Genomic DNA, 112,818 nt, shown 5'->3' with positions numbered 1-112,818 from the left:
TCCGGCGGCAAAGCTATTGATTAACCAGTCAAACTTTGGCGGATAACGAAGCAATAACAGTAATATGATGACCGCCATCACAGTTCTGCTGGCCTGGTCGATATCACTAGAGTGACCGCCATCAAAATAGACCGAGATCGGGAACAGGATAAAGTAGCCGAAAAAGGCCGCAATCAGCCACTTATGCTCTTTAGTGAGCGGGGTTTTTTTGGCTCTAAATAGTAATGGCAGTGCCAGAACCAATAACAGCATCGGGATCAGGTTATACCCCTTATCGACCGTCAGGCAGAGGGGCGCAAATAAAAAGACTAGGCTATTTGTGATCAGTAATAATGGATTAGTAATTTTCAATGTCATAGTGGCTAGGCTTTGTCTGTATGATAAGGGTTTTCCCCATCGTTCGGGCGGGTCTTCAGTAAACGTAAAATCCACATGTATTGCTCAGGATTAACGCTAACGTAATCTTCGATACAGGTGTTCATGATACGGGCGTCTTGCTCTTCGCTCTCGCTCGGGAAGGGGGCGAGTGCTGGCTTGATGTCTATTTCGTATTTGCCGGTGCCGTTATTGTACACGGCAAAGAGCGGGACAACCTTTGCCCGGCTTAATTTTGACAACCGTCCCAGACCAGAAATGGTTGCCTTGGTAGTAGCAAAAAAATCGACAAACACACTGTGTTCCGGGCCGAGATCTTCGTCTGGCAGGTAATAGCCTAAATACCCCTCCCTGATCGAGCGGATAAAGGGCTTAATCCCCGTGCTTCGTTCATAAACGCGCCCGCCGTATTGCACTCGCTGTTTGTGCATCAGCCAGTCAGAAACCTGGTTTTTTTGTTTTTTCACCATCGCCACCACGGGCAGGCCGCGCGAGGCAAGCAGTACTGCGGGCACATCAATGGCCCAGGTATGGGGCACGAGCAAGATGGCATTTTGACCTTGGTCTTTTAATGCTGTCAGGTGCTCCTCACCACGAATAATGGTGTTGTGCTCCAGCCACTGGCGATTACGTACCGATAGCGAGGCAAACCCCATCAGGAAGGTACCTGCGGTAATAATGCTCTGCAGCAGTATCGCCTCACGTTCGTGTTCTGATTTTTCAGGGAAGCACATTTGCAAGTTTACCCGGGCGCGGCGGTTGGCTTTGCTGTTTAGTTTCACTGCTTGTTTCGCAAATCCGGTGGCAAGCGCCCGGCGCAGTGAATGAGGAAACAGGCAAACAAGGGTCGCGACAGCTACCGCCAGCCAGGTTCCCCAGTATTTAGGGTGCAAGAAAGACCAGGAAAACGCCGGGTTATAAGCTTGCTTGTCATAATGATCTGTCATCGGGTTATTTCAACGTTACTTATTAAAAATCGCCATGTACTCAGCCACGCCTTCGGCAACTGACTTGAACGGCTGGTTATAACCGGCCGCACGAAGCTTGGTCAAATCTGCCTGGGTAAATGCCTGATAGCGACCTTTCAGGTGCTCCGGGAATGGGACCGTTTCAACTTCGCCTTCACCGTGGTATTTGATCACTGCATCGGCGACGGCCTGGAACGATTCGGCATTGCCAGTGCCGCAGTTGAAGATACCGGATACGCCCTTTTCAAGGAACCACAGGTTTACTTTACACACATCACCCACATAGACAAAATCACGTTTGAAGATCTCGGAACCTTCGAACAGCTTTGGGTTGTCACCGGCTTTAATCTGACCATTGAGATGATAAGCCACAGACGCCATGCTGCCTTTGTGCTGTTCGCGCGGGCCATAAACATTGAAGTAACGAAAACCCGTCACCTGAGACAGTGTCTCGCCATGGGCTTTTGCGTCTTGCCAGATGCGACGAACATAATTATCAAACTGCTGTTTTGAATAACCGTAGACGTTCAGGGCACCTTCATACTGTTTTTCTTCAATGAAGTCGTGATCGCGCCCGCCGTAGGTGGCAGCAGAAGAGGCGTACAGGAATGGAATCTGGTGCTCCAGGCAAAAATGGAGTAACTCTTTAGAGTACTCATAGTTGTTCAGCATCATGTATTTGCCGTCCCACTCTGTGGTTGCCGAGCAAGCCCCCTGGTGGAAAATGGCTTCGATTGGGCCGAATTCATCGCCAGCCATGATCTGGGTGATGAAGTCTTCCTTGTCCATGTAATCAGCGATATCAAGGTCAACTAAATTAACAAATTTAGTGCCGTCTTTTAGGTTATCAACGACTAGAATATCGTTATGACCTTGTTCATTCAGTGCCTTAACGATATTGCTGCCGATCATGCCGGCACCGCCAGTTACAATAATCATCGGTTATCCTAATGCTAATTCATTGATCGAACGGCTTTAGTTAGCCACCGTTACAAATATTGGTTATGAGTTATGATAATATCAAGCGATAGCCATTGGGTGAAGGAAGTGAGAAGCGCATGAAAACCCGCGACAAAATAATTCAGGCCGCACTGGAACTCTTTAATGAGAGTGGTGAGCCTAACGTTACCACCAACCATATAGCTGCTCATTTGGGGATCAGCCCCGGCAATCTCTATTATCACTTTCGCAATAAGGAAGAGATTATACACTGTATCTTTGATGAATACGCCCGCGATCTGAGTATTCGTTTTCAGCCGCAAGCAGAATTTGATGCGACTGCCGAAAGTTTGCTGGGCTACCTGGATGCCGTATTTATGCTGATGTGGCGCTATCGGTTTTTCTACGCCAACCTGCCAGACATTCTGAGTCGTGATGAGGAGCTGCAGAGGAAATATTTACAAGCTCAGGAGGAATTACACAGCAATATCATGGTATTGATGAATAGCTTCAAAGATAGTGGGCTGCTGGATCTGGACGAAAATGAGCTGTTAAGCCTGGCCAACACGCTAAAATTAGTTGCATCGAGTTGGATCTGTTATCAGACCACTCAAGCCCCGGGCGCTAAAATCACCAAAGGGGTGATTTATCAAGGGGTATTACAGATGCTAAGTATTGTCCGTCCTCTGACCACTAATGAAGGGAAGGTTCGGGTTCTCCAACTTGAGTCACATTATTGTGATCAGGTACAACGAGACATTTCATAATTGTCGATTTCACTTGCTGTCGGCCTTTAATATCCCCACGCTGAAGTTATTGTCGTGAGTCAGATTGGTGTTATATCTGTGGATACAACTCTGATAGTCGCACCAGTTTGACCTGCTGTTTTTCTACTTCAGGCAGCCATTGTTGCAGCGCTTCCAGGGTTACGGGATAGGGGTGGCCAATTGCCACGACATAACCATATTTACGGGCCCGTTTCAGGGCTAATTCTAACTGTTGCCGGATAAACTGCCGGGTGCGAAAGTGATCGAGAAAAATATGGCGGCGCAGTGCGGGCACGCCGTTGGCTTGCGCCCGTTCAAATGCCACTGTCTGGGTGGTGGTGCGGCTATCCAGAAAGGAGAGGCCTTTTTCAGCGAGCACTGTCATCACCCAGTCCATCGCTTGGGTATTTTGGGTTAGTCCGCTTCCCATGTGGTTATTGATGGCTATGGCATTGGGGACGCGGCTGAGAGCATGACGCAACGTTCGCTGTAATTCTTCCCGGGGCATATCAGCGGTGAGTGTTGTCAGCTCTAACGGTGCCAGCCGTTGTGGCTGCATGGGCATATGCAGTAACGTATCCCTATTTTCTCGTTCAGCCTGATGCGCAGTGGCTAAATCAAAAGGGGTATCGGGCAGAATTGAGATGCTGATTTCAGATGGTAACGCAGAGAGTTGGACTGGCATGGCCTGATAGCCTAAGTCGTCGATAACGATCGCTAACCTGGCCGCCGCTACCGGCCTTACCGTAAATAGAATGATCAAAAAAGAGAAACAAAGTGCGTTCCGTCGCATGCCGTAGTTCCTGATAATCTTTGTGGTTGAGTTCAAGGCTCCCTGATAGTGCAATCGGGGGAGGCTGTTAGGTTTACTTTGCCAGCCAGTTCCTTGGATTGGTTGGGGTACCTTTACGGCGGATCTCAAAGTACAGGCCTGACCGCTCCTGACCGCCGCTGTCACCCACCAGAGCGATGGCTTCGCTTGCTTGCACCGTGTCACCGACTTTTTTCAGCAGGGTTTGGTTATAGCCATAAAAACTCATATCACCTTTGCCGTGATCGATAGCCAGCATTAAGCCATAGCCTCGTAACCAGTCGGCAAAAACTACTTTACCGGAATACACGGCCTTGACCTGACTGCCGGAAGGTTTACTGAATACCATCCCTTTCCAGTGTAATTCGCCTTTCTGAACCGATCCGTAGGCATGGAGTACCGAGCCTTTGACGGGCCATGGCAGCTTACCCTGTTGCCTAGCCAGACCATCCATCGGGACTCGCCGCGCGGCTTCCGCTTCCGCTTTTGCCTTGGCAATTTCTGCCAGCAAGCGTTTTTCGTTGGCGTGCAGCTCAGTGAGGTAGTTATTATCAGAATTAATCTGACTTTTAATGCTGATAAGAGTCTTCTTTCGGTGCTTTTGTTTTGATTCTAATGTGCTTTTTTCGGTTTTTAGCTGGGTCAGCAAGACCTGCTGCTGCTGGCGTTGCAGGGCTAATTCATGGTGCTTGAGCTGTAACTCGGTGTTGGTCGCCGCTAATTCATTGAGTGCCCGGCTACGCGCCTGGCTCAAGCGTTCTGCGTAAACCGACATCCGATCGAGTTCAGTACTTTGTTTGCCACTTAACAGGCTCGCCAGCTGATCGTTTTGTCCTTGGCGGTATTGGGTGTCGAGCAATTCTTTCAGCATTTCCTGCTGGCCGAATTTCAACTGTTGGAGCGTTGTCTGATCGCGCTCTAGCTTGCTGATGGAGTCGTTGAGAGTGTTGAGCTGACTGTCAGCCTGGTGAATTTTCTTCGCCGTTTGTGCAATGCCCAGCTCTTGCTGTCTGAGTTCTTTTTGCAGGGTGTTGAACTGGGTCTTCTTACTGCCAAGTTGGTTCTGTTGGCGTGAGATCTCCTGTTTGACGCCATCCAGCTGATTTTTACTGGTTGCGACGCTGGGTTGAGAAAACATCAGGCATAACAAAGCGCCAGTGCATAATGCACTGGCGCGGATAGTATGGTTTAGGTGTATGATCATATCCCGCATGGGAGTGATTATTTCAGATCAAACAGAACCTGACCAGTCATCTCTGCTGGGATTTCGATATCTGACAGGCTAAGCATGGTTGGTGCCAAGTCAGACAGTTTTCCGCCATCTTTCAGAGTCAGATCTTTGCTGCCCACATAAATCAGTGGTACGGGCAGATTAGTGTGCGCAGTATGAATACCACCGGTCTCAGGGTTGATCATCATTTCGGCGTTACCGTGATCGGCGGTGATTAACAGCTGGCCATCGACAGATTTAATCGCCTCGACAACCTGACCAATACAGCTATCAAGTGCTTCACATGCCTTAACTGCTGCATCGTAAACACCCGTGTGGCCAACCATATCGCCATTCGGGTAGTTACAGATAATGGTATCGAACTCGCCGCTTTTGATCGCGGCAACCAGTTTTTCGGTCAGCTCAGGAGAGCTCATTTCTGGCTGAAGATCGTAGGTCGCGACTTTTGGTGAGGCAACCAGTGAACGTGTCTCACCGTCAAATTCGTCTTCCACACCACCGTTGAAGAAGAAAGTCACGTGAGCGTATTTTTCTGTTTCTGAAATACGTAACTGCTTTTTGCCTTGCTTCGACAGCCACTCACCTAGGGTGTTTTCCAGGTTTGCAGGTGGAAATGCTGCTGGTAGGTTTATGTTTGACGCATATTGCGTCAGCATCACGAAATCAGCTAGAGCTGGAGTTTGTGCGCGTTCAAAGCTGGTAAAATCGGCTTCAAAAGCACGGGTGATTTCACGAGCACGGTCAGCACGGTAGTTCATGAAGATAACGGCATCGCCATCCGCCATGATCGCCACTTCCTGGCCTTCCGCTCGAATTTCCGTCGCTTTAACGAACTCATCATTCTCATCACGAGTGTAAGCAGCTGTTAGGCCTGCAACCGCAGAATCAACCGTGAACTCAGCTTTAGCTGCCGTCAGCAGGTTATAAGCAACTTCGACACGATCCCAGTTGTTGTCGCGGTCCATGGCGTAGTAACGGCCAATCAGTGACGCCGTACGGCCTTTGCCCAGTTTTGCAAATAGTGCGTCGAAACGCTCCAGTGATGCCTGTGCGCTACGTGGCGGAGTATCACGGCCATCCAAGAAGCAATGCAGATAGATTTTTTCTGCCCCGCGCTTTGCTGCCATTTCGATTGCTGCAGCAATGTGGTCTTCGTGGCTGTGAACACCACCCGGCGACATCAGACCCATGATGTGAACCGCTTTACCGGCCTGAATCGCTTTATCCATGGCATTAGCCAGCGCTTCGTTTTCGAAGAAGTCACCGTCAGCAATAGACTTAGTAATACGAGTCAGATCTTGATAAACCACGCGACCGGCACCGATGTTAGTATGACCAACTTCAGAGTTACCCATCTGACCATCAGGAAGACCGACATCCAAGCCTGAAGCAGAGATCAGTGTGTTTGCTTCGTTTGCAATCAGAGCGTCCATTACTGGTGTATGAGCGTTTGCAATTGCATTATTTTGATTGTCTTCGCGATAACCCCAGCCATCCAGGATCACTAAAGCCAGTGGCTTTTTAGCAGACATATGTTGTCCTCTCATAAGTTAGAAATCTGATACCAATTACATTAAGCATCTGATGTTACGGCAAATGTTTCAGGCAATGGGTATGGGAGATTGTAATTTTACTACAACTATGGCCATAAACTGTAGGTTAAGATCAAACAATGTTGTCAATAGATTGTTATCTTCCTACATAAAATATATTCACTTATTGCTCTGAGTGTAAGCCCTGCGTCACAGTTTTTTTTATTTCATTGATAGATGGAAGCTTAAAACAACTGCTCAAGGCGTATACTAGTAATGCCGGAATCGAGTGAGCCAGTGCGCGGAATTGTGGACTGCTGCTGTACAAGGCGGTCGACGCGGGTATACTCAGACTCCTTTTTGAGCCGAGTTTAGCCCTACTCTTGGATGTTTAGTTTTAGGTATATAGAGCGAAAGTCATGCAGCAATATATAGATTTTGTTACAAGTAATCCTATTTTGTCCCTTGCCTGGGTTGGCCTGGTTGTGGCAATCATTGCGTCGTTTGTGAAGCAAAAGACCGCGGGCTATACCGTTGTGGTACCCAACGAGGCGACGGTATTAGTCAATCGCGAAAATGGTGTGTTTATCGATATTCGCTCTCGGGATGAGTACCGTCAGGGCCATATTGCTGGCGCACTTCACATTTTGCCAAGCCAAATTAAAGAACAGAATATTACTGATCTTGAAAAATACAAATCGGCCCCAATCATTGTGGTATGTAAAACAGGTCAGACGGGGCAAGAGAGCGCAAATCTGCTGAGTAAAGCCGGTTTTGAAAACGTTAACCTGCTAAAAGACGGTCTGATTTCCTGGAATGAAGCAAACCTGCCACTTGTCCGTAGTAAAGGCAAGAAGTAACCGGCAGGAAGTAACGTCAGGTTATCGCTAAGAATTTGCGCAGCTTGTGATGCTTTAGGCCACAGTTGCGAATGTATGAATCATCTCATGTGATGAGATTGTAAAGATAAAAAGGACTCAAAGATGGCTGAAGCAGCAAACAACGAAGCACAACAAAACTTCCAGATCCAACGTGTATTCCTGAAAGATGTTTCTTTCGAGGCTCCTAACTCACCGGACATGTTCCAGAAAGAGTGGAACCCGGATGTGAAACTGGATCTTGATACTCAAAGCCGTGAATTAGGCGAAGGTACTTTCGAAGTTGTGTTACGTCTTACTGTAACCGTGAAGAATGCTGAAGATACGGCTTTCCTATGTGAAGTTCAGCAGGGCGGTATTTTCACCGTATCTGGCATGGAAGCTCCTCAGCTTGCACATTGCCTGGGTGCATTCTGCCCGAACATCCTGTTCCCGTATGCACGTGAAACAATTTCCAGTCTTGTTGTAAAAGGTACGTTCCCGCAACTGAACCTGGCGCCAGTTAACTTTGACGCATTGTTTATGAACTACCTGCAAAATCAGGCTGAAGCCAATAAAGCTGAGTCTAATACCACAAGCGCTGAAGCTTAATCGATACAATAAGCCGATATGAATCAGAACGCGACGAACAATGCGATCACAATGACAGTGCTCGGTGCCGGCTCCTACGGTACCTCACTGGCCATTTCTCTTGCCCGTAATGGCGCCAATGTCATCTTATGGGGGCATGAGGCGGAACACATGGCACAGCTGGAAATGGATCGTGCCAATGAAGCGTTTTTGCCAGGTGTACCGTTTCCGGAATCACTGATTATCTCAGCGGATTTGGAAGCTGCCGTACAGGCAAGCCGTGATTTACTGGTTGTCGTACCCAGCCATGTCTTTGGCGAGGTACTGACTAACGTAAAACCTTTCCTGCGTGATGATTCACGTATCTGTTGGGCCACCAAGGGGCTGGAGCCGGAAACCGGACGCCTGTTGAAAGACGTTGCCGTTGAAGCGCTGGGCGATAATGTGCCATTAGCCGTTTTATCCGGTCCGACATTTGCGAAAGAGCTGGCGGCGGGAATGCCGACCGCTATTGCGGTTTCATCTCCGGATGATGCGTTTGTGCGTGATCTTCAGGAGAAGATCCACTGCAGCAAAACGTTTCGTGTCTACAGCAATTCCGATTTTATTGGCATGCAGTTAGGCGGCGCCGTCAAAAACGTCATTGCAATTGGTGCCGGTATGTCTGATGGCATCGGCTTTGGTGCCAATGCCCGTACCGCGTTGATCACCCGCGGCCTAGCGGAGATGTGTCGTCTTGGTGCTGCATTGGGTGCCCAGCCGGAAACCTTTATGGGCATGGCGGGACTAGGCGATTTGGTACTGACTTGTACCGATAACCAATCTCGTAACCGCCGCTTTGGTCTGGCGCTGGGGCAGGGTAAGTCGGTCGAGCAGGCTCAAATCGATATTGGTCAGGTTGTCGAAGGGTATCGCAACACCAAAGAAGTCTGGGCGCTTGCGCAGCGTTATGGTGTTGAGATGCCGATTTCCGAGCAGATATACCAGGTGTTATACCAAGGTAAAGATGCCAGGGAAGCCGCGAAAGACTTGCTGGCACGCGAGAAGAAATACGAATAGCGGCTGTTTTGCATCGCTACATCGAGAGTAAAAGCAACGTGGGCTGAAAAGCACGCGTTGTTTTTTTTTCTAAGCCAGTTAAAGTTAAAAGGCCACGGTGATACCAATCAGCACAATTTTCTGGTTTCAGCAGATGATTATGCTGATTGGTATGAGTTATTACGAGATCATTAAAGAGATAAACAGAGGGTGATGTGAGGGAGTGTCAACAACATGAGGTCTGGCTGGCCATCAAGCAAGAAGCGAGAGATCAGTCAGAACAAGAACCGATGTTAGCCAGTTTTTATCATGCGACGATTATTAAACATGATAACTTAGCCTCAGCGCTAAGTTATATTCTGGCCAATAAATTGGCGACACCATCAATGCCTGCGATGGCCGTTCGTGAGGTGATTGAAGAAGCCTTCGCGGCCGATTGCATGATCACAGAATCTGCCGCCTGTGATATTCGGGCGGTGGTAGAACGTGATCCTGCGGTAGAAATGTATTCTATCCCTTTGCTGTACCTTAAAGGTTATCACGCCTTGCAGGGCTACCGTGTTGCGAACTGGCTGTGGAAGCATGGTCGTGTTGCCTTGGCCGTGTATTTGCAGAACCAGATCTCGGTTACCTGTCAGGTCGATGTGCACCCGGCGGCGACCATTGGTCACGGCATTATGTTTGACCATGCAACCGGTATTGTCGTGGGTGAAACCGCAGTGATTGAAAATGATGTCTCGATTCTGCAGGGCGTCACCCTAGGCGGTACCGGGAAAGAAGGCGGTGACCGTCATCCGAAGATCCGGGAAGGGGTGATGATTGGTGCCGGCGCTAAAGTACTGGGTAATATCGAAGTCGGAGAAGGGGCAAAAATCGGCTCATGCTCTGTGGTACTGAATCCGGTGCCGCCACACACGACTGTGGCGGGGGTACCGGCGAAAATTGTTGGCCGCCCAAGCAGTGATAAGCCCGCGATGGATATGGACCAACAATTTAATGGCAGCGACAAGACCTTTATTGCGGGTGACGGGATCTAAACCAGAGACGAGTTACGCTTCGCGTAACTCGTATACTTCCCTTCTTAGACCGAACCCTTAAAGCCTAATTGGCGCCATGCTTCATAGCCAATGATAGCCGCTGCATTGGATAGGTTCAGGCTCCGGCTGTCAGGATGCATGGGAATACGCAGACGCTGTTCAAGCGGCAAGCTTTCAATAAATTCTGCCGGCAAACCTCGGGTTTCAGGGCCGAAGATTAAGACATCACCTTCTGCAAACTGTGCATTGGTATGGTAGTTGGTGGTTTTCGTGGTACACGCAAACAATCGACGTCCAGCCATCGCTGTCATGAACGCGGCGAAATCCTTATGGCGGCGGACATGGGCCAAATCATGATAGTCCAGACCGGCACGACGCAATTTCTTCTCTTCCAAATCAAAACCCAAAGGTTCAATCAGGTGTAGGTTTGCACCGCAGTTTGCGCATAACCGGATAATATTCCCGGTGTTAGGGGCGATCTCAGGTTCGTAAAGGGCAATATCAAACATATTTTTAGAAGACGTGCTGCTGGAAAATTTGGGTTATTGTGACAAGGGTGAGAGTAACAAGCAAATTGTTTACTTGTTACTCTTATTCACCAATACAGGGCCTTAGTAAAACGCTAGCGGCTCAGTGGCAGCCTGATGGTTACTTGTAATCCGCCGAACGGGCTGCGGCAGGCTGTGATGGTGCCACTATGCTGGCGAATGGCACTTTCAGTGATTGCCAGCCCTAACCCCGTCCCTCCGCTGCTGCGGTCACGGGCGGTTGAAACCCGATAGAACGGGCGGAAGATGTCATCCAGCTCATCGTCTGGCACGCCTTCCCCATTATCGTCAATCACTATGCTTAGCATGTCGCTTTGTTCGCTGAAATTGACGGCGATCTCATCATTGCCGTATTTTATCGCATTACGAATGACATTTTCCAAGGCACTGATCAGCAAGTTCGGATTGCCACTGATCGGCCATTCCTCAAGCGTGTTGCAGGTCAATGTTTTGTGGTTCTGCTCGGCTTCAAAGCGGGCATCTTCCAGCATCTCATACCACAGGCTACAGGTATCAGAAGTTTGCTGATGTTCATGGCTGTTGACCTGCATGCGTGACAGCTCAAGCAATTCACTGATCATTTTTTCCAGCCGCTCCGCCTCTGTATCAATACGGCTCAGTTCTTTGCTTTCGCCTTGCTTGCGCTGGGCCAGTGCGGTGGCCATGCGCAGGCGGGTCAGAGGCGATCGAAGCTCATGTGAGATGTCCGAGAGCAGGCGTTGCTGGCCGCTGATCATCTGGTTAATTGCCTGCACCATCTGGTTAAAGCTCGCCCCGGCCTGTTTAAATTCTTTCGGGCCGGTTTCCAGCGTCGGATCGGCTTTAAACTGCCCAGTAGCCACCCGCTCAGCAGCTTGCTGCAAGCGCCGGGCCGGACTACTGACCGCCCATGCCAGCCATAGCAGTAATGGGGTGCTGACCAGCATCGTCACGAGCAGGAGCTGGAAAGGTTTATCCAGGATCTGGACGAAAAAGGGGGGCGGCTGATGCCAGCGACGAGCGACATACATCAGGATGGTTTGTTGTTGATCCGCGACCGCAAAGGGGCCTGCTATCATCCAGCGGCCATACAACCTTTGTTTAGGGCTGGCGGGATCATCGGCAACGGTAATAAAATTGCGCAGGGACTTATTACGGCCGTGAGGGGTAATAATTTCGCCGTCGGTGGTGGTGAAATAGAGCTGAAGGCTTTGGTGGCGATCCCGCTCGGTAAAGCGCTGCAGTTTACTTTGCAACGGGCCGCTTTCATGACTGATCTGTTGTGAGATCTCCTGAGCCGAATTTTGCATCCGCTCAAGATGCTGCTCCTGAATGGTATGCTGCGAACGGGGATCCAAGTTGGGTAGCAGCACTATTGTCACCACGACAACCAACAGTGTCAGCCAGAAAACAGCAAAGATACGGCCGTATAAACTCGAAAACCCCGGGAATCTCATTAAAGCTCCTCAACCAGCAGGTAACCTTTTCCCCGCAAGGTTTTGATCCGCGGCTTGCCGTCCGCCCGCTCGGGGAGCTTCTTTCTCAGATTAGAGACATGCATATCCAGCGCGCGGTCAAATTGTGCAAGGCGTTTACCCAGCACCTCAATGCTGAGTTCCGTTTTGGCGATGATTTTTCCTGGATGCTGGATAAAATAACTGAGTAGGGCAAGCTCAGTGCCTGTCATCTCAATTGAACGGTCACGACAGAAGGCTTCCTGCCGGCCCGGATAGATTTTAATATCCTGATAGATTAAACATGCCGGTGCGCTAGAGCAGGTGTCATTGCTGGTGGTTTGAGTACGGCGCAAAATAGCGCGCATTCGTGCCAGCAGCTCCCGATCACTGAACGGTTTCGGCAAATAGTCATCAGCCCCCAACTCCAGCCCGATGACCCGATCGATCTCTTCCCCCTTTGCTGTCAGCATTAATACTGGTGTGGTGAAGCTTCCTCTTAATTTTCGCAGCATTTCAGTGCCGTTCATTTTGGGCATCATGACATCGAGCAAGATAATATCGACGCTGCTATCTGCTTTTAATAAGCCATCTTCACCATTATTGGCCTCAATGACCTCAAAACCTTCCATTTCCAGGATATCGGTTAACAGAGAAGTGAGTTCGGTATCGTCATCGACCAATAGAACCTTTGCCATACTTACGCCTTTCGTTTAGCTATAAATACATGCCATTAATGACGTGGCACGCTTAATGACAGTATCTCTGAACTCTGACTAACAGCCAAGTTAATGTGATTAAGCTTTACGCAGTTTTACGTTCATTCGACAGCACTTTACCTTGCAGGGCGTACGCTAACTACATACCGATGACGGACACTTGGAGAACAATATTATGAAGACGTTTAAAAAAGCACTAGCCATGGCGATTGCACTGCCGCTGACACTTGGCTCTGCGTCGGCACTGGCGTACGGCGGTGGTGGTCATAACGGCGGTAAACATAACGGTTGTGATATGCAAGATGGGCGAAAAGTTTTCCGTGCGCTGGATCTGACCGATGCCCAGCAAGACGAAATGAAATCACTGCGTGAAGCGAATAGAGCAGCCATGACGGCTCAACGTCAGGGCCTGCGGGCGGCAATGCAGGAGAACCACGATCAAATGCAAACTCTGATGCTGGCTGACAATTTTGATGATGCCGCGGTTCGTGAGTTGGCGAGGAAAATGTCTGCCGATCAAGCAGAACACCGTATGGCGATGTTAGAAAATCGCCATAAAATACTGAGTATTTTGACCCCAGAGCAGAAAGAAAAATATAAACAGCTGCAGTCAGATCGCAGGGCCAAATGTGAAGCGCGCTGGGCAGAAAAAAAACAGTAAAATCGATGGTGGATACATACGGATAAAGATGCTGCAACCTGTGTTGCGGCTTTTTGTTTTTATAAAATGTCTTTTTTGTTTATCTTAATTACTAGAACAAACTTTTTTTGTTATTAATTTTCATCACAAAACAGCTATACTGCGGGATATTAAGCATTAGATACGCATAGGCTTGTCCCGTAAGCGCCTGTTGATATTGCGTGGTGAGCATGGATGTGTCCACGGTTACCGCCTGTTGTTAACACTTAACTGGTGGCTTTGGCGACAGAATATATACTTAAGAAACCAGGCACCCGAGTGGGTGGCGTTTTTTTAGGTCAGCCGTCAATCCTAATGCTAACGGTTTCGTTTCATATTGCAATTGACCTCAGTCCGAGGCGATCGTGATATGAATCAACAAAATTTATTATCAAAATTGTAATACTCCTACATTAGTAGGAAAGTTACAGTTTACGCGAGCATGAGTCGGTCTAACCGCTTATGGTGCCGAGAGGGGGAACCTCGGTAACTCGTGCCGGATTTGATTTTTCAATTCCCAAAGTCAGAGGGTAACCATGATTAAGAAGATTGGTGTTTTGACCAGTGGTGGTGACGCACCTGGTATGAATGCAGCGGTTCGCGGTGTGGTACGTGTTGCGTTATCAGAAGGCCTGGAAGTTTACGGTGTTTATGACGGCTATCAGGGCCTTCACCAGAACCGTATCCAAAAGCTAACTCGCACAAGTGTATCAGACGTGATCAACAAGGGGGGGACTTTCCTTGGTTCAGCGCGTTTTCCTGAGTTTAAAGATGAAAAAGTACGTGCTCAGGCGATCGAAAACCTGAAGATTCACGGTATCGATGCCTTGGTTGTTATCGGTGGTGATGGCTCTTATATGGGGGCGAAGAAGCTGACAGAAATGGGTTACCCATGCATCGGCATCCCGGGTACCATCGATAACGACGTAGCCGGTACTGATTACACAATCGGTTATCTGACGGCTCTTAACACGGTTATCGACGCGATTGACCGTCTGCGTGATACATCTTCTTCTCACCAGCGTATCTCTATTGTTGAGGTAATGGGTCGTCACTGTGGTGATCTGACTCTGATGTCTGCGATTGCGGGTGGCTGTGAATACATCATCACGCCGGAAACTGGCCTGCATAAAGAGCAGTTGCTGGCGAAGATCAAAGAAGGTATCTACAAAGGTAAGAAGCACGCAATCATCGCGATCACAGAGCTGATGACTGACGCGAATGAACTGGCTAAGTACATTGAAGATGAAACTGGCCGTGAAACCCGCGCTACCGTACTGGGTCACATTCAGCGTGGTGGTCAGCCAACTGCATTTGACCGTATTCTAGCTTCTCGTATGGGTGCTTATGCTGTTGAGCTGTTAATCCAAGGCGAAGGTGGTCGTTGTGTGGGTATCCAGAACGAAAAAATGGTTCACCACGACATCATCGATGCGATTGAAAACATGAAGCGTCCAGTTCGTAAAGATCTTTATGATCTGGCTGATAAGCTGTTCTAAGCAGGCATCTAATTGCTTAAGCTGATAGATAATAGCTGATACATAAAAAGCCGACTCACTGAGTCGGCTTTTTGTTTTAGGCTCAGAGCCGAGTAACGAGAGACGCGAACCTCGACACTCGAAACGGATACAAAAAGACCACCCGAAGGTGGCCTTGAAAAATAACTATCGGTTAAAAGCGATATTATTTTTTAGCTTCAGCTGCTGCTTTAGCGATAGCTGCGAAGCCTTTCGCGTCAAGAGCTGCGCCGCCAACTAGCGCACCGTCGATGTCTGGTTGTGCAAAGTATGCTGCTGCGTTTTCTGGCTTAACAGAACCGCCGTATTGGATAACAACGTTCTTAGCAACTTCTTCACTTTGCTCTGCGATGTGAGCACGGATTTGAGCGTGGATGCGTTGTGCATCTTCAGCTGTCGCGGCTTTACCTGTGCCGATTGCCCAGATTGGTTCGTAAGCGATGATCGCGCCTTCAAGAGCTTCAACGCCTTGAGTTTTGATCACAGCGTCAAGTTGACGTGCACATACGGCAACGGTTTCGCCCGCTTCGTTCTGTGCTTCAGACTCACCGATACATAGTACAGGCGTCAGGCCGTTTTCTTTTAGGAAAGCGAATTTCTTAGCAACAAACTCGTCAGACTCAGCGTGGTATTCACGACGCTCTGAGTGACCGATGATGATGTGGCTTGCACCGAAATCTTTAAGCATTGCAGGAGACATATCACCTGTGAATGCACCGCTGTTGTTCAGGTCGGTGTTTTGGGCACCAAGAATGATCTTGTTACCGCCTTCAGCGATCACTCGCTCAGCAAGATCAATGTAAAGTGCTGGTGGAGCAACGGCAACGTCAACACCCGTAACGCCTTCAAGTTCAGCGTTAAGGCCCTTAAGTAGGTTAGAGACCATTTCCTTGCTACCGTTTAGCTTCCAGTTACCCATAACTACAGGATGGCGCATAGCTTTTCTCCAAATCAATTTGATGTAAATAATTAAGACCAATCTTATTAAGTAACGATACATCCTGATAACGATCGGAATGTTTGGTTACTTAATAGGATTGGGGGTAAGACTATTACGTAATAATATAACAGTTTTTGGCTGAATTTTTTACTGTTCAAAATCATTAATGTGCTTGGTTGTACCTTTTTCCCGCTAAAAAGTGAACTCCTTAACCAAAAATTTTTCTCAATAAACTATTTTATCTGGTTATTCCTGACAAAAAAGAGAGTGATCACGGGCTGAGTTTGCATCTAATAGCTTAGCTTATCGATTTGGTATCGGGTAAGTTGGCAGGTGAAAAGTTGAACATTTTGCGGTATTCGCCGAGTAAGCTTGTGCAGTCGGCGGTGGGCAGAAGAGAGCATGGAGGAGAGGTTGTGCCTAATTTGGTGATGGAGTATTCCGACCCGGTTGCAGAGCGTGTCAATGTGCAAGGGTTACTGGAAGATTTGCATCGGGCGTTGTTAATCAGCGGGCTGTTTGAGCCGGATTCGGTAAAGTCCCGCTCTTATCCTTGCCATAGCTGGCAAGTCGGTGAGGAAGGCGATCGAAAGACCTTTATTCATCTCGGACTGAGCATGCTGGCGGGTCGCCACCCCGAGCAGAAGCGACAATTGTCCCGGGACTTAATGTCGGTCCTGGAGCAGCATGCCACTATGATTAATAGTTTAACCATCGATATTCGAGATATGGATCCTGAGTGCTTTTTGAAAGTCAGTTTCTAACGGATCTTGAGGTAGCTTGGGTGCATATAACATAACGCGTTGATTTTAATGGGCGTTGACGCGTTTAGTCCTCTGGCTGAGAAGGGCGAGTGAAGGGTTTTACTTCAGCCTGATGCTCTGTCAGGGTCTCTGGTGCATTGAGCGCCTGGGCAAAGCGTTTGAGTTGCTGCTGTAACTCAGAAAGCAATAACACGTTGGTGTGATTGGGGTTTTTCCCTCGGCTTATTACCTGGTTGATATGGCTCAGTTGCGCCCGTAACCGCGGCTGCATGGATGGGCTGGCTCCGGCAATAATCTCTTCGCTCATGCGCAACCGTAAAGCCTCGAGCTCTTCTGGTTTGCTTTCTGCCAATATTTTGAGTTCATCAAAAGACGGTAATGTCTGCATTGCGATTTCCCTGCTTGTTATCCTCTCAGGTACAATTAATCTTAGTGTTGATCTTTGCGGTTGTTCTCTTTTATTTAAGGTAGAGCAGCCTGCGGAGGCAAGGCTGACTCATTTATGAGAATTTCAGGTGGGACCAGTATGAGACAGGCAGGATAGCTTGAGCTCGTTACCAGTAATGCTCCATGGTGATCTGGCCGGGTTTACTTCGCAGGTTCTTTACCAGCCCTTTCGCCTCCAGGGCCGCTTTGGTGTCTCTGACCATTTCCGGATTTCCGCACAGCATCACCTGGCTGCGTGTTGCCTCAAGGGGAAGGCCAACATGACGCTCTAACATGCCATCAGCAATCGCCTGAGGAATTCGTCCCGGTAAGCTCAGCGAGGCCGGTTCTCGGCTGACAAAAGGCTGGACGATGAACTGGTCGGGATGTTGCTCTTTAAGCGTATTAATCTCGGCCTGGTAGCTGAGGTCAGAGGCAAAGCGAACGGCATGGATTAACACAATTTTACGGAAGCGTTTCCAGACTTCCTGTTCACGTAAAATGGACAGGTAAGGGCCAATTGCGGTTCCCGTTGCAAGCATCCACAGGTGCTCGCTGTCAGGTATTTCATTGAGGGTAAAATAGCCGCTGGCACGAGCGGAAACAAAAACGGTATCGCCGGCTTTTAGCGCATGAAGCCGAGGGGAGAGCAAACCGTCGGCTACCCGGGTGGCATAGACTTCGATTTGATTGTCACTTGGCGGGTTTACAAAGGAGTACGCGCGCTGGATCATTTTGCCATTGATTTCTAAGCCAAGCTTAGTGAATTGGCCGGCTTTAAAGGGTTCGATGTTAGCGCGTAAGACCAGGCTAAACAGGTCATTGTTCCAATGACGGTTGTTTATTACTTCTGCAGGGATCCAGTCAGCCATAATATTCTCCTAATTATTTAGAACTATGTATTCGATAAGCGCAGCGCCTCTCTCCGGCAATAATGTGTTCATTTCTTACGACCTGATATTCATCGCCTAACAGGCGCTGGAATACTGAGAGTTCTGTTTTACATAACGAAGGGCAGCGGAGCGCGGCATGGCAAATCGGGCAGTGATTTTCCACTAAAATAAAGTCATTACCGTCTTGCTGAAGTTCAGCCATGTAACCTTCCTGTTCCCTCAGTGTAGTCAGTATTTCTAGTTTTTCTTTTAAAGTTGAACAGCTTGATAATGCTTTTTGATATTGTTCAACAGTTTGATTTGCTCGACGCTCAATGATTTGGTTTAAGCCTTTGGTACCAAATATACCCTCAACAGAATCGATCATTTGAATAGCGAGTTCGCCATGGCGATCGGCAAAGCGGCGGTGCCCCTTCGCAGTCAAGTTCCAGTGTCGCGTTGGCCGGCCGACTTTGACTTTCACATCCTGAAAATCAACCAATCCGTCATCCTCCAGTCCCTGAAGATGCTGCCGTACCCCCATGGTGGTGAGACTGAATTCCTGCGCCAGTACCTTGGCTGTCACAGATCCTTCTCGTTTCATATGATAGAGAATTTTATCTATAGTTTTCATGTCAACCTGTCTATTCCTTGCTTGCCGCTATACCCAAACCATCGTGGGGAGGTTTGTTATATTATGTAATTAGCATGATAAATAAAGCAACGGCTTTACATAGTAAGGATAGAGTAATTACCGGAATTTTGCTGGATCAAAAAAGGCGCGCCTGAGCACGCCTTTGTTAATCTGGAGGAGATATTACAAAATATGCCCTTTGATCGCGTCGTCTTTACGATCCAGGTAGTGGGTCGATTTAATACGACGAATCGTGCGGCACTTACCACGAATTAACAGCGTTTCCGTGGTCGCGATGTTACCCTGACGGCTGATACCCTCAAGCAGATCGCCTTTCGTGATACCGGTACCGGCAAAAATAACATTGTCACTCTGTGCCATGTCTTCCATACGCAGCACGATATTAGGCTCAATCCCCATTTCATGGCAGCGATCGATTTCGATCTGGCCTAAGCGGCGGTTTTCCTCGTTGTCACCCTTTACCTGATGACGAGGAAGCAGGCGACCATGCATGTCACCGCCCAGCGCACGAATGGCAGCGGCAGATACCACGCCTTCTGGTGCACCGCCAATGCAGTACATCACGTCAACTTCGCTGTCCGGCATACAAGTCAGGATAGAAGCCGCTACATCACCATCAGGGAAGGCAAAAACGCGTACCCCTATCTCCTGCATATGGGCAATCACTTCGTCGTGGCGTGGTTTAGCCAGTGTGGTGACAACCAGAGTATCCAGTGTCTTACCTAATGCGTCGGCAATATTTTTCAGGTTGTCGATCAGTGGCAAGCCCAGATCGATACATCCTTTAGCGCCCGGACCAACAACGATTTTTTCCATGTACATATCAGGCGCTTTAAGGAATGAACCTTTTTCACCTGCAGCCAGTACTGCCAGCGCGTTGTTTTGTCCCATCGCCGTCATGCGAGTCCCTTCAATCGGGTCAACAGCGATATCGACAGCATCACCACCGGTACCGACTTTTTCACCGATGTAAAGCATAGGGGCTTCATCGATCTCACCTTCACCAATAACAATTTCACCTTCAATCTCGGTTTGGTTCAGAAGGGTGCGCATTACTTCTACCGCAGCGCCGTCAGCTGCGTTTTTATCGCCGCGGCCAAGCCATTTGTAGCCAGCCAGGGCTGCGCCTTCAGTTACACGAGAAAATGCCATCGCTAAATCGCGCTTCATGGTTACTCCAGAAATAGAATCAGTGGGTTTGGATATTTGGGTATCTGTGATTGGTATTTTAACTGGCGGCGATTTTATCATAGCTCGCAGTGAAACGTTTGCGTTTATTCAAATGGAATAAAACAAGGCATTTTAGCGACTGTTTTGAGCGCGGAGAATGGCGTGCAAATGGCGAAAAATAAGCGTAAAGAAAAAGGCCTGCAGTTGCAGGCCTTGCTTTAAATGGAGCCGTTAATGGATCTGGTTGGGCTTTATCGCAAAAGTTTTGTTAAGCAAAGCTCTGGAGATGGGATCACTCTTCGTCTTCCAGTGCCCAACCTTTCGCGCATTCTACCGCACGTTTCCAGCCGCGATAACGACGGTTACGCTTCTGATCATCTGCAGATGGCATGAATTTGCGATCCAACTGAGCTTTGTCTTGCAGTTCGTCAATGCTGTCCCAGAAACCAACAGCCAGACCAGCCAGATAAGCCGCACCCAGTGCAGTTACTTCCGTCACGACAGGGCGATCAACCTCAGTGTTCAGCACGTCTGACTGGAACTGCATCAGGAAGTTATTGGCAACCGCGCCCCCATCAACACGCAGCGCCGCAAGCTTAATACCGGAGTCTGCCTGCATGGCATCCAGGACATCGCGAGTCTGATAGGCAACACTTTCCAGGGTTGCACGAATGATATGGTTAGCATTCACACCACGCGTCAGGCCAACGATAGCCCCACGAGCATACGGGTCCCAGTATGGTGCGCCCAGGCCCGTAAAGGCTGGCACAACATAGACACCGTTAGAACTGCCCACTTTTTCGGCAAAATACTCAGAGTCTTTGGCATCAGCCAGCAGCTTGACTTCATCGCGCAGCCACTGAACGGAGGCACCCCCCATAAATACAGCACCTTCAAGGGCATAAGCAACGTCGCCTTTAGGGCCACAGGCGAGGGTCGTCAGCAGTCCGTTGTGTGAGGTGACTTTCTCTTTACCGGTATTCATTAGCAGAAAACAGCCCGTACCATAGGTATTTTTTGCCTGACCGGCTTCAACACACATCTGGCCGAACAGAGCCGCCTGCTGATCGCCGGCAATACCAGATATTGGAATACGGGTACCGCCTTTACCACCAATGTTGGTCTGGCCGTAGATTTCAGAAGATGATTTAACTTCCGGCATCATAGATAGCGGAATATCCAGTGCTTTCAGGAGCTTTTCATCCCACTGCAGGGTGTTGATGTTAAACAGCATGGTACGTGAGGCGTTGGTGAAGTCAGATACATGTACGCGTCCCTGAGTCATTTTCCAGATCAGCCAGGTATCAACAGTACCAAACAACAGGTTGCCGGCTTCCGCTTCTTCGCGAGCGCCCTCAACATTGTCGAGGATCCATTTGACTTTGGTGCCTGAGAAATACGGGTCGACAACCAGCCCGGTGTTCTCACGAATATACACTTCCAGCCCTTGCTCTTTCAGGGTTTCGCAAATACTTGCGGTACGGCGGCACTGCCAGACAATGGCATTGTAAACGGGTTTACCGGTGTTCTTATCCCAGACAATGGTGGTTTCACGCTGGTTGGTAATACCGATACCAGCTACCTGATCAGAACGAATACCCGCTTTAGCCAGAACTTCAACCAGAGTTGAGCTTTGGGTGGCATAGATTTCTAGAGGATCATGCTCCACCCAACCGGCTTTAGGATAGATCTGGGTGAATTCGCGTTGTGACGTACAAACAATATTGGCGTCGTGATCCAGCACAACGGCGCGGGAGCTGGTGGTACCCTGATCAAGCGCAACAATATACTTTTGTTCAGTCATGATGAATATCCTTTAACTTTTTATTATAGGGTATAGGGGTAATTAAGCGTTGGCTGTTTCTTGAACATCAGCGTCTTCACACTGATTCGGCATGGTGCATCTGTTGCCGGGAAGGTAAAGCCCGATGGCTTTCGGGTAGAGCCAGCCACCGAAGGCTGCACCGCAGATTGGGGCAAGGATCGGCACAATCAGGTAGGGAATGTCTTTGCCTCCGGTCAGTGCCATCTCATCCCAGCCGGCCAGGAAGGCAAAGAATTTCGGGCCGAAGTCACGGGCGGGGTTCATTGCAAAACCCGTCAGCGGACCTAAAGAGCCACCAATGACGGCGATTAAGATACCGATAAGAAGCGGACCCATTGCGCCACGTGGTGCACCGTTTTTCTCATCGCCAATGGCTAAAATCGCAAACATCAGTACTGCGGTAATAACGAACTCAACCGCAAAAGCACCGCTGAATGAAAGAGCGGGGTGCGGGTAAGTTGAGAAAATACCGGCAGTCGCCAGGCTGGCCTGGGTGCCGCGTACAATCTGGTGGGTGGCTTCATATTCCGTAAAAAGGTTGCTGTAAAGGGCGTAAATTAAAGCGGCGGTGCAGAACGCACCAAATAGTTGCGCCACGATATAAGGGGCAACTTTACGCTTATCAAAGCCATGGAACAGGGCTAAAGCGATAGTGACTGCGGGGTTGATGTGCGCGCCTGATACGCCCGCCGTACAGTAGATAGCAATAGCGACGCCTAAGCCCCACATGATGCTTATTTCCCACTGTCCAAATTCCGCTCCAGTCAGCACCAGTGCCGCAACGCAGCCGACACCAAAGAAGATCAATAAACCGGTTCCTATAAACTCGGCGAGACACTCACCAAGTAGCGTGTGTTGTTTCGAGTTAGTCATCTCTCAGTCCTTTTGTCGATATATTGTAGGGGGATTGCTTTATAGTTGTTATTCGAGCGTTAATGTAGCGTACCTGTCTATTATTGAAATAAAATTGAACCAAAAATGTGCGTTCGAGCATAAAAAGAGAGTCATTCCGAGCGAGGGCCAATCGTTTGCGCTTTTTGTGAGTTAACGCTGATATGTGTAAATGGAATGTGACGTTTAGGACTGGGGTAGGGTGATTTTTTGGTATAAATGACTAGGTTAAATAAAAAATCCGACCTTAATTAGGTCGGATATGCCAAGATGGCAAATTCTTGGACTTCTCCAAGAGAGATACGATCACAATAAAAATTAGCACGCAAGCGCTGCATGAAAATTGAGTTAGATCGCAATTTCAAGCATTCTGTAACAGAGGAGGGAGTATTTTTAGCGCTTTGGTCGGTTTCCAGTCACGGAGGTATCAACGAACTGGCGTAGGGAGAAAAATTAAAAGTTTATAACAGGGAGTTAACCTGTTTTTATAGCGATACGGTTAAAATCGAAAAGACAGCAAAGCCCAATGCCTCGGTTTATGCAATTGGATTACAATAGCAAGGCAAAATTGCTGTCAAGATTGTGCGAAATTCATCCATTTGCAAAAAAGCGATGGATTAGAGGATGCCAGATGGCGACGGCCTCGTTAGAATAGGCGCAGCAACGAATTTAAACCATGCTCGTGTGGTATTACCTTAACGGTTTAAGGTAATGATATGGGCTTAGATCAGGTGAACAATATGTCTTTAGAAATGTTGGAAAAGCTGGAAGCCAAAGTGCAAATGGCTGTTGATACAATTTCTCTGCTACAAATGGAAATTGAAGAACTAAAAGAAACCAATGAAAGCCTGACTGCAGAAGCGCAAGAACTACGTTCAAACCGTGAAGTATTAGAGCAGGACAACCAGAAACTACAGAATGATCATCAAGCATGGCAAGAGCGCGTTCGCACATTGCTGGGTAAGATGGATCACGTAGAATAAAAAACAGAGCCGATTGGCTCTGTTTTTTTATCTCAGGTACATGATTTTATCTTGTACCTCGATGGCACTGCGGGTCACTCGATATCGAGCGGTTCTGGCGATAAGATCACCCCAGTGTTATCAGCATAGAGATGGTCTTCCGGCAAGAAAGTGACACCGCCAAAATTCACGGCCACATCGGCTTCTCCTACCCCTTGTTGATCTGCCCCTACCGGTATTGAAGCCAGAGCCTGAATACCAATGTCGAGTTCATCCAGATCATCGACATGGCGCACGCAGCCATAGACAATTAACCCCTCCCATCCATTGTCAGCAGCAAGCTGGGCGATGTCAGCATCAATCAATGCACGCCGTAATGAGCCACCACCGTCAATTAATAATATGCGTCCTATACCGGATTGCTCCAGTACCGAGCGGATCAATGCATTATCTTCAAAGCATTTTACCGTAGAAACCTGGCCGCCGAAGGAACTGCGCCCACCGTAAGAACTGAACATTGGCTCAACGACATCCACCTGTTCCAGGTAAATATCGCATAGCTCGGAGGTATTATATTCCATAAGCTAGCTTCTTGTTGTGGCAAAAGAAAAGGGGGCTGTCAGACCAAAGTTACCGATGCCGTGTGTATGTAAAGTGATGCTGACAAGCTTAGTCCTGTCTTATTTCTAATTCATCACTGTGTGTGTAACGGTTTGGAATGAACAACAATGCCAAGAATTATTACGGAGATTCATGGCATTGCGATTGGTTAATTTAATACTATCAACCTGATGAAATTATAACCAGTTGGGCTTTCATTGCAACAAGGATGTTGGTTGGTAACCGTCCATGCATCTTAATCACTGATGCTTTCTTAAATCGATGTGCGGTTTAACCGATTTTGTTTAACGAATACTGAGGTCAAGCCAGAACGACTCCCGCAGCAAACAGGATATTGGTCAGTAAGGCGCATTTGACCATGGTCGCCATCATCGGGCGCAATGCTGCGCCATCAGCAGATTGAAATACCTGTTTGCCGTGTTGAAACAGCAGCGGCAAGCTGAGAATAAATAACCAGCCAAACGGCGAATGAAGTTCCAAGAGTGCAAACAGGGTTAAACAGACTACGCTACCGGTTAACAGGAACAGGTGGTACTTGCGTCCCCAGTCTGGCCCCATGCGTACCGCTAACGTTAATTTTCCACAGGCTCGGTCGTTCTCGATATCTCTTAAGTTATTGATGTTAAGTACACCGACAGCCAATAGACCACATGCGGTTGCGGGTAGCATAATGATTGAATCAATTGAACCTGCCTGCAGATAATACGTGCCCGCAACACCTAGCCAGCCAAAGAACATCAGAACCGACAGATCGCCCAGCCCTCGGTAACCATAAGGTTTATTACCGACGGTATAGGCAATAGAGCCTGCAATCGCCATCAAACCTAATAACATAAAGCCAAACATGTCCTGCAAATTATTACAGGCAAGGAAGATTAGGCTCAGTCCGCTGGCTATCGTCAGTATAATATTCAGTACCATGGCATTACGCATTGCGCCTGGGGTAACTAAACCGGACTGGATCGCCCGTTGCGGGCCAAGGCGGGCATCATTATCTGTGCCCTTAACGGCATCACCATAGTCATTGGCCAGGTTTGATAATATTTGGAGTAAAAGTGCGGTGAGCAGGGCGAGGCCTGTGATTGATGCAGAAAAACGTCCTTGCCATCCTGCCACTGCACTGCCGCATACAATCGATGCGATGGCTAATGGCAAGGTTTTGGGCCTTGCTGCATCAAGCCAGATTGCGAGTGAAGATGATTTCATAATGTCGTTACTTAGGAAACTGTAGAGAGGGTATTATGGCGCAAACACAGATATGGGCAACTTTATCGGCATAATGTTTGTTTAAGAACAAAAAAACGGCGTCGAATGACACCGTTTTCTTCATTTTCAATCACTGCGCTGATGGTTCAGGCCTAGAGGATGAAGCGGCTTAAATCTTCGTCATCAACCAGCTCACCTAAACGGTCTGTAACATACGCTTCGTCGATAATGAACTTATCACCCGACCTTTCTGTCGCGTCGAAAGACAACTCTTCCATCAGGCGTTCCATGACGGTGTGCAGCCTGCGGGCACCAATGTTTTCTGTGCGCTCGTTAACTTGCCACGCGGCATCAGCAATTTTGTTGATGCCGTCTTCAGTAAAGTCGATATTGACAGATTCCGTTGCCATCAGCGCGATGTACTGCTCTGTCAGCGATGCATTGGGCTCTGTCAGGATACGTTTGAAGTCACCGCTGGTCAGGGCTTCAAGTTCAACCCGAATAGGCAGGCGACCTTGCAGTTCCGGGATCAGATCTGAAGGCTTTGCCATCTGGAACGCGCCGGAAGCGACAAACAGGATATGGTCAGTTTTCACCATCCCGTGCTTGGTCGATACCGTGCTGCCTTCAACTAAAGGTAGCAGATCACGCTGGACACCTTCGCGGGAAACGTCCGGGCCGGATGCCTCACCGCGCTTACAGATCTTGTCGATCTCATCGAGGAAGACAATACCGTTGTTCTCTACCGCGTAGATGGCATGTTCTTTCAGCTCTTCCTGATTAACCAGTTTTGCGGCTTCTTCTTCGGTTGCCGCCTTGATTGCGTCTTTGATTTTCATCGTACGCTTTTTGGTGGTATTACCGGCAAGATTCTGGAACATACCCTGCAGCTGGTTGGTCATGTCTTCCATGCCAGGAGGAGCCATGATCTCAACGCCCATCTGCGGTGCTGCGACATCGATTTCGATCTCTTTGTCGTCTAGCTTGCCTTCGCGCAACTTCTTGCGAAATGATTGGCGAGTCGCAGAACTATTGTCTGTTTCTTCATTTTTGCCCCAGGCATCACGTGCGGGAGGTAGCAGGATGTCAAGAATACGATCTTCAGCCAGCTCTTCAGCGCGGAAACGTACTTTTTCCATCGCCTGCTGATGAGTCATTTTAACCGCGACATCGGTCAGATCGCGAATAATGGTTTCGACTTCTTTACCGACATAACCGACTTCGGTGAACTTAGTCGCTTCCACTTTAATGAAAGGCGCATTGGCTAATTTCGCCAGACGGCGGGCAATTTCAGTTTTACCGACGCCTGTCGGGCCAATCATCAGAATATTTTTAGGGGTGACTTCAACACGCAGCTCTTCAGGAAGCTGCATGCGACGCCAGCGGTTGCGCAGTGCGATAGCAACGGCACGTTTGGCTTTGTCCTGACCGATAATGTGGCGATCAAGCTCATGAACAATTTCGCGTGGAGTCATTTCAGACATAGCGGCTTCCTTACTTAGTATCGAGCTCTTCAATGGTATGATTGTGGTTGGTGAAAACACAGATATCGCCAGCGATATTCAGTGCTTTCTCGGCAATTTCGCGGGCACCCAAATCGGTATTTTCCAGCAGGGCCGTTGCGGCCGCCTGGGCAAAATTACCCCCTGAGCCAATAGCAATCAGGTCGTTTTCTGGCTGAACCACATCACCATTACCGGTAATGATTAATGAGCTGGTTTCATCAGCGACTGCTAGCAGGGCCTCGAGTTTACGAAGCATGCGGTCGGTGCGCCAGTCTTTGGCCAGTTCCACCGCCGCCTTAAGAAGATGGCCCTGGTGCATTTCAAGCTTACGCTCAAAACGTTCGAATAGAGTGAAGGCATCAGCTGTGCCGCCAGCAAAGCCAGCCAGAACTTTGTTGTTGTATAAACGGCGTACTTTGCGCGCGTTACCTTTCATCACAGTGTTGCCCAGGGAAACCTGGCCATCACCGGCAATAACGACTTTACCGTTTCGACGTACAGATACGATTGTTGTCACGGTCTAACCTCTTTGGTTCTCTCCGGCGCAGCGCCGGTATCGATGTTATTACTATAGTTGGGATGAAAGAATAATTTTTCAAGCCAAAAGTGATAAACGATTTTGTCAATTGGAGGTCGCAAATAACAAAAAAGGATGCTCAGGCATCCTTTTGGTAAAGACATTAAGTCGCGCTTGGGGTGGTCAGGCTTATGCCTGATTGGCGATCACTCCCAAAACCAAATAGCGCATGGCTCAATCCCCGCACGGCGTAACATATTGCGATCGCTTTCGGCTTTGCGCTTTTGTGGATACGGGCCAAGAATGACGCGATACCAGTTGCCTTTTTCGCCCTGGGAAGTTTTTACCTGGCTCTCAAGTCCCTGAAAAGCAATCATCGCCTTGCGTTGTTCCGCCTGCTCTTTGCTGCGGTACGCCCCGCATTGCATCAGGTACGGGCGGCCCGGTTTCTCGGCTTGCTTTGATTCAACCTGGATTTCTTTATTTTCCAGCTCTTCAATATAATGCCATTTTTCCTCTGGTTTGGGGGGCAAAGCGGTCTCTTTGGCTTTAGTGATTGGTTTGGGCTTTGGTTTAACTGCCACAGGTTTTGTTGGCTCGGGGGCTGGTTTGGGAGCCGGTGAGCTAGATAGGAAATACAAGCCATAACCGAGAGCGCTGACAAGGAGCAGGGCAATGATGGCCCATTTAATTGGGAAGCCATTGGATGCTGGCGCTTTACGATTGGGGCGGGCTGGCTTTTTGGGCGAGCGTCCGCGTTTTACATAATCTTTAGTGGCCACAATGATGACAATATAACGGCAAAAATAATAAACCCTATGTTACAAACTTGGACGGTGGCTGACTAGTGTTTCTGTGACGTTCAAAGGGGGTAAACGTCGGTCCGTTGCTGATATTTGTGAGCTTATGCCAAAACTCATAAGCTCACGGTATATCTGGCTGGCACGTCATTAATGTGCTGGTGGGGCGGCACTTTCCCTTATTACAAGTTTGGCGTCCAGCAAACGAGAACCTGCCTGTACCTCTTTACCTTTTAATAGTTCCAGCAGCATTAACATCGACTGACGGCCGATTTCATAACGTGGCTGGGAAACGGTGGTAAGCGGTGGATCGCAGTATTCTGCAAATTGAATGTCATCGAATCCGACAATTGACAGGTCATGCGGTACACGTAATCCCAGGCGTTTTGCTTGCTGCATTGCCCCGATAGCCATGACATCACTGTGGCAAAACAGTGCTGTCGGAGGCTCTGGTAATGAAAGCAGGGCCGTGACTGCACGGGCACCAGCGGCAAATGAGAAGTCACCTTTGACGGTGTAGGCCGGGTTGAGTTCAATGCCTCCACGGCGGAGTGCTTGCTGATATCCCTGGGCTCGGAACTGGCATAGTGCCGCTTGATCCGGTCCGGATATTTGGGCAATACGCCTGTGGCCCATCTGAGTCAGATAGTTAACGGCCTCATACGCGGCGGTTAAATTATCGATATGAACGGTGGGTAACTCCAGCTCTGGTGCGTATTCGCACGCCATCACCAAAGGCGGTAGATTTTTCTGCTCGGGTTTACTGACATCGAAGGGCAAATCGGAACCGAGCAATAGCATGCCGTCCGCTTGTTTGGTAAACACGAGGTTGACAAAGGAATTTTCGCGGACCTTTTGCTGACCACTGTCGCCAAGCAAAACCAGGTAGCCATGTTCCATCGCGGCTTCTTCAATACCGCGAATGATTTCTGTGAAGTAGGGATCACAGATATCAGGGACAATAGTAACAATGGTTTTTGATTCGTTGCGGCGAAGATTCCGAGCTAGTGAATTGGGTGAATAGCCAGCTTCCATAACGGCTTGTTCGACTTTTTTCCGGGTCGAGGCCGAGACTTTTTCCGGGTTCATCAGGGCACGGGAAACCGTGGCTGTTGAGACACCGGCAAGCTGGGCAACATCCTTCATTGTCGCCATAATTGCAGTTCCTCTCTATTATTTCTCTCATAATATTGCCGGAGGACCCTAGCCAAATAGAGCTGATACCTATGCCGACAAGGCTGTTATTGTAGGCTCTAAGAGTGCGATTAAACATGCTCTCAATAGCATAAATTACATTAATAATGTGATCTGTATCGCATTGTTTGTTTTAAGTTAAATCCTGTGGCTCGACATCAATTGACCAGCGAACCTTCTTGGCAAGAGGCAGTAATTGAATCGCGGGTTTGGCAATGGCTAACATGCGTTGCAGGGTTTTCCGATCAGGGGCTTGCAGTAATAACTGCCAGCGATAACGGCCAGCGCGGCGTGCCAGAGGTGCGGGATTTGGCCCCATGACATAGCTTTTATGGTGTTCATCGGCTTGATTAAATAGCGGGTTTGATTCGAAAATACTGCGAACTTGCTGTAAAAATTGGACATTATGGTCACTATTGTTGGCCTCTGAGCGAAACAGCGCCAAATGAGTATAAGGTGGCAGCAAAGCTTGCTTGCGTTCAAGCAGCGCGTTATCGGCAAAATGATCATACCCTTTGTGCAATAAAGCTTGTAATAAGCCATGCTCCGGGTGGTGCGTTTGCAGCAGAACTTCACCAGGTTTACTGGCGCGTCCGGCACGGCCTGCAACCTGAATAAACAGCTGGGCAAGTCGTTCCGATGCCCGGAAGTCATTACTGAACAGCGCGCTGTCGACATCAATCAAAGCCACTAAGGTAACATTGGGAAAATGGTGACCCTTGGCCAGCATTTGAGTGCCGATCAGGATCTGGTACTCATTATTTTTGATGGCCTCGAGGTAATTTTCCAGCGCCCCTTTACGGCGGGTACTGTCGCGATCGATACGCACGGTTTTGTATTCAGGGAACAATGTCGCTAGCTGTTGTTCCAGCTGCTCGGTTCCGACACCGACCGCATGAAGCTGGGTCGAGCCACAGCTCTCGCATTGATGCATGATCGGACGTTGGGTGGCACAGTGATGGCACCGTAACTGCCCCGACTGCTGATGCAGGGTGTAGTAGGCATCACAACGGTCACATTCAGCCAGCCAGCCACATTCATGGCAGATCATCGCCGGCGAATAACCGCGCCGATTGAGAAACAGGATGACCTGATTACCCGCGGTCAAATGCTTGCGCATTTGCGCCACTAAAGGGGCGGAGAGTCCGGCTTCCAAATACAATCCCTTGACATCTAAGACGCCGTGCCGGGCCACTTGTGCATTGCCTGCCCGCCGAGTTAACTGCAGGTGGTGGTATTTACCGGTTTTGGCGTTATGCAAGCTTTCCAGCGCTGGCGTGGCCGATCCCAATACGATGGGTATGTTTTCTTTATTGGCCCGCATGACGGCCAGATCACGGGCATGATAACGCAAGCTGTCTTGCTGCTTATACGAGGCATCATGCTCTTCATCAACAATGATGATGCCGAGGTTCTTAAATGGTGTGAATAAGGCTGAGCGGGTACCGATAATGATCCCCGCCTGGTTATCGCGCCCCGCCAGCCAGGAAGAGAGGCGCTCGGTATCATTCAGGCCTGAATGCACGGTTTCCAGCGGAACATTAAATCGGCGGCGAAAACGGTTTATGGTTTGCGGGGTCAGGCCGATTTCAGGCACCAGGATCAGTGCCTGCTTTCCAGCGGCTAATACCGGCTCTAACAGATTGAGGTAGACCTCAGTTTTGCCTGAGCCGGTGACGCCTTCCAGTAAATAACAGGCAAAATCGGGATTCGCATTGATGGTTGCGATGGCCAGGGCCTGCTCTTCATGCAAGCGGGGTTTTTCTTCGGTCAGGGCAAAATCTTTGTGCCAGTCGTTCAGGCGCGGTTTTTCCTGTTGCTCAGCAATCCAGCCCTTTTCCGCCAAGGTTTTCAGGGTTGCAGAGCTGATTTCTTCGGCCAGTAAGGCTTCATGGCTGGCGTTGCCGTGGCGCAAAATATTCAGCACTTGTACCTGTCGTGGCGCGCGCTTGAGGGCCGTTAGCGGTTGATCCCGGCCTGCTTCAGTTAGCGTCCAGTATTTCAGGGTGGCAGGAGAGGCACTCCGTCCTTTGCGCAGTAACGCTGGCATGGCGTTTGCTAGGGTATCTCCCAATGGATACTGGTAATAACTGCTGGCCCAGGATAGCAGGCTGAACAGCGGTGGTTGCCACAGTGGTGCGGTATCGATCACCGCGTTAAGAGGCTTTAACTGGTTAAGCGGGAAATCAGAGTGATCTGTCAGGGCGATGACCAGTCCAACCAGCTGCTGCCGCCCGAATGGAACGCGTACCCGACCACCCACGACAGGGGATGTGCCGGGTTTGACCAGGTAATCAAAGGCTTTATCCAATGGAACAGGAAGGGCCACTTTGGCAATCTTGGGTGTCATAACTAACCGCTGAAAAAGCTGTAACTATCCCGCTCGAGAGAGCTGAACGGCTGCAGGATCTATAATGAAGGAAGACTTTTATTTTATGAGGGAAGTGTACCTTGCCCGGCGCTTTATCCCAAACGGATAAATATGACGGGGTTATTGTCAGTGACTGGTCGATCCCCCACCACTTCAAAATGCAGAGTTCATCCATCTTGAAGTCATTTGGGTATAAATCTAGCCATAGCAAGCAGGCGACGAATAATGTGATGAAAAAAGTAGCGAGTTGGTTGATCTGGGCTGCGTGATTGATTACTATACGCCGCCTAATTTGTCGCATTTGCGGCATACTGTATTTAACGACGTGTGGTGCCCGGCTTTGGATCGGGAGAGCGACACGGCCTTAGCTTGAGGTTATCCCATGAAACAAGGTATCCACCCAGATTACTCAGCAGTGAACGCTCGTTGTTCTTGCGGCAACAATTTCGTATTCCAGTCAACTATGCGTAAAGACGTTAACCTTGATGTGTGTGACAAATGTCACCCATTCTACACCGGTAAGCAGCGTGAAGTTAGCTCTGGTGGTCGTGTTGACAAGTTCAACAAGCGTTTCGGTGCTCTTTCTGCTAAATAATTTTAGCCAGATGAATTCCGAGAAAAGGGATGCTTATGCATCCCTTTTTGTCATTTTGCCTTCGCGTTTTCTACCGTTTTATTAAGCCGTTCTGGCTGTTTTATCTATCTCCCTCTTCCTGTGTAGCACATTTTCTACCCGTTTTTCTGCCGAAGTATCATATATGAGCATGCAATTGGCTTGACCTGTTGTACTGAACTAGGATTTTCTATCACGATAGAATATGATCTGCCTCTCAAGATCGAACTGAACATCATTTTCATTTAGGATCAAGCTCTCCTTTTTACCTAGGACCCAGAACACTATGTCTGAAGATTTTCGCCAACAAGCACTTGATTATCATGCTTACCCAGTACCAGGAAAAATCGCAGTAGCACTTACTAAGCCGGCTGATACGGTTGAAGATCTGGCGCTGGCGTATAGCCCGGGTGTCGCGGAGCCTGTTCGAGAGATCGCCCAAAATGCAGAGAATGTGTATAAATACACGGGTAAAGGCAACATGGTTGCGGTGATTACGAACGGTACGGCAATTCTGGGGTTAGGTAACCTTGGTCCTCTGGCATCCAAGCCGGTAATGGAAGGTAAATCGCTACTGTTTAAGCGTTTTGCGGGGCTGGATTCTATTGATATTGAAGTGAAGCACCGCACTATCGATGAGTTTGTTGATACGGTGGCCAACATCGCAGATACCTTCGGTGGTATCAACCTGGAAGACATCAAAGCACCCGACTGTTTTGAAATCGAAAAACGTCTGATTGAACGCTGTAGTGTCCCTGTTTTCCACGATGATCAGCATGGTACCGCGATTGTAACAGCCGCTGGGATGCTGAATGCCCTTGAGCTGCAAGGCAAAGAGATTAGTGAATCTGTTATCGTCTGTTTAGGTGCCGGGGCGGCGGCGGTGGCATGTATGGAACTGCTGATTAAGTCAGGTGCCCTGCGCGAGAAGATCTACATGCTTGACCGCAAAGGGGTCATTCATACACGCCGTGACGACATTAACGAATATAAGCAGCTGTTTGCGAATAATACCGATAAACGTACGCTGGAAGATGTTATCGAAGGCGCTGATATCTTTGTCGGGGTATCGGGTCCGAATCTATTTGAACCTGAAGCACTTAAATTGATGGCTGATAAGCCCATTGTTTTTGCTTGTTCCAATCCGGATCCGGAAATCAAGCCAGAGCTGGCACATGCGGTACGTGATGATCTGATCATGGGGACTGGCCGCTCTGATTATCCTAACCAGGTCAATAATGTTATCTGCTTTCCATTCATTTTCCGCGGTGCGCTGGATGTACGCGCGAGCAAGATCAATGACGAAATGAAACTGGCCGCGGTTAAAGCTATTCGTGAACTGACCAAAGAGCCGGTTCCTGCGGAAGTACTAAAAGCCGCGGGCGTCGACAAACTGGAATTTGGCATGGAGTACATTATTCCTAAACCAATGGATCCACGTCTACTTCCTCGTGTGGCCAAAGCTGTCGCCCAGGCGGCGATTGATTCGGGTGTCGCCCAGATTGAGATGCCTGTTGGCTACATGGAAGACAAATAAAAGTGCTCTTGAAATAGAGCGGCAAACTGAATACCGACAGATAGCTTTATGCCGATAACAAAAAACCAGCCGATTGGCTGGTTTTTTTATATCCGTCTATCATCTGTAAAGAGAGATAGCAGGTGGCTTACGAGCGCGTACCGGTTCAATTATTCATTGATGTCTTCGTATTTGATCCCCATTTCGTCCATCAGGGCTTTGGCTTCTGCTGGCAGATCATCTGGGCAATCTTTACGGATGTCGTCATCGGTTGGTAACGGCTGACCAGTATAAGCGTGCAGGAATGCTTCGCACAGCAGTTCGCTGTTCGTTGCGTGACGCAGGTTATTTACCTGACGGCGAGTACGCTCATCCGTCAGTATTTTTAAAACCTTTAATGGAATCGAAACAGTAATTTTCTTAACTTGCTCATTTTTTTTACCGTGTTCCGCGTATGGGCTGATGTATTCGCCATTCCACTCTGCCATGTTCTACCTTCTCAGCGATGTTGGGATCAAATAAATATATCTCCGAATTTTAGCGGGATTTACTGCCATAAGGAAAGACATATAGACGTCTAGAGGTGTTGACGGCTCAATTGAATGTGGTTAATGTGATTGCTGCAATTTTATTCGGGAACAGGGCTTAGCCCGAGACAAGGAAGGTTATTATGAGTGACAAGCAGTTTGCCACCATCGCGGTACGTGCCGGTATTGAATCGGACAGCCAGCACAATGCCGTCGTTCCACCGATTTATCTGACCTCCACCTATAGCTTTCCAGGGCTCGGTGAGCTTCCCCAGTACGATTACTCCCGCTCGGGTAACCCGACCCGTAATATGTTAGCCGATGCCTTGTCAGAACTGGAAGGCGGTGCCGGAGGCGTGGTCACCAGTTGCGGTACCGCAGCCATTAACTTATTGGTTTCTGCGCTATTAGGCCCGGAAGATTTAATTGTTGCCCCGCATGACTGCTACGGCGGAACCTACCGTTTGTTTAATACCCGTGCCAATAAAGGTGATTTCAACGTTGCGTTTGTCGACCAGTCCGATCCGTCCGCACTTGCCGCGGCACTGGCGAAAAAACCCAAAATTGTCTGGGTTGAAACCCCGTCAAACCCGCTGTTACGCGTGCTTGATGTTGAAGCCTTGTGCCAGCAAGCAGCACAGGTTGGTGCGCAGGTTGCGGTTGATAACACCTTTCTATCACCGGTCTTGCAGCAACCGATAAAATTGGGGGCTGATTTTGTGGTGCACTCCACCACGAAGTATATCAATGGTCATTCTGATGTCGTGGGGGGGATCCTGATTGCCAAAGATCCGGAGCAAGCCGAGAATATTGCCTGGTGGGCGAACTGCATTGGGGCAACAGGCGCGCCGTTTGATGCGTATTTAACCCTGCGGGGTTTAAGAACCTTAGTGCCCCGGATGAGGATGCATGAAGAAAATGCAGCCCAGGTGCTGGCATATCTGCAAACTCAGGCGTTGGTCGGGCAGATTTATCACCCGGCGCTACCGGATCACCCGGGTCATGATATTGCCGTTAACCAGCAGCAGGGTTTTGGCTCCATGCTCAGTTTTGAACTGGCAGGCAGCCAGCGTCAGCTGGAAGTATTTGTTGCGGCTCTTAACTGTTTTTCGCTGGCAGAATCTCTTGGGGGCACGGAAAGCCTGATTGCTCACCCTGCCAGTATGACTCACCGTGCGATGACCGATGAAGCACAGGCCGAAGCCGGTATTAAGCCGTCACTGTTACGCCTGTCGGTTGGCCTGGAAGATCCTCGCGACCTTATCGTGGATCTTGAGCAGGCATTTAAGCAGGCTGCGGAGGTTGGAGCATGATGACACAGCCAGCCCATCGCCAGCTCCATAAATTTGGCGGCAGTAGCCTAGCCGACCCTGATTGCTATCGGCGGGTCGCCGCGATCCTGCGGGAGTATTCTGATGTTGAAGATCTGATTGTGGTCTCAGCGGCCGGAAAAACAACGAATAAGCTGATTGAGTGGATTGAACGACTTGGCAAAGACGGGCGTCAGGCCCATGAGACGCTGCAAAGCTTGCGCCAGTATCAGCAAGGGCTAATCGAAGCGCTGGTGACCGGCTCTGTTGCCGATGAACTATTAACCCAGCTGCATCTAGATCTGAGTAAACTGGCTAAGCTGAATGAGCAGGATATTACTGAACCGGTATACGCGGCGATTTTAGGCCATGGTGAACTGTGGTCTGCCCGATTGCTGGCTGCTTTACTTAATCGCCAAGAGATGCGCGCGACTTACCTTGATTCGCGAAGCTTTCTTCGCGCAGAGCGGATGGCTCAACCGGAAGTGGATCGCGCTCAATCCTGGCCGTTGCTAAAAGAACAGCTGGCCCAGCACAGTTTGCATCGCATTGTGATCACCGGCTTCATGGCGCGTAATCAGCAGGAAGAAACGGTGTTGCTAGGGCGTAATGGTTCTGACTATTCTGCCACTGTGATTGGTGCCTTGGCGGAGGTGTCGCGAGTGACTATCTGGAGTGATGTGGCTGGCGTATACAGCGCGGATCCGCGCAAAGTCGGTGACGCCTGCTTGTTGCCTCTGCTGCGCCTGGATGAAGCCAATGAACTGGCCCGTCTGGCGGCTCCCGTGCTGCATAGCCGAACCTTACAGCCCGTTGCACAGAGTGCGATTGGTTTAACCTTGCGCAGCAGCCATCAGCCGGAATCCGGCTCGACCCGGGTCGAGCGTATATTGGCTTCCGGGCGTGGTGCTAAAATTGTCACCTCATTAGATGAGATATGCCTGATTGAAGTAGAGATACCGCGTTCACACGATCTTGAACCCGTAAAGGCCGAGCTGGATCGTATTTTGCAGCGTGCGCAGCTGTTACCGCTGGCACAGAGTACTGAAGCCGATCAGGGACGTATTTTGCTGGCATACACCAGCGAGGTGGTGAATGGCGTACTGGCACTGCTGCAAGACAGTGGGATTGCTGCCGAGCTGAGGTTACGCGAAGGCTTCTCAATGGTTGCCGCGGTAGGGGCGGGTGTGGTGAATAACCCCGTGCATTGCCACGGCTTCTATCAGCAGCTGAAAAGGCTGCCGGTGGAGTTTATGGAAGAAGCGGAATCAGGCTTGAGCCTGGTCGCGGTGCTGCGTAAGGTCGATACTGAAAACTTGATTGTCGGTCTTCATCAGAGCCTGTTTCAGGCTCAGAAACGTATTGGCCTGGTGTTGTGCGGTAAAGGCAATATAGGTAGCCGCTGGCTTGAGCTGTTTGATGCTGAGAAAGAACAGCTTGAGAAGCGCCACGGTATGAGTTTTACCTTAATCGGTGTTGCCGACAGTTGCCGTCACTGGGTTGATTTTCAGGGCATTGAACCGACTCGTGCCCTCGGCGCGTTTGAGGATGAAGCCGTGGAGTACGCCGACGGGGAGCTGCTCGCGGCCTTAGCCTCTAATCCTTATGATGATGTGGTGGTACTGGATGTGACGGCCAGTGCGGAGCTGGCGGCGAAATACCCCAGCATGGCTGAAAATGGCTTGCATCTGATTTCAGCGAATAAAGTCGCGGGTTCAGCCTCGAGCGATGATTATCATGCGGTGCAGGATGCCTTTGCCAAAACCAGCCGCCACTGGTTATATAATGCCACCGTCGGTGCGGGCCTGCCCGTGAATCACACGGTACGGGACTTACGTGAAAGTGGTGATGAAATTATTGCGGTATCGGGGATCTTTTCCGGAACGTTATCCTGGTTGTTCCAGCAGTTCGATGGCTCGCAGCCTTTTTCTCAGCTGCTAGAGCAGGCGTGGCAGCAAGGGCTGACCGAACCGGATCCACGGCATGATCTCGATGGCAGCGACGTGATGCGCAAACTGGTGATCCTGGCCCGTGAATCAGGGCTGGCGTTAGAGCCAGAGCAAGTGAAGGTGGGCTCGTTAGTGCCTGTAGAACTGGCAGATCTGACGCTTGACGGATTCTTTGAGCAGATCAGCCTGCTTGACGAGCTGTTGTTCGAGCGTCTGAACAAAGCCCTGAAAGAAGATAAAGTGCTGCGTTATGTTGCGCGTCTGGATAAGCATGGCAAAGCGCATGTGGGGGTTGAAGCGTTGCCGGCAGAGCATGCCCTGGCCAACTTACTGCCTTGCGACAATATTTTTGCCATTGAAAGCCGCTGGTATCGTGATAATCCGTTGGTGATCCGCGGGCCCGGAGCCGGCCGTGATGTCACCGCCGGCGCATTGCTGTCTGATATCAACCGTCTGGCCGCGATGCTATAGAGTATGCCAAATGGCAACCAATCTAGTTTGATATATCACGGTATGAAGTAAAGCTGGAATTAATCACCTAACAGCCATGAATAGCCCGCCTGTAGCGGGCTTTTGTGTTTAAGTTATGTTGAAGTTTATGAATGTGAAGTTGAAAAAAATTCATGATCACCTTGTTGACATTAATTTGGTTACAAGACATTCTGTAGACATATAGACGTCTAAATGGTTGTTTCTCAGACGTCACATTTGTTGCTGAATAGGCCGAGGGCTGGCCAGAATAGGAAGGGATTGACTATGGGGTATTCTCACGCAAGCCACTTAGATTCTTTAAATCAAAACATTGCAGATCTTAATGGTGACATTAATGTTTCTTTTGAATTTTTTCCGCCAAGCAGTGAGAAAATGGAAGAAACCCTATGGAATTCTATTCACCGTCTGAAAACGCTGAAGCCAAAATTTGTCTCAGTGACTTATGGTGCCAACTCGGGCGAACGGGATCGTACTCACAGCATTATTAAAGAGATTAAAGATCAAACCGGACTGGTAGCGGCCCCTCACCTGACGTGTATTGATGCCTCCCGCGATGAGCTGCGTACCATTGCCCGTGATTACTGGAACAATGGGATCCGCGACATCGTGGCATTACGCGGTGACTTACCACAACAAGGCGTAAGGCCTGATATGTATGCCGCAGAACTGGTTGAGTTGCTACGTAAGGAGGCCGATTTTGATATCTCGGTGGCCGCCTATCCGGAAGTGCATCCAGAAGCGAAAAGTGCTCAGGCCGACTTGATCAACCTTAAGCGCAAAGTCGATGCGGGGGCGAGCCGTGCTATCACCCAGTTCTTTTTTGACGTAGAAAGTTATCTGCGCTTTCGCGACCGTTGTGCTGCCGCTGGCATTGATGTCGAAATTGTGCCGGGTATCCTGCCGGTATCCAACATGACGCAAGCCAAGCGATTTGCACTGGCGAACAACGTTAAAATTCCAGGCTGGTTAGAGAAGCAATATCAGGGGCTGGATGACGATCTGCTTAGCCGCCAGATGGTCGGTGCCAGCAATGCGATCGATATGGTGCGCATTCTGAGCCGCGAAGGGGTAAAAGACTTTCATTTCTATACCCTTAACCGGGCTGAACTGACTTACGCTATTTGTCATACCTTGGGCGTAAAGCCGGGTGTCGAGGCTTAATACCAATGGGATGAAACGGATACCGTGTTATTGATGCCAATAAAAAAGCCGCTCAGAGCGGCTTTTTTAGTCGGTATAGCGAAATAACGACATTCCGTTATTTGGTGATCGCAATCTTGCTTGCTTCGCTATCCAGATCTTTCAGCTCAGCCAGAACTTCTTCTGCCCAGTAAATCCACGCCTGGCGATTATGCATGCCGCGGCGTAGGGTCAGGCGGTCAAGACGAGACTGGCGATCCATTTCTTTGTAATTAGCAAAGTGGACTTTTTCCAGCTCCTCATAGTTGTTCATTAGCGAGTGAGACTCTTCAATGAGTGCCTCGAGCTGTTGTTGCATTGGCTCTGAATTATGAACACCGCAAACCAGTAGCTTGGCCGAGAACTCATCGCGGATCGTCGGATTGCGAGCGGGCTCCTGGAACCATTCAAACAGTGCCTGACGGCCTAGATCGGTAATCGAGTAGACCTTACGGTCCGGTTTACCTTCTTGTGGTTGAAGCTGACAGGTTACCTGGTTATTGCCGGCCATTTTATTCAGTTCGCGATACACCTGTTGGTGGCTCGCTTTCCAGAAATAACCGATGCTGTGTGAAAATTCTTTGGTGATATCGTAACCGGTTGCGTCGCGATTGCTTAGCACGGTTAAAATTACGTGTGGTAGTGACATCTCTTCTATCCGATAAAATACTGCAAAGAAAAAAATACAATCAAACGGACGTTACCCTTCGCTCTTTGGCGTTTGTTATAATCGTCATGTTGCACTGCCTGATCGAGATCACATAGGATATCATCAATATGCTCAATACTGATACCTGACAGGATAAATAATTTATTCACTTAGGCTGTCAATTGCTTGTCTTGTGACATTTATCCAGACAATAACTCCAGATTGGCAGTGCAAGAGGTTTTGCATCACCTGTTTTCACAAGGTTCACCATTTACTCTAGTGCAAGACATTGATGGACGTTTGTCTCAATTTTGAGTCAGAATAAAATAAGTGCTGGGCGATTTGATCATGGTGATAAACAGGGATGCGGCGGATCGGTAGGATAAAATAAAGGCCACACGAAGTGGCCTTATTCGGTTTTCTCAGGTGCGGCGGATTAACCCGTGTTTCGCATCCCCGTTGCGATACCCGCGATACTGACCATCAGTGCCTCTTCCAGTATTGGTGAAATTTCTTCTTGCTGGCGAGTCCGGTATAGCAATTCAGCCTGCAGCATATTGAGAGGCTCAACATAGATGTTACGTAAGCGGATGGCCTCGGCACCCCACGGGTCCTGCTCCATCAGGTGCGCGTTGTTTTCAACATTCAGCACCGCTTTAATATCTTGTTGTAACTGATCGCGCAGTTGCTGCCCCAGAGGCCACAATGACTTATCTGTCAGGCGCTGATCATAGTATTGTGCAATGCCGACATTGGTTTTGGTGTACACCATCTCCAGCATGCCCAGGCGGGTCGAGAAGAATGGCCATTCCCGGCACATATCTTCGAGTAGCTGGGCATGGCCCTTGTCGATTGAATACTGGATTGCCTCACCGGCACCTAGCCAGGCAGGTAGCAGTAAGCGATTCTGGCTCCAGGCAAAAATCCAAGGGATCGCACGTAAACTTTCGACCCCGCCGTTCGGGTTACGCTTCGCCGGACGAGAGCCTAAGGGCAGTTTGCCCAGTTCTAACTCTGGCGTAGCGGCGCGGAAATAAGGCACGAACTGCTCATTGCCACGCACTACGTTGCGGTACGCTTCGCAGGAAACTTCAGACAGCACGTCCATCAGATCGCGCCAGTCTTGTTTTGGTGCGGGTGGCGGTAGCAGGTTTGCTTCAAGAATGGCACTGGCGTAGAGGCTTAGGCTGTTTACAGCAACCTCGGGCAGGCCCAGCTTAAAGCGGATCATTTCCCCTTGCTCGGTAACACGCAAGCCGCCTTTCAGGCTACGAGGAGGCTGAGAGAGCAGTGCAGCATGTGCCGGAGCACCGCCACGACCGATAGAGCCGCCGCGGCCATGGAACAGAGTCAGTTCAACCCCCGCGTCTTCGCAGACATCAACCAGCTCTTCCATTGCGCGGTACTGTGCCCAGCCAGCGGCCATCACCCCGGCATCTTTCGCCGAGTCGGAATAGCCGATCATCACCATTTGATGGTTCTGAATGAAGCCACGGTACCAGTCGATGCTCATCAATTGCTTGATGACTGCCGCGCCATTGTTTAAATCTTCCAGTGTTTCGAACAGCGGGCAGACATCCATGCGGAACGGGCAGCCCGCTTCCTTAAGCAGCAGATGCACCGCTAATACATCAGAGGCAGTACGTGCCATTGATATCACATAGGCACCCAGCGCTTCGCGGGGTTGTTCGGCAACGGCGTTGCAGGTATCGATGACTTCCTGTACATCAGCTGAGGGCTGCCAGTCTCGCGGTAACAGCGGACGTTTTGACGCCAGCTCACGGATCAGGAAAGCCACTTTATCTTGCTCGCTCCACTGATCGTAATCGCCGATCCCCAGATAGCGGGTCAGCTCTGAAATAACATCAGAATGACGGGTGCTTTCCTGGCGGATATCAAGGCGGACCAGATGAATGCCGAAGCACTTAATACGGCGCAGAACGTCAAGTAGCAGGCCGTCTGCAATAATACCCATGCCGCATGCGTGCAGGGACTGGTAACAAGCGTGCAGAGGCTCCCACAGCTGATCGACGTGAGTGATCGTTTCAAGATTAGGCGCGTTATGGCCCTGAATTTTGGCATCCAGTACGTCGCGGGTATTGGTCAGCTTGGTGCGTAACTCTTTTAGGATGGCACGGTAGGGTTCATGCTCATCGCCAGCTAGCTCGCGGACCTGATCATTGCATTTGACCATCGACAGTTCGCTAACCAGCTCCTGGATATCACCCAGGTACAGATCGGCAGCTTTCCAGCGGGACAGCAACAGCACTTCTCGGGTGACTTCTGAGGTCACGAACGGGTTGCCGTCACGGTCTCCTCCCATCCATGAGGTAAATTTAACGGGCGAGGCATCAAGAGGCAGGCCTTCACCCAGATGGTGAACCAATTTCTCGTCGAACTGACGCAGGAACTCAGGCACCGCTTGCCATAGCGAGTTTTCTACCACCGCATAACCCCATTTGGCCTCATCGAGCGGCGTCGGGCGCTGTTTGCGGATGACGTCAGAGTGCCATGCCTGGGCAATCAGCTGCTCTAGACGTTGCTCAACGCGCTGGCGTTCACTGTGAGAAAGTTCGCTCAGTTCAAGGTTCGACAGGCACTTATTGATCTGCACCAGCTTGTGGATCATGGTGCGACGGGCAATCTCTGTCGGGTGAGCGGTCAGTACCAGCTCAATGTTCAGATCACGTACCGCCTGAATAGAGTCAAACTGACTGACGCTATTGGCGTTGAGCTTACCAAACAGTGAATCGATAGAATCCGGACTGCAAATGTGTTCTTCACAGTGGCGGGAGATCGTATGGTACTGTTCGGCGATATTGGTCAGGTTAAGAAACTGACTGAAGGCACGAGCAACAGGAAGAAGCTGATCATCAGGGAGGTTTTGTAATTCATCGATCAGTTTGGCGCGATCGTCGTCATTACCCGCCCGAGCCGATTTAGACAGCTTACGTATGGTTTCCACTTTCTCAAACAGTGGCTCACCATGCGCATCCTTAATGGTATTACCCAGCATGTGGCCGAGCATACTTACGTTACTTCTTAACGCGCTGTATTTTTCCTTCATATCGTATCCATCTCGTAATTTTGTTACATCCAATCTGCAACGGTCTTGTGACAATCTATCCGCGATCCCACTTTCAGGTCAACTGTGATTACATTTGCGGGCGATAAATCGAGTCTACCTTGATTTTGGTCATAATCTGCCTTTAGTCCTGAAAGTTTATTTCGTCAACATATGTCATGTGGCACATATTTTGTGTGATTACACTGCCAATAGACGGAAAAACAGCCGGATCATGTACGCCATTTGGCAGTATTGCCACAGGAAAGACTGTTGATGACTTATGACCGCATTTGTTCCCGTCGCATGGCTTTGTTTCGAACCGTATTGGCAGAACAGGGGGCAGATTTGTAAATGCGATCTTTATAAGCATAGCTAAAGCCTGAAATGACCATTTTTTCTGTTTCTGCTGTTGACAGGTTAAGGATTAGTCGGTAAAAATATAAATGCAAGCAAGGTGAATAAGTATTTAATTGTATTTTCTTGCGCAGATTAATAATATTGCAACCGGGCTCTTAAGCCAGAAGTGGGAAAAATTTAACATGAACCAAGCGAAGATCAACAATCAGAACTCCCTCCGACGACGCTAAGTCTGATTCGCTTGGTGCCTCTCGTGCACCCCATCACTCGCTGTGTCAACAGCACTGTTTCAAAACCTAATGCTTTACAAAAAACCAAAGCACATAAAACGGAATCTCTTATGTTGAACACCTTCATTATCGGTGCCAGCGGCTATACCGGCGCGGAGCTGGCAAAAATGGTGCACGTACATCCCCACCTTCAACTGGCTGGCCTGTTTGTCTCAGCCAATAGCCTGGATGCCAATAAGCCCATCAGCGAGCTGCATGGCCAGCTCAAGGGTATCGTGGATTTGCCGCTGCAGCCTTTATCCGAACCCGCTGCGGTTGCCGAGCAGGCGGACATTGTTTTACTGGCAACGGCCCATGAAGTGAGCCATGACCTGGCCCCGGTTTTTCTGGCCGCAGGTTGTCAGGTGTTTGATTTGTCAGGTGCATTCAGGGTGAAGAATGATGAGTTCTATACTCAGTATTACGGTTTTGTCCACCAGCACTCTCAATGGCTGGAGCAGGCCGTTTACGGCTTAGCCGAATGGAACAGCAAGGCGATTAAACATGCCCAGTTAATTGCGGTGCCCGGCTGTTATCCAACCGCTTCTCAGTTGGCGCTTAAACCCCTTATTGAAGCTGGCCTACTCGATAAAAATCAATGGCCTGTTATCAACGCGGTGAGCGGGGTGTCGGGCGCAGGGCGCAAAGCATCAATGATCAATAGTTTTTGTGAGGTGAGTTTGCAGGCTTATGGCCTGTTCAGTCACCGGCATCAGCCGGAAATTGCCTGCCATCTCGGCAGTGAGGTGATTTTTACCCCTCATTTAGGCAGCTTCAAGCGCGGTATTCTGGCGACGATTACGGCAAAGCTAGCTGCGGGTGTCGAGGCTGAGCAGGTCGCGCAGGCAATGGCGATGGCCTATCCGGGGATTGCCGGTGGCCATGCTGTCAGATTGCTGGGTGAGCAAACGGCCAGTATTCAGAATGTTGTGAATACCTGTTTCTGCGACATTGGCTGGAAAGTACAGGATCAGCACATTATTTTAACATCTGCGATTGATAACTTATTGAAAGGCGCCTCCAGTCAGGCCGTTCAATGCATAAATATTCGCAATGACTTTCCGCAATTAACTGCGTTGGTATAGGAGCCGTCACCATGAGTCAGATCCCTTTGGTTATTAAATTAGGCGGTGCAGCACTGTCGTGTGATGAAACGCTGGAAAAGCTGTTCAATGCCATTCATCACTATCAGGAAAGTGCCCAGCGCCCATTACTGATCGTACATGGCGGCGGTTATCTGGTTGATGATTTAATGAAAAAATTACAACTGGAAACCGTCAAGAAAGAAGGACTCCGGGTGACGCCCAAAGAGCTGATCCCATTTATTGCCGGCGCATTGGCGGGAACCGCGAACAAAATACTGCAAGGGCAAGCGATTAAATCCGGTGTTTCGGCAGTGGGTTTGAGCCTGGCTGATGGCGGGCTGTGTCAGGTCACCGAGCTGGACCCGGATCTGGGTTCGGTGGGTAAAGCCGCGCCGGGCAACTGCGCGCTGGTAAGACAAATCATGGCGTCGGGCTATCTGCCTATCGTCAGTTCAATTGGCCTTGATGCCAACGGTGATCTGATGAATGTGAACGCCGATCAGGCGGCAGTTGCAGTCGCCGCTGCTCTTGATGCGGAATTGGTACTGCTGTCGGATGTCAGCGGCGTATTGGATGGCAAGGGACACCTGATCCCGAGCCTGACTGAACAGCAAGCCGAAGCCTTGATCACCCAAGCCGTGATCACTGACGGCATGATCGTAAAAGTACGTGCTGCTTTTGAAGCAGCAAAAGCCTTAGGTCGTCCGATTGAAGTGGCAACCTGGCGTTATCCCGACAGGCTGGCAGCGTTATTTGATGGCCAGAGTATCGGTACTAAATTTTCAGTTTAACGCCAGCGTTAACTGTCAATGACAACAGCACAGTCGAAACGTGGTTTTAACGCAAACAGTTTTAGAACAATTTATTTCAGAACATTTTAAAGCAGCCTGAACGGGATGACCGTCGAACGGGCATGAGGAGAGCATCATGAGTAAGGTAACTAAAGTCGTATTAGCCTATTCCGGCGGTCTGGATACATCAGCAATCATTCCATGGCTGAAAGAGAACTATGACTGTGAAGTTGTCGCGTTTGTTGCCGATGTCGGCCAGGGATCCGCTGAGCTTGAAGGCATCGAAGAGAAAGCTATCGCATCAGGTGCATCATCTTGTTATATCGCCGATCTGAAAGAAGAGATGGTGGCAGACTATATCTACCCAAGCCTGAAAACCGGTGCGATTTATGAGGGGAAATACCTGCTGGGTACATCCATGGCGCGTCCAATTATCGCCAAAGCGCAGGTCGAGTGTGCCTTGAAAGTGGGGGCTGATGCGCTGTGCCATGGCTGTACCGGTAAAGGCAACGACCAGGTTCGTTTTGAAGGAGCCTTCGCTGCTCTGGCTCCGCATCTTACAGTTATTGCACCTTGGCGTGAATGGGATCTGCGTAGCCGTGAAGCCCTGCTGGATTATCTGGCAGAGCGTGATATCCCTTGCACTTCAACATTGGAAAAGATCTATTCGCGTGATGCCAATGCATGGCACATCTCTACCGAAGGCGGCGTGCTGGAAGATACGTGGAACCAGCCTAATGAACTATGCTGGGTATGGACGAAAGATCCAGAAGACGCGCCAAATACCCCAGAAACAGTGTCAATTCTGGTCGAGAAAGGCGAAGTCGTTGCGGTTGACGGTAAGGCAATGTCACCATTTAATGCCCTGACATACCTGAATGAAAAAGGTGCCGAGCACGGTGTTGGTCGTATCGATATCGTTGAAAACCGTCTGGTTGGCATGAAGTCCCGTGGTTGCTATGAAACTCCGGGTGGCACCATCATGAATGAAGCACTGCGTGCCGTTGAGCAACTCGTGCTGGATAAAGAATCGTATGAGTTCCGTGAAACGGTCGGTTTAAAAGCATCGCACCTTATCTACGATGGCCGCTGGTTTACCCCTCTGTGTAAATCGATTTTAGCCGCCGCCGAGGAACTAGCTAAAGATGTGAGCGGCGAAGTTGTGGTAAAACTGTATAAAGGTCAGGCAACAGTGGTTCAGAAGCGCTCGTTAAATAGCTTGTACTCAGAAGAGTTTGCTACTTTCGGGGAGGATGAAGTGTATGACCACAGCCATGCAGGTGGCTTCATTCGTCTTTACTCGCTGGCAAGCCGTATCCGTGCGTTGAACGAACTGAAAAAACAAAAATAATTTCATTGAAGCAATGAGCAAGTCGAGTCGCGAAGCATAGGAGAAGTACCATGGCATTATGGGGCGGACGTTTTAGTCAGGCAGCTGACACACGGTTTAAGCAGTTCAACGATTCACTACGTTTTGATTACCGTTTGGCGGAGCAAGACATCGTTGGTTCTATAGCATGGTCAAAGTCACTACATCAGGTTGGTGTATTGACGGAAGAAGAGCAGCAGCGGTTAGAGCTGGCGCTGAATGAGCTGAAACTGGCAGTGATGGAAGATCCGGAGCAGATTTTACATTCTGATGCGGAAGACATTCACAGCTGGGTTGAGCAGCAGCTAATCGGCAAAGTCGGTGATTTAGGTAAGAAGTTGCACACGGGGCGTTCTCGTAACGACCAGGTCGCGACTGATCTGAAGCTCTGGTGCCGTCAGCAGGGTCAGGAGCTTCTTCTTATGCTGGACAAGCTACAAAACCAGTTAGTCTCTGTGGCGCGTGAGCATCAGGGCACCGTCCTGCCGGGTTATACCCACTTGCAGCGTGCTCAGCCGGTTACGTTTGCCCATTGGTGTCTGGCTTACGTTGAAATGTTTGAGCGTGATTACTCGCGTTTGCATGATGCGTTAAATCGCCTTGATACCTGTCCTCTGGGGTCAGGTGCCTTGGCCGGAACGGCATATCCGATTGATCGTGAAATGCTGGCCCATAGCCTTGGTTTCCAGCGGGCGACTCGTAACAGCTTAGATTCCGTATCTGACCGCGATCATGTGATGGAATTGCTATCGACGGCGTCTATTTCGATGCTGCACCTGTCACGGATGGCCGAAGATCTCATCTTCTATAACTCGGGTGAATCTAATTTCATTGAGTTAGCGGATACCGTGACATCAGGGTCTTCACTGATGCCGCAAAAGAAAAACCCGGATGCCCTTGAGCTTATCCGCGGTAAATGTGGCCGGGTCTACGGCGCGATGACGGGCATGATGATGACCGTTAAAGCGTTGCCGCTGGCTTACAACAAAGACATGCAGGAAGACAAAGAAGGTCTTTTTGATGCTTTAGACAGCTGGAATGACTGCATGGAAATGGCTGCACTCTGTTTTGACGGCATTCAGGTTAATAAAGAACGTACCCTTGAAGCGGCTATGCAAGGCTATTCGAATGCGACAGAGCTGGCAGATTATCTGGTGGCGAAAGGCATTCCATTCCGTGAGGCGCACCACATTGTGGGGGTCGCGGTCGTGGCGGCTATTGCCAAGGGATGTGCATTAGAAGAACTGTCACTCGATGAGATGAAAGAATTCTCGGCGGTAATTGATGAGGATGTCTACCCGATCCTGACCATAGAGTCGTGCTTAGATAAGCGTTGCGCGCTAGGAGGTGTGGCGCCTAATCAGGTCGACTATGCGATTGGTCAGGTTGAAAAGCGGTTAGAGAAGCGCTATTCGCCCGAGGTGAAAGTACGTGGCGCTCGTCTGACCGATCTCGATGCGATTGAAGGTATGGTGGTTTACTGGGCCGGCCTGGGGGAAAACCTGCCGCGTAAACGTAATGAACTGGTGCGCGATATTGGCTCTTTTGCGGTCGCCGAACACCACGGTACCGTAACGGGTTGTGCTTCGCTTTATGTTTATGATTCAGGTCTGGCGGAAATCCGCTCGCTGGGTATTGAAGCAGGCTGGCAGCATCAGGGGCAAGGCAAGGCCGTTGTCGAATATCTGATTGAGAAGGCCAGGCAGATGGCAATTAAGAATGTCTTTGTCCTAACCAGGGTGCCAGAATTCTTTATGAAACAGGGCTTTATACCGACATCTAAATCATTGCTGCCGGAGAAGGTGATGAAAGATTGCGATCGTTGTCCGCGTCAGCATGCTTGTGATGAAGTAGCACTGGAAGTGCGTCTGGATCAGGAACTGGCCATTCCTACCGTGAATGTGGCTTAAATCTGAATTCATCAGCTTCTCTGTATAAACGACTTAAAAGATGAAAATCGGTTTATTAGCCGGTTTTTCTTTATTAAGAAAAAGGTCAGACTTTTTTATCTTGAGGTTACTTGGGTATAGCTAGGCGTCGAATGAAGGCGACCAGCAGGTGGGCCGCCAGTAACAGTGAAAATGCACTGGCGGCAAAGATGAGAGCGATAGATTCAACCTTGGTAGGTTGGGTATGGTAGAAATACCACCACGCGCCCCAGCTTAATCCACTTAACACGGTTAACTGCCACATGCATTGACGACAACGGCCTAACTTTTGTTTGAACGCCTGTTGGCTGAAAGCATGGCTGCTGCAGTGGTTACATCCCATCGTTTAGTTCTCAAATTACCCCATAACACCTGCATTGTACTGCTGGTGGCCATTCTCAGTAAAACTTTCTTATTTCGGTTGGTCTTAACCCGGGGCTGACGAAAAAGCCCTCATAGGGAGAGGGCATATGTTTTTGCTGGTATTAACGCTACAAGTACATTTTACTGATTAGCAACCCGGGCCGCAGTCCAGGCAGTGTTTTATCATCTCCGGACCCAGATGTAGCTTGGCGTTGAGGTCACGCAGGGCGGTACGGACACCTTCTTCAATCACCGGGTGGTAGAATGGCATATCCAGCATATCAGCCACCGTCATTTGGTTCTGGTGCGCCCAGGCCAGCAGGTGTGCCAGGTGCTCGGCATTCGGGCCAATCATTTCGGCACCCAGGAAGCGTCCGGTTCCGTGCTCGCCGTAGACATGCAGCACCCCTTTGTTACGCAGCATGACACGTGAGCGGCCTTGGTTTTCAAATGATACCTCACCAGTTTCGAAACAACCGCAGTTGCCAAGGCGAGTGGTGAGCTCTTTGTATGCTTCGCCAACCATTGCGATTTGCGGATCAGAAAACACGGCTGAGATTTTTGAGCGGCGCAGCCCGGCGCGGATATCCGGGAAGCGGCCTGCATTACCGCCTGCAATTCGTGCCTGGTCGGCAGCTTCATGCAGCAGCGGTAGCTGGTTGCTGGCATCGCCGGCGATGAAAATGCTGTCGACGGACGTTTGCAGAGTGAAGTGATCGGCAACAGGTACACCTCGTTCATCCAGCTCAATCGCCGTGTTTTCAATTGCCAGCTTGTCGACGTTAGGGCGGCGGCCTGTTGCAGCCAGTACGTAATCAACGGTGATCTCCTTGATCTCGCCATCTTTGCCAAGGTATTTGATTTCAACGACATCACCTTGTCGCTTCATGCTTTCCAGTCTGACATCGGCATCAAGGTAAAACTCTTCGTTGAAGGTTTTATCGGCATAGGCCATCACAGCAGGATCGGTCAGCGGGCCAACCTGGCCGCCAAGGCCAAACATCACCACTTCTACACCAAGTCGTTTTAGAGCCTGACCAAGTTCAAGGCCAATCACGCCTGGCCCAAATACGGCCACTGCGCGAGGGAGATCATCCCAGTCAAATACATCGTCATTGATGATCAGGCGGTCACCAAGCTCATTCCAAACTGCAGGATAGGCAGGGCGGGAGCCGGTAGCGATAACAATACGCTTGGCAGTGATCTGGGTGTGGTCATCGACAATCAGGGTATTGTTGTCGATAAACTTGGCATAGCCAGAAATTTTGTCTTCCGCCGGAATCTCATCAACCCCTTCCAGAACAAAGCCAACAAAGCGGTCACGTTCGCGTTTTACCCGATCCATGACATCACGGCCGTTAATCACAATTTCGCCTTGTGGATAAACACCAAAGCCCGGTGCTTTTTCGATCTGGTGAACGCTTTCAGCCGCAGCGATCAGTAGTTTTGATGGCATGCAACCCACGCGCGCACAAGTGGTGCCGTAAGGGCCGCCTTCAATCATTACTACGTTATCAGTATGGGCTTTGGCTGCACGGTATGCGCCCAGGCCTGCAGTACCACCACCAATAACTGCAACATCAACATTCAGGGTTTTCATTTCGGTTTTCTCCAATCAAGTCTTGCCAGTATTCGGCCTAAATATCCGTATGGTGGGGTATGTTCACCCCACCTTATTATTGCTTTGGCCGGATTAGCCTAGGTACGCTTCCAGTTCTTCGCTACCACCGATGTGTTTACCTCCGATGAATACCTGAGGTACTGTGCTCTTACCTGATACGGCACGCAGGCTCACTGTCGTTGCATCTTTACCTAGGATAACCTCTTCATACTGAAGACCTTTATCGATGAGGTTCTGTTTTGCCTTTGCACAGAACGGACAGCCAGGCTTCGTGAACACAGTGATTGACTCTTGCATCTTGTGGTTTGGTGCAACGTAGTTCAGCATGGTGTCGGCATCTGAGACTTTGAACGGGTCGCCCGGCTCATCGTTTTCGATGAACATTTTTGTTACTACCCCGTTCTTAACCAGCATACTGTAGCGCCATGAGCGCGGGCCGAAACCAATCTCTTTCTTGTCGACTAACATACCCATGCCCTGTGAAAACTCGCCGTTGCCATCAGGGATGAATGTAATGTTTTCTGCTTCCTGGTCAGCTTTCCATGCGTTCATAACGAAGGTATCGTTTACAGAGATACATAGAATGTCATCAACGCCGTGCTCAGAAAATACCGATGCCAGCTCATTGTAACGTGGCAGGTGGCTTGAAGAGCAAGTCGGGGTAAATGCGCCTGGCAGGCTGAAAACCACGACTGTTTTGTTTGCGAATAACTTTTCTGTTGTGACGTTTACCCACTGGTCGCCCTGGCGAGTTGGGAAAGTAACTTGTGGTACAGCCTGACCTTCTTTCGATGCGAACATAATGGTATTCCTTAAATTTTAAATGTTTGTTTGATTCAACCGGAGCGTATCAAGCTATACCTTGTTAGTTCACTTGGGCTCCGTTTTGATGTGATGATTATGCGACTTCTGGCTTGATAGCTCCAATCGTTTACTGTTATTGTTTTGATAGTTAATTCCTATCGTAGGAACGGAAAACCACATGAATATCCGTGATCTTGAATATCTGGTTGCTTTATCTGAGCACAAACATTTCAGAAAGGCGGCAGAAGCCTGTTTTGTCAGTCAGCCGACGCTGAGCGGGCAGATCCGCAAGCTGGAAGATGAATTAGGGGTATCGCTGTTAGAACGAACCAGCCGCAGGGTGTTATTTACCGATGCCGGACTGAGTCTGGTAACGCAGGCGCAGAAGGTATTAGTGGAAGTGAAAGTACTGACCGAGCTGGCGAGCCAGCAAGGGGAGAGTATGGCTGGCCCGCTGCATATTGGCTTTATTCCAACGGTTGGGCCGTACCTGTTGCCGTTGATAATTCCTGCCCTCAAAGAGTCATTTCCCGATTTGGAATTGTTCTTACATGAGGCGCAAACCCATCAGCTGGTGCATCAGCTTGAAGCCGGCAAGCTGGACTGCCTTATTCTGGCTGCGGTGAAAGAAACCGAACATTTTATTGAGTTGCCTCTCTACGACGAACCTATGGTTGTTGCTGTTCCCGATGCTCACCCCTGGGCAGAGAAAACGTCGCTGGATATGGCAAGCCTCAATGGTGAAACACTGCTGATGTTAGGTGATGGCCACTGCTTGCGAGATCAGGCGCTGGGATTTTGCTTTGCCGCCGGTGCCAAAGAAGACGGCCAGTTTAAAGCGACCAGTTTAGAGACGCTGCGTAACATGGTGGCGGCAGGCAGTGGCATTACGCTACTGCCTAAGCTGGCAACGCCGAAAGCGCACAGTCGTGACGGTGTTAGTTATATTAAGGCTTATGATCCGGTACCGACCCGATTGATCACCTTAGCTTACCGACCAGGTTCACCGCTGCGTGAACGTTATGAAAAAATAGCGTGGTTGATCAAAGAGCAGATACCTGCGGTGCTGGCAGAGTAATACCAATCGGGATAAGTATAAATACAAAAAGAGCGCCATTCCGGCGCTCTTTTTGTTTGGGGTCTTGATTAGCAGGTGTTATCAGAACAGCTCATCAGAGCTATCTGATTCAAACACGCTGCCTGATCCGCCCTCTGTCACCATCTCGGTTGGCTCAGAGCCTTTGGTGAAGTATTCAAACATTGAGCTAAAATCATCACGGTTCGATAACTTGCCGGTTCGACGGTCAATACGCACCGTCACGATATCATTTGGCAGTTGCTTGCGCTGAACCGGAACATCTTCCAGCGCGGCCTGCATGAACTCGACCCATGCCGGTTGAGCGGTTTTTGCCCCCGCCTCACCGCCGGAAATCTGATCTTTGTTCAGATTATTGTTCCATGACGTTTTGCCAAGCTCACGGCTATGGTTGTCAAAGCCGACCCAGGCCGTCGCGACAATGTTCGGCCCGAAGCCCGAGTACCATGCATCTTTCGAGCTGTTTGTAGTACCGGTTTTGCCGCCGATGTCACGGCGTTTTAGTACCTGACCCCGCCAGCCGGTACCATTCCAGCCGGTACCATGACGCCAGTCGCCACCGCCCCAGATATTACTTTCCATCATCTCACGCACCAGGAATGCATTTTGCTCTGAAATTACCTGAGACGCGTAGTTAACCTGCTGCTGATCGAGTTCCTGATCACCGCCTGCGGTACCCAGCTCCTGCTCACTAATGGCAATATCGTTCAGCACCGCACGGCTGGCCGCGACAGGATCCCCCGCCTGCTGTTGTTCCTGCTGACATTCACTATTGCAGACAATGTTCGGGTTGGCCTGATAGATCAGGTTGCCATAGGCATCTTCAACTCGCTCAATAAAGTAAGGTTCAACATAATAACCACCGTTAGCGAAAACAGAGAAACCTTGTGCCATTTCTATCGGTGTTAAGCTACCGGCGCCCAGAGCGATGGCCTCGGCGCGAGGCAAGTCTTCACGTTTAAAACCAAAGCGAGTCAGGTAACTGATGGTCTGATCTAGGCCGACATTCCGTAATACCCGAACGGCCATCACGTTTTTCGATTGGGCTAAACCCAGGCGCAGACGTGTCGGGCCATTGTAGGTTGGCGGTGAGTTTTTCGGACGCCATGCGGTTCCCTGGCTCTGATCCCAGCGGTTAACGGGGGCATCATTGACTAAGGTCGCCAGCGTCATACCGTTATCTAAAGCGGCTGAATAAATGAAGGGCTTGATACTTGAGCCTACCTGACGCACTGACTGGGTGGCACGGTTAAACTTACTGTGGACAAAATTAAAGCCGCCCACCATTGCCGTGACGGCACCGTTTTGCGGTGAAACGGCCACAAAAGCGGTATTGGCATCCGGAACCTGGCTCAGTACCCAGGTTTGACTTTCGGTATTGTTTTCACCGGTGCGAACTTGTTGCTGAACCCAGATTTGCTCGCCGGGTGACAGGATCTCGGTGGCAGCTTTTGGCGCGGCTCCCTGACGGGTATCGGAGATAAACTTCCGTGCCCACTTCATGCCATCCCATTCGATGTTAGCGTGCTCACCGCCTTTTACCACCACCTCTGCAGACTGGCTGTTCACTTTGGTGACAACTGCTGAAACCAGGTCACCGTAGCTAGGTTGTTTATTCAGATGCTCGGTGATTGAAGTGATATCCCATGCAGGCTGGCCGGGTTGCCACAATGTTGCCACTGCACCACGGTAGCCGTGGCGCTGGTCATAATTTAGCAAGTTGCTGATGGCGGCACGCTCTGCCGCTTTTTGTAATGTTGCATTCACGGTGGTGTAGATACGCATCCCGGAGACATAAGCAGCCTCACCGTAGCGTTCAACCATCCAGGAACGAGCGCGTTCAGCAAAGTACGGGGCATTCAACTCAATTTCTGCACCATGGTAACGAGCGGTAATAGTTTCAGAACGCGCCTGATTCAGTTCGTTTTGGGTAATGTAGCCTTCATCAAACATCCGGGCCAAGACGACATTGCGGCGTGTTGTTGCACGATCCAGCGAGTAAATTGGGTTCATGGTTGACGGGGCTTTGGGTAAGCCGGAAATCACCGCAATTTCACTGAGCGTCAGTTGACCGACCTCTTTGCCGAAATACACTTGTGCCGCCGCGCCGACACCATAAGAACGATAACCGAGATATATCTTATTGAGATAGAGTTCCAGAATTTCATCTTTACTCAGCAACTGCTCGATATGAATAGCGATAAAGATCTCTTTGACCTTACGCATGATCTTTTTCTCGTTAGAGAGGAAGAAGTTACGCGCTAGCTGCTGGGTGATCGTACTCGCCCCTTGCTTGGCTGAGCCAGAAGTGGCTACGACGAATGCTGCACGGGCAATACCTATCGGGTCAATCCCCGGGTGCTCGTAATAACGGCTGTCTTCGGTAGCAATAAACGCGTTCAGCATTTGAGGTGGAATGTCTTTCAGTTTTAATGGGATACGCCGTTTCTCACCGAATTGTGAGATCAGCTGTCCATCAGCACTAAACACCTGCATTGGTGTTTGCAGTTCGACATCTTTTAGTGTTGCAACATCCGGGAGCTCTGGCTTCACATAGAGGTAAAAGCCAAAGATTGTACCGACTCCAAGAATTATGCAAATCATTGCAAGTATAAGTAATCGCTTTATGAACTTCACTTGAGATTTCCCGTTACGCCATCGTCCAACCGGTCATTATCCATTATCTTTCAATCAATAGTATAAAGATAACAGAAATAAAATTAATGCCATTGGATGGTGTTTATTAGAAATAGTTTGCTTTTCCGTTATCAGGAGCATAACACGGTATGTTGCGTAACCCATTAAGTGTCGGGATAGATATTGGCAACCACAGCGTTAAAGCGGTTGTGCTTAATCAAAAAAAAGACCAACTGGAATTATCTGCCTTTGCTGAGATTATTCTGACCTCTGCAATTATTAATGAACAGCATAGCGTGAATACTGCAGCCTTATTGTCAGTGATGCGTAAATTAAAAAAGCGTTTACCTTTTGGCGCAAAAAAAGTAACCCTGGCATTACCCGATAGTGCGGTGATCAGTAAAGTCATTCAGCTCGATACTGATCTCAGTGACGAAGAGGCAGAGTTTGCCGTTTCTCAGGCGCTCGGAGCCTCGTCACCCTTTCCGGTCGAAGAGCTCTGGATGGATTTCTTTCCATTGATCTCCGATTCTTTTTCCTCACCGACAATGACGGCACCGTATCAGGTTTTTGCCTCACGCAAAGACACCATCGATACCCGCATTACCGCGATTAAAAAAGCCGGCTTAACCCCGAAAGTCATGGAGTTACAAACCCATGCATTACTGTGGCTGGCCGACCACTATAGGGCAGTGTCGGGAATGAATGAGCATTGGTGCATCATCGATGTAGGTAAGCGCCAGACCGGGTTCTGTATTAAACCCACTGGAGCGGCGGCCTATCATCGAGAAATAGCCTTTGGTACCAGCCAGATCCCGGACACAAGCGTCGAGGGCGGTGACAATATACGGATGCTCTCATTGCCAGAACAACCTTCACCGCCGTCAGATGTGAGGGAGAGCTTTACCAAGCAACTGGCCAATCACCTGAAACGTCAGTTTCAGCTGTATAACTCCACCCATCCGCGAGCGGCGCTGAAAGGCCTCTGGCTGTGTGGCGGAAGTCAGGATGTGGTCTCTGATGAATTACTCAGCCGCTGGCTGGGTATTGAGGCGGTATGGATGAACCCGTTGAGTTGCTTCCCGAGCAGTCAAAAGCTTGATGTTATTTCTACGGGGAGGTACAGCCAGTATGCCGTTGCGGCCGGATTAGCACTTCGCGGGCTTGCCGAATGATCGATAAATTAAACCTGCTGCCATGGCGAGAAGAAAAGCGGAAAAAACATAAGCAACGTTTTGTCGGCATGCTGGTGATTGCTGTGGCCAGCGTTGTGGCGGTGCATTGGTTGAGTGCCAGTTATATCGTTGAGCAAAAGTCATTACAGCAGTCACGAAATCAGCAGTTACAGCAAGAGATCGCAGTTTTGGAGCGGCGACGGGCATTTTTACCCGAGCTGGATAAACAGCGTGATGCGTTAAACAAGCGATTGCAGGTGATTGTTGATATTCAGCAAGAACGTAATCGGGTGACTCAACTTTTTAGTCTGTTACCGGCATTAGTGCCTCCCGGTGTTTATCTGGAAAATTTAACGTTAAAAGCGGGAAATGTATCGCTCAATGGTGTTGGCGAGTCGAACGGTCGGTTAGCATCGCTGTTATCGAATGCAGAGAATTCAGTCTGGCTGGAAAATGTGGCGATGCATTCGATTGTCGCAACCAAAGGGAAAAATGCAGAGGAACTCACCCGTTTCAAAGCGTCTTTCAACATGGTCAGGACCACGGATGAGGAGCAGGCTGTTGCGCAAGAGTAACCTAAACCTCAGCGCCCACAGGGAGAACAACGGTGAGTGACTGGCATGATTTAGATTTAGATGAAATCACGGACTGGCCGATTATTCCGCAATCGGTTGTCGTGCTCTTTCTGGCACTCATTGTCGCCGCAGTCGGTTACTGGTACTGGCTGACCCCGTTGCAACATGAGCTGGTAAGCCTTAAGCAGCAAGAGGTGGAGTTACGGGCCAAGCTCATTAACCGAGCCGCCCAGGTCGCTGAGTTGCCGACACTGAAAAAACAGATTGAGGAATTGGAACAGCGTTATCACACCGTGATCAACCAACTGCCGGTAGAAAAAGAGCTGGCGAGCTTATTATCAGGCATCAATGACATCGGGATCAGAAACGGGCTGGAGTTTCAGCGTATTCAATGGGCGCCGCGCATTGAACAGCAATGGTATTACGAGCTGCCGCTGAATATGCAATTAACCGGCAGCTATGAGCAAATCGGTCAGTTTGCAGCATCGATTGCCAAGCTATCCCGTATTGTCACGCTGAAAGACTTTGATTTAAAAGTAGTCGAACAAAAGGGGCAGCAAGAGACGTTGTCGCTGAAAGTATCTGCCAGTACCTATCGCTTTAAAGCTTCCGAGTAATTTTCAGGGATCACCATGAATAAATTGTGGCTTATTGTACCGCTGACGTTATTGCTTTTGGGATGCCAAGCCAATGACGATCCGGTTCAGGTGTTTATCGCACAAGCTTATACCGAGGCGAAAGCTAACGTTGAGCCGCTCCCCGAACCGTTTGTGTTTGTTGCTGACGAATTTGTGATGACCAGCCACCGGGTCCCTTTTGTTCATCCTCGGCCTGAGCAGCAGGATCGCGAAGAAGGCAGTAATAAAGACTGCTGGCAGCCGGACTTACAACGAACGCGAACGTCACTGGAAAACTATCCGCTCGGTAAACTGACGATGAAAGGTGTGCTTGGCGATGACAGCTTGCTCTGGGCATTAATATATACCCCGGAAGGAAAGCTGGTAAAAATTCGGGAGGGGCATTATCTCGGCTTAAACCATGGCAAGGTCCAGCGCGTGAGTTCCCATAGTATTGAGATTGAAGAAACGTTGCCTGATGGCGTTGGTTGTTGGCTGAAAAGGCCAATGAAGCTGACTCTGACTCAGCCCTAAAGACAAGGAAGAGGCTCAAAAACGAATGAAAATAAATGTTCCGGCAGTCATGACAGCAAAAATTGTGCGTCTGCTTGTTCTCTGTTTGTGCATTGCGCCTATGGCATTGACAGTTGCCGCAGCCAGCAAAGTTGATAATCAGGTTACCAAGATTGATTTTAAACGCGACAGGGAAGGGCGGGGGGGATTAAGTGTGCAGTTGGAAAAAGTGCAGGCTTTGGTGGACATACGTAAATCGGGTAACCAGTTGCATGTTGAAATAGTTGATACCTCCATTGCGGATGAGATGATCTATGTGCTGGATGTGGTTGATTTTGCCACGGTAGTGAGTTCGATAGAGACCTTCCGGACGGGCAAAGGTGTCAAGTTGGTCCTTAAGATGGCCTCGGCATTTGATTATAATTATACCTTGAAGGGTACCAGGCTTGACGTTGTGGTCAGCGCCAAACAAAACAGGGCGGACGAACTACAACAGCAGAAGCTCACCTATAAAGGCAAGCCAATATCGATTAACTTTCAGGATGTGCCGGTACGTAATGTGCTGCAGCTTATTGCTGAATATAATGATTTTAACCTGGTCGTCTCTGATACCGTACAAGGCAATGTGACACTGCGCCTCGATGATGTGCCGTGGCCACAAGTACTGGATATTATTCTGCAGGCCAAAGGGCTGGATAAGCGCGTTCAGGGCACAGTGGTACTGATCGCGCCAAAGGCTGAGCTGGCACAGAATGAACAGAAAGCCCTGGAGGCAAAGCGCAAAGAAGAAGAGTTGGCGTCACTGCGTTCTGAGCTGATCCAGGTGAGTTATGCCAAAGCCTCGGATTTAGCCAGCTTATTGCAAGGTACTGAAGGGGGAGTCAGCATGTTGTCACCGCGTGGTTCCCTGCATGTTGACGAGCGAACCAACGCACTCATTATTAAGGATATTAATGACAGTGTTGACGATATCAAAGCGATTATTTCCGCATTGGATAGGCCGGTGAAACAGGTACAGATTGAAGCGCGTATCGTGACGGTGGATGAAGGCGATGTTGATGAGATTGGGGTTCGCTGGGGGCTCTCGAAGCGAAAGGGTGACTTCACGCTCGGGGGGTCTGTCGAACATAATCTTGATTCTGTCGGGCTATTGCAGGGCGACTCAACCGTTGACAACTTTCTTAATGTTAATTTAGCGGCGGTGAAAACCGGCGCATCAAGTATTGCTTTTCAGGTTGCCAAGATTGGCGATATCTTGCTCGATTTAGAGTTGTCAGCGTTGCAGGCTGAATCTAAGGCTGAAATTATTTCCAGCCCGCGTTTAGTGACGACCGACAAGCAAACCGCCTATATCGAGCAGGGAACGGAAATTCCTTATTTGGAGGCAGCATCCAGTGGCGCTGTCTCTGTTGCCTTCAAAAAAGCCGTCTTGAGCTTAATGGTCACCCCGCAAATAACACCGGATAATAAGCTGGTGCTTGATCTGGTTGTCACCCAGGATAAGCCGGGTGCCACAATCAGTACTGGCACCGGAGAGGCCGTCGCAATCAATACTCAGCGTATCGGAACCCAGATATTGGTTGAAAATGGTGAGACGGTCGTTCTGGGCGGAATCTATGAGCAGCAAATTAATAATTCCGTCGAAAAAGTACCGTTATTAGGTGATTTGCCGGTTTTAGGGGCCCTTTTTCGTCATAGTTTGGAAGAAATGGGTAAGCGTGAGTTATTGATTTTTGTCACTCCAACGATCGTTTTTCAGTAAACTTCGCTTTTGATGGGCTCTAGCTATTGCCAAATGGTCGTGAGTCCTGAGATAATTTTCGGTCTTATCACGAATTATATGTGAGGAAGTTGGCGCCTCGGGCTTTTTATTCATAGCCTGCGGGCGGTGTCGTTTTCTTAACCGCGCGTAAAATTGCTAAAAATGGCTGAAAAACGAAATATTTTCCTAGTCGGCCCAATGGGTGCCGGCAAAAGTACTATTGGTAGACATCTTGCACAGCAACTGCATATGGAATTCTTTGACTCTGATACAGTCATTGAAGAACGTACCGGTGCTGATATTAGTTGGGTCTTCGATGTTGAAGGCGAAGCTGGTTTCCGCGTTCGCGAAGAAGCTGTCATTGATGATCTGACACAAGAGCAAGGTATTGTGTTAGCGACAGGCGGTGGCTCTGTAACAAGTAAAGAGAACCGTAATCGCTTATCTGCACGTGGTGTGGTGGTTTATCTGGAAACTACCATTGAAAAACAGTTAGCACGTACACAACGTGATAAAAAACGCCCACTGCTGCAGACTGACAAGCCACGCGAAGTGCTGGAGGCACTTGCGGCGGAACGCAATCCGATGTATGAAGAGGTAGCCGATTACGTTGTTCGTACTGACGATCAAAGTGCGAAAGTGGTCGCTAACCAAATCATCAAGATGATTGAAGAGCGTTAATAACACAAGAGAAGCTGACCATGGAACGGATCAACGTCAATTTAGGTGACAGAAGCTATCCTATCTCTATCGGCGCCGAGTTATTTAATAACCCGGCGTTGTTTTCGTCTGCAATCAGTGCAGGTCGACGTGTCGTCGTGGTTAGTAACGAGACAGTCGCTCCGCTTTATGCTGAACAGGTGATGACAACCATCCGCTCATTAGAGTGTGAGGTTGCGCTGCTAGAGTTACCCGATGGCGAGCAATACAAAACGTTAGATACGTTTAATCAAATCATGACCTTCTTACTGGAAGGTAATTATGGCCGTGATGTGGTGATTGTCGCGCTAGGTGGAGGGGTGATTGGTGATGTGGTCGGTTTTGCTGCGGCCAGTTATCAGCGAGGGGTAGATTTTATTCAGGTACCGACAACATTATTGTCTCAGGTCGATTCATCGGTTGGTGGTAAAACCGCCGTGAATCATCCGCTGGGCAAAAATATGGTTGGGGCTTTTTATCAACCTAAAGCGGTAGTGATTGATAATTATTGCCTGCAAACCTTACCCTCACGCGAATTCGCCGCAGGTATGGCTGAAGTCATTAAATACGGCATTATTGCCGATTATGATTTTTTTGTCTGGTTAGAGCAGAACATTGAAAAACTACAGGCATTGGATAACGATGCACTGTGTTATGCCATTGCTCGTTGTTGTCAGATCAAGGCCGATGTTGTTGCCGCCGATGAAAAAGAGTCTGGCGTCCGCGCTTTACTCAATTTAGGTCATACGTTCGGTCACGCGATTGAAGCGGAAATGGGCTATGGTCAGTGGCTGCATGGTGAGGCCGTATCGGCTGGTACCGTGTTAGCCGCACAAACTGCTTGCGAGCAGGGGTTGCTGAGCCAAGATGATGTGACCCGTATTATCCGCCTGCATGAGCGTGCACAGCTGCCTGTTCATGCGCCGGAATCGATGAGCTTTGACCGTTTTATCAAACATATGATGCGAGATAAAAAAGTGTTATCAGGGCAGTTGAGGCTGGTATTACCAACATCAATTGGCACAGCAGAGGTGGTATCTGATGTACCACACGACGTTCTGCGTCGTGTGATTGATGCTTAAGTTGAACGGTAATGACAAGCGACAGTAATGCAAGAACATTGGATCTGGACAGTCAGATCCAATTGCTTTCCCGAATTCAATTCTTAACCCGTTTTAGTTCTAATCTCATTCAAGTCACGGGTGGTGACGGTGCCGGAAAAACCTGGCTGGCACAGCGCTATCTGGAGTATTGTGCCGCCGACACCAATCAGGCACTGCTGACGTGTTATCCGACCCAGACAGATAGCCAGCACCGTTCAATTTTATTGAAACAGTTAGTCGCCAAGCCACTGTTTAACGACCAGGATCCCCTGGTGCAAAGCCTTGAACGCATGTTGGAAGGCAATCGGTGCAATGTGTTGCTGGTGATTGATGACGCTCAGCTATTGAGCCCTACCATGATCGCCGAACTATGGGCTTTAGTGCTGAAAGCGCAAAATGAACCTCTGTGGCAGATCAATATATTGCTGTTGAGCCAGCCCGGGCGGCTCAATAAGTATTTAGATCAGGTCTCTCATGGTCAGGGGCAAGTGCCGCTTGAATTAGAAATTTCTGATTTAACTGAACAAGAAGTACAAAGCTTTGTCGAAGTTATGCTCTCTGGCGATCAGCTGGATGCAAATGGACGACGTGCACTCAAAGAAAAGGCCGCAGCAACGGTTGCTCGCCCGGGTGCTTTAATGCAATTAGATCATACAGAGAGTAAAGACATGACCAACTCGTCATCGCGTATTCTTTCACCCGCCGCATTATTTGTTGTACTGCTTGCGGTCATTGGCGCGGGACTCGTTTTTTGGCTGTTCCCGGCCGATGACGAGACAACAGCCTATGAAGGCGTAAGAACAGCCGTTAATACCGACAATGTGGCAGCGGTAGAAGAATCATCTGCGAGCCTGAAAACCGGCCGTTTTGATGAACCCGAGCAGGTTGAAGCCGATAAACGCGATCCGGCAACGGTTAAGTCTGTGACACCACAAGATGGGATCAATGATGATTCTCATGTATTGCCACCTGAACTGTCGCTTGAAGGCTTAACCGTCGGGCGAAATGATGATAGCAAACGTGTGGTGGTGCCATCACAGGTTGTTGATGCCATGATATCGGAGCAAGCGCTCGGCGGTAGCGGAGAGCAAGCCATCGCTCAGCAAGAACTACCGAATGAAATCGCAATGACGACGTTAACTGAGTCACTGGTTGAAACGGCAGAGCCGGCAGCAGTTTTAACGCCTGAGCCTGAACCTCGGTCAGTAAGTATGCTTGGCAGCGAACTAAAGGCGATCGACAGTCGCCACTATACGCTGCAGTTGGCGGCATTGAAGTCGTTAGCGGCAGCAAAAAAGTTTGTCGCGGAGCATGATATCAGCGAAATAGCCACACTGTATGAAACCCGGCGTAATGGTGAGCCGTGGTTTATTGTGATCACCGGAGATTACCCGGATATCGTGACCGCACGCAGGGCTGAAACCCAATTGCCCGGAGGCGTTCAGGCTGTACAGCCTTGGGTAAAATCTTATGCCCAAATCCATCGCGAAATTGATCGGGTAAAATAATCTTAATATCCTTGCGGTTTGGAGGTAGATATTTCCGGTAATTGGTATCAGACAAGGTGATAAATAAGGTACAATCCGCCACCTTTCGAGGGGTCTTGGTATTGGTGGTAGGTTTAGCTGAATGAAAAAGCATCGTGCATTTCTGAAATGGGCTGGGGGTAAGTATTCTCTGGTTGAGGAAATCCAACGTCACCTGCCACCCGCGCGTAAGTTAGTAGAGCCTTTTGTCGGGGCCGGATCGGTATTCCTGAATACTGACTTCGAACAGTATTTACTGGCTGATATTAACCCGGATTTGATCAATCTCTATAATATCCTCAAAGAAAATCCGGACCAGTATGTTAAGGATGTCAGAACCCTTTTCACCCCTGAGTACAACCAGAAAGGGGCATACCTGGAAATTCGTGATGTTTTCAATCAGACTCAGGATCCCTATCAGCGCTCGCTGTATTTTCTCTATATGAACCGCCATGGTTTTAATGGTTTATGCCGTTATAACAAAAAAGGCGGCTTCAATGTGCCGTTTGGTTCCTATAAAAAGCCTTATTTCCCTGAAGATGAGATGTACTATTTCGCCGAGAAAGCGAAACGCGCCACTTTTGTCTGTGAAGGTTACCACCAGACATTTTCGCGAGCGCGCAAAGGCTGCGTGGTTTACTGCGATCCGCCTTATGCGCCACTGTCGACTACAGCTAATTTCACGTCGTATGCGGGCAATGGCTTCAGTCTCGATGATCAGGCAGCACTGGCAGATGCGGCCGAAAAAGCGGCAACAGAGCGTGATATTCCGGTATTGATTTCCAATCATGATACTACGCTGACCCGACGTTTATATCATGGCGCCGAATTGTCGGTGGTGAAGGTAAAGCGAACGATTAGCCGTAATGGGGCGGGGCGAAATAAGGTTGATGAGCTACTGGCACTGTTCAAACCGTCAGACAGTCAGCACAACGATTAATGGATTGCAGTGACCAATAGGGTAACCGTGATTAACAATGCGACAAAAACCACAATGGCGATGACACCGCCAATAATAAACGGCCAGGGACTTCGCTGATTAAAGTCCTGCTGGCGGTTGTTATCTGACTGCACACCAAATAAAGCCGCAGCTACGCTAAGTGCCACCCTTCTTTTTGTTTTTCTTTTCTGTGGTTGTGAATTTTCATCCTGTTCCGGCATTCTTCTCTCCCTTGCCCATATTTCGTTCTGGTCTTTTTAGCTTACTACCTAAACCATCTCTTAATGCTGAATCACAAGTCGTTTGAGTATATCCATTAAGACATTGTTAACCGGATCGGGTAGAATTGCGGCGATTTTAACCGTGACCATTGGTATCGTATAGAGGCTGAACATGAAGGATTTTTTGATTGCACCATCTATCTTGTCTGCAGATTTCGCACGTCTTGGTGAAGATGTTGAGAAAGTATTGGCTGCGGGCGCTGATGTGGTGCACTTTGATGTGATGGACAATCACTATGTACCAAACCTGACTTTTGGTGCGCCAATCTGTCAAGCATTGCGTGATTATGGCATTACAGCCCCGATAGATGTGCACCTGATGGTAAAACCGGTTGACCGGATTATTCCGGATTTTGCTAAGGCAGGCGCTACGATGATCACCTTCCATGCTGAGGCTACTGAACACCTGGATCGTACCCTGCAGCTAATTAAAGAACACGGCTGTCAGGCCGGCGTGGTATTAAACCCTGCCACGCCGCTTCATTCTCTTGATTACATCATGGATAAAGTTGACATGATCCTGCTGATGTCAGTGAATCCTGGTTTTGGTGGTCAGTCTTTTATTCCGAACACGCTGGATAAATTACGTGAAGTGCGTAAGCGCATAGATGAATCAGGCCGTAATATTCGCCTGGAAATTGATGGCGGTGTAAAAGTGGATAATATTCGCGAAATTGCAGAAGCGGGCGCAGATATGTTTGTTGCTGGCTCTGCCATTTTCAATCAGCCTGATTATAAAGTGGCGATCGATGCAATGCGTGAAGAGCTGGCTAAGGTTGAGTGATAATGAAACCGTTTGAAGGCATAAAATTTATTGCTTTTGATCTGGACGGAACGCTGCTCGACAGCGTTCCCGATCTGGCGGATGCGGCAGATAAAGCCATGCGGGCTTTAGGCCGTCCCGGCGTCTCGGTCGAGCAGGTTACCCTCTGGATCGGTAACGGTGCCGATATTCTGATTGGCCGGGCGTTAAGTCAGAGCCCTGAGGTTGCGCCTGATCTTGATCCAGCCTTGCATCAACAAGCTCGGACTTTATTTGACCGTTTCTATGACGAGGGCGGCCACCAGAAAAGTGCCCTGTACCCCGGTGTGAAAGAGACATTGTCGGCTTTCCACCAGGCTAAGATCCCGATGGCAATTGTGACTAATAAACCCGCTCAGTTTGTTCCCCACCTGCTGGAACAACACGGTATCAGTGATTATTTTTCAGATGTTATCGGTGGCGATACCTTCCCGCTGAAAAAGCCGGATCCTCATGCGTTGCACTGGTTGATGGACAAACATCAGCTGGCCGCCTCCGAGATGTTGATGGTCGGCGATTCCCGCAATGATATTTTGGCGGCTAAAGCAGCAACATGTTATGTTGTAGGTCTCACATACGGTTACAATTATGGCCAGCCAATCAGTGCCAGTGATCCGGATGTTGTGTTAGATCACTTTAGTCAGTTGACCGGAGTGGTTAGAATCTAGAGACGACTACTTAATCACAGAAGTTTTGACCAGTTCGGTCACCAACCATCGTCATTCCGTAAAGTGAGGAACGAACTTATACGGAATCTAAGGCGCACACGGTTAGAACTGGATCCCGGATATCTCGTTCCTCGATTCCGGGATGACGTGCTTCAATAAGTCAAAATTTGTGTGAAAGGGTACTAGAAACTAGAAACGAGCCTCTTTTTTGATATATCTGTCAGCGGCGATAGGGCCGCGGCTTAGTTAGGTTAGATAGGAAGATCCCATCATGAGTAAACCCATTGTTTTAAGTGGCGTACAGCCTTCCGGCGAATTGAGTATTGGTAACTACATGGGTGCGCTGCGTCAGTGGGAACAGATGCAGGATGATTACGATTGCCAATACTGCGTGGTTGACCTTCATGCCATCACAGTACGTCAGGATCCGGCCGCGCTTTATGAAGCGACACTGGATGCATTGGCGCTTTGCCTTGCAGTAGGCGTTACCCCGGAAAAGAGCACACTGTTCGTACAGTCCCATGTGCCAGAGCATGCCCAGCTAGGCTGGATCCTAAGCTGCTATACCCAGATGGGTGAGCTTAACCGTATGACCCAGTTTAAAGATAAATCGCAGCGTAATGCGGATAATATCAATTGCGGGCTGTTTAGTTATCCGGTCTTAATGGCGGGAGACATTCTGCTTTACGGCGCAAACCAGGTGCCAGTGGGCCACGATCAGAAACAGCACCTAGAGCTGGCTCGTGACATTGCGAACCGTTTTAACAACCTGTACGGCGACACGTTTGTGGTTCCGGAACCGTATATCCCACCGGTTGGTGCGCGTGTAATGAGCCTGCAAGATCCGCTGAAGAAAATGTCCAAGTCTGACGATAACCGCAACAATGTCATTGGCTTGCTTGAAGATCCGAAATCAATCACCAAGAAAATCAAACGTGCGGTTACCGATTCTGAAGATCCCGCACGTATTGTTTTTGATATTGCTAACAAGCCGGGCGTGTCTAACCTGATGGGTATTATGTCGGGTGTGACAGGCAAGAGCCTGGATCAGATTGAGGCAGAATACGCAGACAAGATGTACGGCCACCTGAAGAAAGATACGGCAGAAGCCGTTGTGGCGATGGTCGAGCCTCTGCAAGCCCGTTATAAAGAGTACCGGGAAGATCGCGCATTCTTAGATCAGGTGATGAGTGCTGGTGCTGAGAAAGCGTCCGCGCGCGCTTCTGTTGTTCTGAAAAAAGTATACGACGCGGTAGGTTTCGTTCCCCGTCCGTAATAACAGAAACCCTCTTTAATTCCCCCAAGCCGGCATGTTGTCGGCTTTTTTGTGCATCTAATTCAAGCTGGATCGAACGCTGAACTGATTAATTACCCATCCTGTTGAAAAAATGCCGTTTTTTGAGCGCTGTATCAATTATTAGAGTATTGACTCTGTTTTATGTCACATTTGTCTTGTGAATGACTGGATGGCTTTACATAAATGTCCAAAATTGGCTTCAAATCAAAAAAATAATGTATAGCAGTGAAGCTGAGAGGTTTGAAAATGAGACATTTATCACGTACGGCGGTGGCGCTGGCGGTCGGTTCAGCAATTTCAATGAGTGCCCAGGCCGATATATTAATTACCGAATATGTTGAAGGTTCTAGTAATAATAAAGCGATTGAAATAACCAATACAGGTTCAGCTGATGTAAATTTAGCTGATGGTTATGTTGTTGGTCTAGCAACTAATGGTAAATCAGAATCAGAGATTTCCACTACACAGTCTCTTTATGGCATCTTAAAAGCCAACGAAAGTATTGTATTGGTTAATACTTCTTCATCAGAAGCTTTAAAAGCAAAAGGAATTGTAAGCCCTGTTACCAATTTCAATGGTGATGATGCCCTTATCATAAAAAAAGGTGATGTCATTGTTGATAGTTTTGGTCAACTTGGAACCGATCCTGGCACTAATTGGGGTCGCGGTGATACTTCGACAAAAGATAAAACACTTCGTCGTACTAATTTAACCCCACGAACAGAAGCTACAAGTCCATTTGAACCATCTGTTTTTTTTGCAGGATTTGCGCAAGATACATTTGATGGTTTGCAATGTACTAATGAAGCATTTTGTTCTGGCGAAGAACCAGAACAACCACCGCTACCACCTGTAGAAGATGCAATTGATGCAACTATTATGGAGCTTCAGGGTAGTGGTTGGAGTAGCACGGTTGAGGGTATTGACGTACCGAATGGCAAATATGAGTCTACCAATTTCTACAAAGTTCGTGGTGTTATCACTGCAATTCAAGAAGTTAGTTTAGGTAAAGGTAGCGACGAAAGTAAACATGATCTTCGTGTTGGTTTCTTCATTCAGGATGAAGCCGGTGACGGTGATGCAAGCACATCAGACGGTATTTTCGTTCAGGGTGCAATTGACGGGTTAGCAGTTGGTCAGGAAGTCGATGTCGTAGCTCAGGTTACAGAAGATTATGGCTGGACAAAGCTTATCTTGCCTAGAGTTTTTCCAACAGGAACAACGTCTAGCATTGCTTCAACGGCTATTCGTACCCTAGAGTCAGATGAAGATTTCGAGTTCACTCTAGAGCGCCACGAAGGCATGTTGGTGAAGTTCGATAAAGACGCTGACATGCATGTTTCGCGTACTTATGGCAGGGATTACGGTGCCAGCCGTAACAACATGGTTATCTCACACACAAGTGTGAACATGCACCCGAATCAGCACAATACACCGGGAACGACAGAAGCGAAGAACGAAGTCGATTGTAACAAAGATAAGCAGGTTATCGTTGAGTCGTTTGCAAACGCGGCTAATGGTGTCGTTCCTTGGTATCCGGATTTTGGTAAGGCCAGTGCTGTACCTTTAGCTGATGGTACTACAACATCAGAAGATTACATTCGCATTGGCGACATCGTCGATGGCTTAGAAGGTGTTCTGACCTATTCTTATGGTGACTACCGCTTCTTCGTTACCAATAAAGCGACGACAAATACCTTTGTTCGTGAAGGCTCTGACCGTACAGCAGCGCCAGTGCTTAAAGACGGTGAGATCCGCGTAGCAACCTTTAACGTACTGAACTACTTCAATTCGCCATTTGGTGGTGATTGTAACCCAACATCAGCGGGTAGTCGTGACTCAATAAAAGATCAGGCTTGTGGAAATCGTGGTGCAACAACTCCAGATGAGTTTGAACGCCAGGCAACTAAAATTGTAAAAGCGATTTTGGCTATTGACGCCGATATTGTTGGTTTGATGGAAATTGAAAACAATGGCTTTGGTGATAATTCAGCCGTTGTGAATCTTGTTACTCGTTTAAATACCACGCTGCTTGATGAAGATAAATATACAATTGCTTCTAAAGATGGTTTAGAGCGTGTCGGTACAGATGCCATTACAAGTCAGGTGATTTATAAAGCGTCCAAAGTGGGCCTAGAAGAACTTCGTGTCATCCCAATGCCCCAGCAACACGCACCAGCTGAAGGGAGTGAAGATGGCAATAACTACATGCGAGATTCTATTACTCCGACCTTTACTATTAACGGCACCGACGAGAAACTGACAGTTGCAGTAAACCATTTTAAATCAAAAGGTTCTACTTGCTGGGAAGACGTAGCATTACAAGGCAGCAAAGATCCTGACCAACAAGGATCCTGCGAAAACTTCCGTGTATCGGCCGCTTACCAGCTAGGTAAAACGCTGGCAACAATTGAAGGTAACAAGCTGATTATTGGTGACCTGAACTCTTACGCGGGTGAAGATCCTGTCACGGTTCTGACTAACCGTGACCAATTACCAGAAGGTTATCAAATCAAAGCGGCCCGTGATACTTACATTGGTGGCACGAAGGATGAGTTGGGTGTACCACTACACGGTAATGATGGTGCCGTGATCGAGACCTCTTACGGTTACACCAACGTAGTGAAAACTTTGCACCCAGAATCATATGGTTACTCATACAATAATGAAGTTGGGACCCTGGATTATATTCTGGCGTCACCTTCGTTAATCAGTAAGATTGCAGATGCAACTGAGTGGAATATTAACTCTGTTGAGTCAACGCTGTTTCAATATGAGGCAAAATACACTGGCGATTTGGTGAAGTTTGAAGATCTTTATCGTTCGTCTGACCACGATCCAGCCGTTATTGCACTGAACTTCAAAACAGTAGATCCAGACAATCAACCTCTTGTTATTGAAGTCCCGGCTGAGGCAGTAGATATGCCAGAAGTAACCGAGCCTGAAGAAAACAAAGCGTTCGACATGGTATTTAATCTAACTGATTTAAGTGAAAGCACACTTAATGTGGGCTCAGTCGCGAAGATTCTCATTTCAGATGAAAATCAGCAATTTGTTGCTAGTTACTCGAAGGCTTTCACCAATACGTTAAGTGAAGATGAAATTAAACAAGGCTGGGTGCTAATTAAGGTTGATGCCCTGAATTCAGGTGAGTACACCTTCAAGAAGTACATTGATGAGCAGTTAGTCAGTCAAGAAAAACTGACTATTGGAGGTAATACTTCTCAACCAACTGAACCAACTGCAACTGCAACTGCAACTGCTGGCGAAGTGCATAAGTCCGGTGGTTCAACAGGCTTGCTAGGTCTGTTGTCACTGCTAGGTCTTGGTTTCTTCCGTCGTAAGGTTCAAAAATAACTTGTAGCCCATATCTAAGGGAGGCGTTCTGCCTCCCTTTTTTATTAAGAATATAATATGAAAAGAACCCTTATTGCTTTGTTAGCGGTGACTGCCTTTGGTGCAGAAGCGGCTTATATTCAAGCGCATGATCCACATGTTGTCGCTCCTTTTTCAGCACGTTGTAATACAAAAGCTCCAATTCCACCGTCGGGTGATATTAATAACCCAAATGGTTATTATAATCATGCCATTGGTAAAACGGGCGCTGAATTAAAATCGGCTTTAAATACTATTATTAGTATGAATCATAAGAAATTATCGTATACACCGGGTGTCTGGGATGCTTTATCAATAACGGATGAAGATCCGAATGATCCGAATAATGTTATTTTGATGTATACGGGGCGTTCTCAGTCGAAACAAGGCCATGGTGGCGGTGTTGATGACTGGAACCGTGAACATACCTGGGCTAAATCTCAAGGTGGCTTTAATACACAAGGGGCTTTGGGATATACCGATATTCACCATTTGCGCCCAACAGATGCTTCTATAAACTCTGAACGTGGTTCGTATGAGTTCTTTGAAGGCGGTGTCGCAACGAAAGAGTCACCAGAAGCGGGGAATAAGAAGGATACCTCTAAAGGAACCTTTGAACCGCGTGATGAAGTTAAAGGCGATGTTGCGCGTATGCTGTTCTATATGGCAACTCGTTATGAAGGCTATGATTCAAGCACCCCTGACTTAGAGCTGGCAGTTGGTTATGAATCAGGCTCTGCGAAGATTGGTGACTTATGTACCTTGCTTCGCTGGAATGAGTACGATGCTGTCGATGAGTTTGAATTTAACCGCAATACTAAGATTCAAAATATTCAGGGTAACCGGAACCCGTTTGTCGACAATCCGCAGTGGGTGAATGATATCTTTGATACCGAAGAGTGTCATTAATATCTCGAACCAGATATCACTTTATCGGTTAACCATTAAGGCCAGCATATGCTGGCCTTTTTTAGCTCTGTTATTTGGTAAATGACAGGGCGGTCAATGTTTCTGCTTGCCTTTCTTATTTCCTATAGCAAAATAGACCGCCAAATCATCCGGGGGCTGATGTATCAATGCTGCTAATTATCGACAACTACGACTCTTTTACCTACAACCTGTACCAATACTTTTGCGAGTTAGGTGCGACGGTGAAAGTGGTGCGTAATGATGAAATCGATATTGCCGGTATTGCTGCGCTCAATCCGACTCACCTGGTGATCTCCCCCGGGCCTTGTACCCCTGATGACGCGGGTATTTCGCTGCAGGCGATTGAACATTTTGCGGGCCGGCTACCTATTCTCGGGGTTTGTTTAGGCCATCAGGCCATTGCTCAGGTCTTCGGCGCCGAAGTGGTACGCGCCCGTCAGGTTATGCACGGTAAGATATCACCGGTGATCCATACCGGCCGCAGTGTCTTCCACTCGCTCAATAACCCGTTGACGGTCACTCGCTATCACTCTCTGGTGGTGAAAGCCGATACCCTGCCAGATTGTTTCGATGTGACGGCCTGGACGGAAAAAGACGGCCGGTTTGATGAGATCATGGGCATTGCCCATAAAACATTGCCGATTGAAGGGGTGCAATTTCATCCTGAAAGCATTCTGACCGAGCAGGGTCATCAGTTGTTAGCGAACTTTCTTCAGCGCAAAATAGCCTGATTTAGGCTGTTCACGGCCATTTTCCTGCTTTTTAGTTGCCTCATAACCGCGATCTTCATCACTGTTCGTAACATTTCATTATCTTTCTTTGCTGAATACTGCGAGCGATCTTATTCACTCGCCTATTTTTCGGTACGCTTTATTTCCTAGATGGAAAAACAGCTTTATCCAATTCCCACTTAATAACTTTTCCTTTATCTCGCATAAATATGTACATACACTGGGTGTAAACAATTTCTTTGTCAGACAAAAAAAATATTCTGCTATTGGAATTGGTTAATAAAATGTAAATACTATGCTTAAGACGGCGTGCACAGAAGGATAATGTGATGGCAACGGATCAAAAAGTAGAACGTAAATTATTTGATGAGGTAATGGTTCCTTGTTATTCCCCGATGCAGATCATTCCGGTGAAGGGCCAAGGGTCACGTATCTGGGATCAGGATGATCGCGAATACATCGACTTCGCCGGTGGTATCGCGGTGAGCTGCCTGGGGCATTGTCATCCTGCTCTGGTGAAGGCACTAAAATCGCAAGCCGATAAGTTATGGCACCTCAGCAATGTGATGACCAACGAACCGGCTTTACGTCTGGCGAAAAAGCTCACTGAGCACAGCTTTGCTGAAAAGGTGTTCTTTGCAAACTCTGGTGCTGAAGCGAATGAGGCGGCACTGAAACTGGCTCGTCGTTACGCCGTGGATAAATTTGGCCCTGAGAAATCAGAAATTATTGCCTTCGAGCAGGGTTTCCATGGCCGTACGTTCTTTACGGTAACGGTGGGTGGTCAGGCGGCCTACTCTGATGGCTTCGGCCCTAAACCACAGGCCGTCTCCCATATCCCGTATAACGACTTAATGGCCTTAGCCGAGCTGATGTCTGATCGCACCTGTGCGGTGATGATGGAGCCGTTGCAAGGAGAAGGGGGGATTATTTCCCCGACCCCCGAGTTTATTCAGGGGGTCCGTGAGCTGTGTGATAAACACAATGCACTGTTGATTTTTGATGAAGTGCAAACCGGTAACGGCCGTACGGGTGATTTTTATGCTTACCAGGGGCTGGGTGTCACTCCTGATATTCTGAGTACCGCGAAATCGCTGGGTGGCGGTTTCCCTATTGGTGCAATGCTGACTACCTCAGAGCTCGCGTCACACATGAAAGTCGGCACGCATGGTTCAACCTATGGCGGTAACCCATTGGCGTGTGCCGTTGCAGAAGCCGTGATTGATGAAGTGACTAAGCCGGAAGTACTGGCTGGCGTTAAAGAGCGCGAACAATGGTTCCGTGACGGACTGGCGAAAATAAATGCCAAGTACCCAACCTTTAAGGAGATCCGGGGTAAAGGTCTGCTATTAGGTGCCGCTCTGAATGAAAAATGGCAGGGCCGGGCTCGCGATATTCTGCTGGCTGCAGGTGAAGAAGGCCTGATGGTGCTGGTCGCGGGTACCAATGTGGTGCGCTTTACGCCATCACTGGTGATTGATAAAGCCGACGTAGATGAAGGAATGGCACGTCTAGAGCGTGCAATTGCTAAACTTCATACACAGTAACATCGTAAACATGTTGGCTCAGGCAGTGATGGGCAGGAAGGCCTGGCACTGCCCTTTCCCATGCGCTTTCCCATAAATTAAGGGGGAGGGAGGCAGTACATTCTGTCGTAACAACAATTCATGTGGTTAGAACAAGGCATGTCGTTACAATAATTTATGGTTGGCGGCACCTGCCGCCACCTGCATCTGGAGGGAATTTGATGCTGGTTATTCGTCCTATTACCGAAGCTGACTATCCGGCGCTGATGCGCTGTGCAGAAGAGTCAGGCCATGGTTTTACTTCACTGCCTGTTAACGAAGAAATTCTGCGTAACAGGATTTCCCACTCAGTCGAGAGCTTTGCCAAAGACGTCACCGAACCGGGAACGGAAGGCTACCTGATGGTTGCTGAAGACACAGAAACAGGAGAAATCGCAGGGACGACGGCAATAGAGGCCGCCATTGGCTTAGATACCCCCTTCTATACCTACCACATCAGCACGGTCGTACATGCCTCACGCCGTCTTGGCGTTCACAATGTAGTTAAGGTACTGACTTTTGGCAACAATTACACGGGTAACAGTGAGCTTTGTACGTTGTTCTTACGGCCGGAATGGCGCCATGGTTTGAATGGCCGCCTGTTATCCAAGTGCCGGTTTTTAATGTTGGCTGAGCACAAACACCGCTTTTCTCAAACCGTGCTGGCGGAAATGCGCGGGGTGTCAGATGAAGAGGGGCATTCGCCTTTCTGGGAATGGCTTAGAGAGCATTTTTTCTCGATCGATTTCACCCATGCTGATTACCTTACCGGAATTGGTGCGAAAGGCTTTATCGCCGACTTGATGCCTAAACTGCCAATTTACGTCAACCTGCTGAGTCCGGAAGCACAAGCGGTGATTGGTCAGGTACATGAGAAAACCCGGCCTGCTCTGCGTTTGCTGGAAAACGAGGGATTCTGCTGCCGAGGTTATGTCGATATTTTTGATGCCGGTCCGACGGTTGAGTGTGATGTGCGCAACATTGAAACGGTACGCCATTCGCTGCGTTGCACTGTCGAAATCGGCACACACAGCAGTTCGCATGACTATCTGGTGAGTAATACCTCCTTTGCGAATTTCCGGGCTGCTGTCGGCAAGATCGCGGTCGATGGTGAACGTAATGTAGCGCTGATCACGCCGGAAATGGCGGCAGCATTACAGGTTAAGAACGGCGATCAGGTGCGGTTGATCGCGCAGTAAACAACGGGCAGAGAAAGGAGAACATAATGACTCAATGGATTGCGGGAAAATGGGTGGCAGGGCTGGGTGAGCCGATGCAGTCACTGAACCCTTTTAGTGGCGAAGTGATTTGGCAAGGGCAGGCTGCAACCCCGGAACAGGTAGAACAGGCTGTAACCTGTGCCCGTCAAGCCCTGGTGAGCTGGCGTAAAACAGGTTTAGCTGACCGCCAGGCTATTGTGGAAAAATTTGCTGAGCTGGTAAAAGAACACAGTGAGCATATTGCCCGTACTATTGCTGAAGAGACCGGTAAGCCATTGTGGGAAAGCCGTACGGAAGCCGCTGCCATGGTCGGAAAAATAGCCATTTCACTGCGCGCTTACCATGAGCGAACCGGTGAAAGGCAAAAAGATATCGCCGGTACTGCGGCAGTCTTGCGTCATCGCCCGATTGGCGTGATGGCGGTATTTGGCCCGTATAACTTCCCCGGTCATTTACCCAACGGTCATATCGTACCGGCCCTGATATCGGGCAACACCGTGGTCTTTAAGCCTTCAGAGCTGACGCCGAAAGTGGCAGCAGAAACCATGAAGCTGTGGCAACAGGCGGGCTTACCTGAAGGTGTGATTAATATGGTTCAGGGAGCACGTGCAACGGGCGAGGCGTTAGCGGGCTCGAAAGGAATTGATGGCTTGCTGTTTACCGGCAGTGCTAATACCGGCCATATCCTGCACCGTCAGTTTGCCGGACAGCCCGGCAAGATGCTGGCGCTGGAGATGGGGGGCAACAACCCGATGGTGATCTCGAAAGCTTATGGCGAGCTTGATGCAACGGTCTACACTATTATTCAGTCAGCGTTTATCAGTGCTGGCCAGCGCTGTACTTGTGCTCGCCGCCTGTATTTGCCGCAAGGGCCGGAAGGTGACGCGATTCTGAACTGTCTGGTTAAAGCGACAGGTCAGCTGAAAATTGATGGCCCATTTGCTGAACCGCAACCGTTTATGGGGCCGCAAATTTCAGAACGAGCGGCTGACGGGATCATTGCCGCGCAAGCAAACCTGGTGAGTTTAGGCGGAGAGTTATTACTTGAAGCGAAACGTGGCCAGGGGGCGGTAGTCACACCTGCTATTATTGAAGTGAGCCAGGTCGCTGACCTGCCAGATGAAGAATACTTTGGCCCATTGCTTCAGGTTGTCCGTTATCAGGATCTGCCGCAGGCCGTCGCGATGGCGAATGATACTCGCTATGGTTTGTCTGCCGGCCTGGTTTCTACCGATGATGCGGAATGGCAATATTTTATTGATCATATCCGTGCCGGTATTGTAAACCGCAACCGTCAGTTGACTGGAGCCAGCGGTGATGCACCGTTTGGTGGGCCTGGCGCATCAGGCAACCTGCGTCCGAGTGCTTATTATGCCGCTGACTACTGTGCTTACCCTATGGCATCGATGGAAGGTGAACAAACTGAGCTGCCGGCACAGCTGTCACCTGGGGTTCAGCTGTAATCACCGATACCCGTTTATGACGGCAATCATTATCAGCAAGGGGAGATATTCATCATGGAAAGAGTGGAACAATTGTTTAATGCCCTGTGGCAAGACTATACGCAACGTCTGTGCCCATCGGCAGCGAAGGTGCATGATCTGTTAACCGAAGATGAACCCCTGCTCAATGATCACATTGCCCTGCGGACCTTTAATCTGCCGAAAGTGGGGTTGGATAAGCTGGCCGCCCCTTTCATTGCAATTGGCTATAAGCCATGTGGTAAGTACCATTTTGAAGCAAAAAAGCTGTATGCAGAGCATTTTGAGCATCCGAATCCATTAGCGCCAAAAGTCTTTATCAGCGAACTGCTGCTGGGACAGTGTTCTTCTCTGCTGCAGGAGACGGTACGCGGACTGGTTGATCAGGTGCCGGAGCTGGCAATTCATGATCCTGAGTTTGTTTGCTGTGGCCGTTTGTGGGATCTCGATTCGGCGACGTATGAGATGTTATCGGCAGAGAGCGAGTATGCAGGCTGGGTTGCCGCGCATGGCTTCGGGGCCAATCATTTTACCGTCAGTATTAACCAGCTGGAGCAGTTCACTGAGATCCGTGAAGTGAACCATCTGCTGCGCCACAATGGTTTTGCGATTAATGAGGCGGGCGGTGAAGTGAAAGGGGGGCCAGAGGTGATGCTGGAACAGTCGGCCACTATGGCTGACAAGGTCGCGGTAGATTTTCTTGACGGTGAGAAAATAATCCCTGGCGGCTTCTATGAGTTTGCTAAGCGTTATCCTCAGGCGGATGGTGAACTGTACCGCGGGTTTGTTGAAGCGTCGGCGGATAAGATCTTCGAAAGTACGAGTTAGTAAGACATTGTTACAGTAAAGTAAACCGGGGAATAAAACAGCGGTCTTGGCCGCTGTTTTTCGTTTCAAATTATTGGTTTGCTTGGTGGCAATCTAAAGTAGGGCTCCATAACTCCTTACCATGGACGGTGCGTTGACGCTGGCTGAACAGGGTTTGCTGTTCAAGGTAATGACGAGGATCGCTAAAGCCCGTCATTTCAATGGTCGCGGGTAACGATCCAATGACAGCCTGAGCGGGAACCTGGGTGTGCGGAGAAAAGCGTTCGATATCCATATCAAGACCCCTCTGAAATACTCAATATGCACAATGTAGCACTGCCATTGCTGTTGGCAAGTGAATAAACAGCGACGGGCACGACAGAATATACGTTTTGCGATCTCTTTATGCCTTCTGGTGATAATTATATGTTTCGCAGTTACAAAAAAAGCCGCATTAAGCGGCTTTTTATCAATGTACTCGCTGGTCGGTTAGCGAGTGCCGTAAACCACGATAGTTTTGCCGTGGGCAGAAATCAGATTCTGCTCTTCCAGCATCTTAAGGATACGACCTACCGTTTCACGCGAACAGCCCACAATCTGACCGATTTCCTGACGGGTGATCTTAATTTGCATACCGTCTGGGTGAGTCATTGCATCAGGTTGTTTTGCAAGGTTTAGCAATGTCTGTGCAATACGGCCTGTTACGTCAAGGAATGCAAGATCGCCTACTTTCTGGCTAGTGATTTGCAGACGGCTGGCCATCTGTGCAGAAAGGCGCATCAGAATATCAGGGTTGACCTGAATAAGCTGGCGGAATTTTTTGAAAGAAATTTCTGCCACTTCACAAGGACTCTTGGCACGTACCCATGCAGTACGTTCCTGCTCTTCTTCAAATAAGCCTAGCTCACCGATGAAGTCACCCTGGTTAAGGTAAGACAGGATCATTTCTTTGCCTTCTTCATCCTTGATCAATACGGCAACAGAACCTTTCACAATGTAGTAGAGAGTTTCTGCTTTCTCTCCCGCATGGATCAAAGTACTCTTTGACGGATATTTGTGAATGTGGCAATGGGAAAGAAACCACTCTAGAGTTGGATCTGTTTGAGGTTTACCTGGAACCATATTTCTAACTTCCTCTGCGTTTGTTGCCCAACAACGACATCCATATAATTCAAGGCTGGGCCTAACAATATAATTGTTCGCTGATTAGGATATTCATTCAGCCGCTGGGCTGCAAGTTCACTTGAATATTTAATTGAGAGTTTATCTTTTTTCGGCGTGTTTTTCTTGATATTGATCTATCTGAAATGGCCATTTGGTACTCATAAGTGTGCACATGATCACACAGTTGTTAGTTAATGCAGAATTACCCTGTTTTGAGTAAGGAGAAAGCAATGCAATCACGAGTGAAATGGGTAGAAGGGATGACCTTTCTGGGGCAGACAGATTCTGGTCACAGTGTCGTCATGGATGGCAATGGGGGCGAAAAAGCACCCAGTCCGATGGAAATGGTATTGATGGCTGCTGGTGGCTGTAGTTCAGTTGATGTCGTCGACGGTTTGCAATCAGCGGGACAGAAAATCACCGGTTGCGAGGCGCAGATTGCTTCTGTTCGCCGTGAACAGTCACCGCGTATTTTCACTTCGGCTAACCTGCATTTTGTGGTTACTGGCCATGATCTGGATGAGGCTCGGGTTGCCAGCGTCGTCGCAGATTCACTGCAGAAATACTGCTCTGTGTGCCTGATGCTGGGCGAAGGGGTAGAGATGACGCATTCGTATGAAATAATTCAGGGCTAAGTTTCGAATAAACAGTTTCGAGTTACGAGAGCCGAGGATAGAGAAAAGTGGTGCTATGGACCTATGGACAAACAGTGTCGAGTCATTAGGTTCGAGTTTCGAGAAAGAGCCACAGCTTGACTCCCAACTATGGCTCGGAGAGCCTGTTTGCAGGACCACAGGACCACAGGACCACAGGACCACAGGACCACAGGACCACAGGACCACAGGACCACAGGACCACAGGACCACAGGACCACAGGACCACAGGACCACAGGACCACAGGTCCATAGTCGATATCTGTCGCGTAACGGGAAGCCCGCATCGCGTTACTCGCCACTTACCCCTCGCGTCGGGTTTACCCGATCTTTCCGGTGTCGATTAACTTCTGGATCAGCGGACGCATGATCAGCTCCATCGCAAAGCTCATTTTCCCGCCCGGTACCACCAGGGTGTTATGGCGTGACATAAACGAGCCCTGGATCATTGATAGCAGATACGGGAAATCGACATTTTTAATTCCGCGGAAGCGAATGACCACAAAGCTTTCATCCAGACTTGGAATGCCTTTGGCACTGAATGGGTTGGACGTATCGACGGTCGGCACGCGTTGGAAGTTGATATGGGTGCGCGAAAATTGCGGCGTAATATAATTGAGATAATCGTCCATCGAGCGGACGATAGACTCCATGACCGCTTCTCGGGAGTGGCCCCGGTCACGTGTGTCGCGGACGATCTTCTGAATCCATTCCAGGTTTACAATCGGCACCATACCAATCAGCAAATCGACGTGTTGTGCGGCATTGATCTCACCATCAACAACACCGCCATGTAAACCTTCGTAAAAGAGCACATCCGTATTTTCAGGCAGATCCTGCCATGGCGTGAAGGATCCCGGCATTTGATTGTAGGGGACCGCTTCGTCAAAAGTATGCAGGTAGCGACGGAATTGACCACTGCCATCGTCACCATACTGGCGGAAAAAGGCTTCCAGTTGGGCGAAGTCGTTAGCTTGCGGGCCAAAATAGCTGACATGGCGGCCTTGCTCTTTGGCTTTACGAATTTCAACATCCATTTCCGGGCGGCTAAAGCGATGGAAGCTATCCCCCTCCAGCAAGGCGGCATTGAAGTTCATCATATTGAACATTTTGCGAAATGCTTCTGAAGTGGTGGATGTGCCAGCACCAGAAGACCCTGTTACTGCAATTATCGGATGTTTTGCAGACATGACATACCCTGTCGTTAATGTTAACGATAAAAGTTATTAACAGGGTGTTGCGCCAGGGTCAAGGGGAAGTTGGTTTTTGAACGGGGGATATCCGTTAATTGAGATCTCTGCGGAGTTTAATATCAACAGATTCATGCAGTTCAGAAAAGACGATCACCGCATCGCCTGATTCAAGCTGCTTTCGGACATATTGTACCTTGTGTTCCATATTGAGCTCGGTCTCACCATAGTCCGTGCCTTCGCGCAGCACAAAGTGTTCAATCAGATTATTTAGGGTGTCAGAGCCGATATCTTGCCAGGGAATAATCATAGTTACTGCATCTGTTCTTTACTGGATTGCTGATTATATTGTTAATTTCATAGATTGTAGAGCGGTACTATGGCCCTATGGATAAACAGTTTCGAGTAACTAGGTTCTAGTGGAGAGGAAAAGCAAAATGCTTGAACCTCAATTCGAACTTATGGATCCTGCTTGCAGGACCACACTCGTGACTCGAATCTAGTCTCTAGTCTCTAGTCTCTAGTCTCTAGGATCTGGCTGCTTCTTAAACCATTCCGGTACCGTCTTTTCCAACCAGAAATCAGGATTGCGCCAGGAACCGGAAACAAAACCCACATGACCGCCATTCGCCGTTAAGTGATAATCAATATTTGCAGGCAGCGGTTGCAGAGGAATAACTCGCTGGGTCATGAAAGGGTCGTCTTTCGCATGGATGATCCGCAATGGAATTTTGACCTGATGGAGTTTACTGAGTCCGCTACATTGTTGGTAGTAGTCTGCGGCATCTTTAAAACCATGCAGGGGAGCGGTAACCTGATCGTCAAACTGCCACAGTGACTGAATGTGCTGTACTTGCTCTGCTGCCACGGGCATGGCATTAGGCAAGGCTATAATCTTCTTGGCTAAGGTGTTCTTCAGTGAATTAAGCAGGTACTGCTGATAGATCCTGGAAAACCCTTGTTGGATTCGCACTGAGCAAGCTTCTAAATCCAACGGTGGTGAAATCACCTGCGCAGCGGTTAATCCAGATTCATCCCCGGTTTCCGCCAGGTAGTTAACCAGCATGTTACCGCCAAGCGAGACTCCGACAGCATACAAGGGGGCATCGGGGAATTGCTGTTTCAGCCAGTTAATAAAGAATCTGGCATCACTGGTTTCTCCCGAGTGGTAACCGCGGGCCTGACGGTTGATCTCTCCACTGCAACCGCGAAAATGCATCATTACCCCCAACCAATCTTGTTGTCTGGCGGCATGGAGCAAGCCGTTGGCATAGGGGCTGTTAAAACTGCCTTCTAAGCCATGGAACAGAATCATCAGTGGTTTATCTCGGGGATGCTCAGCGGGAGCGGCTGTCCAGGCCAGATCGAGGAAATCGCCGTCAGGCGTCTCAATGCGCTGAATCACCGGGGTAAACAGAGGCTTGCGGCGGATAAACCGCGGGATCAAGGTTTGTAAATGGGCGTTGCGCAGCCCGTTCGCTGGCTTAAAAGGCATCATGGCTCCACTCATGTTTGACGTTATATTTTCAACTTATGCTTGTTACTTTAGTCCGGCACTACACAGGCATTATAGGGGAAAATCATTTATCGGACATTTCTCTGACAATTCAGCAAGTATCTGCAAGCCTTGTTGCAGTATATGGCGACTGAATGGGGCGCTGAACTTCGGTTCTAGGTTCTAGGCTCTCGGTGCTATAGGTGCTAGTTGGTTGCCGTTAGCTGAGGGAGCAACTGGCTCGCGCCTAGCTGTTCGCAATATCTTTTTAGGTTATCGGTGGAGCCATGGTGAGGTGTCTGTTGCAGCAAGCAGAGGTTGAGCTGAGCGATAAGCGCCTGCTGCTGGCCTTTTTCCAGCTTCAGCTCGAACGCCAGTAACTGCTTGTATCCCGCTTCATCCAGTAGTGGCTTTAATTGATCACGCATGGTGCGATACTGCTGCAGTAGATTGTCACTGGCGCCTAGACAGGTGATGAGTTGGTGTTGTGAAGAGTCCGTTAGGCTTTGATGCTGACAGTCGAGCCAGTGTAACAGCAGGGCCAGGTTAACATTGCCCTGATAGCTATTCTGCAGGCAGAGACAGGCTGACTGGACGCCAGCCTGAGCATAATGGCTCAGGCTGAACTGCCAGAAATCCTGGTGATAAAAGCGTAATGGTTCAGAGGTCATTGCTTTAGATGACCGGGCTTAAAGATCACCAATATTAAATTCCTGCTCCATCGCTTCCACCTGCTCTTGCAGATCCATCCACTCCATCTCCACCTCTTCCAGTGCTGATTTGGCATCACTCTGGCGTTTTAGCTGCTCATGGAGGCGAGCTTTGTTGTCGGCTTCATAGATCGCCGGATCCGCTAGCTGGTTTTCGGCCTCAGCAATATCAGCCCCTAGCTTTTCCATCTGCTGATCAAGCTTAGTGATTTTTTTGCGTAGTGGCGCGGTCTGTTTGCGAAACTCCGCTTCCAGACGCTTTTGTTCTTTACGTGATGCTGCGCTGTTTTCTTTGGTTACGTCAGGTTTGGCTGCTTGTAACTCTCGACGCTCATTACGTTGCTGTTCGGCTAACCATTTATGATAGTCCGTCAGGTCGCCATCAAATGGGGTAACTTGACGATCATGAACAAGATACAGGTCATCCGTCGTTGCTCTTAATAGATAACGGTCGTGACTAACGATAACCATGGCGCCTTCATAAGATTGCAGCGCAAAGGTTAATGCTTGGCGCATATCCAAATCAAGGTGGTTAGTCGGTTCATCGAGCAACAATAAGTTAGGACGTTGCCATACCAGCAGCGCTAATACTAATCGGGCTTTCTCACCGCCAGAAAATGGTCCAACTTTATCAAGGGCTTTTTCACCGTTGAAACCAAAGCTACCAAGGTAATCACGAAGCTGCTGCTCGGTTGATTGTGGGGCAAGTCGTGCTAAATGCTGCAGTGGCGTATCGTCAAGGCGCAATGTTTCCAGCTGATGCTGGGCAAAGTAACCAATTTTCACACCTTGCGAGTAGGTTAAATCGCCGGCTTGTGCTGGAAGCTCACCAGATAACAGCTTGATCAGTGTCGATTTACCGGCACCGTTACGACCCAGCAAACCAATCCGGCTACCAGGTACCAGGTTAAGGCGGATCTTTTCTAATATGAGGTTATTGCTATAACCCGCAGCTACCTGATCCATCATCATGATCGGATTCGGTAATGCTTGTGGCTCTCGGAACTCAAAAAGAAACGGGTTATCAAGCTGTGCCGGCAGCACTTTTTCCATTCGGTCGAGTGCTTTAATTCGGCTTTGTGCTTGGCGTGCTTTGCTCGCTTTATAACGGAATCGGTCAATATACGATTGCATGTGAGAAACTTGCTTCTGCTGTTTCTGATACATGGCTTGTTGCAGCACTAACTTTTCAGCGCGTTGCACTTCAAACGATGAATAGTTACCGGTGTAGCTGTTTAGTGTCTGGTTCTCAACATGAATGATGCGGTTAACCACAGGGTCAAGAAAATCACGGTCATGAGAAATCAGTACTAAGGTACCACGGTAGCTCTGTAACCATTTTTCCAGCCACATAACTGCGTCGAGATCTAAGTGGTTAGTCGGTTCATCGAGCAGGAGCAGATCGGAGCGACATAACAGTGCTTGAGCCAGGTTCAAACGCATACGCCAGCCACCCGAAAACTGGGTTAGGTGCCATTGCATTTGTTCTTGGGAAAAACCAAGACCGTCGAGCAATTCAGCGGCGCGTGCATTGATCGTATAGCCGCCAATGGTATCTAGCTTGCCATGAAGCTCGGCGACTTTAGTACCATCGTTGCTCTCTTCTGCGGCTGCTAAATCACGTTCAAGTTGACGATATTCACGGTCACCATCAATGACATATTCAATGGCATTGCGTTCAAGTGCAGGTGTTTCCTGTGCTACCCAGGCCAATTCCCAGTTAGACGGGAATTGGCAATTACCGGCATCTAGACTCAATTCATTTTTTAATAAAGCAAATAAGGTCGATTTACCACAGCCGTTCTTACCAACTAGCCCGACTTTGTCACCGGGATGAATAGTAGCAGTGGCGTTATCGAGAAGGACTTTACCGCCTCGTAAAAGTTGCATGTCCGAAAAGGTAATCATCGATAGTGTCGGGGTAGCCCGCTCCGCAAAATAAAGTGCACGAAATGAGCGGCAGTCTATACCAAACCGCCACTGACTGCTAACGCAGTGATAATTATGCGGCGTGATTGAGAGGGAAGCGGTTATGAATTTTGATTCAGACGATCCGCAGGAGTAACAATTATGTATGATGTGTATAAATGTTAAGGTAGTGTTATACCGGAAAGGGCAGCCAGAAAGAGGGCGTAAGGAAAGAGATGATGACACAAGGACGGCCTAAAATTCTGGTGATATTTGCTCACCCTGATCCGCAAGAGTCGGTTGCTAACCGGGAGATGCTGGCAAGTATTGCCGACTTACCGCATGTCACCATTCATGATCTTTATGGTGCTTATCCTGACTTTTTTATCGATGTCGGGCAGGAGCAGCGACTCATTGAACAGTACGATATTATCGTATTTCAACATCCGCTCTATATGTATTCTTGCCCGGCGTTGCTCAAAGAATGGATTGATGTGGTTTTGAGCAAAGGTTATGCCCACGGTGAAGGGATATCAACCAAAGGTAAATACTGGCGTTCTGTCGTCACCACCGGCGGAGCGGCTGAAGCGTATACCCCGGATGGCTATAACCGGTGCAGTATTGCTGAAATTCTTAAGCCCTTCGAGTTAACCGCTGACTTGTGCCAAATGAACTGGATCGAGCCTTTGGTGCTGCACTGGGCACGGCGGATCCCTGTTCGCGAACGTCTGCAACATGCGCTGGATTACCGAGCCTGGCTGGAGCATCCTTTTGCAGGCAGCGAGCAAGATACACATGCTTATACAACGCAGAAGGGGAATCTTCATGGCGAATGATGTGTTGTCAGTCAGTGTGGTTTTTCTTGCGGCGGCTGTCGTTGCGGTGCCGATTGCCCAGCGCTTGGGCCTGGGGTCGGTTTTGGGTTACCTGCTGGCAGGAATTGCCATTGGTCCGTGGGGGCTGAGCCTGATCACCGATGTTGATGCCATTCTTCATTTCTCTGAGTTTGGCGTCGTGCTGCTGTTGTTTCTCATTGGCTTAGAACTAAACCCCAAAAAACTGTGGCAAATGCGCAAGCCTATCCTCGGTCTTGGCGGCAGTCAGGTGGTGCTGACCAGCATTGTGATCACCGCGATTGTCATGGCAAGCAGCCTGTTTTGGCCTGCGATCAGCTGGCGTGATGCGCTGGTGGTCGGTATGGGGCTGGCATTGTCATCGACGGCCATCGCATTACGGGTAATTGAAGAACAAAACCTTGATGGCAGTGAAACCGGGCAATCTGGGTTTGCGGTATTGCTGTTTCAGGATATTGCCGTGATCCCTATGCTGGCTATCCTGCCGGTACTGGCTGGCGGCGGTGGCGGCAGCTGGCTAGATTTTACCTGGATGATCGGCGGGATCGGTGCCTTATTAGTGGGCGGTCATTATTTATTGCGGCCGCTGTTTCGCTGGGTGGTTCTCAGCGGGGTACGCGAACTGTTTAATGTTGCGGCCCTGTTGTTAGTGATTGGCATTGCTTTGGGGATGCAGTCGCTCGGGCTGTCAATGGCACTTGGCACATTCCTGGCGGGGGTGTTACTGGCCGAGAGTGAATATCGCCATGAATTAGAAATAGCCATTGAACCGTTCAAAGGCTTGTTGCTGGGGCTGTTCTTTATTTCAGTCGGGATGGCGGTCAACCTCGGTTTGCTACTGGAATTTCCGCTGCTGATTTTAGTGGCTGTGGTGGCGTTGGTCGTCGTTAAAGGGCTGTTGCTTTATGGCCTTGCACGACTGTTCGGTATTCGTGCTAAGTCACGGAGTCAGATGGCGGCAATACTCAGTCAGGGCGGTGAATTTGCGTTTGTTTTGTTTACGGCCGCAAAAGGTGAAGGGCTGCTGGGTGAATCGCTGGCGGCATTTCTGCTGGTGGTCGTCAGTATTTCAATGATGACCACACCGTTGATACTGCTGCTGCAAGAAAAGTGGTTTATTCATACTTTCAGAGCCGACGAAGAGACGCTGGAAACCGATGTTATTGATCGTGAGCCGCGAGTCATTATTACCGGATTTGGTCGTTTTGGTCAGGTGGTCGGGCGGTTATTATTTGCTAATAAAATCAGGGTAACGGTGCTGGAGCGGGATCCTAGCCAAATACAGTTTTTGCGTAAATTCGGTTACAAGGTGTATTACGGCGATGCCACGCAGCTGGATTTATTACGTGCGGCCGGGGCCGATAAAGCAGAAGCCATTATTATCTGCGCCGATGAACCTGATGAAGTGATGGAAATCGTCACCCTGTGCCAGCAGTACTTTCCGAATTTGAAGGTGCTGGCGCGCGCACGGAGTCGGGTCGAGGCACATCAGTTGCTGAGCCTCGGGGTAGAGAATTTTTCACGTGAAACTTTTGCCAGTGCGCTTGATTTAGGCCGTCAAACCCTCATATCTTTAGGCATGCACCCGTATAAAGCTAAACGGGCAGAAGCACACTTCCGTAAACTTGACACTACAGCGTTGCGGGATTTATTGCCACAGCATTCGGAAGATGTTCATCTGGCGTCACGGGCGAGAGAGGCCCGGAAAGAGCTGGAAGACATCTTTGATCGCGAGATGCGCGGCGAGCGTGAACGGCATAATGGTTGGGATTAATTCAGACCGCATTGTTTGGATTTGCAAATGGAAGTGATTATGAAAAAACGATTTATTGCTGGTGCGGTGTGTCCTGCCTGTCAAAAACAAGACACCTTACGCTGGTGGAAAGAAAATGATATAGAGATAGTCGAGTGTGTTGAGTGCCAGCATACAGACCGTCGCGTTCCTCAATCGGTAGAACAAAGCGAACACCTTGCCAAAGATAAAAAACAGCAAGTGATTGGCATTTTCAAACCTGAATAAACAGGCTCTAGTATCATGGTGCCAAGATAGGTATTATACCGTCTTAACACCAAGCTCAACACCTGGCTCAAATTTCGGAGTAAACATGAAAGTCGTTAAAGACATCGTAGTAAGTTTGGCATATCAAGTGAAAACTGAAGAAGGCATCGTAGTCGATCAATCAACTACTGATGCACCACTTGATTACCTGCACGGTCACAACAATCTGATTGTTGGCCTAGAGAAAGCGCTAGAAGGTCGTGAAGCCGGCGACAAGTTTGAAGTGACTGTTGCTCCTGAAGATGCATACGGTGAGCACGTTGAGGAAATGGTACAGCGCGTACCAGCCGACGTATTCCAGGGTGTTGATGAAATTACTGTTGGTATGCGTTTCTTGGCGGATACTGATCAGGGTCCAATCCCTGTAGAAGTCACTGAAGTGGACGGTGACGAAGTGGTGGTTGACGGTAACCACATGCTTGCAGGTCAGACGCTGACGTTCACGGCTGAAGTTGTTGCCTTGCGTGCTGCGACAGAAGAAGAAATCGAACATGGTCACATCCATCAGGGCGGCGGCTGTTGTGGCGGCGGTGGCTGCGGCGACCACGACCATGAACACGATCACGATGAAGAAGGTGGTTGTTGCGGCGGTGAAGAGAAAGGCGGCTGTGGCTGTTCTCACTAAGAAGCACTCTTATTAAGAGCCTTTCTTGATTAAGAATATATAAAAAACGGGAAGCCTAGGCTTCCCGTTTTAATTTCCAGAAATCGAGTTGCGAGTGCCGAGGTGCGAGATTTTTCTCGCTACTCGAGCCTCGATACTCAGATCAATAATGCGGTGGCGGTGTCTCTTCAGATTCTTCGGCCATGTTTGAGCCCTGGAAGCCTTTTACTTTTCCAACCAGGAATTTAAGCTGAACCTGCATTTTATCAAATTGGAATTGCTGATCGGTTAACGCCTGGTTCAGCTCGTCAATAGTTTGTTCCTGAAAAGCCTGCTTCATTTCCAGCTCGTCAATCTGAGCCTGTAGTTTTTCAATATTAGTCATGAGGTTATATACCAATAAACGTTATACCAGCCAGAGCTGCCTCTGATTGGTTTTAATCTGTCGTCCAAGCTTGGGCAATACCAGCAGATGTACCAGAGATCACCTGTCCAGAAGCTGTAATGGCCACATCATACACCACTGCAGACGGTGGTCTAGCATCTTGTAGGGGAGCCGCTTCCCAGCGTCCCAGATTCTTGCCCGTCGTGCTATCCCAGAGTTCTACTCGCCGCGAAGGGGTACCTGTCACTAGCCGTGTTCCATCTTCGGAGAAACGGGCGCTGGATAAATTCTGCTGGCGTAAGCGTACGGCAAGTTCCGCCTGTTTCTTGCCGCTGGTCAGATCCCAGACAAAAATATCATTGGTGCCATCGGCCGTTAACGCCAGTTTCCCATGACGTTGCAGGGCGACCCGGCTGATCCGGGAAGTGTGTTCGAAACGATAAATGATCTGGCCTGTTCGGGTATCCCATAAATACGCAAAATAGTCATTGCCGCCAGACAAGGCATACTGTCCGTTGGCTGAAATCGCAACAGAGTTAACTTTTTCTCGGTGTGCAAGGAACTCTAAGCGACGTCCAGTGCCCAAGTCGATATAGAGTGCTTTGCCGTTAGAGAGCCCAAGGACAACGTGCTGGCCGTTATTGGCGATATCGACATCGCGAATAATGCCATCAGAAATGGACCATAAACCGTCTGATTGCCCCCAGGCTAAATCCCACACCGCAAAGTTCTGTGCCGTGGCGGTAATAGCGTAGCGATTGTTGTCAGAAATTTTACTGGAAAGGACGGTATTGTGATGTGGATCTTGAGAACCGAAGTCTGCTAACCTTTTGTTTTGCTGTAGGTCCCATAGCACGATACCTTGTTGGGCTGAATTGAAAAGGGCAAACCGACCGTCTCTGCTGAGACTGAAACTGGTTGCGCCTTCAGGGGCTAAAACCCAGCGTTGGATTTCCGAACCGGAAAAAAAACAGCCACTGAGTAATATCAGTGCCCAAATGATGCTAATTCTGGGGAATATTTTGCGCATTAAGGTCTGGTTCCGGTTTGTTTTGCTAAGTAAAGAATGCTATCAATCGTATTAAATAACTGAATAAACACAATTGTTAGGCAGTTACTTAATAAAACTGGTAGTAGTATATTGATATGGCATGTTTTTCACACCTACTGTGAAAAGCAAAGCTAAAAAATGAGGCATTACCTCATCGACTGATGGAGAAATACATGAAACCTGTTCTAAAGATGTCTGTTCTGGCTGCAACAATCCTACTGGCCGTTGGCTGCCAAGATGAAAAAGCGGCGGAAACACAATCCGCTGAGCCTGCAAAAGTAGAGCAGGTAGCAGCAGATACAGCAACCGCTGAACAAGCAAAAGAAGCGTTTGCCTCTGAAGACCAAAAATCAGCTTACGCAATTGGTGCCTCTCTTGCGCAATACCTTGCTGCTAACCTGGACCAGCAAAAAGAGCTTGGCCTGGAACTGAACCGTGATGACGTACTAGCTGGTGTGAGTGATGTCTTTGCGAACAAGAGCCGCATGACACCAGAAGAAACACAGCAGGCGCTTCAGGAACTTGATAAGCGTGTCTCTGATATCGTTGCAGAAAAAGCGAAAGTGGAATCTGAGAAAAACATCAAAGCAGGCGAAGACTTCCGTGCTGAATTTGAAAAGCAGGACGGCGTAGCGAAGACTGAGTCAGGTCTTTTATACCAAGTCGAAAAGCAAGGTGAAGGCGAAAAGCCAGCGGCAACAGATACAGTAAAAGTACACTATAAAGGCATGCTGACTGACGGTACTGAGTTTGATAGCTCTTACAAGCGTAACCAGCCTGCGACATTCCCACTAAATCAAGTGATCCCTGGCTGGACTGAAGGTGTACAGCTAATGCCGGTAGGTTCTAAGTTTAAGTTTGTTATCCCGCCAGAACTGGCATACGGATCTCAGGCAAATCCAAGCATTCCTGCCAACTCAACGCTTGTGTTTGAAGTTGAGTTGCTTGAGATCGTGAAAGCGAAGCAACCTGCTGCTGAAGTAAAAACGCAGTAATTTTCTTGATTACCGCTGATAAATTTTGCAGATAGTTTGATAAGACCCGACCTGTGTTGGGTCTTTTTTTATCGATATTCTGATAAACTTGCTAACAAGATTTGAATTTATGTCCATTCTATTGATTATCTATTGACTCTCGGTTGAGCTGATAATGAATGTAATGGGTATTTGCAAGGAAGATTTGAACAGTGGTCTCTACAGATAACTTTGGTTCTGATGTCATGATTGAAAGTGACTTGGTTGAAACTCGCGCTTTCACTGAGCATGACTATATTATTTTACACTCTTATGAAGCCGTGGTTGATGGCCTGGCGGCATTGATCGGTCCGTTTTGTGAGATCGTATTGCATTCATTAGCGGATCTGAATACGTCGGCAATCAAGATTGCCAACGGTGAAAATACCGGGCGTAAGGTTGGATCGCCAATTACCGATCTGGCGCTGCGGATGTTGCGGGATATTGAAGGTTCTGAGCGTAACTTTTCTCGTGCCTATTTCACTCGAGCGAAAGGTGGTGACTTGATGAAGTCGATCACCATTGCCATTCGTAATGGTGAAAAGCGGATCATTGGTTTGCTGTGTATTAACATTAACCTCGATGCCCCTTTTTCACAAATTCTGCAATCTTTCATGCCTACCGATGAGGCGAAGCATGCGGCTTCAACAGTCAATTTTGCCAGTGATGTTGATGAGCTGGTGGATCAGACTGTTGAACGTACGATTGAAGAAATTAATGCGGATAAAGGCGTATCGAACAACGCCAAAAACCGGCAAATTGTGATGGAGTTGTACGATAAGGGCATTTTCGATATTAAAGATGCCATCAATCGGGTTGCTGATCGCTTGAATATCTCCAAACACACCGTGTACCTCTATATTCGTCAGCGTAAAACTGAGGATGGCGAAAAATGATATTGAATTATGTCTTGGTGGTTGACGGCCCGGCATATGGCCGTCAATCAGCTCGTTCGGCATATCAATTTGCGCAGGCGGTAGTAGAGCAGGGGCATCGATTGTCCCGGATCTTTTTTTACCAGGACGGTGTTCATAATGGTTCTGCGCTGACAGCACCCGCGTCGGATGAATTTGATTTGGTTGCCGCCTGGCAACAGTTGTCCATCGCACATAATATTGAGCTGCAAACCTGTGTTGCGGCAGCATTGCGGCGCGGCATTGTTGGTGAGCAGGAAGCCGAACAGAATCAGTTGCCTGGCAATAATCTGGCAACAGGGTTTGAACAGGCAGGGCTGGGCGGTTTAGCGGAAGCACTGCTGACGGCTGATCGTGTGATTCAATTTTAAGTTACCCATTTTAAGTGAGCAACATGAAACCGTTAGGCTTTGTATTCCGAAGTGCCCCGCATGGTAAAAGCTGTGGTCGAGAAGGGCTTGATGCGGTATTGGCCACATCAGCCTACAGTGAAAATTTACATTTGTTCTTCATTGACGATGGTGTTTTTCAGTTACTGAACAATCAACAGCCTGCCAAAATTTTATCCCGCGATTATATCGCCACCTTCAAAATGCTCGATTTATACGACATTGAGAATATCTATGTCTGTCGGCATTCAATGGCAGAGCGGGGGCTGACGGAAGAGGATTTGATTATTGATGTGACCATACTGGATGAAGCCGAAATAACAATGAAATTGCAACATTGCCAACGCATGCTAAGCTTCTGAGGTCGATATGTTACATACCATCACAACATCACCTTTTCATACCCAGTCTCTGCAAAGCTGTCTACGCTATATAAGCCAAGATGATGAGATTTTATTGCTCCAAGATGCAGTAATTGCCGGATTAAGAGAAAATTTCTGGTGTGAAGCAATAAAAAATTCAGGTGTAAGAATTTATTTACTGAAAGAAGATCTTTTGGCTCGAGGAATTATCGATAAAGTGGATAATTCCTTTGAGGTTGTTGATTATAAAGGGTTTGTTTCACTTTCTGTTGAGCATGAAACGCAGATGAATTGGGCATAAAATCACGCTTTATACAACATAGCCTGTCAAATTTTATGATTGTTTAAGAAATGATCACATGATTGATCGTTGTATACATCTTGACACCCCATTGTGCGACGCCTAAAATTTCGCGTCCTCCTGTTGTTGGGAGGCAGATTTTTCACATTTTACGAAAGTAATATTTCAGGAGCTATTTAATGGCAACTATTAACCAGCTGGTTCGCAAGCCACGTGTAAAGCAAGTTGTAAAAAGCAACGTGCCTGCGCTAGCAGCGTGCCCGCAAAAGCGTGGTGTATGTACTCGTGTTTACACTACTACACCTAAAAAACCGAACTCCGCACTACGTAAAGTATGTCGTGTTCGTCTGACTAACGGCTTTGAAGTTACTTCATACATCGGCGGTGAAGGTCACAACCTTCAGGAGCACTCAGTTGTTCTTATCCGTGGTGGTCGTGTTAAAGATTTACCAGGTGTGCGTTACCACACCGTTCGTGGTGCACTTGACTGTGCAGGCGTTAACGACCGTAAGAAAGGTCGTTCTAAGTACGGTGTTAAGCGTCCTAAGTCTTAATGGATTCCGTTAAGTAAGGCCAAACATTTAAATTAAATTTGAAAAAACTGAAAAGTTTTGGATAACCTGAAGAAGACAACGGAGATATATCCATGCCACGTCGTCGCGTAATCGGCCAGCGTAAAATTCTATCTGACCCTAAGTTCGGATCTGATCTGCTGGCAAAATTCGTTAACATCCTTATGGTTGACGGAAAGAAATCTACTGCAGAAAAAATCGTTTACACTGCACTAGATACTATGGCTGAGCGTTCTGGTGAAGAATGTTTATCTGTATTTGAAAAAGCTCTTGAAAATGTACGCCCTGCGGTAGAAGTTAAATCTCGCCGTGTTGGTGGTTCAACTTACCAGGTGCCTGTAGAAGTACGTCCAGTACGTCGTAACGCACTAGCTATGCGCTGGTTAGTTGATGCTGCGCGTAAGCGTGGTGAAAAATCTATGGCTCAGCGTCTAGCAGGCGAAATGCTTGATGCGGCTGACAACAAAGGTACTGCTGTTAAGAAACGTGAAGACGTTCACCGTATGGCAGACGCGAACAAAGCGTTCGCACATTACCGCTGGTAATAGCAAATGGACACAGCAGGCGATTCCTGCTGTGTCTAAACCATACTCTAAGGTAACCCTTAGTAAGAGGATACAACCGTGGCTCGTAAAACGCCTATCGAGCGCTACCGTAATATCGGTATCTGTGCTCACGTCGACGCCGGTAAAACAACTACTACCGAGCGAATCCTGTTTTATACAGGCCTATCTCACAAGATCGGTGAAGTACACGACGGCGCTGCTACTATGGACTGGATGGAGCAGGAGCAGGAGCGTGGTATCACTATCACATCCGCTGCGACTACTACGTTCTGGCGTGGTATGGACGGTCAGTTTCCAGAGCATCGCGTAAATATCATTGATACCCCGGGACACGTTGACTTCACTATCGAAGTAGAACGTTCCTTGCGAGTACTCGATGGTGCTGTTGTAGTTTTCTGTGGTGCTTCCGGTGTTGAACCGCAGTCTGAGACTGTATGGCGTCAGGCTGATAAGTACGAAGTGCCGCGTATGGTTTTCGTAAACAAGATGGACCGTGCTGGTGCAGACTTCCTGCGTGTTGTTGACCAGATTAAGAACCGTCTTGGTGCGAACCCAGTGCCAATCCAGCTTAACATTGGTGCTGAAGAAGAATTTAAAGGTGTAATCGACCTGATCAAAATGAAGACCATTAACTGGTCGGAAGAAGATCAAGGTATGACTTTCACCCATGAAGACATCCCAGCAGAGCTGCAAGACCTTGCTGATGAATGGCGCATGAACTTAGTTGAATCAGCAGCAGAAGCTACTGAAGAACTAATGGAAAAATACCTTGAAGAAGGTGAACTGTCTGAAGAAGAAATTAAGGCAGGTCTTCGTCATCGTACTCTGAACAATGAAATCGTGCTGGCAACCTGTGGTTCTGCCTTTAAGAACAAAGGTGTTCAGGCAGTACTGGATGCAGTTATCGATTTCCTACCTTCACCAACCGAAGTGAAAGCTATCAACGGTGAAGACGAACAAGGTAATGCTGTTGAGCGTCATTCAAGCGATGACGAACCCTTCTCAGCGCTTGCGTTTAAGATCGCAACCGACCCGTTCGTAGGTACATTGACGTTCATGCGTGTTTATTCTGGTGTTGTAAACACTGGTGATACCGTCTACAACTCTGTTAAAGAAAAACGTGAGCGTTTTGGTCGTATCGTTCAGATGCACGCGAACAAACGTGAAGAGATCAAAGAAATCCGTGCCGGTGATATCGCTGCGGCAATTGGTCTTAAAAGCGTAACTACTGGTGATACTCTGTGCGATCTGAATGACAAAGTTATTCTTGAGCGTATGGAGTTTCCTGAACCAGTAATTCAGATCGCGGTTGAGCCAAGATCGCAAGCTGATCAAGAAAAGATGGGTGTCGCGCTGGGTAAGCTAGCGGCAGAAGATCCATCTTTCCGAGTGGAAACCGATGATGAATCAGGCCAGACGTTAATTTCTGGTATGGGTGAACTTCACCTTGATATCATCGTTGACCGTATGAAGCGTGAATTCAGCGTTGACTGTAACGTGGGTAAACCTCAGGTTGCTTATCGCGAAACTATTCGTGGTAAAACAGAAGTTGAAGGCAAGTTTGTACGTCAATCCGGTGGCCGCGGTCAGTTTGGTCATGTATGGCTGAAGATTGAACCGTCGGAACCTGGTGAAGGTTTCGTATTCGTTGATGAAATCGTCGGCGGTGCTGTACCAAAAGAATATATTGGTTCAGTATCTAAGGGTATCGAAGAGCAAATGAAGAACGGTGTGCTTGCGGGCTACCCTGTTCTTGACGTGAAAGCGACGTTGTTCGATGGTTCTTATCACGATGTTGACTCCAGCGAAATGGCGTTTAAAATCGCAGGTTCAATGGCATTCAGGAAAGGTGCGCTAGAAGCAAGCCCGGTTATTCTTGAACCCATGATGAAAGTTGAAGTAACGACTCCTGAAGACTGGATGGGTGATGTGGTTGGCGATCTTAACCGTCGTCGCGGCATGATCGAAGGTATGGACGATGGCCTGGCGGGTCTTAAAATCATTCATGCTAAGGTACCTCTGTCTTCAATGTTTGGTTATGCAACTGACTTACGTTCTGCAACTCAAGGCCGTGCGTCTTACTCGATGGAATTTCATGAGTACTTTGAAGTTCCTAAGAACATTGCAGATGGCATCATCGCAGAGCGCACATAACTGAATTATTTGCGTCAACTGCGGTTGGCGCATTAAAATACAAACTTCGGACGCGTCCCCTAACCTAGTAGGGGGCGTATCTTAACTAGGAAGGAACACGATTGTGTCTAAAGAAAAATTTGAACGCGTAAAACCGCACGTTAACGTTGGTACAATTGGCCACGTCGATCACGGTAAAACAACTCTAACTGCAGCTATCTGTACTACTCTTGCAAAAGTTTACGGCGGTGTTGCTAAAGACTTCGCATCTATCGATAACGCTCCAGAAGAGCGCGAGCGCGGTATCACAATCTCTACTTCTCACGTAGAGTACGATACTCCAACTCGTCACTACGCACACGTTGACTGCCCAGGACACGCCGATTATGTTAAAAACATGATCACTGGTGCTGCTCAAATGGATGGTGGTATCCTAGTTGTTGCTGCAACTGATGGCCCTATGCCTCAGACTCGTGAGCACATCCTTCTTGGTCGTCAGGTTGGTATCCCTTACATCATCGTATTCATGAACAAATGTGACATGGTTGATGATGAAGAGCTACTAGAACTAGTAGAAATGGAAGTTCGTGAACTTCTTTCTGAGTACGACTTCCCAGGTGATGACTGCCCAGTAATCATGGGTTCTGCACTTGGCGCACTTAACGGTGAAGCTCAGTGGGAAGAGAAGATCATTGAACTAGCTGAAGCTCTAGATAACTACATCCCTGAGCCTGAGCGTGCAATCGATCTACCATTCATCCTTCCTATCGAAGATGTATTCTCAATCCAGGGCCGTGGTACTGTTGTAACTGGTCGTGTTGAGCAAGGTATCGTTCGCGTAGGTGACGAAGTTGCTATCGTTGGTATCAAAGACACTATCACTACTACATGTACTGGTGTTGAGATGTTCCGTAAGCTTCTTGACGAAGGCCGTGCTGGTGAGAACGTTGGTGTTCTTCTACGTGGTACTAAGCGTGACGAAGTTGAACGTGGTCAGGTTCTTGCTAAGCCAGGTTCAATCACTCCACACACTACTTTCACTTCAGAAATCTATGTTCTTTCTAAAGATGAAGGCGGTCGTCACACTCCTTTCTTCAAAGGTTACCGTCCACAGTTCTACTTCCGTACAACTGACGTAACTGGTACTATCGAGCTACCAGAAGGCGTTGAAATGGTAATGCCTGGTGATAACATCTCTATGACTGTTACTCTAATCGCTCCTATCGCGATGGACGAAGGTCTACGTTTTGCTATCCGTGAAGGTGGCCGTACAGTTGGTGCTGGTGTTGTTGCTACAATCGTTGCTTAATTTGCAATAATTGAACGACACGAAAAGGGAGCCTAAGGGCTCCCTTTTTTTATGCCTGTAAATTAAGTACTGTGTAATAATCAGTTAACTGCTCGAAACTGACTGATATCGACCCACTTTGGGATCGCAATACGGGAACCGTATCAGTCAGGCCCAGAAGGTCACCGAGCCGGTATTTATCATAAGCGACAAAAATCGAGTCAATCTTGGCTCTCACTTTTTTGACACTCTTGAAATTGGTTCTACTATTAAAAGACCTGACAGAAAAGTATCCCCCTTCCCATGAAAACCGACCCGAAAATCATTAAATATCTCAACGAAGTGCTGGCCAATGAATTAGTCGCCATCAACCAATACGCCCTTCATGCAAGAATATATAAGGAATGGGGCTTAACTCGTCTCGCCCACAAGGAATCTCATGAATCGCGAGATGACAGGAAGCATGCCGAGCACCTGATTAAACGCATCCTGTTGTTAGGTGGATCGCCGGATCTGCCCGATTTAGGCAAGCTCGATATTGGTGAAGATCCGCGGGATATGCTGGAGTGCGATTTAGCGTTGGAGATGGCTGCGATGCTCGAGCTAAATGATGCTATTGCTTATGCTGAAAAAGTTCATGATTACGTTACCCGTGACTTGTTTCGGGATATCCAGCAAAAAGAAAAAGAGCATGCTGATTGGTTTGAAACCCAGCTAGACCTGATTGAAAAAATAGGCAACGCGAATTATAGCCAGACACAAATTTCAGGTTAAAGCCAGCGTACAGCCTCAGTGTCGATGCCCTAACAACGAATTACTGAAACAAAATAGGGAAGCCTAATGATGGACTTCCTTTCAGATCAAATCGACTTTCGTATCTCGAACGATTATTTTTCGATCAAGGCTTGCGCTTAAAAGTGTGATCTGTATAATGCACGCCACTGTCTCATTAAAGATAGTTGTGAACCAATAAGCGTTGAGGAAGAAGTCGCTCGTAAACGACTTGGTAATGTATACTCTGACTTATGTTCGCAGTCATTAAATTGACTGACAACGTACCCAAAAGGGGTACTACGGTTTCACATAAATCAATCGGCATTCCCTCGTTCAGATGAGCGTGAATGGCGATATTGTTTGTGTAAATTTTACTGGAGCTCTGTCTAATGCAGAACCAACGTATTCGTATCCGCCTAAAGGCGTTCGATCACCGTTTGATCGACCAGTCTACTGCGGAAATCGTTGAAACAGCTAAGCGTACTGGCGCGCAGGTTCGTGGTCCTATTCCACTACCGACTCGCAAAGAGCGCTTCACTGTTCTTATTTCTCCACACGTCAATAAAGATGCACGTGATCAGTACGAAATCCGTACTCACAAGCGTCTTATCGACATCGTTGAGCCTACAGATAAAACTGTTGATGCTCTAATGCGTCTAGATCTAGCTGCTGGCGTTGACGTCCAGATCAGCCTAGGTTAAGGGGAGATAAGAAATGATTGGTCTAATCGGTCGTAAAGTGGGCATGACCCGCATCTTTACCGAAGATGGCGTTTCTATCCCAGTAACAGTGGTTGAAGTTGAAGCTAACCGTGTAACTCAAGTTAAAACACTTGAAACTGACGGTTACAACGCAATTCAGATCACAACTGGTGCTAAGAAAGCTAACCGTGTATCTAAGCCAGAAGCAGGTCACTTCGCAAAAGCGGGTGTTGAAGCTGGTCGCGGTCTTTGGGAATTCCGTCTAGATAATGGTGAAGAGTTTGCAGTTGGCGCTGAGCTAAATGTTGAACTGTTCAACGAAGTTAAAAAAGTAGACGTTACTGGTACATCTAAAGGTAAGGGTTTCCAAGGCGCAATTAAGCGTTGGAACTTCCGTACTCAAGATATGACCCACGGTAACTCCTTGTCTCACCGCGCTCCGGGTTCAATTGGCCAATGTCAAACTCCAGGTCGTGTATTTAAAGGCAAGAAAATGGCTGGTCACATGGGTGCTGAGCGTGTAACGACTCAAAACCTAGAGATCGTACGTGTTGACGCTGAGCGCAATCTGCTTCTTATTAAAGGTGCGGTACCGGGCTCAACAGGTGGCAACGTGATCGTTAAACCAGCTGTTAAAGCGTAAGGTCGAGGAGTTAGTAATGGAATTGGTAGTCAAAGGCGCTGATGCGCTAACTGTCTCCGAAACTACTTTTGGACGTGATTTCAATGAAGCTCTAGTACACCAAGTAGTTGTTGCTTATGCAGCAGGTGCTCGTCAAGGTACTCGTGCTCAGAAAACTCGTTCTGACGTTTCTGGTGGTGGTGCTAAACCATGGCGCCAGAAAGGTACAGGCCGTGCACGTGCAGGTACTATTCGTAGTCCGCTATGGCGCACAGGTGGTGTAACTTTCGCAGCTCGTCCACAGGACCACAGCCAGAAAGTTAACAAAAAAATGTACCGCGGTGCTATGAAGAGCATTCTTTCTGAGCTAGTTCGTCAAGAGCGTCTAATCGTTGTTGATAACTTCTCTGTAGAAGCACCAAAGACAAAAGAACTAGCAGCAAAGCTTAAAGAGCTTGATCTGACTGATGTTCTAATCGTAACTGGCGAACTAGATGAGAATCTATTCCTTGCAGCACGTAACCTTTACAAGGTAGACGTTCGTGATGCAGCGACAATCGACCCAGTTAGCTTGATCGCTTTCGACAAAATCGTGATGACTGCAGCTGCAGTTAAACAAGTTGAGGAGATGCTAGCATGATCACTGAAGAGCGTATTTTAAAAGTTCTCCGTGCTCCGCACATTTCTGAAAAAGCAACGACTGCTGCAGAAAACGCGAATACTATCGTGTTCAAAGTAGCAATTAATGCAACGAAGAAAGAGATCAAAGCAGCAGTTGAAAAACTGTTCGAGGTTGAAGTTAAGTCTGTAAATACTCTTGTTGCTAAGGGTAAGACCAAACGTCAAGGTGCACGTGAAGGCCGTCGTAACGACTGGAAAAAAGCGTACGTTATCTTGAAAGAAGGTCAAGACATCGACTTCGCTGGTAGTGCAGAGTAAGGCTAGGAGCAAAGAAGAATGGCTATTGTTAAATGTAAGCCGACTTCCCCGGGTCGTCGCCACGTAGTTAAAGTGGTTAACTCTGACCTGCATAAGGGTAAGCCGTACGCACCACTACTAGAGAAAAAATCTAAGTCTGGTGGTCGTAACAATAACGGTCGTATCACAGTACGTCACATCGGTGGTGGTAACAAGCAACACTACCGTATGATCGACTTTAAACGTACTAAAGATGGTATCCCAGCGAAAGTTGAGCGTTTGGAATATGATCCAAACCGTAGCGCAAACATCGCGCTAGTGCTTTACGCTGACGGTGAACGCCGTTACATCATTGCACCAAAAGGCATCCAAGCTGGTGATTCAATCCAGTCTGGCGCTGATGCTGCGATCAAAGTTGGTAACACGTTACCAATGCGCAACATCCCAGTAGGTTCAACAGTACACTGTGTTGAGCTTAAGCCTGGTAAAGGTGCTCAGCTGGCTCGTTCAGCTGGTGCATACGCTCAGATCATTGCACGTGCAGGCACATATGTGACTCTACGTCTGCGTTCTGGTGAAATGCGTAAGGTTCTTTCTGAAGGTCGTGCGACCCTAGGTGAAGTTGGTAACGCAGAACACATGCTACGTGAGCTAGGTAAAGCTGGTGCTTCACGCTGGCGCGGTGTTCGTCCAACTGTACGTGGTGTTGTAATGAACCCAGTTGACCACCCACACGGTGGTGGTGAAGGCCGTACATCTGGTGGCCGTCACCCAGTTACACCTTGGGGTGTTCCTACGAAGGGTTACAAAACTCGTAAGAACAAACGTACCGACAAGTACATCGTACGTCGTCGTAATAAGTAATAATTATCAGAGGATAAGCCATGCCACGTTCTCTCAAGAAAGGTCCTTTCATTGACCTGCACTTGCTGAAGAAGGTAGAGAAAGCGGTGGAAAGCGGAGACAAGAAGCCTGTTAAGACTTGGTCCCGTCGCTCAATGATCATCCCACAGATGATCAATTTGACCATCGCTGTCCATAATGGTCGTCAGCACGTTCCTGTTTTCGTTTCTGAAGAAATGATCGGTCACAAGCTAGGCGAATTTGCACCAACACGTACTTATCGCGGCCACGCTGCAGATAAGAAAGCTAAGAAGCGCTAAGGAGTAAGTAATGGAAGCTATCGCTAAACATCGCTTTGCTCGCATTTCGCCGCAGAAAGCTCGTTTGGTTGCAGATCAACTGCGCGGTAAGCCAGTTGCTCAAGCTCTAGAAATTCTACAGTTCAGCAACAAAAAAGCTGCTGAACTAATCAAGAAAGTTCTAGATTCAGCTATCGCTAACGCAGAACACAACGAAGGCGCAGACATTGATGATCTTAATGTTGCAAAAATCTTCGTTGACGAAGGTCCTACCATGAAGCGTATTATGCCTCGTGCTAAAGGCCGTGCCGATCGCATCTTGAAGCGTTCTAGCCACATCACTGTTGTTGTAGCAGACCGCTAAGAGACTAGGAGAGAAAGCAATGGGTCAGAAAGTACATCCTAATGGTATTCGTCTAGGCATCGTTAAGCCTTGGAATACCACTTGGTTTGCTAATAGCCAAGAGTTCGCTGACAACCTAGACGGCGACTTCAAGGTACGTCAGTTCCTTACTAAAGAACTGAAAAAAGCGTCTCTATCACGTATCGTTATCGAGCGTCCTGCTAAGAGCATCCGTGTGACTATTCACACTGCTCGTCCAGGCATTGTTATCGGTAAGAAAGGTGAAGACGTAGAAAAGCTACGCGCTCGCGTGTCTAAGATCGCTGGTGTTCCAGCTCAGATCAACATCGCAGAAGTACGTAAGCCTGAGTTAGACGGTCAACTGGTTGCAGACAGCATTTCGTCTCAGCTAGAGCGTCGTGTTATGTTCCGTCGCGCTATGAAGCGTGCAGTTCAGAACGCTATGCGTCTTGGCGCTAAGGGTATCAAAGTTCAAGTAGGTGGTCGTTTAGGCGGCGCTGAAATCGCACGTTCTGAGTGGTACCGTGAAGGTCGTGTACCTCTACACACTCTTCGTGCTGACATTGATTACGCAACTTCTTCGGCTCACACCCAATACGGTGTAATTGGCGTTAAAGTTTGGATCTTCAAAGGTGAAGTTCTAGGCGGTATGCCAGTTGCAGAGCCAAAGGCTGACAAGCCTAAGAAGCAACGCAAAGGCCGTAAATAAGGAGTTTATTGATGCTGCAACCTAAACGCACTAAATTCCGCAAGACTTTTAAAGGTCGTAACCGCGGTCTAGCGAACGGTACTGATGTAAGCTTCGGTACTTTTGGTCTTAAAGCTGTTGGTCGTGGTCGTTTGACTGCTCGCCAAATTGAAGCTGCACGTCGTGCTATGACTCGTCATGTTAAACGTCAAGGCCAAATCTGGATTCGAGTCTTCCCCGACAAGCCTATTACAAGCAAGCCGTTGGAAGTTCGTCAGGGTAAGGGTAAAGGTAACGTTGAGTACTGGGTAGCCCAAATCCAACCAGGCAAAGTTCTTTATGAAATGGATGGTGTTTCTGAAGCACTAGCACGTGACGCATTTGAACTTGCTGCACGTAAGCTACCTATCAAGACAACATTTGTAACTAAGGCGGTAATGTGATGAACGCTGTAGATCTACGCGCAAAAAGCGTTGAAGAACTGAATGCTGAACTTGTGGGCCTACTACGTGAACAGTTTAACTTGCGTATGCAAGCTGCAACTGGTCAGTTACAGCAGACTCACAATCTGAAAGCTGTACGCCGTGATATCGCACGTGTTAAAACCGTTCTGACTGAAAAGGCTGGCGCATAATGAGCGAACAAACCCGTATTCAGCTAGGTCGTGTAGTTAGTGACAAGATGGACAAGTCTATCGTTGTTGCTATCGAACGCATGGTGAAACATCCGATTTATGGTAAGTTCATCAAACGTACGACTAAGCTTCATGCACACGATGAAAACAACGAATGTGGCCTAGGCGACACAGTTGAAGTTCGTGAATGTCGTCCACTGTCTAAGACTAAGTCTTGGACTCTGGTACGCGTAGTTGAAAAAGCTCGCGTTTAAGCGAACTTGACAACGAAATGATCAAGCGGCCCTGAATAAATTTAGGGTCGTTTATTTTTTGTCTACCCATCGGTCGAAAATGGTGTTATTATTCGCCGCCTTTGAAGTAAAGGCATTCCGACCCGCGATGGGTCTAGATGTTTAAAATAAGCGGAGCACTAACATGATCCAAATGCAAAGTACGCTTGACGCAGCCGATAACTCCGGCGCTCGTCGCGTAATGTGTATTAAGGTTCTGGGTGGTTCTCACCGCCGTTACGCACACATCGGTGATATCATCAAGATTACTGTGAAAGAAGCAATTCCTCGCGGTAAAGTTAAAAAAGGTGATGTTCTGAAGGCGGTGGTTGTACGCACCCGTAAAGGCGTTCGTCGCCCTGACGGCTCTGTCATTCGCTTCGACCGTAATGCTTGTGTATTGTTGAACGATACTACAGAGCAACCAATCGGTACTCGTATTTTTGGCCCAGTGACGCGTGAACTTCGCAATGCGAAATTCATGAAAATCGTTTCACTAGCGCCTGAAGTGCTGTAAGGAGTAACTAAAATGGCAGCTAAAATCCGTCGCAACGACGAAGTTATCGTTCTTACCGGTAAAGATAAAGGTAAGAAAGGTAAAGTAACTAAGGTTCTAGCAACCGGTAAAGTTATCGTTGAAGGTATTAACCTTGTTAAAAAACACCAGAAGCCTGTACCGGCAATGGGTGTACAAGGTGGCATCGTTGAACAAGAAGCAGCTATTGATGTTTCTAACGTTGCAATCTTCAATGCTGAAACTGGTAAAGCAGACCGTGTAGGCTTCCGATTTGAAGACGACAAAAAAGTTCGTTTCTTTAAATCTAATAGCGTAACTATCAAGTAAGTTTGGAGTAGTACTATGGCGAAACTGCATGATTACTACAAAGAGACTGTTGTAAAAGAGCTTGCTGACAAGTTCGAATACAAGAGTATCATGCAAGTCCCAAGGATCGAAAAAATCACACTTAACATGGGTGTGGGTGAAGCGATCAACGACAAGAAGCTTTTAGAGAATGCTGCTGCTGACATGACTGCTATTGCAGGTCAGAAGCCGCTAATCACTAAAGCTCGTAAGTCTGTTGCTGGCTTTAAGATCCGAGAGGGCTACCCTATTGGCTGTAAAGTAACCCTACGTGGCGAACGCATGTGGGATTTCTTCGAGCGTCTAATTTCAATTGCTGTTCCTCGTATCCGTGATTTCCGTGGTCTAAACCCGAAATCATTTGACGGTCGTGGTAACTATAGCATGGGCGTTCGTGAGCAGATCATCTTCCCAGAAATCGATTACGATAAAGTAGATCGTATCCGTGGTCTTGACATCACGATTACAACTTCTGCTAGCTCTGATGAAGAAGCTCAAGCTCTGTTATCTGCTTTTAACTTCCCATTCCGTAAGTAAAAGTAAGGGTTACTAATGGCTAAAGAATCAATGAAGGCGCGTGAAGTTAAACGTGCCAAGCTTGTAGCTAAGTTCGCTGAAAAGCGTTCGGCGCTAAAAGCTATTATTAGTGACGTGAATGCGTCTGAAGAAGATCGCTGGAATGCAGTGCTTAAACTTCAGTCTCTACCACGCGATTCTAGTTCGTCTCGTCAGCGTAACCGCTGTAACCAGACTGGACGTCCACACGGCTACCTACGTAAGTTTGGTCTTAGCCGTATCAAGGTTCGTGAAGCTTGCATGAAAGGCGAGATTCCGGGTCTGCGTAAGGCTAGCTGGTAATCAGCTGCCAATTTAGAATCACGGAGTATTGACTTATGAGCATGCAAGATCCGATCTCGGATATGCTGACCCGTCTTCGTAACGGTCAGGCAGCGAAAAAAGTTGCTGTAAAAATGCCATCTTCTAAGCTGAAAGTTGCTATTGCAACTCTTTTGAAAGAAGAAGGTTTTGTGGCTGACTACACTGTTACTGGTGAAGTTAAGCCTGAGCTAGAAGTTACTCTTAAGTACTTCGAAGCTAACCCAGTTATCGAGCAAATCCAACGTGTATCACGTCCAGGTCTGCGCATCTACAAGAAAAAAGGTGCGTTACCATCAGTGATGGGTGGTTTGGGTATTGCTGTTGTTTCCACTTCCAAGGGTCTTATGACCGACCGTGCTGCTCGTAAAGCCGGCCTTGGCGGTGAGATTATCTGCTACGTAGCTTAATAGGAGTAGGACATGTCTCGTGTTGCAAAAGCACCTGTAGTTATTCCTGCCGGCGTAGAATTTAAACTCAACGGCCAGGAAGTTACTGTTAAAGGTCCTAAGGGTGAACTAGTTCGCACTTTCAACCAAGCAGTAGTTTTTTCTCAGGAAGAAAACACAATTACTTTCGGTCCACGCGAAGGTGTTGCTAACGCTTGGGCACAAGCAGGTACTGCTCGTGCACTAGTTAACAACATGGTTGTTGGTGTTACTGAAGGCTTTACTAAGAAGCTAACCCTTAAAGGTGTTGGTTACCGTGCGAACGTTGCTGGTAGCACTGTTAACCTTACTTTGGGCTTCTCGCATCCAGTTGCGCATGAATTGCCAGCCGGTATGAAAGCTGAATGTCCTTCACAAACTGAAATCGTACTTACGGGTACTGATAAGCAGGTTGTTGGTCAGGTAGCGGCTGAAATTCGCGCTTACCGTAGCCCTGAGCCTTATAAAGGCAAAGGTGTTCGTTACGCCGACGAAGTCGTGCGTACTAAAGAAGCTAAGAAGAAGTAAGGTAACACTATGGATAAGAAAGTTTCTCGTATCCGTCGTGCGACCCGTGCACGTCGTAAGATTGCTGAACTTGGCGCGACTCGTCTGGTTATACACCGTACTCCACGTCACGTGTATGCTCAGGTAATCGCACCGAATGGCTCCGAGGTTATCGCTTCAGCTTCTACCGTAGAAAAAGCGATCCGTGAGCAAGTTAAGAGCACCGGTAACAAAGACGCTGCTGCAGCTGTAGGTAAAGCTATTGCTGAGCGCGCGATTGAAAAAGGCGTCTCTAGCGTTGCATTCGATCGTTCTGGTTTCCAATACCACGGCCGTGTAGCTGCACTAGCAGAAGCTGCTCGTGAAGCTGGTCTGAAATTCTAAGGTAGGCGGAAGATGGCTAACGAAAAAACACAATCAGATTTGCATGAAAAGCTGATCGCTGTTAACCGTGTATCAAAGACGGTTAAAGGCGGACGCATTTTCAGCTTTACTGCACTAACAGTAGTTGGTGACGGTAACGGTCGCATCGGTTTTGGTTACGGTAAGGCACGTGAAGTACCTGCTGCAATCCAAAAATCAATGGAAAAAGCACGCCGTAACATGGTTACTATCGCGCTTAACGACGGTACTCTACACCACGCTGTTAAAGGTCGCCACACTGGTTCTAAAGTGTACATGCAACCTGCATCAGAAGGTACTGGTATCATCGCCGGTGGTGCTATGCGTGCAGTGCTAGAGGTTGCGGGTATCCGTAACGTACTAGCTAAAGCATACGGTTCTACAAACCCAATCAACGTTGTTCGCGCAACAATTGATGGTTTGAGTGGTATGAACTCTCCAGAAATGATCGCTGCTAAGCGTGGTCTTTCTGTTAAAGAAATTCTGGAGTGATAGACATGGCTAAGACAATTAAAGTAACACAGACAAAGAGCTCTATCGGTCGTTTGCCGAAGCATAAAGCATCTTTGCGTGGCTTAGGCCTTCGTCGTATCAACCACACTGTTGAACTTGAAGATACTGCTTGCGTACGCGGCATGATCAACAAAGTTCACTACATGGTTAAAATTGAGGAGTAATCAGAATGCGTTTGAATACTCTATCACCGGCTGCGGGTTCTAAGCCTTCTGCGAAGCGCGTAGGTCGTGGTATCGGTTCTGGTCTGGGCAAAACTTGTGGCCGTGGTCACAAAGGTCAGAAATCACGTTCAGGTGGTTCTGTACGTCCAGGCTTTGAAGGCGGTCAAATGCCTTTGAAACAGCGTCTACCAAAATTCGGTTTTACTTCTCGTAAGAGCTTGGTAACAGCTGAAGTTCGTCTAGCAGAACTAGCGAAACTTGAAGGTGACGTGATTGATCTAGCTACATTGAAAGATGCAAACATCATCACTAAGAATATTAAATTTGTAAAAATTGTTCTTTCTGGTGAAATCGCACGTTCAGTGACAGTTAAAGGTCTTCGCGTGACTAAAGGCGCTAAAGCTGCAATCGAAGCTGCCGGCGGTAAAATCGAGGAATAATTAACTCGAGGATGAGGTACAGATGGCTAAACAACCAGGACAAGATTTTCGTAGCGCACAAGGTGGCCTAGCAGAGCTTAAGACTCGCCTTTTATTCGTATTAGGTGCTATCTTGATTTTCCGAGCAGGTTCTTTTGTGCCTATTCCTGGTATTGACGCTGCTGTACTTGCCGATCTGTTCGAACAGCAAAAGGGTACCGTCATTGAACTGTTTAACATGTTCTCTGGTGGTGCACTTGAGCGTGCTTCTATCTTAGCATTGGGTATTATGCCGTATATCTCGGCCTCTATTATTGTCCAGTTGCTAACGGTAGTTCACCCGGCCTTGGCCGAGTTGAAGAAAGAGGGTGAATCTGGTCGTCGTAAGATCAGCCAGTACACTCGCTACGGCACGCTTGTTTTGGCAACCTTCCAAGCAATTGGTATTGCGACGGGGTTACCAAGTATGATCCCAGGTCTGGTCATTAATCCAGGCCTTGGATTCTACTTTGTTGCAGTTGTTAGTTTGGTTACCGGCACCATGTTCTTGATGTGGTTAGGTGAGCAAATTACAGAACGCGGCATTGGTAACGGTATATCGGTGATTATTTTTACCGGTATCGTTGCAGGTTTGCCACCGGCTATTGGACAGACCGTAGAGCAAGCACGTCAAGGTGAATTGCACGTACTTCTTCTACTGTTAATTGCAGTAATTTCTTTCGCTGTGATTTATTTCGTAGTGTTTATGGAGCGTGGTCAGCGTCGTATCGTCGTTAACTATGCCAAGCGTCAGCAAGGCCGTCGCGTCTTTGCCGCGCAAAGCACTCACTTGCCATTGAAAATTAATATGGCAGGGGTAATTCCAGCGATTTTTGCATCAAGTATTATTCTGTTTCCAGGCACACTGGCTCAGTGGTTTGGTCAGAACGAGAACCTAGGTTGGTTAAGTGATATTTCACTGGCACTAAGCCCAGGTCAACCGCTTTATGTAATGCTTTATGCGACTGCGATTATTTTCTTCTGTTTCTTCTATACCGCGTTGGTGTTTAACCCTCGCGAGACAGCTGATAACTTGAAGAAGTCTGGTGCATTCGTACCTGGTATTCGCCCGGGTGAACAGACCTCGAAATATATTGATAAAGTGATGACACGTCTAACCCTAGCGGGTGCGTTGTATATTACCTTTATTTGTCTGATCCCCGAGTTCATGATGATTGCATGGAATGTCCGCTTCTATTTTGGCGGTACATCACTACTTATCGTAGTCGTTGTAATCATGGACTTCATGGCTCAAGTTCAGACACATATGATGTCTCAACAGTATGAGTCAGTTTTGAAAAAGGCTAATCTTAAAGGCTATGGCCGTTAAATAAGATTATCCATTTACGGAGTTTAGCAATGAAAGTTCGTGCTTCCGTTAAGAAAATCTGCCGCAACTGCAAAGTTATCAAGCGCAACGGTGTTGTGCGTGTAATTTGCGTTGAGCCTAAGCATAAACAGCGCCAAGGCTAATTAGCAGAAATATTTCTTGCAAATTGAAGGTAGGTTGGCTAAATTAGCCAACCAATCTTTTGTGTGTGCAAAAGAATTGTACCACCACTGCGTATCCTAAACGGGCTCTGCAGTGGTTATTCTTGTAAAGTACTAGGAGTGAATAGTGGCCCGTATTGCAGGCATTAACATTCCTGATCAGAAACATTCTGTTATCGCACTTACTGCGATCTACGGAATCGGTAAAACTCGTTCGAAAGCTGTTTTAGCTGAAGCGGGTATTGCTGAAGATGTTAAGATCAGCGAATTATCTGAAGAGCAGATCGATCTACTGCGTGATGGTGTAGCTAAATACACTGTAGAAGGTGATCTACGTCGTGAAGTTTCTATGAACATCAAACGTCTTATGGACCTTGGTTGTTACCGTGGAATCCGTCACCGTCGCAGTCTACCTCTACGTGGACAGCGTACTAAAACCAACGCACGTACCCGTAAAGGTCCGCGCAAGCCGATCAAAAAATAATCGGATAAGGTAGAGTACAATGGCAAAGCAACCAACTCGCGCTCGTAAGCGCGTACGCAAGCAAGTAGCTGATGGCGTAGCGCACATCCATGCTTCTTTTAATAACACAATCGTAACCATTACAGACCGTCAAGGTAATGCTCTTTCTTGGGCAACTGCAGGTGGTTCAGGTTTCCGTGGTTCTCGTAAATCTACTCCGTTCGCTGCACAGGTTGCTGCTGAGCGTTGTGGTGAAATGGCCAAAGAATATGGCGTTAAGAACCTGGAAGTTATGGTTAAGGGACCTGGTCCTGGTCGTGAGTCTACAATCCGTGCATTAAATGCAGCGGGTTTCCGTATCACTAACATTGTTGATGCGACTCCGATCCCTCATAACGGTTGTCGTCCACCTAAGAAACGTCGCGTATAACGTTTCTAGGAATATTGGAGAAAGAACATGGCAAGATATTTGGGTCCTAAGCTGAAGCTTAGCCGTCGCGAAGGCACTGACTTATTCCTTAAGTCAGGCGTACGTGCGATTGATACCAAGTGTAAAATTGATAACGCGCCGGGCCAGCATGGTGCTCGTCGTGGTCGTCTGTCTGACTACGGTGTTCAGCTTCGTGAGAAGCAGAAAGTTCGTCGTACATATGGCGTATTAGAAAAACAATTCCGTAACTACTATAAAGCAGCTGCACGCCTTAAAGGCAACACAGGTGAAAACCTGCTTCAGCTTCTTGAAGGTCGTCTTGATAATGTTGTTTACCGCATGGGTTTTGGTGCTACACGCGCTGAATCACGTCAGTTGGTAAGCCACAAAGCGATCCTAGTTAACGGTACAGTCGTAAACGTTCCTTCTTTCAAGGTAGCGGCAAACGACGTTGTTAGCATTCGTGAGAAAGCTAAGAACCAAGCACGCATCAAAGCAGCTCTTGAAGTTGCTACTCAGCGTGAACTACCGACTTGGGTCGAAGTAGACAGCAGCAAACTGGAAGGTACGTTCAAGCGTCTTCCAGAACGTTCTGATTTGTCTGCCGACATCAACGAACACCTGATCGTCGAGCTTTACTCTAAGTAAGGCTATAGTTAAGAGAGGACACAATGCAGGGTTCTGTAACAGAATTTCTTAAGCCGCGTCTTGTTGACATTGAACAAGTTAGCACGACGCATGCAAAAGTAACTCTAGAGCCACTAGAGCGTGGTTTTGGCCACACTTTAGGTAACGCTCTTCGTCGTATTTTATTATCTTCAATGCCAGGTTGTGCTGTAAGTGAAGTTGAAATCGATGGTGTGTTACATGAGTACAGCACCAAAGAGGGAGTTCAGGAAGATGTTCTCGAAATCCTTTTAAACCTTAAAGGTCTTGCCGTTAAGGTTGAGGGTAAAGATGAAGTTATCCTTACTCTGAACAAATCTGGTGCAGGCCCTGTTGTTGCAGGTGACATCACCCATGATGGTGATGTTGAGATTGCGAACCCAGAGCACGTAATCTGCCACATAACTGATGACAATGCTGAAATCAGCATGCGCATCAAGGTAGAACGTGGTCGTGGCTATGTACCAGCTTCTGCTCGAATTCACACTGAAGAAGACGAGCGTCCAATTGGTCGTCTGTTAGTTGATGCAACTTACAGCCCTGTGGACCGTATCGCATATGCCGTAGAGGCAGCACGTGTTGAACAACGTACTGATCTTGATAAGCTTGTGATCGATATGGAAACTAACGGTACGCTTGATCCTGAGGAAGCTATCCGTCGTGCAGCAACTATTCTTGCTGAACAACTGGATGCATTCGTAGATCTTCGTGATGTACGAGTTCCTGAAGAGAAAGAAGAGAAGCCAGAGTTCGATCCGATCCTACTGCGTCCTGTAGACGATCTTGAACTAACTGTTCGCTCTGCTAACTGTTTGAAAGCAGAAGCGATCCATTACATCGGTGATCTTGTTCAGCGTACTGAGGTTGAGCTTCTTAAAACGCCAAACCTTGGTAAGAAGTCTTTGACTGAAATCAAAGACGTGCTGGCATCACGTGGTCTTTCTCTGGGCATGCGCCTGGAAAACTGGCCGCCAGCATCAATCGCTGAAGATTAATAGTTACTGATATCTAGTTAGAAGGATTAGGTCATGCGCCATCGTAAGAGTGGTCGTCAACTCAACCGCAACAGCAGTCATCGTAAAGCGATGTTCAGCAACATGGCTAGCTCTCTGGTACGTCACGAAATTATCAAGACTACCTTGCCTAAAGCAAAAGAGCTACGTCGCGTAATTGAGCCATTGATTACCCTAGCTAAGACAGACAGTGTTGCTAACCGTCGTCTTGCATTCGCACGCACTCGTGATAACGAAGTGGTAGCGAAACTATTTAACGAATTAGGTCCACGCTTCACTAAGCGTCCAGGTGGTTACACTCGCATTATGAAATGCGGTTTCCGTACTGGCGATAAAGCCCCAATGGCTTTCATCGAGCTTGTAGATCGTCCTGAAGCACAGGAAGAAGCTGCTGCTGAATAAGCAAAAGCGCGTTAAATTAAAAAAGGCCGAGTCTTAGACTCGGCTTTTTTTTTGCCAGTACACTTCCATATAATCCCCAGTAACAATCACCAATAGCCCATAATCATCCATAAACGTTTATTGAGCGCAAAGTCTTCGATGTGTTGATGTCGAGATTCAGGATATGCCGATCATTTTTAGCGTTATAAGCAGCTCGTATTTTAGTGCAGTAGCGAAAAATTCTGGTAAAAAGTATCGCTTGAACAGAAATGGCCCTTACTGCTGTGGCTAGCTATTGATGTTGATTATTTTAAACGCAGAGTATCACAGGGCGAAGAATGCGTTTTTAAAACTATTTTTCAGCAGCAATTTTGCTTTGGTTTCCAGCAGTATTGGAGTCGTGTCAAAGAGGCGGGTGACGATATGGTTAGATTGTTGTCGGAAAAATAGGTAGAAATAGTCAAACTTGGTGATTGTTCGACCGCTTGGTGTTTTTTTTTATGGTTTCCCTTGCCAATCATAAATGACCCCTTATAATGCCGCCTCACCGACACGGAGAGCGTCTTCTTATAATAAGGAGTTAGCAATCCTACGGTAGGATGAAAATACAGAGAAATAAGTTTTAAAAAGTGTTTGACACGATAACTTAATTCGCTAGAATGGCCGTCCACTTCAACGATAGGGCTAAATGCTGAAAGCATTAGTTTGTTTGATTGAAGTTTGTTCTTTAACAATTTGACCATGCAATCTGTGTGGGCACTCGTGAAATGATTAGTCAAAAAGATTTATCAATGAACTGAGTGACCGAACGATATGGTTCCTGCAGAGGAATGATATTGGCACAGTCAATTTACGTTTCAACTTCGGTTGAAACAGAAAATCAGTAAAAATCATTGAGCCGTATCGAAAGATACAACAAAACTTTAATTGAAGAGTTTGATCATGGCTCAGATTGAACGCTGGCGGCAGGCCTAACACATGCAAGTCG

121 protein-coding genes and 1 rRNA gene (1 of these 122 only partly in view) are annotated in these 112,818 nt (G+C 48.3%); 82 read left to right on the top strand and 40 right to left on the bottom strand.

Annotated elements, in window-relative coordinates:
- The 3 genes in view from C9I89_RS11465 to rfaD are tightly spaced (at most 15 nt apart) and all read right to left on the bottom strand, a layout consistent with a single transcriptional unit that may run on beyond the window.
- Positions 1-357, bottom strand: partial view of an O-antigen ligase family protein gene (locus C9I89_RS11465; RefSeq protein WP_107283497.1) — the 5' end (the start) only. The gene continues 969 nt to the left of window position 1, outside the view; the window shows 357 of its 1,326 coding nt (coding positions 1-357); it begins with the start codon at positions 355-357; its stop codon lies beyond the left edge, outside the window.
- A 5-nt stretch (positions 358-362) separates the two neighbouring features.
- Positions 363-1,322 (bottom strand): lauroyl-Kdo(2)-lipid IV(A) myristoyltransferase, encoded by a 960-nt coding sequence (gene lpxM, locus C9I89_RS11460; protein ID WP_107283496.1) that lies wholly within the window; start codon positions 1,320-1,322, stop codon positions 363-365.
- Positions 1,323-1,337: 15 nt separating this feature from the next.
- Complete coding sequence (rfaD, locus tag C9I89_RS11455) at positions 1,338-2,282, bottom strand: ADP-glyceromanno-heptose 6-epimerase (protein WP_107283495.1); 945 nt, start codon at positions 2,280-2,282, stop codon at positions 1,338-1,340.
- Between the two features lie 119 nt (positions 2,283-2,401).
- On the opposite strand from rfaD, the gene C9I89_RS11450 reads away from it, so the two are divergent.
- Positions 2,402-3,049, top strand: coding sequence for a TetR/AcrR family transcriptional regulator (locus C9I89_RS11450; protein WP_107283494.1), 648 nt, complete (start codon positions 2,402-2,404; stop codon positions 3,047-3,049).
- A 70-nt stretch (positions 3,050-3,119) separates the two neighbouring features.
- Here the strand turns inward: C9I89_RS11450 and C9I89_RS11445 are convergent, their stop codons facing one another.
- From C9I89_RS11445 to gpmM, 3 genes are all read right to left on the bottom strand, one after another.
- The gene (locus C9I89_RS11445) at positions 3,120-3,842 is read right to left on the bottom strand and encodes a divergent polysaccharide deacetylase family protein (protein WP_107283493.1); all 723 of its coding nucleotides are present in this window, start codon (positions 3,840-3,842) and stop codon (positions 3,120-3,122) included.
- 73 nt (positions 3,843-3,915) lie between these two features.
- The gene (locus tag C9I89_RS11440; RefSeq protein WP_425440410.1) at positions 3,916-5,064 is read right to left on the bottom strand and encodes a peptidoglycan DD-metalloendopeptidase family protein; all 1,149 of its coding nucleotides are present in this window, start codon (positions 5,062-5,064) and stop codon (positions 3,916-3,918) included.
- A gap of 17 nt (positions 5,065-5,081) precedes the next feature.
- Positions 5,082-6,623, bottom strand: a complete 1,542-nt coding sequence (gene gpmM / locus C9I89_RS11435) for a 2,3-bisphosphoglycerate-independent phosphoglycerate mutase (RefSeq protein ID WP_107283491.1) — start codon at positions 6,621-6,623, stop codon at positions 5,082-5,084.
- A gap of 419 nt (positions 6,624-7,042) precedes the next feature.
- On the opposite strand from gpmM, the gene C9I89_RS11430 reads away from it, so the two are divergent.
- From C9I89_RS11430 to cysE, 4 genes are all read left to right on the top strand, one after another.
- Positions 7,043-7,483, top strand: a complete 441-nt coding sequence (locus C9I89_RS11430) for a rhodanese-like domain-containing protein (RefSeq protein ID WP_107283490.1) — start codon at positions 7,043-7,045, stop codon at positions 7,481-7,483.
- A gap of 123 nt (positions 7,484-7,606) precedes the next feature.
- On the top strand, positions 7,607-8,092 hold the full coding sequence (gene secB, locus C9I89_RS11425) for a protein-export chaperone SecB (protein WP_107283489.1): 486 nt from the start codon (positions 7,607-7,609) through the stop codon (positions 8,090-8,092).
- A gap of 18 nt (positions 8,093-8,110) precedes the next feature.
- Entirely contained in the window at positions 8,111-9,130 is a 1,020-nt protein-coding gene (gene gpsA / locus C9I89_RS11420) for an NAD(P)H-dependent glycerol-3-phosphate dehydrogenase (protein WP_107283488.1), read from the top strand.
- A gap of 194 nt (positions 9,131-9,324) precedes the next feature.
- On the top strand, positions 9,325-10,146 hold the full coding sequence (gene cysE / locus C9I89_RS11415; protein WP_107283487.1) for a serine O-acetyltransferase: 822 nt from the start codon (positions 9,325-9,327) through the stop codon (positions 10,144-10,146).
- A gap of 44 nt (positions 10,147-10,190) precedes the next feature.
- Here the strand turns inward: cysE and trmL are convergent, their stop codons facing one another.
- The 3 genes from trmL to C9I89_RS11400 form a co-directional block, all read right to left on the bottom strand.
- Positions 10,191-10,655 (bottom strand): tRNA (uridine(34)/cytosine(34)/5-carboxymethylaminomethyluridine(34)-2'-O)-methyltransferase TrmL, encoded by a 465-nt coding sequence (gene trmL, locus C9I89_RS11410; protein WP_107283486.1) that lies wholly within the window; start codon positions 10,653-10,655, stop codon positions 10,191-10,193.
- A gap of 113 nt (positions 10,656-10,768) precedes the next feature.
- Positions 10,769-12,130: an envelope stress sensor histidine kinase CpxA gene (gene cpxA / locus C9I89_RS11405; protein ID WP_107283485.1), complete on the bottom strand. Its 1,362-nt coding sequence runs from the start codon at positions 12,128-12,130 to the stop codon at positions 10,769-10,771.
- Complete coding sequence (locus C9I89_RS11400) at positions 12,130-12,825, bottom strand: response regulator (RefSeq protein ID WP_107283484.1); 696 nt, start codon at positions 12,823-12,825, stop codon at positions 12,130-12,132. Before C9I89_RS11400 ends, cpxA begins: the two co-directional genes overlap by 1 nt.
- A gap of 196 nt (positions 12,826-13,021) precedes the next feature.
- On the opposite strand from C9I89_RS11400, the gene C9I89_RS11395 reads away from it, so the two are divergent.
- Together C9I89_RS11395 and pfkA are read left to right on the top strand one after the other, a co-directional pair.
- The gene (locus tag C9I89_RS11395) at positions 13,022-13,507 is read left to right on the top strand and encodes a CpxP family protein (protein ID WP_107283483.1); all 486 of its coding nucleotides are present in this window, start codon (positions 13,022-13,024) and stop codon (positions 13,505-13,507) included.
- A gap of 554 nt (positions 13,508-14,061) precedes the next feature.
- Complete coding sequence (gene pfkA, locus C9I89_RS11390; RefSeq protein ID WP_107283482.1) at positions 14,062-15,024, top strand: 6-phosphofructokinase; 963 nt, start codon at positions 14,062-14,064, stop codon at positions 15,022-15,024.
- Between the two features lie 184 nt (positions 15,025-15,208).
- On the opposite strand, the gene tpiA is transcribed toward pfkA, so the two are convergent.
- Positions 15,209-15,979 carry a triose-phosphate isomerase gene (gene tpiA, locus C9I89_RS11385; RefSeq protein ID WP_107283481.1) on the bottom strand — a complete coding sequence of 257 codons (771 nt, stop codon included), beginning with the start codon at positions 15,977-15,979 and terminating at the stop codon, positions 15,209-15,211.
- Between the two features lie 419 nt (positions 15,980-16,398).
- Here tpiA and C9I89_RS11380 point away from each other — a divergent pair, with 419 nt between their 5' ends.
- Positions 16,399-16,746 carry a 5-carboxymethyl-2-hydroxymuconate Delta-isomerase gene (locus C9I89_RS11380; RefSeq protein ID WP_107283480.1) on the top strand — a complete coding sequence of 116 codons (348 nt, stop codon included), beginning with the start codon at positions 16,399-16,401 and terminating at the stop codon, positions 16,744-16,746.
- Positions 16,747-16,810: 64 nt separating this feature from the next.
- Here the strand turns inward: C9I89_RS11380 and C9I89_RS11375 are convergent, their stop codons facing one another.
- The 6 genes from C9I89_RS11375 to C9I89_RS11350 all read right to left on the bottom strand — a co-directional run bounded on the left by C9I89_RS11375 (position 16,811) and on the right by C9I89_RS11350 (position 22,567).
- Positions 16,811-17,134: a DUF3135 domain-containing protein gene (locus tag C9I89_RS11375; protein WP_107283479.1), complete on the bottom strand. Its 324-nt coding sequence runs from the start codon at positions 17,132-17,134 to the stop codon at positions 16,811-16,813.
- A 166-nt stretch (positions 17,135-17,300) separates the two neighbouring features.
- Positions 17,301-18,044: a ferredoxin--NADP reductase gene (locus C9I89_RS11370; RefSeq protein ID WP_107283478.1), complete on the bottom strand. Its 744-nt coding sequence runs from the start codon at positions 18,042-18,044 to the stop codon at positions 17,301-17,303.
- 13 nt (positions 18,045-18,057) lie between these two features.
- Entirely contained in the window at positions 18,058-18,678 is a 621-nt protein-coding gene (locus C9I89_RS11365; protein WP_107283477.1) for a helix-turn-helix transcriptional regulator, read from the bottom strand.
- A 183-nt stretch (positions 18,679-18,861) separates the two neighbouring features.
- Positions 18,862-19,869 (bottom strand): class II fructose-bisphosphatase, encoded by a 1,008-nt coding sequence (gene glpX / locus C9I89_RS11360; RefSeq protein WP_107283476.1) that lies wholly within the window; start codon positions 19,867-19,869, stop codon positions 18,862-18,864.
- 292 nt (positions 19,870-20,161) lie between these two features.
- Positions 20,162-21,673 (bottom strand): glycerol kinase GlpK, encoded by a 1,512-nt coding sequence (glpK, locus tag C9I89_RS11355; protein WP_107283475.1) that lies wholly within the window; start codon positions 21,671-21,673, stop codon positions 20,162-20,164.
- 42 nt (positions 21,674-21,715) lie between these two features.
- Entirely contained in the window at positions 21,716-22,567 is an 852-nt protein-coding gene (locus C9I89_RS11350) for an MIP/aquaporin family protein (protein WP_107283474.1), read from the bottom strand.
- 758 nt (positions 22,568-23,325) lie between these two features.
- Here C9I89_RS11350 and zapB point away from each other — a divergent pair.
- Positions 23,326-23,568: a cell division protein ZapB gene (gene zapB, locus C9I89_RS11345; protein WP_107283604.1), complete on the top strand. Its 243-nt coding sequence runs from the start codon at positions 23,326-23,328 to the stop codon at positions 23,566-23,568.
- 74 nt (positions 23,569-23,642) lie between these two features.
- Here the strand turns inward: zapB and rraA are convergent, their stop codons facing one another.
- From rraA to priA, 7 genes are all read right to left on the bottom strand, one after another.
- Complete coding sequence (gene rraA, locus C9I89_RS11340; RefSeq protein ID WP_107283473.1) at positions 23,643-24,128, bottom strand: ribonuclease E activity regulator RraA; 486 nt, start codon at positions 24,126-24,128, stop codon at positions 23,643-23,645.
- A 340-nt stretch (positions 24,129-24,468) separates the two neighbouring features.
- Entirely contained in the window at positions 24,469-25,374 is a 906-nt protein-coding gene (locus C9I89_RS11335; RefSeq protein WP_107283472.1) for a 1,4-dihydroxy-2-naphthoate polyprenyltransferase, read from the bottom strand.
- Positions 25,375-25,526: 152 nt separating this feature from the next.
- On the bottom strand, positions 25,527-26,858 hold the full coding sequence (gene hslU / locus C9I89_RS11330; protein WP_107283471.1) for an ATP-dependent protease ATPase subunit HslU: 1,332 nt from the start codon (positions 26,856-26,858) through the stop codon (positions 25,527-25,529).
- 10 nt (positions 26,859-26,868) lie between these two features.
- Entirely contained in the window at positions 26,869-27,396 is a 528-nt protein-coding gene (hslV, locus tag C9I89_RS11325) for an ATP-dependent protease subunit HslV (RefSeq protein ID WP_107283470.1), read from the bottom strand.
- 206 nt (positions 27,397-27,602) lie between these two features.
- Entirely contained in the window at positions 27,603-28,178 is a 576-nt protein-coding gene (locus tag C9I89_RS11320; RefSeq protein WP_107283469.1) for an SPOR domain-containing protein, read from the bottom strand.
- 168 nt (positions 28,179-28,346) lie between these two features.
- A complete protein-coding gene (gene cytR / locus C9I89_RS11315; RefSeq protein WP_107283468.1) occupies positions 28,347-29,351 on the bottom strand; it encodes a DNA-binding transcriptional regulator CytR in 1,005 nt (334 codons plus the stop codon).
- A gap of 172 nt (positions 29,352-29,523) precedes the next feature.
- Positions 29,524-31,740: a primosomal protein N' gene (gene priA / locus C9I89_RS11310; RefSeq protein ID WP_107283467.1), complete on the bottom strand. Its 2,217-nt coding sequence runs from the start codon at positions 31,738-31,740 to the stop codon at positions 29,524-29,526.
- A gap of 403 nt (positions 31,741-32,143) precedes the next feature.
- Between priA and rpmE the strand changes: the two genes are divergently transcribed.
- Positions 32,144-32,356: a 50S ribosomal protein L31 gene (gene rpmE / locus C9I89_RS11305; RefSeq protein WP_107283466.1), complete on the top strand. Its 213-nt coding sequence runs from the start codon at positions 32,144-32,146 to the stop codon at positions 32,354-32,356.
- Between the two features lie 304 nt (positions 32,357-32,660).
- On the top strand, positions 32,661-33,911 hold the full coding sequence (locus tag C9I89_RS11300; protein WP_107283465.1) for a malic enzyme-like NAD(P)-binding protein: 1,251 nt from the start codon (positions 32,661-32,663) through the stop codon (positions 33,909-33,911).
- A 149-nt stretch (positions 33,912-34,060) separates the two neighbouring features.
- Here the strand turns inward: C9I89_RS11300 and metJ are convergent, their stop codons facing one another.
- On the bottom strand, positions 34,061-34,378 hold the full coding sequence (gene metJ / locus C9I89_RS11295; protein WP_107283464.1) for a met regulon transcriptional regulator MetJ: 318 nt from the start codon (positions 34,376-34,378) through the stop codon (positions 34,061-34,063).
- Between the two features lie 182 nt (positions 34,379-34,560).
- On the opposite strand from metJ, the gene C9I89_RS11290 reads away from it, so the two are divergent.
- From C9I89_RS11290 to metF, 3 genes are all read left to right on the top strand, one after another.
- Positions 34,561-35,730 carry an O-succinylhomoserine (thiol)-lyase gene (locus tag C9I89_RS11290; RefSeq protein WP_107283463.1) on the top strand — a complete coding sequence of 390 codons (1,170 nt, stop codon included), beginning with the start codon at positions 34,561-34,563 and terminating at the stop codon, positions 35,728-35,730.
- Positions 35,730-38,147, top strand: coding sequence for a bifunctional aspartate kinase/homoserine dehydrogenase II (locus tag C9I89_RS11285; RefSeq protein ID WP_107283603.1), 2,418 nt, complete (start codon positions 35,730-35,732; stop codon positions 38,145-38,147). The genes C9I89_RS11290 and C9I89_RS11285 overlap by 1 nt, the downstream gene beginning before the upstream one ends.
- Positions 38,148-38,432: 285 nt before the next feature.
- Entirely contained in the window at positions 38,433-39,329 is an 897-nt protein-coding gene (metF, locus tag C9I89_RS11280; RefSeq protein WP_107283462.1) for a methylenetetrahydrofolate reductase, read from the top strand.
- A gap of 97 nt (positions 39,330-39,426) precedes the next feature.
- Here metF and C9I89_RS11275 read toward each other — a convergent pair whose 3' ends face one another.
- Complete coding sequence (locus C9I89_RS11275) at positions 39,427-39,996, bottom strand: PadR family transcriptional regulator (protein ID WP_107283461.1); 570 nt, start codon at positions 39,994-39,996, stop codon at positions 39,427-39,429.
- Between the two features lie 436 nt (positions 39,997-40,432).
- Positions 40,433-43,063 carry a phosphoenolpyruvate carboxylase gene (gene ppc, locus C9I89_RS11270; protein ID WP_107283460.1) on the bottom strand — a complete coding sequence of 877 codons (2,631 nt, stop codon included), beginning with the start codon at positions 43,061-43,063 and terminating at the stop codon, positions 40,433-40,435.
- 697 nt (positions 43,064-43,760) lie between these two features.
- On the opposite strand from ppc, the gene argC reads away from it, so the two are divergent.
- From argC to argH, 4 genes are all read left to right on the top strand, one after another.
- A complete protein-coding gene (gene argC, locus C9I89_RS11265) occupies positions 43,761-44,774 on the top strand; it encodes an N-acetyl-gamma-glutamyl-phosphate reductase (protein ID WP_107283459.1) in 1,014 nt (337 codons plus the stop codon).
- An 11-nt stretch (positions 44,775-44,785) separates the two neighbouring features.
- Positions 44,786-45,565, top strand: coding sequence for an acetylglutamate kinase (gene argB, locus C9I89_RS11260; RefSeq protein ID WP_107283458.1), 780 nt, complete (start codon positions 44,786-44,788; stop codon positions 45,563-45,565).
- A gap of 136 nt (positions 45,566-45,701) precedes the next feature.
- Positions 45,702-46,916: an argininosuccinate synthase gene (locus C9I89_RS11255; protein WP_107283457.1), complete on the top strand. Its 1,215-nt coding sequence runs from the start codon at positions 45,702-45,704 to the stop codon at positions 46,914-46,916.
- A gap of 50 nt (positions 46,917-46,966) precedes the next feature.
- Entirely contained in the window at positions 46,967-48,844 is a 1,878-nt protein-coding gene (gene argH / locus C9I89_RS11250; protein WP_107283456.1) for an argininosuccinate lyase, read from the top strand.
- Between the two features lie 106 nt (positions 48,845-48,950).
- On the opposite strand, the gene C9I89_RS11245 is transcribed toward argH, so the two are convergent.
- The 3 genes from C9I89_RS11245 to C9I89_RS11235 form a co-directional block, all read right to left on the bottom strand.
- Entirely contained in the window at positions 48,951-49,205 is a 255-nt protein-coding gene (locus tag C9I89_RS11245) for a DUF3624 domain-containing protein (RefSeq protein WP_107283455.1), read from the bottom strand.
- Between the two features lie 168 nt (positions 49,206-49,373).
- The gene (locus C9I89_RS11240) at positions 49,374-50,825 is read right to left on the bottom strand and encodes a dihydrolipoyl dehydrogenase (RefSeq protein ID WP_107283454.1); all 1,452 of its coding nucleotides are present in this window, start codon (positions 50,823-50,825) and stop codon (positions 49,374-49,376) included.
- 93 nt (positions 50,826-50,918) lie between these two features.
- Complete coding sequence (locus C9I89_RS11235) at positions 50,919-51,647, bottom strand: glutathione peroxidase (RefSeq protein WP_107283453.1); 729 nt, start codon at positions 51,645-51,647, stop codon at positions 50,919-50,921.
- 181 nt (positions 51,648-51,828) lie between these two features.
- Between C9I89_RS11235 and oxyR the strand changes: the two genes are divergently transcribed.
- The gene (gene oxyR, locus C9I89_RS11230; RefSeq protein WP_107283452.1) at positions 51,829-52,728 is read left to right on the top strand and encodes a DNA-binding transcriptional regulator OxyR; all 900 of its coding nucleotides are present in this window, start codon (positions 51,829-51,831) and stop codon (positions 52,726-52,728) included.
- A gap of 81 nt (positions 52,729-52,809) precedes the next feature.
- Here oxyR and C9I89_RS11225 read toward each other — a convergent pair whose 3' ends face one another.
- A complete protein-coding gene (locus C9I89_RS11225) occupies positions 52,810-55,383 on the bottom strand; it encodes a penicillin-binding protein 1A (RefSeq protein WP_107283451.1) in 2,574 nt (857 codons plus the stop codon).
- A 149-nt stretch (positions 55,384-55,532) separates the two neighbouring features.
- On the opposite strand from C9I89_RS11225, the gene pilM reads away from it, so the two are divergent.
- The 9 genes from pilM (at position 55,533) to dam (ending at position 64,293) form a co-directional block, all read left to right on the top strand.
- Positions 55,533-56,558: a type IV pilus biogenesis protein PilM gene (pilM, locus tag C9I89_RS11220; protein WP_107283450.1), complete on the top strand. Its 1,026-nt coding sequence runs from the start codon at positions 55,533-55,535 to the stop codon at positions 56,556-56,558.
- Positions 56,555-57,133, top strand: coding sequence for a PilN domain-containing protein (locus tag C9I89_RS11215; protein WP_107283449.1), 579 nt, complete (start codon positions 56,555-56,557; stop codon positions 57,131-57,133). The genes pilM and C9I89_RS11215 overlap by 4 nt, the downstream gene beginning before the upstream one ends.
- Positions 57,134-57,165: 32 nt before the next feature.
- Positions 57,166-57,750, top strand: a complete 585-nt coding sequence (locus C9I89_RS11210; protein WP_107283448.1) for a type IV pilus inner membrane component PilO — start codon at positions 57,166-57,168, stop codon at positions 57,748-57,750.
- 15 nt (positions 57,751-57,765) lie between these two features.
- Entirely contained in the window at positions 57,766-58,284 is a 519-nt protein-coding gene (locus C9I89_RS11205; protein ID WP_107283447.1) for a pilus assembly protein PilP, read from the top strand.
- 25 nt (positions 58,285-58,309) lie between these two features.
- Positions 58,310-60,025: a type IV pilus secretin PilQ gene (locus C9I89_RS11200; protein ID WP_107283446.1), complete on the top strand. Its 1,716-nt coding sequence runs from the start codon at positions 58,310-58,312 to the stop codon at positions 60,023-60,025.
- 162 nt (positions 60,026-60,187) lie between these two features.
- A complete protein-coding gene (aroK, locus tag C9I89_RS11195) occupies positions 60,188-60,706 on the top strand; it encodes a shikimate kinase AroK (protein ID WP_107283445.1) in 519 nt (172 codons plus the stop codon).
- A gap of 20 nt (positions 60,707-60,726) precedes the next feature.
- Positions 60,727-61,806: a 3-dehydroquinate synthase gene (aroB, locus tag C9I89_RS11190; protein ID WP_107283444.1), complete on the top strand. Its 1,080-nt coding sequence runs from the start codon at positions 60,727-60,729 to the stop codon at positions 61,804-61,806.
- A gap of 11 nt (positions 61,807-61,817) precedes the next feature.
- Positions 61,818-63,335 (top strand): SPOR domain-containing protein, encoded by a 1,518-nt coding sequence (locus tag C9I89_RS11185; RefSeq protein ID WP_107283443.1) that lies wholly within the window; start codon positions 61,818-61,820, stop codon positions 63,333-63,335.
- Positions 63,336-63,456: 121 nt separating this feature from the next.
- On the top strand, positions 63,457-64,293 hold the full coding sequence (gene dam, locus C9I89_RS11180; RefSeq protein WP_107283442.1) for an adenine-specific DNA-methyltransferase: 837 nt from the start codon (positions 63,457-63,459) through the stop codon (positions 64,291-64,293).
- Here the strand turns inward: dam and C9I89_RS11175 are convergent.
- Complete coding sequence (locus tag C9I89_RS11175) at positions 64,290-64,514, bottom strand: DUF2970 domain-containing protein (protein ID WP_107283441.1); 225 nt, start codon at positions 64,512-64,514, stop codon at positions 64,290-64,292. The two genes, dam and C9I89_RS11175, sit on opposite strands and share 4 nt — an antisense overlap.
- Positions 64,515-64,686: 172 nt before the next feature.
- Between C9I89_RS11175 and rpe the strand changes: the two genes are divergently transcribed.
- The 10 genes from rpe to C9I89_RS11125 all read left to right on the top strand — a co-directional run bounded on the left by rpe (position 64,687) and on the right by C9I89_RS11125 (position 77,471).
- Positions 64,687-65,358 (top strand): ribulose-phosphate 3-epimerase, encoded by a 672-nt coding sequence (gene rpe / locus C9I89_RS11170; RefSeq protein ID WP_107283440.1) that lies wholly within the window; start codon positions 64,687-64,689, stop codon positions 65,356-65,358.
- Between the two features lie 2 nt (positions 65,359-65,360).
- Positions 65,361-66,044 carry a phosphoglycolate phosphatase gene (locus C9I89_RS11165; protein ID WP_107283439.1) on the top strand — a complete coding sequence of 228 codons (684 nt, stop codon included), beginning with the start codon at positions 65,361-65,363 and terminating at the stop codon, positions 66,042-66,044.
- A gap of 271 nt (positions 66,045-66,315) precedes the next feature.
- Positions 66,316-67,320 carry a tryptophan--tRNA ligase gene (trpS, locus tag C9I89_RS11160; RefSeq protein WP_107283438.1) on the top strand — a complete coding sequence of 335 codons (1,005 nt, stop codon included), beginning with the start codon at positions 66,316-66,318 and terminating at the stop codon, positions 67,318-67,320.
- A 267-nt stretch (positions 67,321-67,587) separates the two neighbouring features.
- Entirely contained in the window at positions 67,588-70,698 is a 3,111-nt protein-coding gene (locus tag C9I89_RS11155) for an ExeM/NucH family extracellular endonuclease (RefSeq protein ID WP_107283437.1), read from the top strand.
- A gap of 57 nt (positions 70,699-70,755) precedes the next feature.
- Entirely contained in the window at positions 70,756-71,625 is an 870-nt protein-coding gene (locus C9I89_RS11150) for an endonuclease I family protein (RefSeq protein ID WP_107283436.1), read from the top strand.
- A 167-nt stretch (positions 71,626-71,792) separates the two neighbouring features.
- Positions 71,793-72,377 carry an aminodeoxychorismate/anthranilate synthase component II gene (locus C9I89_RS11145; RefSeq protein ID WP_107283435.1) on the top strand — a complete coding sequence of 195 codons (585 nt, stop codon included), beginning with the start codon at positions 71,793-71,795 and terminating at the stop codon, positions 72,375-72,377.
- Between the two features lie 329 nt (positions 72,378-72,706).
- Positions 72,707-73,924 carry an aspartate aminotransferase family protein gene (locus C9I89_RS11140; RefSeq protein WP_107283434.1) on the top strand — a complete coding sequence of 406 codons (1,218 nt, stop codon included), beginning with the start codon at positions 72,707-72,709 and terminating at the stop codon, positions 73,922-73,924.
- A gap of 200 nt (positions 73,925-74,124) precedes the next feature.
- Positions 74,125-75,141, top strand: coding sequence for an arginine N-succinyltransferase (gene astA / locus C9I89_RS11135; protein ID WP_107283433.1), 1,017 nt, complete (start codon positions 74,125-74,127; stop codon positions 75,139-75,141).
- A gap of 26 nt (positions 75,142-75,167) precedes the next feature.
- Positions 75,168-76,625: a succinylglutamate-semialdehyde dehydrogenase gene (gene astD / locus C9I89_RS11130; RefSeq protein ID WP_107283432.1), complete on the top strand. Its 1,458-nt coding sequence runs from the start codon at positions 75,168-75,170 to the stop codon at positions 76,623-76,625.
- Positions 76,626-76,679: 54 nt separating this feature from the next.
- Complete coding sequence (locus tag C9I89_RS11125) at positions 76,680-77,471, top strand: DUF1338 domain-containing protein (protein ID WP_107283431.1); 792 nt, start codon at positions 76,680-76,682, stop codon at positions 77,469-77,471.
- 70 nt (positions 77,472-77,541) lie between these two features.
- Here C9I89_RS11125 and C9I89_RS11120 read toward each other — a convergent pair whose 3' ends face one another.
- Both C9I89_RS11120 and crp read right to left on the bottom strand, forming a co-directional pair.
- Positions 77,542-77,745: a hypothetical protein gene (locus tag C9I89_RS11120; RefSeq protein ID WP_107283430.1), complete on the bottom strand. Its 204-nt coding sequence runs from the start codon at positions 77,743-77,745 to the stop codon at positions 77,542-77,544.
- A 194-nt stretch (positions 77,746-77,939) separates the two neighbouring features.
- Positions 77,940-78,572, bottom strand: coding sequence for a cAMP-activated global transcriptional regulator CRP (gene crp / locus C9I89_RS11115; RefSeq protein ID WP_107283429.1), 633 nt, complete (start codon positions 78,570-78,572; stop codon positions 77,940-77,942).
- Between the two features lie 272 nt (positions 78,573-78,844).
- Between crp and C9I89_RS11110 the strand changes: the two genes are divergently transcribed.
- Positions 78,845-79,249, top strand: coding sequence for an OsmC family protein (locus tag C9I89_RS11110; protein WP_107283428.1), 405 nt, complete (start codon positions 78,845-78,847; stop codon positions 79,247-79,249).
- A 338-nt stretch (positions 79,250-79,587) separates the two neighbouring features.
- Here C9I89_RS11110 and C9I89_RS11100 read toward each other — a convergent pair whose 3' ends face one another.
- The 5 genes from C9I89_RS11100 to C9I89_RS11080 form a co-directional block, all read right to left on the bottom strand.
- Positions 79,588-80,457: a phosphoribulokinase gene (locus tag C9I89_RS11100; RefSeq protein WP_107283426.1), complete on the bottom strand. Its 870-nt coding sequence runs from the start codon at positions 80,455-80,457 to the stop codon at positions 79,588-79,590.
- Positions 80,458-80,551: 94 nt separating this feature from the next.
- Positions 80,552-80,767, bottom strand: a complete 216-nt coding sequence (locus C9I89_RS11095) for a YheU family protein (protein WP_107283425.1) — start codon at positions 80,765-80,767, stop codon at positions 80,552-80,554.
- A gap of 210 nt (positions 80,768-80,977) precedes the next feature.
- On the bottom strand, positions 80,978-81,955 hold the full coding sequence (locus tag C9I89_RS11090) for a hydrolase (protein ID WP_107283424.1): 978 nt from the start codon (positions 81,953-81,955) through the stop codon (positions 80,978-80,980).
- Between the two features lie 203 nt (positions 81,956-82,158).
- Positions 82,159-82,623: a TIGR02444 family protein gene (locus C9I89_RS11085; RefSeq protein ID WP_107283423.1), complete on the bottom strand. Its 465-nt coding sequence runs from the start codon at positions 82,621-82,623 to the stop codon at positions 82,159-82,161.
- Positions 82,624-82,641: 18 nt separating this feature from the next.
- Positions 82,642-84,570, bottom strand: coding sequence for an ABC transporter ATP-binding protein (locus tag C9I89_RS11080; protein WP_107283422.1), 1,929 nt, complete (start codon positions 84,568-84,570; stop codon positions 82,642-82,644).
- Positions 84,571-84,806: 236 nt separating this feature from the next.
- On the opposite strand from C9I89_RS11080, the gene kefG reads away from it, so the two are divergent.
- From kefG to slyD, 4 genes are all read left to right on the top strand, one after another.
- The gene (gene kefG / locus C9I89_RS11075; RefSeq protein ID WP_107283421.1) at positions 84,807-85,406 is read left to right on the top strand and encodes a glutathione-regulated potassium-efflux system ancillary protein KefG; all 600 of its coding nucleotides are present in this window, start codon (positions 84,807-84,809) and stop codon (positions 85,404-85,406) included.
- Entirely contained in the window at positions 85,396-87,198 is a 1,803-nt protein-coding gene (gene kefB / locus C9I89_RS11070) for a glutathione-regulated potassium-efflux system protein KefB (protein ID WP_107283420.1), read from the top strand. The genes kefG and kefB overlap by 11 nt, the downstream gene beginning before the upstream one ends.
- A gap of 39 nt (positions 87,199-87,237) precedes the next feature.
- Entirely contained in the window at positions 87,238-87,444 is a 207-nt protein-coding gene (locus C9I89_RS11065; protein WP_107283602.1) for a YheV family putative zinc ribbon protein, read from the top strand.
- An 85-nt stretch (positions 87,445-87,529) separates the two neighbouring features.
- Entirely contained in the window at positions 87,530-88,108 is a 579-nt protein-coding gene (gene slyD / locus C9I89_RS11060) for a peptidylprolyl isomerase (protein ID WP_107283419.1), read from the top strand.
- 142 nt (positions 88,109-88,250) lie between these two features.
- On the opposite strand, the gene C9I89_RS11055 is transcribed toward slyD, so the two are convergent.
- A complete protein-coding gene (locus tag C9I89_RS11055; protein ID WP_107283418.1) occupies positions 88,251-88,472 on the bottom strand; it encodes a SlyX family protein in 222 nt (73 codons plus the stop codon).
- 52 nt (positions 88,473-88,524) lie between these two features.
- Positions 88,525-89,502 (bottom strand): WD40 repeat domain-containing protein, encoded by a 978-nt coding sequence (locus C9I89_RS11050; RefSeq protein WP_107283417.1) that lies wholly within the window; start codon positions 89,500-89,502, stop codon positions 88,525-88,527.
- Between the two features lie 194 nt (positions 89,503-89,696).
- Here C9I89_RS11050 and fkpA point away from each other — a divergent pair, with 194 nt between their 5' ends.
- From fkpA to C9I89_RS10855, 39 genes are all read left to right on the top strand, one after another.
- On the top strand, positions 89,697-90,518 hold the full coding sequence (gene fkpA / locus C9I89_RS11045) for an FKBP-type peptidyl-prolyl cis-trans isomerase (protein WP_107283416.1): 822 nt from the start codon (positions 89,697-89,699) through the stop codon (positions 90,516-90,518).
- 224 nt (positions 90,519-90,742) lie between these two features.
- The gene (locus C9I89_RS11040) at positions 90,743-91,432 is read left to right on the top strand and encodes a helix-turn-helix transcriptional regulator (RefSeq protein ID WP_425440412.1); all 690 of its coding nucleotides are present in this window, start codon (positions 90,743-90,745) and stop codon (positions 91,430-91,432) included.
- Entirely contained in the window at positions 91,429-91,821 is a 393-nt protein-coding gene (gene tusD / locus C9I89_RS11035) for a sulfurtransferase complex subunit TusD (protein WP_107283414.1), read from the top strand. The genes C9I89_RS11040 and tusD overlap by 4 nt, the downstream gene beginning before the upstream one ends.
- Positions 91,822-91,844: 23 nt before the next feature.
- Positions 91,845-92,201 carry a sulfurtransferase complex subunit TusC gene (gene tusC / locus C9I89_RS11030; RefSeq protein WP_107283413.1) on the top strand — a complete coding sequence of 119 codons (357 nt, stop codon included), beginning with the start codon at positions 91,845-91,847 and terminating at the stop codon, positions 92,199-92,201.
- A 7-nt stretch (positions 92,202-92,208) separates the two neighbouring features.
- A complete protein-coding gene (gene tusB, locus C9I89_RS11025) occupies positions 92,209-92,502 on the top strand; it encodes a sulfurtransferase complex subunit TusB (protein WP_107283412.1) in 294 nt (97 codons plus the stop codon).
- A 179-nt stretch (positions 92,503-92,681) separates the two neighbouring features.
- Positions 92,682-93,056 carry a 30S ribosomal protein S12 gene (gene rpsL, locus C9I89_RS11020; protein ID WP_107283411.1) on the top strand — a complete coding sequence of 125 codons (375 nt, stop codon included), beginning with the start codon at positions 92,682-92,684 and terminating at the stop codon, positions 93,054-93,056.
- A 92-nt stretch (positions 93,057-93,148) separates the two neighbouring features.
- Positions 93,149-93,619 (top strand): 30S ribosomal protein S7, encoded by a 471-nt coding sequence (gene rpsG, locus C9I89_RS11015; RefSeq protein ID WP_107283410.1) that lies wholly within the window; start codon positions 93,149-93,151, stop codon positions 93,617-93,619.
- A 78-nt stretch (positions 93,620-93,697) separates the two neighbouring features.
- Positions 93,698-95,794 carry an elongation factor G gene (gene fusA, locus C9I89_RS11010; protein ID WP_107283409.1) on the top strand — a complete coding sequence of 699 codons (2,097 nt, stop codon included), beginning with the start codon at positions 93,698-93,700 and terminating at the stop codon, positions 95,792-95,794.
- A gap of 103 nt (positions 95,795-95,897) precedes the next feature.
- Positions 95,898-97,082, top strand: a complete 1,185-nt coding sequence (gene tuf, locus C9I89_RS11005; protein WP_107283408.1) for an elongation factor Tu — start codon at positions 95,898-95,900, stop codon at positions 97,080-97,082.
- 282 nt (positions 97,083-97,364) lie between these two features.
- Positions 97,365-97,835 carry a bacterioferritin gene (bfr, locus tag C9I89_RS11000; protein WP_107283407.1) on the top strand — a complete coding sequence of 157 codons (471 nt, stop codon included), beginning with the start codon at positions 97,365-97,367 and terminating at the stop codon, positions 97,833-97,835.
- Positions 97,836-98,224: 389 nt separating this feature from the next.
- Positions 98,225-98,536 (top strand): 30S ribosomal protein S10, encoded by a 312-nt coding sequence (rpsJ, locus tag C9I89_RS10995; RefSeq protein ID WP_005501283.1) that lies wholly within the window; start codon positions 98,225-98,227, stop codon positions 98,534-98,536.
- Between the two features lie 13 nt (positions 98,537-98,549).
- Positions 98,550-99,179 (top strand): 50S ribosomal protein L3, encoded by a 630-nt coding sequence (rplC, locus tag C9I89_RS10990; RefSeq protein WP_107283406.1) that lies wholly within the window; start codon positions 98,550-98,552, stop codon positions 99,177-99,179.
- 16 nt (positions 99,180-99,195) lie between these two features.
- Positions 99,196-99,798 carry a 50S ribosomal protein L4 gene (gene rplD / locus C9I89_RS10985; RefSeq protein ID WP_107283405.1) on the top strand — a complete coding sequence of 201 codons (603 nt, stop codon included), beginning with the start codon at positions 99,196-99,198 and terminating at the stop codon, positions 99,796-99,798.
- A complete protein-coding gene (rplW, locus tag C9I89_RS10980) occupies positions 99,795-100,097 on the top strand; it encodes a 50S ribosomal protein L23 (protein ID WP_107283404.1) in 303 nt (100 codons plus the stop codon). The genes rplD and rplW overlap by 4 nt, the downstream gene beginning before the upstream one ends.
- Positions 100,098-100,115: 18 nt before the next feature.
- Entirely contained in the window at positions 100,116-100,940 is an 825-nt protein-coding gene (rplB, locus tag C9I89_RS10975) for a 50S ribosomal protein L2 (protein WP_107283403.1), read from the top strand.
- Between the two features lie 20 nt (positions 100,941-100,960).
- Positions 100,961-101,239, top strand: a complete 279-nt coding sequence (rpsS, locus tag C9I89_RS10970; protein WP_107283402.1) for a 30S ribosomal protein S19 — start codon at positions 100,961-100,963, stop codon at positions 101,237-101,239.
- 10 nt (positions 101,240-101,249) lie between these two features.
- Complete coding sequence (gene rplV, locus C9I89_RS10965) at positions 101,250-101,582, top strand: 50S ribosomal protein L22 (RefSeq protein ID WP_107283401.1); 333 nt, start codon at positions 101,250-101,252, stop codon at positions 101,580-101,582.
- A gap of 19 nt (positions 101,583-101,601) precedes the next feature.
- The gene (rpsC, locus tag C9I89_RS10960) at positions 101,602-102,291 is read left to right on the top strand and encodes a 30S ribosomal protein S3 (RefSeq protein WP_107283400.1); all 690 of its coding nucleotides are present in this window, start codon (positions 101,602-101,604) and stop codon (positions 102,289-102,291) included.
- An 11-nt stretch (positions 102,292-102,302) separates the two neighbouring features.
- A complete protein-coding gene (gene rplP / locus C9I89_RS10955; protein ID WP_107283399.1) occupies positions 102,303-102,713 on the top strand; it encodes a 50S ribosomal protein L16 in 411 nt (136 codons plus the stop codon).
- Positions 102,713-102,904, top strand: a complete 192-nt coding sequence (rpmC, locus tag C9I89_RS10950; protein ID WP_107283398.1) for a 50S ribosomal protein L29 — start codon at positions 102,713-102,715, stop codon at positions 102,902-102,904. The genes rplP and rpmC overlap by 1 nt, the downstream gene beginning before the upstream one ends.
- Positions 102,904-103,158, top strand: a complete 255-nt coding sequence (rpsQ, locus tag C9I89_RS10945) for a 30S ribosomal protein S17 (protein WP_107283397.1) — start codon at positions 102,904-102,906, stop codon at positions 103,156-103,158. Before rpmC ends, rpsQ begins: the two co-directional genes overlap by 1 nt.
- A gap of 163 nt (positions 103,159-103,321) precedes the next feature.
- Positions 103,322-103,693 carry a 50S ribosomal protein L14 gene (gene rplN / locus C9I89_RS10940; protein ID WP_075762918.1) on the top strand — a complete coding sequence of 124 codons (372 nt, stop codon included), beginning with the start codon at positions 103,322-103,324 and terminating at the stop codon, positions 103,691-103,693.
- Positions 103,694-103,705: 12 nt separating this feature from the next.
- Positions 103,706-104,020, top strand: coding sequence for a 50S ribosomal protein L24 (gene rplX / locus C9I89_RS10935; protein WP_107283396.1), 315 nt, complete (start codon positions 103,706-103,708; stop codon positions 104,018-104,020).
- A 15-nt stretch (positions 104,021-104,035) separates the two neighbouring features.
- Positions 104,036-104,575, top strand: coding sequence for a 50S ribosomal protein L5 (gene rplE, locus C9I89_RS10930; RefSeq protein WP_107283395.1), 540 nt, complete (start codon positions 104,036-104,038; stop codon positions 104,573-104,575).
- 15 nt (positions 104,576-104,590) lie between these two features.
- Positions 104,591-104,896 carry a 30S ribosomal protein S14 gene (gene rpsN, locus C9I89_RS10925; RefSeq protein WP_107283394.1) on the top strand — a complete coding sequence of 102 codons (306 nt, stop codon included), beginning with the start codon at positions 104,591-104,593 and terminating at the stop codon, positions 104,894-104,896.
- Between the two features lie 35 nt (positions 104,897-104,931).
- Positions 104,932-105,324: a 30S ribosomal protein S8 gene (gene rpsH / locus C9I89_RS10920; protein ID WP_107283393.1), complete on the top strand. Its 393-nt coding sequence runs from the start codon at positions 104,932-104,934 to the stop codon at positions 105,322-105,324.
- A 12-nt stretch (positions 105,325-105,336) separates the two neighbouring features.
- Entirely contained in the window at positions 105,337-105,870 is a 534-nt protein-coding gene (gene rplF, locus C9I89_RS10915; protein ID WP_107283392.1) for a 50S ribosomal protein L6, read from the top strand.
- A 9-nt stretch (positions 105,871-105,879) separates the two neighbouring features.
- Positions 105,880-106,233 (top strand): 50S ribosomal protein L18, encoded by a 354-nt coding sequence (gene rplR, locus C9I89_RS10910; protein WP_107283391.1) that lies wholly within the window; start codon positions 105,880-105,882, stop codon positions 106,231-106,233.
- Between the two features lie 12 nt (positions 106,234-106,245).
- On the top strand, positions 106,246-106,743 hold the full coding sequence (gene rpsE, locus C9I89_RS10905; RefSeq protein WP_107283390.1) for a 30S ribosomal protein S5: 498 nt from the start codon (positions 106,246-106,248) through the stop codon (positions 106,741-106,743).
- A gap of 5 nt (positions 106,744-106,748) precedes the next feature.
- On the top strand, positions 106,749-106,928 hold the full coding sequence (gene rpmD / locus C9I89_RS10900; protein ID WP_107283389.1) for a 50S ribosomal protein L30: 180 nt from the start codon (positions 106,749-106,751) through the stop codon (positions 106,926-106,928).
- 5 nt (positions 106,929-106,933) lie between these two features.
- The gene (gene rplO / locus C9I89_RS10895; protein ID WP_107283388.1) at positions 106,934-107,368 is read left to right on the top strand and encodes a 50S ribosomal protein L15; all 435 of its coding nucleotides are present in this window, start codon (positions 106,934-106,936) and stop codon (positions 107,366-107,368) included.
- Between the two features lie 22 nt (positions 107,369-107,390).
- Positions 107,391-108,716 (top strand): preprotein translocase subunit SecY, encoded by a 1,326-nt coding sequence (secY, locus tag C9I89_RS10890; RefSeq protein WP_107283387.1) that lies wholly within the window; start codon positions 107,391-107,393, stop codon positions 108,714-108,716.
- Between the two features lie 29 nt (positions 108,717-108,745).
- Positions 108,746-108,859, top strand: coding sequence for a 50S ribosomal protein L36 (gene rpmJ / locus C9I89_RS10885; protein ID WP_005417265.1), 114 nt, complete (start codon positions 108,746-108,748; stop codon positions 108,857-108,859).
- 145 nt (positions 108,860-109,004) lie between these two features.
- Positions 109,005-109,361, top strand: a complete 357-nt coding sequence (gene rpsM / locus C9I89_RS10880) for a 30S ribosomal protein S13 (RefSeq protein WP_107283386.1) — start codon at positions 109,005-109,007, stop codon at positions 109,359-109,361.
- Positions 109,362-109,380: 19 nt separating this feature from the next.
- Entirely contained in the window at positions 109,381-109,770 is a 390-nt protein-coding gene (gene rpsK, locus C9I89_RS10875; protein ID WP_005370963.1) for a 30S ribosomal protein S11, read from the top strand.
- A gap of 27 nt (positions 109,771-109,797) precedes the next feature.
- A complete protein-coding gene (gene rpsD, locus C9I89_RS10870; RefSeq protein WP_107283385.1) occupies positions 109,798-110,418 on the top strand; it encodes a 30S ribosomal protein S4 in 621 nt (206 codons plus the stop codon).
- 23 nt (positions 110,419-110,441) lie between these two features.
- A complete protein-coding gene (locus C9I89_RS10865) occupies positions 110,442-111,431 on the top strand; it encodes a DNA-directed RNA polymerase subunit alpha (protein ID WP_107283384.1) in 990 nt (329 codons plus the stop codon).
- A 33-nt stretch (positions 111,432-111,464) separates the two neighbouring features.
- Positions 111,465-111,851, top strand: a complete 387-nt coding sequence (rplQ, locus tag C9I89_RS10860) for a 50S ribosomal protein L17 (RefSeq protein ID WP_107283383.1) — start codon at positions 111,465-111,467, stop codon at positions 111,849-111,851.
- Positions 111,852-112,754: 903 nt separating this feature from the next.
- Positions 112,755-112,818, top strand: a 16S ribosomal RNA gene (locus tag C9I89_RS10855); the annotation flags it as partial.

It is taken from the genome of Photobacterium lipolyticum, assembly GCF_003026475.1.
Classification (GTDB): Bacteria; Pseudomonadota; Gammaproteobacteria; order Enterobacterales; family Vibrionaceae; genus Photobacterium; species Photobacterium lipolyticum.
Note: the sequence above shows the minus strand (reverse complement) of the source record. Positions and strands in the feature narration are given on the sequence as shown.

Excerpts from the sequence above, each read along its gene's own strand:
- lpxM (WP_107283496.1), bottom strand. The coding sequence starts at position 1,322 with ATGACAGATCATTATGACAAGCAAGCTTATAACCCGGCGTTTTCCTGG.
- rfaD (WP_107283495.1), bottom strand. The coding sequence starts at position 2,282 with ATGATTATTGTAACTGGCGGTGCCGGCATGATCGGCAGCAATATCGTT.
- C9I89_RS11450 (WP_107283494.1), top strand. The coding sequence starts at position 2,402 with ATGAAAACCCGCGACAAAATAATTCAGGCCGCACTGGAACTCTTTAAT.
- C9I89_RS11445 (WP_107283493.1), bottom strand. The coding sequence starts at position 3,842 with ATGCGACGGAACGCACTTTGTTTCTCTTTTTTGATCATTCTATTTACG.
- C9I89_RS11440 (WP_425440410.1), bottom strand. The coding sequence starts at position 5,064 with ATGATCATACACCTAAACCATACTATCCGCGCCAGTGCATTATGCACT.
- gpmM (WP_107283491.1), bottom strand. The coding sequence starts at position 6,623 with ATGTCTGCTAAAAAGCCACTGGCTTTAGTGATCCTGGATGGCTGGGGT.
- C9I89_RS11430 (WP_107283490.1), top strand. The coding sequence starts at position 7,043 with ATGCAGCAATATATAGATTTTGTTACAAGTAATCCTATTTTGTCCCTT.
- secB (WP_107283489.1), top strand. The coding sequence starts at position 7,607 with ATGGCTGAAGCAGCAAACAACGAAGCACAACAAAACTTCCAGATCCAA.
- gpsA (WP_107283488.1), top strand. The coding sequence starts at position 8,111 with ATGAATCAGAACGCGACGAACAATGCGATCACAATGACAGTGCTCGGT.
- trmL (WP_107283486.1), bottom strand. The coding sequence starts at position 10,655 with ATGTTTGATATTGCCCTTTACGAACCTGAGATCGCCCCTAACACCGGG.
- cpxA (WP_107283485.1), bottom strand. The coding sequence starts at position 12,130 with ATGAGATTCCCGGGGTTTTCGAGTTTATACGGCCGTATCTTTGCTGTT.
- C9I89_RS11400 (WP_107283484.1), bottom strand. The coding sequence starts at position 12,825 with ATGGCAAAGGTTCTATTGGTCGATGACGATACCGAACTCACTTCTCTG.
- C9I89_RS11395 (WP_107283483.1), top strand. The coding sequence starts at position 13,022 with ATGAAGACGTTTAAAAAAGCACTAGCCATGGCGATTGCACTGCCGCTG.
- pfkA (WP_107283482.1), top strand. The coding sequence starts at position 14,062 with ATGATTAAGAAGATTGGTGTTTTGACCAGTGGTGGTGACGCACCTGGT.
- tpiA (WP_107283481.1), bottom strand. The coding sequence starts at position 15,979 with ATGCGCCATCCTGTAGTTATGGGTAACTGGAAGCTAAACGGTAGCAAG.
- C9I89_RS11375 (WP_107283479.1), bottom strand. The coding sequence starts at position 17,134 with ATGCAGACATTACCGTCTTTTGATGAACTCAAAATATTGGCAGAAAGC.
- C9I89_RS11370 (WP_107283478.1), bottom strand. The coding sequence starts at position 18,044 with ATGGCTGACTGGATCCCTGCAGAAGTAATAAACAACCGTCATTGGAAC.
- C9I89_RS11365 (WP_107283477.1), bottom strand. The coding sequence starts at position 18,678 with ATGAAAACTATAGATAAAATTCTCTATCATATGAAACGAGAAGGATCT.
- glpX (WP_107283476.1), bottom strand. The coding sequence starts at position 19,869 with ATGAAGCGCGATTTAGCGATGGCATTTTCTCGTGTAACTGAAGGCGCA.
- glpK (WP_107283475.1), bottom strand. The coding sequence starts at position 21,673 with ATGACTGAACAAAAGTATATTGTTGCGCTTGATCAGGGTACCACCAGC.
- C9I89_RS11350 (WP_107283474.1), bottom strand. The coding sequence starts at position 22,567 with ATGACTAACTCGAAACAACACACGCTACTTGGTGAGTGTCTCGCCGAG.
- zapB (WP_107283604.1), top strand. The coding sequence starts at position 23,326 with ATGTCTTTAGAAATGTTGGAAAAGCTGGAAGCCAAAGTGCAAATGGCT.
- rraA (WP_107283473.1), bottom strand. The coding sequence starts at position 24,128 with ATGGAATATAATACCTCCGAGCTATGCGATATTTACCTGGAACAGGTG.
- C9I89_RS11335 (WP_107283472.1), bottom strand. The coding sequence starts at position 25,374 with ATGAAATCATCTTCACTCGCAATCTGGCTTGATGCAGCAAGGCCCAAA.
- hslU (WP_107283471.1), bottom strand. The coding sequence starts at position 26,858 with ATGTCTGAAATGACTCCACGCGAAATTGTTCATGAGCTTGATCGCCAC.
- cytR (WP_107283468.1), bottom strand. The coding sequence starts at position 29,351 with ATGGCGACAATGAAGGATGTTGCCCAGCTTGCCGGTGTCTCAACAGCC.
- priA (WP_107283467.1), bottom strand. The coding sequence starts at position 31,740 with ATGACACCCAAGATTGCCAAAGTGGCCCTTCCTGTTCCATTGGATAAA.
- rpmE (WP_107283466.1), top strand. The coding sequence starts at position 32,144 with ATGAAACAAGGTATCCACCCAGATTACTCAGCAGTGAACGCTCGTTGT.
- C9I89_RS11300 (WP_107283465.1), top strand. The coding sequence starts at position 32,661 with ATGTCTGAAGATTTTCGCCAACAAGCACTTGATTATCATGCTTACCCA.
- metJ (WP_107283464.1), bottom strand. The coding sequence starts at position 34,378 with ATGGCAGAGTGGAATGGCGAATACATCAGCCCATACGCGGAACACGGT.
- C9I89_RS11290 (WP_107283463.1), top strand. The coding sequence starts at position 34,561 with ATGAGTGACAAGCAGTTTGCCACCATCGCGGTACGTGCCGGTATTGAA.
- C9I89_RS11285 (WP_107283603.1), top strand. The coding sequence starts at position 35,730 with ATGACACAGCCAGCCCATCGCCAGCTCCATAAATTTGGCGGCAGTAGC.
- metF (WP_107283462.1), top strand. The coding sequence starts at position 38,433 with ATGGGGTATTCTCACGCAAGCCACTTAGATTCTTTAAATCAAAACATT.
- C9I89_RS11275 (WP_107283461.1), bottom strand. The coding sequence starts at position 39,996 with ATGTCACTACCACACGTAATTTTAACCGTGCTAAGCAATCGCGACGCA.
- ppc (WP_107283460.1), bottom strand. The coding sequence starts at position 43,063 with ATGAAGGAAAAATACAGCGCGTTAAGAAGTAACGTAAGTATGCTCGGC.
- argC (WP_107283459.1), top strand. The coding sequence starts at position 43,761 with ATGTTGAACACCTTCATTATCGGTGCCAGCGGCTATACCGGCGCGGAG.
- argB (WP_107283458.1), top strand. The coding sequence starts at position 44,786 with ATGAGTCAGATCCCTTTGGTTATTAAATTAGGCGGTGCAGCACTGTCG.
- C9I89_RS11255 (WP_107283457.1), top strand. The coding sequence starts at position 45,702 with ATGAGTAAGGTAACTAAAGTCGTATTAGCCTATTCCGGCGGTCTGGAT.
- argH (WP_107283456.1), top strand. The coding sequence starts at position 46,967 with ATGGCATTATGGGGCGGACGTTTTAGTCAGGCAGCTGACACACGGTTT.
- C9I89_RS11245 (WP_107283455.1), bottom strand. The coding sequence starts at position 49,205 with ATGGGATGTAACCACTGCAGCAGCCATGCTTTCAGCCAACAGGCGTTC.
- C9I89_RS11240 (WP_107283454.1), bottom strand. The coding sequence starts at position 50,825 with ATGAAAACCCTGAATGTTGATGTTGCAGTTATTGGTGGTGGTACTGCA.
- C9I89_RS11235 (WP_107283453.1), bottom strand. The coding sequence starts at position 51,647 with ATGTTCGCATCGAAAGAAGGTCAGGCTGTACCACAAGTTACTTTCCCA.
- oxyR (WP_107283452.1), top strand. The coding sequence starts at position 51,829 with ATGAATATCCGTGATCTTGAATATCTGGTTGCTTTATCTGAGCACAAA.
- pilM (WP_107283450.1), top strand. The coding sequence starts at position 55,533 with ATGTTGCGTAACCCATTAAGTGTCGGGATAGATATTGGCAACCACAGC.
- C9I89_RS11215 (WP_107283449.1), top strand. The coding sequence starts at position 56,555 with ATGATCGATAAATTAAACCTGCTGCCATGGCGAGAAGAAAAGCGGAAA.
- C9I89_RS11205 (WP_107283447.1), top strand. The coding sequence starts at position 57,766 with ATGAATAAATTGTGGCTTATTGTACCGCTGACGTTATTGCTTTTGGGA.
- C9I89_RS11200 (WP_107283446.1), top strand. The coding sequence starts at position 58,310 with ATGAAAATAAATGTTCCGGCAGTCATGACAGCAAAAATTGTGCGTCTG.
- aroK (WP_107283445.1), top strand. The coding sequence starts at position 60,188 with ATGGCTGAAAAACGAAATATTTTCCTAGTCGGCCCAATGGGTGCCGGC.
- aroB (WP_107283444.1), top strand. The coding sequence starts at position 60,727 with ATGGAACGGATCAACGTCAATTTAGGTGACAGAAGCTATCCTATCTCT.
- C9I89_RS11185 (WP_107283443.1), top strand. The coding sequence starts at position 61,818 with ATGACAAGCGACAGTAATGCAAGAACATTGGATCTGGACAGTCAGATC.
- dam (WP_107283442.1), top strand. The coding sequence starts at position 63,457 with ATGAAAAAGCATCGTGCATTTCTGAAATGGGCTGGGGGTAAGTATTCT.
- C9I89_RS11175 (WP_107283441.1), bottom strand. The coding sequence starts at position 64,514 with ATGCCGGAACAGGATGAAAATTCACAACCACAGAAAAGAAAAACAAAA.
- rpe (WP_107283440.1), top strand. The coding sequence starts at position 64,687 with ATGAAGGATTTTTTGATTGCACCATCTATCTTGTCTGCAGATTTCGCA.
- C9I89_RS11165 (WP_107283439.1), top strand. The coding sequence starts at position 65,361 with ATGAAACCGTTTGAAGGCATAAAATTTATTGCTTTTGATCTGGACGGA.
- trpS (WP_107283438.1), top strand. The coding sequence starts at position 66,316 with ATGAGTAAACCCATTGTTTTAAGTGGCGTACAGCCTTCCGGCGAATTG.
- C9I89_RS11155 (WP_107283437.1), top strand. The coding sequence starts at position 67,588 with ATGAGACATTTATCACGTACGGCGGTGGCGCTGGCGGTCGGTTCAGCA.
- C9I89_RS11150 (WP_107283436.1), top strand. The coding sequence starts at position 70,756 with ATGAAAAGAACCCTTATTGCTTTGTTAGCGGTGACTGCCTTTGGTGCA.
- C9I89_RS11145 (WP_107283435.1), top strand. The coding sequence starts at position 71,793 with ATGCTGCTAATTATCGACAACTACGACTCTTTTACCTACAACCTGTAC.
- C9I89_RS11140 (WP_107283434.1), top strand. The coding sequence starts at position 72,707 with ATGGCAACGGATCAAAAAGTAGAACGTAAATTATTTGATGAGGTAATG.
- astA (WP_107283433.1), top strand. The coding sequence starts at position 74,125 with ATGCTGGTTATTCGTCCTATTACCGAAGCTGACTATCCGGCGCTGATG.
- astD (WP_107283432.1), top strand. The coding sequence starts at position 75,168 with ATGACTCAATGGATTGCGGGAAAATGGGTGGCAGGGCTGGGTGAGCCG.
- C9I89_RS11125 (WP_107283431.1), top strand. The coding sequence starts at position 76,680 with ATGGAAAGAGTGGAACAATTGTTTAATGCCCTGTGGCAAGACTATACG.
- C9I89_RS11120 (WP_107283430.1), bottom strand. The coding sequence starts at position 77,745 with ATGGATATCGAACGCTTTTCTCCGCACACCCAGGTTCCCGCTCAGGCT.
- crp (WP_107283429.1), bottom strand. The coding sequence starts at position 78,572 with ATGGTTCCAGGTAAACCTCAAACAGATCCAACTCTAGAGTGGTTTCTT.
- C9I89_RS11110 (WP_107283428.1), top strand. The coding sequence starts at position 78,845 with ATGCAATCACGAGTGAAATGGGTAGAAGGGATGACCTTTCTGGGGCAG.
- C9I89_RS11100 (WP_107283426.1), bottom strand. The coding sequence starts at position 80,457 with ATGTCTGCAAAACATCCGATAATTGCAGTAACAGGGTCTTCTGGTGCT.
- C9I89_RS11095 (WP_107283425.1), bottom strand. The coding sequence starts at position 80,767 with ATGATTATTCCCTGGCAAGATATCGGCTCTGACACCCTAAATAATCTG.
- C9I89_RS11090 (WP_107283424.1), bottom strand. The coding sequence starts at position 81,955 with ATGATGCCTTTTAAGCCAGCGAACGGGCTGCGCAACGCCCATTTACAA.
- C9I89_RS11085 (WP_107283423.1), bottom strand. The coding sequence starts at position 82,623 with ATGACCTCTGAACCATTACGCTTTTATCACCAGGATTTCTGGCAGTTC.
- C9I89_RS11080 (WP_107283422.1), bottom strand. The coding sequence starts at position 84,570 with ATGATTACCTTTTCGGACATGCAACTTTTACGAGGCGGTAAAGTCCTT.
- kefG (WP_107283421.1), top strand. The coding sequence starts at position 84,807 with ATGATGACACAAGGACGGCCTAAAATTCTGGTGATATTTGCTCACCCT.
- kefB (WP_107283420.1), top strand. The coding sequence starts at position 85,396 with ATGGCGAATGATGTGTTGTCAGTCAGTGTGGTTTTTCTTGCGGCGGCT.
- C9I89_RS11065 (WP_107283602.1), top strand. The coding sequence starts at position 87,238 with ATGAAAAAACGATTTATTGCTGGTGCGGTGTGTCCTGCCTGTCAAAAA.
- slyD (WP_107283419.1), top strand. The coding sequence starts at position 87,530 with ATGAAAGTCGTTAAAGACATCGTAGTAAGTTTGGCATATCAAGTGAAA.
- C9I89_RS11055 (WP_107283418.1), bottom strand. The coding sequence starts at position 88,472 with ATGACTAATATTGAAAAACTACAGGCTCAGATTGACGAGCTGGAAATG.
- C9I89_RS11050 (WP_107283417.1), bottom strand. The coding sequence starts at position 89,502 with ATGCGCAAAATATTCCCCAGAATTAGCATCATTTGGGCACTGATATTA.
- fkpA (WP_107283416.1), top strand. The coding sequence starts at position 89,697 with ATGAAACCTGTTCTAAAGATGTCTGTTCTGGCTGCAACAATCCTACTG.
- C9I89_RS11040 (WP_425440412.1), top strand. The coding sequence starts at position 90,743 with ATGATTGAAAGTGACTTGGTTGAAACTCGCGCTTTCACTGAGCATGAC.
- tusD (WP_107283414.1), top strand. The coding sequence starts at position 91,429 with ATGATATTGAATTATGTCTTGGTGGTTGACGGCCCGGCATATGGCCGT.
- tusC (WP_107283413.1), top strand. The coding sequence starts at position 91,845 with ATGAAACCGTTAGGCTTTGTATTCCGAAGTGCCCCGCATGGTAAAAGC.
- tusB (WP_107283412.1), top strand. The coding sequence starts at position 92,209 with ATGTTACATACCATCACAACATCACCTTTTCATACCCAGTCTCTGCAA.
- rpsL (WP_107283411.1), top strand. The coding sequence starts at position 92,682 with ATGGCAACTATTAACCAGCTGGTTCGCAAGCCACGTGTAAAGCAAGTT.
- rpsG (WP_107283410.1), top strand. The coding sequence starts at position 93,149 with ATGCCACGTCGTCGCGTAATCGGCCAGCGTAAAATTCTATCTGACCCT.
- bfr (WP_107283407.1), top strand. The coding sequence starts at position 97,365 with ATGAAAACCGACCCGAAAATCATTAAATATCTCAACGAAGTGCTGGCC.
- rpsJ (WP_005501283.1), top strand. The coding sequence starts at position 98,225 with ATGCAGAACCAACGTATTCGTATCCGCCTAAAGGCGTTCGATCACCGT.
- rplC (WP_107283406.1), top strand. The coding sequence starts at position 98,550 with ATGATTGGTCTAATCGGTCGTAAAGTGGGCATGACCCGCATCTTTACC.
- rplD (WP_107283405.1), top strand. The coding sequence starts at position 99,196 with ATGGAATTGGTAGTCAAAGGCGCTGATGCGCTAACTGTCTCCGAAACT.
- rplW (WP_107283404.1), top strand. The coding sequence starts at position 99,795 with ATGATCACTGAAGAGCGTATTTTAAAAGTTCTCCGTGCTCCGCACATT.
- rplB (WP_107283403.1), top strand. The coding sequence starts at position 100,116 with ATGGCTATTGTTAAATGTAAGCCGACTTCCCCGGGTCGTCGCCACGTA.
- rpsS (WP_107283402.1), top strand. The coding sequence starts at position 100,961 with ATGCCACGTTCTCTCAAGAAAGGTCCTTTCATTGACCTGCACTTGCTG.
- rplV (WP_107283401.1), top strand. The coding sequence starts at position 101,250 with ATGGAAGCTATCGCTAAACATCGCTTTGCTCGCATTTCGCCGCAGAAA.
- rpsC (WP_107283400.1), top strand. The coding sequence starts at position 101,602 with ATGGGTCAGAAAGTACATCCTAATGGTATTCGTCTAGGCATCGTTAAG.
- rplP (WP_107283399.1), top strand. The coding sequence starts at position 102,303 with ATGCTGCAACCTAAACGCACTAAATTCCGCAAGACTTTTAAAGGTCGT.
- rpmC (WP_107283398.1), top strand. The coding sequence starts at position 102,713 with ATGAACGCTGTAGATCTACGCGCAAAAAGCGTTGAAGAACTGAATGCT.
- rpsQ (WP_107283397.1), top strand. The coding sequence starts at position 102,904 with ATGAGCGAACAAACCCGTATTCAGCTAGGTCGTGTAGTTAGTGACAAG.
- rplN (WP_075762918.1), top strand. The coding sequence starts at position 103,322 with ATGATCCAAATGCAAAGTACGCTTGACGCAGCCGATAACTCCGGCGCT.
- rplX (WP_107283396.1), top strand. The coding sequence starts at position 103,706 with ATGGCAGCTAAAATCCGTCGCAACGACGAAGTTATCGTTCTTACCGGT.
- rplE (WP_107283395.1), top strand. The coding sequence starts at position 104,036 with ATGGCGAAACTGCATGATTACTACAAAGAGACTGTTGTAAAAGAGCTT.
- rpsN (WP_107283394.1), top strand. The coding sequence starts at position 104,591 with ATGGCTAAAGAATCAATGAAGGCGCGTGAAGTTAAACGTGCCAAGCTT.
- rpsH (WP_107283393.1), top strand. The coding sequence starts at position 104,932 with ATGAGCATGCAAGATCCGATCTCGGATATGCTGACCCGTCTTCGTAAC.
- rplF (WP_107283392.1), top strand. The coding sequence starts at position 105,337 with ATGTCTCGTGTTGCAAAAGCACCTGTAGTTATTCCTGCCGGCGTAGAA.
- rplR (WP_107283391.1), top strand. The coding sequence starts at position 105,880 with ATGGATAAGAAAGTTTCTCGTATCCGTCGTGCGACCCGTGCACGTCGT.
- rpsE (WP_107283390.1), top strand. The coding sequence starts at position 106,246 with ATGGCTAACGAAAAAACACAATCAGATTTGCATGAAAAGCTGATCGCT.
- rpmD (WP_107283389.1), top strand. The coding sequence starts at position 106,749 with ATGGCTAAGACAATTAAAGTAACACAGACAAAGAGCTCTATCGGTCGT.
- rplO (WP_107283388.1), top strand. The coding sequence starts at position 106,934 with ATGCGTTTGAATACTCTATCACCGGCTGCGGGTTCTAAGCCTTCTGCG.
- secY (WP_107283387.1), top strand. The coding sequence starts at position 107,391 with ATGGCTAAACAACCAGGACAAGATTTTCGTAGCGCACAAGGTGGCCTA.
- rpmJ (WP_005417265.1), top strand. The coding sequence starts at position 108,746 with ATGAAAGTTCGTGCTTCCGTTAAGAAAATCTGCCGCAACTGCAAAGTT.
- rpsK (WP_005370963.1), top strand. The coding sequence starts at position 109,381 with ATGGCAAAGCAACCAACTCGCGCTCGTAAGCGCGTACGCAAGCAAGTA.
- rpsD (WP_107283385.1), top strand. The coding sequence starts at position 109,798 with ATGGCAAGATATTTGGGTCCTAAGCTGAAGCTTAGCCGTCGCGAAGGC.
- C9I89_RS10865 (WP_107283384.1), top strand. The coding sequence starts at position 110,442 with ATGCAGGGTTCTGTAACAGAATTTCTTAAGCCGCGTCTTGTTGACATT.
- rplQ (WP_107283383.1), top strand. The coding sequence starts at position 111,465 with ATGCGCCATCGTAAGAGTGGTCGTCAACTCAACCGCAACAGCAGTCAT.